Raw genomic sequence first — 111,942 nt, 5'->3', positions numbered from 1 at the left:
GATCCCGCCACTCTGGCGCCGTGTGATGAACCCACGCGTCCGCGCATGGCGGCGCCAACATTACCCCGAGGTCAAGGATTGGGTTCCCTACAACAGGTCGCAAAATCCGTTGCCGCGCGTGTGACCGCAGCGCGCTATGGCGCGCTGCCAGGCCCAACGATCTGACTTGCATCTTTGATGCATGGAAGATCGGCGGGAGCCGCTATGCCCTCATCACCCACAGGTTCATCGGGGCATCTATACCTCGAACGGTCTGATTCTGTTGGCTTTCAAATCCTGCCATCACATCTGATGCACCATGGCTTTCGCGTTCCAACCGGCTATGAACAGCATCGCTGATCACGACCCTTGCCGGAATGTCACGGGTGAATGCCTCCAGCTTGGCCGCCACATTCACGGCATCGCCAATCACCGCAAATTCCAGTCGATTGGCACCGATATCGCCCAGCACCACAGACCCAAAGTGGACGCCGATCCCCACCTTGATTTCGGGCTCTCCTGCGCGGCGACGTTCCGAGTTCCAGCGATCAATGACACCGACCATATCCACCGCACAGGCCACCGCGTTTCTGGCATCCATCGGCGTCGGCACCGGGGTCCCGAACGTAGCCATCAACCCATCACCCAAATACTTGTCCAGCGTCCCGTGATGGCGAAAAACCTCAGTTTCCATCCGGGCGTGGAAACCACGCAATACCTCAATGACTTCATAGGGATCGCGCCCTGCGGCATATTTTGTGAACCCCACGATATCAATGAACAAAACAGCTACGTCCTCTTTGCGCACCTGCTTCAGAGGCTCGTCGTTCTGGCTGAGTTCTTCCACAACATTGGGTGAAAAATATCGCGACAGATTCGCCCTTTCGCGTTCAAGCCCGGCATTGGTCATCAGCAGCCGGTTTAGACGCCGCATTGACACGCCCAACGTCACCGCCACCATCATGAATACAATGACCTGCTGGATGCGATGCGACGGCATAAAGCTGTTGGGGTCCAACACTTCAGCCACAGCCGGATACCCGGACAAAGCCTCGGCGACGCGCTCGCTGAGGCCAGGCATCGGGCTCGCCACCCACCAGGCAATTATCCATCCGGCCGTCCAGATTCCGGCTGTCCAGGATCCGATTGCAATCACCGTCCGCCAGGAATACGCCAGCGTGCCCGCCGCCAGAATGATAAAGAAGTACTGGAAGTTATCGAACCGGTACTGCATCGCCAAAGGCCGGACATCGTCGCTGAACGGGTTGGGCAAGATCATCCCAAGCGTCATAATCATCAGGTCCACAAAGATCAGCAGCAACTCGACCCGTGATTGTCCTACACGCCCTGCTCGTCGGATCAGCCATCCATTTGCGCAGATCAGCAGCAGAATGAAGTGATACCACAACACATCCCACTGAGGGTTCAGGAAAACCAACAGAACCCCGGTCAGCGCCATCGCCAACCAGCGCGCACGGACGGCAAGTTCCAGACCTTCGCGTTTGTGACGCTCCAGCGCGGCTTCGGTGTATTTGTTTTCAAGGTCGAAAGTGTCCGGGCGGGTCACGAAAAACCGATCAAAGCGGGATCCGCTGGCTGTGGTGTCCGACATTGCACAAGCTCCTTCACTGCGCCGCAGAATACAGAAAGCACATGTTCAAACCAAACGCCCGGAAAAACAAAAGACCCCGCCGGACTCGGCGGGGCAAGGCTTAGTGCCTTGTGTCAGGCCACAGGCACCGGCGGTGTTCGTAAATCAGTTGTGCATTTCGGCCCGTATCTGCTGCCGCAGAACGTCGATCGGAACTGTCTTGCCGTCGCGTTTAAAGCACCAGTAGGTCCAGCCATTGCAGGACGGTGCATTCTCCAAATGCGCCCCGACCTGATGGATCGAACCTTTTACGTTTTGTCCGACCAAGGTGCCATCAGCGCGAACCTTGGCTTTGTGGCGCTGGTTCATGGAATAGAGCTCTTCGCCCGGGCGGAGCATGCCGCGTTCAACCAGTTGGCCGAATGGCACGCGAGGCTCGGCGCGCTTGCTGGCGCTGACTTCCAACGCCTCGCGATCGAACTTCCGGACCTTGGCGATACGCTTTTCGGCTACCTTGCGATAGCTTTCCTCACGCTCAATCCCGATGAATTCGCGACCCAGCATCTTTGCAACCGCGCCCGTTGTACCTGTGCCAAAGAACGGATCGAGCACGACATCACCCGGATTGGTCGAGCCGATCAGAATACGATGCAACAACGATTCAGGCTTTTGCGTCGGATGCGCCTTGTCGCCGTTATCATCCTTCAGTCGCTCATGCCCGGTACAGATCGGCAGGACCCAATCGCTACGCATCTGCACGCCTTCATTCAACGCCTTCAATGCCTCATAGTTGAACGTGTACTTCGCACCTTCACGCTTGGACGCCCAGATCATCGTCTCATGCGCGTTGGTGAATCGCTTGCCACGGAAATTCGGCATCGGGTTCGATTTGCGCCAGACCACATCGTTCAGAATCCAGTATCCGGCATCCTGAAGGGCTGAGCCGACGCGGAAGATATTGTGGTAAGACCCAATAACCCAGATCGCGCCATTCGGCTTGAGCAGGCGATGCGCCGCCTTAAGCCAGTCGCGGGTGAATTGGTCATAGGCAGCAAAGCTGGAAAACTGGTCCCAGTGATCATCGACCGCGTCTACCTGGCTGTTGTCTGGGCGGTGCAGCTGGCCTTTCAACTGCAAATTATAGGGTGGATCCGCAAAAATCAGGTCCACCGACGCCTCGGGTAGACTGTTCATCACGTCGATGCAGTCTCCGGATAGAATCGTGTTTAACGAGAGCGCGGCTGCGCCCTTTATCTTGGTCGTTGTCATTTTGCTGCCTCAAGTTCCACGGCGCTTTTGCGCTCATTTGGTTGAGACAAGGATGAGTCAAAGACGAATCGCCGTCAATTTCTTTTTTGAATCATAGGCTTACGATTTACTCTTGATACAAGATATTGTGGACGGGTTTGAACGAACGTCTATGGTGAGGGGTCACACCAAGATTTTGCAGGGCTTCCCTGTGTTGTTTTGACGGATAACCGGCATTTGTCTCCCACCCATAGCCGGGATGTTGTTGCGCCAAATCCACCATCAGTTGATCGCGCCAGTTCTTCGCTACGATTGAAGCAGCCGCTATCGACACCGAATGCGCATCGCCTTTGACGACAGCCCGCGCAGGGGTCGTTAGCCCGCGCGGGATCAAGTTGCCGTCAATCAGTAGGAAGTCAGGCGGCGGGTCCAACGCCGCGACCGCGCGTTCCATCGCCAGATGCGAAGCACGCAAGATGTTGTGTTCATCAATTTCGGAAACTGAGGCTTCGGCAACCGCAATCTCGGCCCGTTGGCGCACCGCCGTGTCCAATGCAAAACGCCGTTTGCCCGTCAGCTTTTTGGAGTCGTTCAGCCCGTCGGGAATATCCTCGGGGTTCAGAATCACTGCCGCTGCGACCACAGGGCCGGCCAGTGGCCCGCGGCCTACCTCATCAACGCCGGCGATCCGCTGATATCCCTGCGCACGGGCGGCTTTCTCAATTTCATAATCCGGTAACGTCATGCAGTCTGGGAAATCGCGTTTTGAAGACCATCGCAAGAAAAAAAGAGAGGGCAGCTTGCGCCACCCTCTCCCGCGCGGCGCTTCTTTGGCGCCGCTCCTGCTCGAAACCGGTTATCTGGAACCCACACGGTATCCTTGCTGGCGCAGGCAGCCTGGGTGGTAGGCGCGCTTGACCTTTTTGCCGTTCCAGAACCTGACCTTGCACTGGTTCGGCAAGCTGTTGCTGTATTTGTAATGGTTCCCCAGGCACGACTGCCCCAACAGCCGCTGATCAGGTGAATACCCTTTGAAGGTGCGCAAGCATCGCCGCGGCAGAGTATAGCGCGCAACACGTTTCGGCAGCGGACGTACGTGAGGCGGCCTGTCGTTTGGCCTTTTATACACGTGGTCATGCGGTGCCTTATATACGTGATTGTAGTTATGCGTAACGGTGTTCTTTTTGTCGTCATCGCTGAAGTGCTTTACGGCAGCCCCAAGCAACGCGATTGCAGCGAGTCCGCCAATAATATCCCCAACATCTGCCGCCCGTGCCTGCGACGCTGAAATGCCCGTGATGGCAACTGCCGTGGCAACGATCAAAGCTATGAATTTCCTGTGCATGGTACTTGTCCTTCAGGTGTCTTGAGGTGACCCGGTGGCGGGCCTTGTGCTCGATGCCCTGACACTGGCAATCCCCCACCCAGACAAGCAATAACGGGTCCATGCTATTCGATATCAGAACCGCAAACCCCCTTAGGTTATTGAATATCGCGCCAACCCATGCGCAGGATGCGGCCTATGAAACAGATCCTCTCTTCTCTGGTCCTGCTGGCCCTGATAACGCTTGGCACCGCCGCTGCGGCGGAGGATTGCTATGCCGACTACAAGGCCAAAAAGGACAATCCGCTTCGGTTGCACTATGGCGTTATGCAGGTGTCTTCCTGCGGCAAAGGGCAGGCAAATCAAGAAGTCGCCCAGCGCCTCAAAGGGTCGGGCTGGACCCTGCTGAACGTCATATCCGTGTTCGGATCGGAAGGGTTGGATAAAAGGAAGACCAATGCCGGACAATTCTATCTCCGTTACTGATGCTCGCCGGTCCGGTGTCAAGCTGGTCGGCGCAGGCATTGCGGCAATCGTTGTGATCCTGGTGACGGCAGCCGTTTTCCTGTTCTGGACGCTGCCGGATGCCAATGCCTTCAACGCCAAGGTTGAGCGCCTGTTCGTCGAAAGCGATCTGACCTCGCAGGCCGAGATTCGTTTGCTTGAGATACTAGCTCAGTCTGGCACGGCCTTTGCCGATACGCTCTCCAGCTATCGTATGGTGATTTTTGTGCTGCTCGTTTTCGCCACCGCCATGCTGGTATCAGCACTGGTTTTTCTGGTGATGCTGGTCTTGCTGAACAGACGCATGGCGCAGATCGAACGCACTGGAATTCAGGTCACCTCACTTTTGATCAGCCGCGAGGAAAACACCGTTTACCTTAACAACATGGATTTCAAACTGACCCCCGCCGCGATGGAGACGCTGTCGGTTCTGGCTGAATCCCGTTTGGATGACGAAGTTCTGTCCGGCGCCCAGATCGAGGCGATGATTTCGGGCAGAAACGCCGCAGATTGCGACGAAGCCGCGGGTGCCACACGTATCAAGCGGCTGCGGGATGCCCTGGGAAATCAAATGGTCAGCGAGTTGCTGGTCAAGAATATCGCCAAAAAAGGCTACATGCTGTCGATCGAAAAAGACGTAATTCAGATGGTTTGAACTGGTCGCACAGGTCATGCGCGCCAAAAAGCCGGTTACACCCCTTGGAATAGACCCATGTAGGACCCATGCTATGTAAAGGTCACGTCAGGGAGTCTGATGATGAATGTGCACACCACCCCAAAGACCAAAGGTTTTGGCATCTCGGTAGAAGACCTGACCGGGCGAGTCGCGATATACCGAGACAATATCCTATTGGCTGAAAGCACGCGCGCAAAGGTGATGTACGAAACCCGCTTGCCGGCCACGATTTATATCCCGCGCGCAGATGTTTGCGTCGATTTAGGTGACGAAAGCGAGTTGCAGACTTTTTGCCCGTTCAAGGGCACGGCGACGTACCACGACGTTATTCTGGAAGATCAGCGACTGGCCAACTCGGTTTGGGCCTACGAAGACCCGCTCCCGGAAAGCCTGGCCATTCGCGGTTATGTTGGCTTTGTGTCCGACGCCTACACGCATGTCGACCTTGGTGAGAACACTCTCCGAGATGCTGAGGATGGCAATATCAGCGGCCCACTGATCGACTGGTTGATGCGCCGCGCATCCGACAGCAAGACGCCCGAGGCTTTCACCAAGGTGCTTGCCGAAAAGATGCTGGAACATGGGATAGCGATCCAGCGTCTCAGCATCCTCACGTGGTCCTTGCATCCATTGATCGCGGGTAAGCACTATATCTGGGAGAAGGGCGCGGCCCAGATTTCGACCAACGTTCCGACTTACGAAATCCATGACCATCCGGCCTATATCAACAGTCCGCTTCGCCACGTCTCGAATGGGCTGGGCGGAGTGAGACAGCGGCTGAACGACGAAAACCCGCAAAACAGCTTTCCCATAATGGAAGATCTCAGGGCTAAGGGTGCAACCGATTACGTCGCAATGCCGCTGCCGTTTTCGGACGGGCGCACAAATGTTCTGACCTTGACCTGCGATCACCCAGAGGGATTCACCACCGAGAACCTTGGGCTGGTTTTCGAATGCTCGTCAGTCATTGCCCGATTCTACGAAGTTTTCATGCAACGCGAGAATGCGCAGGTTCTGCTTGAGACCTATGTGGGCAAACGCTCGGGCGCACGGGTTTTGGGCGGTGAAATCAGGCGTGGCGACGGGGATGAAATCGACGCTGCCATCATGTTCTGCGATCTGCGCAATTCTACCAGCCTTGAGGAACAACTTGGCCGCGCGGCTTACATCAACCTGCTAAACGACTTTTTCGAAACTGTATCAGGTATCGTGCATGACAACGGTGGCGAGGTTTTAAAGTTCATCGGAGACGCTGTTCTGTCGGTCTTTCCTGAAGGTGAAGATTCAATCGTGGCGCGCGGCAACGCGCAGCGTTCAGCGATTGCGATCGTCGAAAAGCTGGGTGAATTGCGCCAATCAGGCACCGAAACCCATTGCGATTGTTCAATTGGGATTGCCTACGGTCAGGTTACTTACGGCAACGTCGGATCGCGCGAACGGTTGGATTTCACTGTGATCGGTCAAGCCGCGAATGTTGCAGCCCGGCTGGGCGAATACGGAAAATCGGCGGGGCACCGCATTGTCGTGTCTGGGGATATTCAACCGGCCTGTATCAGCGCCATACCACTTGGCGATATCAAACTACACAATGTTTCACAGCCTGTGACATCTTTCGCGCTAAGCACGTCTGCGGATGCAGTTCTGAACGCTTAGCTGCCCGGTATTGCGCCTCGGCTCAGGTAGATTACCGCATCGCATGCTTTGCTTTTTTCCTGCCTGAACACGCTGAAAATCCCAGTTTCCGCGCTATGCCCTAAGCAAGATCAGCGCCACCTGACCGGGAGATATCGTGCTTTGCAATTGTTTTATTTGGCTGCGGGCTTGATACGTGTCCGTCAACTTGGCTACGGCTGCCTCATCGGTGAACTGCGCAAGATCATCTGACCCGGTCAAGCGTGACAGCCGGTCCTTGAACACCTCAAGCTGTCTGTCGATATCAACCTGCCCGAAGCTTGAAGGCAGACCCAATGCCGTTTCCATCATGCTCCGCAGTGGCGGCTGGCCCATGAGCTCGAACCATTTGGTATCTGCGCTGTTGTCTTGCGACGCCAAGTCCGCCAGGGTGCGTTGTGCGAAAAGCGATATACGCATCGTCTCATCAGACTCGCCTACAGCAATTTCAAACTTGGACACCACATTGTCTTGGGCAACGGCCTCCATAAACGTGATCAACCCGGTTTTACGAATCTCACCTGGCCCAAGCCCGAATGCTTCGGAGAACTCCCGATATCGTTTATCGGCCAGCCGGTTTGACAACGCGTCACCGGCTGCCGTGCCATCAGACAGTACTTTTTGAATGAAAAAGCGGTTGTTGATGTCACCTTCCAATCCGAAGGCTCCCAACGCCACTTGCAGGAGGCGCCGATCCGAAACCAAATCTTCGGCCGTTTGAACTTTGCCAATGTTCTCGAGGAAGTATTTGGTCTCTCTTTCGTTAACAGAGGACGAAGAAAAGCTCTGCAATTGCGAGTCATACGTACGCTGAAGAAAGCGCCAGCCGACGATTCCGTTTGCGGGGACGACAGGCTGAAAAGTCATTGCTGGTACGCCATCAAGCGTTCTTCGCGCGGCAACAGGGCACGCAGAGACTTAAGGCACTTATAATACTGCTTGGCCAGCAATGCTTCGGTCGCCTCAGACAACACTTGACGGCTGTCCAGGTCAGTAAAGACCTGACTCAACTCTTCAACGCGTCGCAATAGCTGCTGATGCGCCTCATCAGGCTCCATGTCTCCGGACAGCACAAGCTGGGCGGCATAGCAGACCCGCCGAACCGGTGTATTCACCTCATCTGGATGGATCGCATCACGCAAACGCAGGACATTTGCGCCTGGCGTCATGATCGAGAACCTGCTGCGGCGGTCACCATTTTCAACGACCACGCCATTGATTAGCACCCTTTCTTTTGGTGCCAGTTTCAGAACCAGCCCACCCATCAGGTCATACCAATCTGCCGCAAACCACGCAGGACAGCCATGTTGATTTCAAGCAAAGGTTCTACGGTCGCATTGTTGCTCAGAACCTGGGCGCTGTGCTGTTCCGTGAACTCTGCCAAATAGAAAATCCGTGCGCGAAGATCGTCGGGAAGGGCGTTATCAGTGTCCAGAACACCAGTTGCCAAAACGGTCCACAAACGACGGTTTTCGTAAAGCGCCTGAACGAACTCGGCATAGTCGTATTTACGCCGGGCGGTCGCAGCCTTGAGCCGATGGGTAATCTTTGAGATTGCTTCGAATTCGGTATCGCGCGGGGTACGCGTTGGGGCGGCGGTCTGCGCATATGCGCGCCGGGCAAGAGTTTGCGGTGTCACTTGAATTCCTTCCAATAGGCCGTCTTTTGGCGGTCAGGGTCGGGGCGCGTGGTTGCGCCCCGACCGGGTTCCGAAGATTAACGGAACAATGACAGGATCGACTGCGGCGCCTGGTTTGCGATCGACAGCGACTGAGTTGCCAACTGCTGCTGTACCTGCAGGGCCTGCAGGCGGGCCGATGTTTCTTCCATGTCGGCATCGACCAGCGACCCGATACCGGATTTGAACGAGTCACTCAGGTTCGAGATGAACTCTTTCTGGGTTTCAATCCGGTTTTGGACCGAACCAAACGCGGCCGAGGCATCAATTGCGGTGTCAATAAGGCCCGTGATCGTGCCCAAGGCTGCATTTGCGCCAGCTTTCGTCGTCACGTCAATCGAAGTCAAAGCACCCAGACCGCCGGAACCTGCGTTGGTAAACTGTGTCGAAACGGTCAAATCCTGATCTGCAGCAGCAGGACCTGTACCAGTCTCAAATTCCAGTTCACCTGCAGTTTGGTTGATCGTAAGACCTTGGATACCCAAAGCGTCGATTTGGCTCTTCAAGCCAGCTGCAACTTTGGTATCGGTGTTCGCCGCATTGTAGGTTGCATCAATATCAGATGCCTTCACCGAATAGGATACGCTTTGGCCACCTACGGTGACTGAGATTTTGTCACCTACTGCAAAGTTGTCAGCTGGCGCAGTGTCACTTTTAATCGTAATCGTTTTTCCTGTAGCACCATCCTTATCCAGGAAGAAGCTTGCCACATCCCCGTCACCACTTGCTCCGGTAGATCCAACAAGAACGTTTTTCGCCGCGTATCCACCGGTCGACAGGTTCTGAGCATTAACGGAGATCGAAGAATCCCTCACCTCACCAGAGCTGTTGCGATCCAACGACGACAGGATCTCGGCTGACGCTGTGTCTCCGTTCACCAGATTGAGACCGTTGAACTGGGCCGCGTTTACAACCGAAACAATCTGGTCTTTCAGCGCTGTAACATCGGCATCGATCTTGTCCCGTTCGACGTTGTCTTCTTGGGCCGCGACGACTTTTTCTTGAATCTGGATCAACAGGTCGGTCACGGTTTCTGACGCGTTACGAGCCACCGCAACAGTCGACTCACCCAGTGCCAGGCTGTCTTTGATTGCGTTGAAGCTCTTGACGTCAGACTCCATAACTTTGGAGATCGCCCAAACTGCCGAATTGTCTTTGGCGGTTGCAACTTCTTTACCAGTTGCAATTGCGTTCTGGGTTTGCCCCAGATTCTTGTTGACCATTTTCAGGGTTTGCAGCGCAACCATTGCGCCGTTGTTTGTCAGAATGCTGGACATAGCTTTCTACCTTTGTGTTCGGGCACTTTGCGCCCATGCTTACCCCGCACCGTAAGCGGGCTTTAACGTCGTTCTGAGCTATGCGATCCGCCGTCGGGCTGTTCGCGCCACCTGCTGTTTCAGGTGCAGGACCACCTTTGCCCGCTACCTCCTAACGGAGTGCTAAAGCCCCTCGGTCAAGAAAATTGCATTTGATTCAAACCCCTAACTATGCCCGTTTTTCCAGCTTCGGATTGCGACGCACAGCGAACCCGTTGCGCTGCCCGTCCGCGCCATAGGTGGTGAACTCCTGCCGCACCCGACGCAGTTCCGCCATGCGGTCGGCCACGGCGCGAATCCCTTCAGCGGCGCTGTTGAGCAACAGTTGGTTTCGCTCGACTTTTTTCTGCAGCCGAATCAACTCGGCGCTTTCAAAAACCTGAAGCTCATTGATCGTACCGATCAGCTTCTCTTTTTCCGGCACGACTTGGTTCAGCATGTTCAGATCACCATCGACAAGCGCGGTGCGTTCAAGGTCCAGCACGTCTTCAAGCGAACGGATCAGGTCGGTATCAGTATCGGTCGGCATTTGTTTTCTCCATCATGGATCGGAACAGAATCTCGGACAGCCCAACACCACCAGCCTCGGCCAGTGTGCGCGCCTGATGTTGTACAAGGAACGACGAAAACTGTTCCTCGCCGGCACCGCCACCAAAGGAGTCATGTGTCTGACCCAATCCAGAGGACTTGAGCATTTCAGCCAGGAATGCGGCCTCAAGCTCAACAGCGGCGGCTTGCAGTTTTTCAGCCGTGGTTGGCGGATGGGAGCCAGGAAGGGTTCCAGAAATCTTCATTACATTCTCCGAAATTTACATCGAACTTTCTTGATCAAAGACGAAAGCGGTTAAAATAAACGTAACTTCCTGCGGGCAGGTTGCTGGTCACACAAACGGAGTCGGAGCAAAATGCCCAACCCTATTCCAGCACTGATGCCTGCGTCGGGCACCGCCACCAAACCTGCGGCTGCCGCGAAAGACGCAAGCAACACCAAGGGTGCCGAGTCATTTCAAACGATCATGAATCAAGAAGCCGACGCGCAGCCAAACGAACAAAAAACGACCGAACCTGCGATTCAGAATCCCGATTTGGCGCCGGACTCGGAAATCATCGTTGTCGATGGTGAGGTCGCGCCTTTACCAATTGAGCCGCAGGATCAGCCGCCCACCGAAATACGCCCTGCTGCGACTGAAATAGCTGAGAATCCGACCGTCAAAAGGCAGGTTGAAAAGCCAACTGTAGCGGCCCCGGCTGTCGTTGTTAAAGCTGAGGCGTCCGCTAACACGCAACCAGTAGTCGCGCAGAGTGAAACGGTGCGATCACAGCCGCGCCCAACGCAGGCCGAAGTTGCACCGACCGTTCAGGCCCTAATTTTTGCGTCGGTCCCTCCGAAAAAAACGCAACAGGTCGTCGCTAGGCCGAATGGCGTCCCCGTGGGGTTGGCGACACCAGATGCTCACCCTGATGGAACACCTGACCTTCCAACCCCTCCCCGGTCTGAAAGAGAGACACCCGCCGCCCAGACCGTGCCGCAGACAAGTCGCCCGGAGGCAGTAAAACCCGGTCGCACGCCGCCGACGCCTGTCCAGATCCAGCTTTTCGCCGCCGACACCCAAAGCGTTCAGCCCGAATCGAATCCGGTCCCTGAGGTTGATGACGTTCCGCTCAGCAGAGAAGCTGCAACGCTCTCATCCTCACGGGAGTCGACCCCGATGACGCAAACGACAACGGCAACGGCACGAGCTGAAACAGCGCGTGCAGTGGCCAATCAGATGGCAACTGTTGTTTCTGCCCGGGGGCAGCCCGGAACGATCGAAGTCGCCTTGAATCCCGAAGAGTTGGGGCGCGTTTCGATTGTCTTAAACGGCCGCGAGGATGGTCTGCACATGACAATCTCAGCCGAACGTCCAGAGACGCTTGACATGATGCGCCGCCACCTTTCGGTTCTGGAAACAGAATTCCAGAGTTTTGGGTTCGGCAACCTGACTTTTGATCTTGGGACATCTTCTGGATCGCAGCACAGTGATTCAGATGCAGACGAAGGCGCACAGTTTTCAGACACCCAGCCCGAGCAGATCGCCGAGATTAGCCCATCCAATGCCAAATTAGGTCGTGACGGCCGCATCGACATGAGACTTTGACCATGATCAACCCAACACAAGCCGCAACCCAGACCAACACGCAGGTTTCGTCCGCTTCCCAATCGCGCACCTCCTCAATCGCGTCTGATTTCGACACATTCCTGTTGTTGATGACGACACAAGCGCAGAACCAGGATCCGTTGGAACCGATTGGGTCTGCTGAATATGCTTCGCAATTGGCTCAATTCTCGATGGTGGAACAACAGGTGCAAACAAACGATCGCCTGTCCGAGCTGGCCTTGACCTTGGGCAGCGTGAAACTTGACGAGCTTGCAAGTTGGGTCGGTATGTCTGTTCAGACAACCTCTTTCCAGTTTGATGGTGATCCGGTGACCATGCACGGACAGGCCGCAGCAGAGGCAGACAGCGCCGAGATGGTGATCGTTGACAGTGAGGGAACCGAGGTTGATCGGGTATCCATTCCCGTGACCCAGTCTGAATTCACTTGGGACGGCATAGGAAGCGATGGAGAGCCTCTTCCGCCGGGCAGCTATTCCGCCACGCTGGAAAGCTACTATGAGGATGAATTGATATCGACGCTGTCACTCTCACCCTATAGCACGGTGGTCGAAGCGCAGGCGGCGGATGGGACGGTTTCGCTGACACTGGACAACGGGCAGTCCGTTCCGGTCTGGATGGTGACTTTGGTAAGTACCTGAGCTTGATCTACGGACCGGGACGGGCCACACCAGTGCGACACGCGACTCGCTTATTGTATTGGTGATCCCTCTGCCTGACCCGAACAGCCCTCCAACCGAACTTGTTGCTCACCTGCGCGACCAAGGTCTGATAGCAGCGGGTACGCGATTTCGGGCCTTGTATGGCGGACGCACCAATCAGGTCTGGAAGGTGATCGGCGAACACGGCGGTAGAGTCCTGAAACTGTATCGTACCGGCTTGCGCAACCCACTGTTTCGCAACGACGGTGAGCTGGAGGCGCAGTGCCTTACCGTCTTGGCGCAGACAGGGTTTGTGCCCCGTCTGCGCGCGACCGGCCAGCACGAAGATGACCGCTGGGTCTTTTACGACCACGCACCGGGCACCCCGTGGCGAGAGGGCGTTGCGCCAGTGGCAGAGCTGTTGGGCAAACTGCATCAGCTCCACACAAAGTTACAAACACCCAAGGGGTGTAACGGCAGCAGGGACCTGGCCCGCCATGGGCAGAGCATTCTTGATCGGTGTGGCTCTGCCATGCGGCATAATCTGGAGGCGCTGCGGCCCGACGATCACATTCCGCCGACCCACCACACCTGCCTGATACATGGCGACCCGGTTGCAGGGAACATTCTGGTGGCGCCCTCTGGTTTGACCCTTATTGATTGGCAATGCCCTGCGCAGGGTGATCCGTGTGAGGACCTCGCGCTGTTCCTATCTCCCGCTATGCAGCACCTATACCGGGGCAAGGCGTTGACCCCTGCGGAGGAAGGCCTGTTCCTCTCTGCCTATGGTAGCGCCGACACGGTTAAAAGGTACAAATCGCTCCGGCGCTGGTATGCTTGGCGGATGGCAGCCTATTGCCTTTGGCGGATTGAAAACGGTGCTTCTGACTACGCAGTAGGTTTAGAACTGGAACGCGCTGCGCTGTCATCTTCACCAATCTAAAACGGCCATCATCGCGTAAGCGGGCGGCATCAGCACGCGCCGCCGGCGACCAAGGGGAAAACGGGCTGGGATGCGCGTCATCGGGTCGGGTAGGTCATTCGCCTGCCCCAAGACAAGCCGAGCCAGCGCGCGTCCGCAATAGGTCCCCATCGCCACCCCATTCCCATGATAGGCAAAACCCGCAAACAGGCCGGGCTGACCCGGCACTTCGCCCACAAAAGGTGTCAGGCCCCGCGACAGGCAAACCATACCGGACCACATATGAGTGACCTCCACACCACCCCAGGCTGGGAACATTCGCCGGAAGTCCCGAACAGCCTTGCGCCGAATCGCTCCCTCAGCCTGCGGGGACGATCGCAAACCGCCGCGCATTCCGAACAGAAATCTCCGATCTGGCATCAGGCGAAAGTAGTGCAACAAATGCCTGGAATCGTAAGCCATCTGGTCCGTGGTCCAGCCTTGCGCGTGCATTTCAGAGTCCATCAGCGGGCGGGTCACCAAAACCGTAGACTGGGCAGGCATATAGCGGCCCGACATCCAGGGCGGCACATCCTCGCTGGAATATCCATTGGTGCAAATCAAAACACTGCGCGCCGTAACTCGGCCGTTGTTCGTGCCAAGGTCAATCCCGGATTGCGTTTTACCGAGTCTGTGAATCGCGGTGTTGCGAAACAAATCAGCCCCCAATGAACGAGCCGCCCCCGCAAGACCAAAAAGGTACTTTCTGGGGTTCAGGGCAAAGCCGACCGGGTTGGTGTATCCGCCATGAAACCCGCCCCCGAAGCCAAGCGCAGGCAGGTCACTGGCTTCGTGAAGGGTGCCTGACGCCTCGGCCTGCTTTCGCAACGAGTCCATCGCGCGGGGCGTGTGGGCCAATTGGGTTTCCCCTGCCGAATGCACATCCGCGTCAATGACGTGACCGCTCAAAAGATCCGCGACAAGGTGAACAGCGTCTTTTTCAGCCTGCGCATAGCGCTGCGCGGCACCCTCTCCGAACTGGCGAACCATTGCGGCCTCGCTGAGTTTCGAGCCTCCCAAACAACAAAACCCGCCATTTCGCCCCGATGCGCCCCAGCCCGGCGTCTCGGCCTCAAGCACTGCTACGCGTACTCCGGCCTCGGCCAGATGCAGCGCGGCAGACAGGCCGGTATAGCCGCCTCCGACAATCGCGACATCCGTGTTCAAATCACCCTGCAGGACTGGCCAGTCCGGGCTGGCAATGGTTTCATCCCACCAGCAGTTGGTCCGCGGACCGGGTCCGTAGGTGTAGGTCGGGAACAGCCGTTTCATTCCGTTTTTGCAGCGGCCAGTTCATCCTGCTTCTGCCGAACCATCGCGCGCTTGGTCACCAGCGATGCCGTGATGACACCCACCGTGACAACCGCGATCATGATCGTGGACAGCGCGTTGATTTCAGGGCTGACGCCTAATCGTACGGCAGAAAAAATCTTGATCGGCAGCGTCGTGGCTGACGGGCCCGATGTAAAGGATGCGATCACCAGATCGTCCAGCGACAAAGTAAACGCCAGCAACCATCCGGAGATCACGGCAGGTGCGATGATCGGCAGGGTCACAAGCCGGAAGGCCTGCGCCGGAGAGCACCCCAAGTCCAGCGCTGCCTCTTCCAGCGACTGATCGAAGGTCACCAAACGCGACGACACCACGACCGAGACAAAACACATCGAGAAGGTCGTATGCGCCAGAACGATGGTCAGAATACCCCGATCCAAGCCGATTCCGATGAACAGCAGCAGCAGCGACAGGCCGGTGATCACCTCTGGCATCACCAACGGTGCATAGATCATGCCCGAAAACAGGGTACGTCCAAAAAACCGCCCGCCACGCACCAGCACATAGGCCGCCGCGGTACCCAGAACCGTCGCCAGAGTTGATGAGACCACGGCAACGCGTACAGTCACCCAGGCGGCATCCAAAAACGCCTCGTTCTGGACCACCGCGCCATACCATTTGGTCGAGAACCCAGCCCAGACCGTAACCAGCTTGCTTTCGTTGAAACTGAAGATAATCAGAATGATCATCGGGATGTACAGGAACGCAAACCCCAGCGTCAGCGAGACTGTGTTAAACCAGCTTAGCCTGATCATTTTTCCGCCTCCGCCTGTTTTTGCTGGTTGCGCTGGAACAGCACGATCGGCACCACGAGGATCAGCAGCAAAACAACCGCCACGGCGCTGGCAACCGGCCAGTCGCGGTTCGAGAAAAACTCTTCCCACAGCACCTTACCGATCATCAGCGTGCCAGACCCACCCAGAAGTGAGGGGATGACAAACTCACCAATCACCGGGATCATGACAAGGAAGCACCCGGCGATAATGCCAGGGCGCGACAACGGGATCGTCACCAGCCAGAACGCCTGCAAACGCGAACAGCCCAAATCCTCGGCGGCTTCGATCAGGGATTCGTCCATTCTTTCAAGCGAGGAATAGATCGGCAGGATCATGAAGGGCAGATAGGTATAGACGATGCCGATATACACGGCCGTATTGGTGTTCAGAATGGTCAGCGGGGTCGAGATGATGCCCGTCCACAGCAGGAACTGGTTCAGGTAGCCTTCGTTCGACAGGATGCCCATCCAAGCGTAAACGCGGATCAGGAACGAGGTCCAGAACGGCAAAATCACAAGCATCATCAGCGTCGGCCGCCACTCCACAGGTGCGCGGGCCATGCCGTAGGCGATCGGATACCCCACCAGCAAGGTCAGAACGGTTGAGATAACCGCAATCTGAACACTGGAAAGATAGGCTTTCCAGTAAAGATCATCCTCGGTCAGCCAGACGAAATTCTCAAAGTCCAACTGGCTGAAGAAGTCTTTGATACCGGCCCAGCCCTGCGACAAGTCCAACGTCGGAGTGTATGGCGGGATGGCCAACTCGGTATCTGACAACGATATCTTCAGAACGATGAAGAAGGGCACCAGAAATAGCGCCAGCAACCAGACATATGGAACGGCGATCAGAAACGCGCGGCGCATCAGTCGGCCAGCAGAACCGCGGCCGTCGCTGTCCAGGACAGCCAGACCGGGTCTTCCCACGTAAAGGATCGGCGCGAGATGCGGCGGGTATTGGCCGTCTGCGCCTTGATAATCGTGCCGTTCGGCAGTGCGACATGATAGGTGGACAGGTTGCCCAGATAGGCGATGTCATGCACCTTGCCTTGCACCGCATTTATCGCGTCCACCGGGCGATCTACCGAGATCGTCACCTTTTCGGGCCGGATGGCAAGGTGACAGATCTGTCCGGTCGAAAACCCGGTGGCTGACGTCGCGGTCAGCGGTGCCTGCCCCTCGGCCCACTCGACCTGATAGGTTTCATCTCCGTTCGCCGTGGCCCGGCCTTCGATGATGTTCACATCACCGATGAAATCCGCCACGTAGACCGAGTTCGGACTTTCGTAGATCTTGTCCGGTGTCGCCACCTGCATCAGCTTGCCTTGGTCCATCACCGCAACGCGGCTGGCAACGGTCATGGCTTCTTCTTGGTCATGGGTAACGATCACGAAGGTCGTGCCGGTCTTTTCCTGAATGTCCATCAGTTCGAACTGCGTATCCTGCCGCAGTTTCTTGTCCAGCGCACCCAGCGGTTCATCCAGCAACAGCAGCTTTGGCGCCTTGGCCAAAGACCGCGCCAGCGCCACCCTTTGCCGTTGCCCGCCCGAGATTTGATGCGGTTTTCGTCGGGCAAACCGCTCTAACCGTGTCAGTCGCAACATTTCTTCGACGCGATCTTCAAGATCATGCTTGGGCATGTTGTCCCTGCGCAGGCCAAAGGCGATGTTATCCCGGACGCTGAGGTGCGGGAACAGCGCGTAGGACTGGAACATCATGTTGACCGCCCTTTTGTTCGGCGGAATCGGGTCAATGTCCTGCCCGCCCAGAATGATGCGCCCCTCGGTCGGTTTTTCGAATCCCGCCAGCATCCGCATCATGGTGGTTTTGCCGCAGCCCGAAGGCCCCAGCAGCGCAAAAAACTCACGCTCGAAAATATCCAGAGACAGGTCGTCGATGGCCGTGAAGTCGCCAAAGCGTTTGGTAACATTCCGGAACTGGATCAAAGGTTTCGCCTGCGGGTCTTCCCACGGCGCAAAGACGTCAGAGTTCACTACAGCCCCCGTTCGACAATCTGGTAAATTAACAAGGCGGCCAGGCCGCCTTGCATGAACAAATCAGATCAGGTGCCGGATTTGATCTTGGTCCAAAGACGGGTCACGACCCGCTGTGTTTTGGACGGGTAAGGCGTCGTGATATACAGGTTTTGCATGGTCGCATCGTCCGGATAGATCGCCGGATCACCGATCACATCTTCTTCAAGGAACTCTTTCGAGGCCTCGTTGCCGTTCGCGTAGTACACATAGTTCGATGCAGCCGCCATGTTGTTGGCGTCCATGATAAAGTCCAGGAACTTATGCGCGCCATCCGGATTCGGGGCATCCACCGGGATGGCCATCTGATCGAACCACATCAGCGATCCTTCGGCGAAGGGGTGGTATTCAATGTTTACGCCGTTGTCAGCCTCGGCCGCGCGATCCCGCGCCTGCAGAATATCACCCGACCAACCGACAGCGACACAGATATCGCCGTTAGCAAGGGCATTGATGTATTCCGAGCTGTGGAACTTTTGGATATGTGGGCGCACGCCCATCAGAACCTCTTCGGTTTTTGCAATGACATCCGTGTCATGGCTGTCCGGGTCTTCACCGATATATTGCAAGGCCATCGGAATGATCTCGGACGGTGCATCCAGGAAATGCACCCCGCACGAGGCCAGCTTTTCCATGTTCTCAGGCTTCAGCACCAAGTCCATGCTGTTCAGGGCAACGTCCTCGCCCAGCGCCTCTTTGACCTTGTCTACGTTCACACCAAGGCCGGTCGTCCCCCACATGTAGTTGATTGAATACGCGTTGTTGGGGTCATAGCCCGCCGTACGCTCTTGGATCACGTCCCAGAGGTTGCCGGAATTGGACAGCTTGGACTGGTCAAGCTCCTGAAACGCGCCAGCCTGAATCTGGCGCTGCAGGAATGTACCGGTCGGCACCACCACATCATAGCCTGACCCGCCGGCCAGCATCTTGGTTTCCAGAACCTCGTTGCTGTCGAACACGTCATAAATCAGCGTCAGGCCGGTTTCCTGTTCGAATTTCTCAAGAAGGTCTTCGTCGATATAGTCGGACCAGTTGTATACGCGCACCTCTTCGGCGAAGGCCGCCGACGTCCCCAGTGCGATGACCGCAGTCATGCTCAGCGTTTTGATTGACATTTCTTTCTCCCTGCAAGTGTAGGGGTATTTTCCCGTTTTTTGTGATTTGATCAAGTTTTGCGTTTTCCCCCGAACATGCGTATGGTTTCACGAGGTCAGATACCTGACAAGTCACCTTAATTGGAAACAGGGCAAACCAATTGGATTTGATCAAAAATAAGGCATCGGCCGTGTTGGAAGAGGCTGAAAAAAGGCCAGCGCATGAACAGGTCTATCAAACCCTCAAAGCGCAGATCATGTTTGGTGAGCTGGTGCCCGGACAACCTGTCACGATCCAGGGTTTGACGGAATCACTCGGGGTCGGAATGACCCCGGTGCGCGAAGCGATCCGCCGTCTGATCTCGGACGGTGCGCTGGTGTTTCAGGGCAACCGCAGGGTCAGCGTGCCGTTGTTGTCCACCTGTGACGTTGAGCAGATGATATTTGCCAGAATTTCAATAGAATCAGAGCTTTCAAGGCGCGCGGCCTCCAATGTTGACAGCTCCGATATCGACGACCTTGAGCGTATCGACCAACGTCTGGACGGCACCATTGCAGATGGGGATGTCAGCGGCTATCTGCATCTGAACCACGCGTTTCACGAGACATTGTACTCCTACGCCGATGCCCCGATTCTCAATGACTTGGCCGAGCGGCTCTGGCTCAGATTCGGACCATCTCTGCGGGTTGTTTGCGGTCGGTTCGGCACGCAAAGCCTACCGGATCGCCATAAGGATATCATCGAAGCACTGCGCGCACGAAACGCCGATAGAGTTGCCAGAGCGACCGCACAGGACATCGAACAGGGAATGGAGCTGATGGCCGAGGCGCTGGCTGATGCTCAACCCACGCGATTCGATTGACACGGAAAAATTTGATCATATTGTGAACGCCAACCGCTCTTGCAGGAGATTTCCGGATGTCCACCATCACCAACCACATGCCCACCGCCGAATTGCAGGCGTTGGATGCCGCCCATCACATGCACCCGTTTTCAGCCAACGGCGCGCTTGGTGAAGAAGGGGCACGCGTTATCACCCGCGCGAACGGCGTTTACCTGACAGACAGTAACGGTGAACAGATTCTGGACGCCATGGCCGGTCTGTGGTGCGTCAATGTCGGCTATGGCCGCGATGAACTGGCCGAGGCCGCATATCGCCAAATGCGTGAGCTGCCCTATTACAACACATTCTTCAAAACGACCCACGTGCCTGCCATCGCGCTGGCCAAAAAGCTGGCCGATCTTGCACCCGGTGATCTGAACCACGTCTTCTTTGCCGCCGGCGGGTCCGAGGCGAATGACACGAACATCCGCCTCGTGCGCACCTATTGGGCCGAGAAGGGCCAGCCCGACAAGAACATCATCATCAGCCGCCACAATGCCTATCATGGCTCATCCGTGGGTTCGGCCTCTCTGGGCGGTATGGCGGGGATGCATGCGCAGGGTGGTATCCCGATCCCGAATATCCACCATATAAACCAGCCTAACTGGTGGGCCGAAGGTGGCGACATGACGCCCGAGGACTTCGGCCTCGCCCGCGCCCGTGAACTGGAAGAAGCCATTCAGGAACTCGGCGAAGACCGAGTCGCGGCGTTTATCGCCGAACCCGTGCAGGGCGCGGGCGGCGTGATCGTAGCACCCGATACGTACTGGCCAGAAGTTCAGCGCATCTGTGACAAATACGATATCCTGCTGATCGCGGATGAGGTGATTTGCGGTTTCGGTCGCACCGGCAACTGGTTCGGTTCGCAAACCGTGGGGATCAAGCCGCATATCATGACCATCGCCAAGGGTCTCAGCTCGGGCTATGCGCCGATCGGCGGGTCCATCGTCAATGATGAGATTGCCGAGGTCATCGGTGGCACCGAATTCAACCACGGATATACCTATTCGGGCCACCCCGTTGCTGCGGCCGTTGCGCTGGAAAACCTGCGCATTCTCGAAGAAGAAAAGATCGTCGATCACGTCCGCGATGTGGCTGCGCCCTACCTCAAAGAGAAATGGGAAGCTCTGGTCGATCATCCATTGGTTGGCGAAGCCAAGATCGTCGGGATGATGGCATCCATCGCGTTGACGCCGGACAAGGCCAGCCGCGCCAAGTTTGCCTCTGCGCCCGGTACGGTTGGCTATGTTTGCCGCGACCGCTGTTTTTCTAACAATCTGATCATGCGCCATGTGGGTGACCGGATGATCATCTCGCCCCCGCTGATCCTGACCCCTTCGGATATCGATGAGATGTTTGTGCGTATTCACAAATCACTGGACGAGGCGCAGAAGGACATTATCGATCAAGGGTTGATGAAGGCGGCGTCTTAAATCGACATCCTTACTTAACAGAAAGGCGGCGTTAAAACGCCGCCTTTATTGATGCTAAACCGTGGAACATATTAGCTACGCAGGGTCACCACGGCACAGAATTTACCTACGGCTTCAGACAAGTCCCAAGGCCACAATGCCCGCAAATGCGACGACTGTTCCGATGAACACAAAAGGCGCTATCCTGTTAAAATAAGCCAAGCGGCTTTTGGGGTCTGCGGCTGACCACAGGGGCGCAAAAGCGGCCATGGCCACAATACCGTTTCGTACTCTTACCCTTTCGACTTGCTGGAATTCGCGTTTGTATCGCGCGACGGCGTCCGGCCTTTCGGTGTCGTATGTGTCTTTCATCTAAATCTCCTCATCTTTGAGAAGACAGCTAGGTGCGTTCTGAAAAAAGACAGCACCAACCAATGAACGGCGACAGTCTGGCGCACATGAGACAGGTTCTGCGACCCTCTGTGACAGCGTTTCGTAGAGCGCGTGATTGGGCAGGCAACCCCGCCACGTTCCAAAACCCGTTCGCGGGGCGCTGACTATCAGTGGCAGCACCGCACCTTAGACAAGGGTCTCGCTTGCGAGATACCTCATTCTTTAACGCAGCCGCTCCAAAAGCTTCAAACTCGCGTATCCGTCTGGCAGCAGACCTTGCGCCAGCTGATATTCCCGCACGGCGTTGATCGTGTTTGGGCCGTTGCGCCCGTCAATGCCCAGCGTATCAAATCCGGCCTGGGTCAGGCGGGTTTGCAGTTCCTTTTTTTCGGTGAAACTCAGCACCCGATCACCGCGTGGCCAATCGCCCTTAAATGGTGCGCGGCCAGCCAGACGGTCTGACAGGTGCCCAATTCCAATGACGTAAGCGTCCGCGCCATTGTATTTCTCAATGACCCCGAAATTGTCAAAGATCATCAATGCAACGCCCTGCCCGCCTGCAGGCAGCAGGATGGCGGCCCGCCCGTGGTCAGGGATCGGTTTTCCGTTGCGCCCAACCACCCCGCGCGCCGCCCAGTCTGATGGCAAAAGGGTATAGTCCCGCTTGGCCGTGGCAAAGTCGAACCCCTTGGGCAGCCGCACCTCGACCCCCCAGGGCTGACCCTTGGTCCAACCATGCCGCGCCAGATATGCAGCGGCGGAGGCCAGCGCATCCGTTGGGTCCTCGGACCAGATATCGCGCCGCCCGTCACCGTCGAAATCCACCGCATGATCCAGGTATGAGGTGGGCATGAATTGCGTGTGTCCCATCGCACCGGCCCAGCTGCCGACCATATTGCGGGGGCTGACATCGCCGGCTTGAATGATCTGTAGCGCCGCGATCAGTTGCGCTTCGAAAAACTGAGACCGCCGCGCATCAAAGGCCAGTGTCGCCAGCGACCGGATCGTGTGATCATTGCCCCGGAATGTTCCGAATGAGGTTTCAAGCCCCCAAATCGCGGTCACAACCTCTTTCTCGACGCCATAACGCGCCTCAATCTGCGTCAGTATCCTGTCATGTCGCTCCAACCCGGCGCGTCCGTTCGCTATTCGCCTATCTGAAACAGCCGTGTCCAGATATTCCCAGATGGGTTTGGAAAACTCGGCCTGGTTGCGATCCCGTTCGATGACCTTTTTGTCGTAGGTCAGGCCCGCCAGCGCCCGGTCCAGTGTCGCGTGTGAAATGCCCTGCTGACCCGCACGTTCGCGAAACGCCCCTAGCCACGCCTGGAACCGCGCGTTTCCTTCGGTCGACACCCGGTACTCCTTCGCTGATGGCCGCACGACTGATCTGATGGACACTGTCACATCTGCCGAGGCCAGTTGAATAGAGGTCAATTCACCCGGTTGATGGATGGTTTCCGCCTGCAAAATGGATGCCCATAATGCAGCGGCTATGATGCCACTTGTGCATTTACGCATTCCGAAATTCCTGATTACTGCTCAAGGTCAGGATAGCGCAAAATGCGAGATTCACAAAGCACTGAGGTTGAAACTTCTGACGCGTCTGGCAATACGGGCTAAGCTGCTGTCATGACACCGTTTGACGATCCCAAAGTCGCAGCAGCTTACGAAGCCCTGCCAAACGACGCCCGCGCTGGCGCGATGATCTTGCGTGAGTTGATATTTGACACTGCAGCGTCCCTGCCTCAAGCCCACCCTTTGCAAGAGGCATTGCGCTGAGGCCAACCGGCCTATCTGGCCCCCAAGGGATCGACGATCCGGATCAGCACGCATAAATCCGCGTGTTTTGCATTACTCGTGCATTGCCAAAGTCGGTTGATTGGTGAATTCACATCGGCCTTTCCGGGCGAGGACCGAATAGACGGCAATCGGGCTGTTTTGTTTGACGACCCCGCCCAAATCGACCCAACGCGCCACGGCTGGCTGATTGCGCGTGCGCTAACCTATCACCTCTGACGGCGTTTGCGCTCGACCTTGCGCTTAATCTTGTCCTTCTTGCGCTTGGTGCTGACTGCCTTGCGCCGCGTTGGCCGCCCCTTTGGTCCGCGTCCACGTGGTAAGGCTTGGTCGTCAATCGAGAGCAGTTCAAGTTCCAGCCCACCAGTGACAGGCGTCGCCTCGGTCAGACGGACGGTAACACGCTGGCCAATGGCGATGATCAGCCCGGTGTCCGACCCCATAAGCGTTCCGGCTTCGCGATCGAAATGGAAATACTCACGCCCCAAAGACCGCACGGGAACCAACCCATCCGCACCGGTCTCATCCATCTTCACAAATGCGCCAAAGCGGGCTATGCCGCTGATCCTGCCTGTAAATTCATTGCCCACCCGTTCGCTGAGATAGGCCGCCAGATAACGGTCGGTCGTATCACGTTCCGCCATCATTGAGCGACGTTCCGTATCCGAGATATGGGTGGCCGTCTCTTCCAGCCTGGCGATTTCATCTTCTGTCAACCCGTCCTTGCCCCAGCCATGAGCGGAGATCAGCGCCCGGTGCACGACAAGGTCGGCATAGCGGCGAATGGGCGAGGTAAAGTGCGCATAGCTTCGCAGCGCCAGCCCGAAATGGCCGAAATTCTCAGGGTTATAATAAGCCTGCGCCATTGATCGAAGGGTGGTTAGGTTGATCAGTTCGGCATCTTCGGTCCCCGCCGCGGCATTCAAAAGCGCGTTCAGGTGACGGGTTTGCAATACCTGCCCCTTGGCCAGATTTAGCCCCGCCGCCTGGGCGGTTTCCCGCAGGCTTTCCAGTTTCTCGGGCGCGGGCTCTTCATGCACGCGGAACAGCAGCGGGCGACGCTGGGCGATCAGGGTCTCGGCAGCAGCAACATTGGCGAGGATCATGAATTCCTCGATCAGTTTATGCGCATCAAGACGTTCGCGGAAAGCCACGCTTGTCACCTTGCCCGTTTCACTGAGAACAATCTTGCGTTCCGGCAAGTCAAGGTCCAGCGGTTGACGAACCGCGCGCGCCTTTTTCAGTGCGGCATAGGCGGCATAGAGCGGTTTAAGAACAGGCTCTAACAACGGTCCGGTACGGTCGTTAGGGGTGCCGTCGATGGCCTCTTGCACCTCGGCATAGTTCAGCGACGCGGCAGAGCGCATAAGGCCGCGCACAAAGCGGTGGCCGATCTTGTTGCCCTCGGCGTCGATCTGGATCCGAACAGCGATACAGGCGCGTGGAACTCCTTCGTGCAGTGAGCATAGATCGCCCGAAAGACGATCGGGCAGCATAGGCACTACACGGTCAGGAAAATAGCTGGAGTTGCCGCGTTTACGCGCCTCGCGGTCCAGCGCGCTGCCGGGCAATACATAGGCGGCAACATCGGCAATGGCGACCCAGATCACATGGCCGCCTGGATTTTTCGGATCATCATCCGCATGGGCATAACACGCGTCGTCATGATCCCGCGCGTCCGACGGGTCTATGGTCAGCAGCGGCATGTCCCGCAAGTCTTCGCGCCCTTTCAGGCCAACAGGTTTGGCCTTATCGGCCTCGGCAATAACTGTGTCGGGGAAGTCGTCGGGGATACCGTGTTGATGGATCGCGATCAGCGATACAGCCTTGGGGGCCGTGGGATCACCCAGCCGTTCGACGATACGCGCGCGCGGCAGGCCCATGCGGTTCTTGGGTCCGGCCTGTTCGGCCTCGACCAATTCACCATCCTTGGCCCCAAGTACTGCGCCATCCTGCACGAGCCATTCGGTCGAACCCGCCTTATCGATAGGCACAATCCGGCCGCCCTCGGCCCCTTTGCGAAAGATGCCGACGATCTTTCGAGGATTGGTCCCGATACGGCGGATCAGGCGGGCCTCGTAATTGTGGTCGGCTTCGTGCACCACTGTCAGGCGCGCCAGAATGCGGTCGCCTTCGCCCAACGCCGGGTCACTGGCGCGCGCGACAATCAGAACAATCGGCTCGACCCCTTCGCCATGCCATTCCAGCGGGCGCGCGAACAGGTCGCCATCCTCATTCGGAGCCTTGACCTGCAATACGCTAACCGGTGGCAGGCGGTCCGGGTCACGGTAGCTGCGCTTGCGCTTTTCCAGATGCCCTTCGGCCTCAAGCTCTTTGAGCACACGCTTCAGATCAATCCGATCCGCGCCCTTGATGCCGAAGGCCTTGGCGATATCGCGTTTCGAGGTCAGGGTGGGGTTCGCCGAGATCCAATCAAGGACCTCCTGCTTGGTGGGGATGCGTGTCATGGAATTGGCCTAGCACGGGGACGCGACCGCGTCATGACCAAAAAGGATCAGTGCTTAAGATCGGCAACCGTGTCGACATCGCGCAACTGATCCAGCAAGGCTACGCGCGTACCCGGAACCGAAGCGAGCGTATCGCCAAGTGCATATTCGGTCGACCAGCGGACCTTGTTGAACAAGCTTGAAGGCAACGCACCGTATCGCTGTGCACCAACCAGCCAGTATCCCCCGTCCGGTGCGGGGCCAAACACCATCTGTTCCCTGCCCAAAGCCTTGAACGCCCGGGCGATATGTCCGCGCGTTATGCCAGGTATGTCCGCTCCGATCAGGCAGACAGGTCCTTTTGGCATGCCCCGCAACATCCGCCGCATACGATCACCCAGATCGCCGCTCCCCTGCGCCGCGCGCGGTAGGTCGGCGGGCCAGATACGGCTGGTCATCCCCTCGCGATCCGGCGACACCGCCAACACGATTTGCCAGCGCGGGTCCCGCAGCCGCCGGATCAGGGCGCGTGTTTGGTGGCGGAACCACCACGCTGCACCGACCATTCCGATATCGCGGCCCAAGCGCGTTTTGACACGGCCCGGACGCGGCTCTTTCACCATGATGACCAGTGTGCGCTGCATGATTCAGGTGAAATAGTCCCGCAGAATACGCGTGTAGATCGCCTTGAGCTGCTCGATCTGGGCCACTTCAACGCATTCATCCACCTGATGCATTGTCTTGCCAACCAATCCGAACTCGACCACCGGACAGTGATTTTTCACAAAGCGCGCATCCGAGGTGCCGCCGGTGGTGGAGAGTTCGGGCCGGATACCGGTTTCCGCCTCAACCGCCTGCGCCACAAGATCGGACAGGGGTCCGGGTGGGGTCAGAAAGCTTTCGCCCGAGATTTTTATCTTTACGTCAATCTCAACGTCATGAGCCTTGGCGACAGCGGCAGCCTCGGCCTGCAGCCACTCACTCAGGCTTGCTCCGGAATGCAGATCGTTGAAACGGATATTCACCGTCCCACGACATTGCGCTGGGATCACGTTGGTTGCCGTGTTTCCGGTGTCGACCGTCACAACCGCCAATGTCGAAGCATCGAAATGATCCGAGCCCTGATCCAACCTGTGACTTGCCAGCTGGTGCATCAACTGCGCCATGGCGGGCAGGGGGTTCTTGGCCCTATGCGGATAGGCAGAATGACCTTGTACGCCCGTTACCGTGAACCACGCGGTCATTGAACCGCGCCGCCCGATCTTCATCATCTCACCCATCGTATCTGGGCAAGTCGGCTCACCAACAAGGCAGACCGACATGCGCTCATTCGTACTGTCCATGTAGTCCAGCAATGCAGTTGTGCCGTCAATGGCATCACCTTCCTCATCGCCGGTGATCGCCAGAATGACCGCGCCATCCGGCGGTGTATCGCGGACGAAATCGACAGCCGCGGCAACAAAAGCCGCCACGCCGGATTTCATATCGGTGGTCCCGCGCCCAAACATCACACCATCGCGAATTTCCGCCCCGAAAGGTGGCATGGTCCAGGCGGCGTCATCCCCAACCGGCACAACATCGGTGTGGCCGTTGAACCCAAAACTGCGCGCATGGCCTTTTTCACCCCAGCGCGCAAACAGGTTGCTGATGCCGCCACGGTCAACGCGGGTACACTCAAACCCGGCCGCACCCAGAATATTTCCCAGCAAAACCAAAGCGCCGCCTTCCTCGGGTGTGACCGATGGGCAACGGATCAGGTCCGCAGTCAGTTGAACGGGATCGGTCATGGTCGCGCCTCTTTGTTTCGTTTGCACGCTGGTTCGCGCACAGATTCAACGAATTGGCCCGATTGCCAACCCCTGCACCCTCAAATCCAAAGGCTTTTTTCCCCTTATTTCAATTTGACACACCAATAAAACACGAGCCTTTACCCCGCGACCACCTTGCCGCAACGTTCACATTTGCGTTAGAGCCGCGCGAAACAGGTAACTGACTATGAAACGCGCCCTTTTTGCCCTTATCTGCCTAGCTTGCACTGTTATTGCACTGCAAGGTCAGGCGCAGACACTGAATGTCGCTACGGTGACCCGCACTCCGTTCTCTTATGTCGAAGACGGGGCTCAGACCGGGTTTTCCATAGACTTGCTCACGGTGCTGGCACAGGCACTGGACTGGGACTTTGCAGTGAACAGGGTCGAAGGGTTCGGTGACATGCTGGACGCAGTGCGGCAGGGGTCCGCTGATCTTGCCATCGCCAATATTTCGATTACCGCCGCGCGTGAGACGCAGATGGACTTCAGCCAACCGATCTTTGAGGCCGGTTTGCAGATCATGGTCCCGTCCGACGCCGCACGGCGGCCTTCCCTGCTGCAGGCGCTGTTGTCACGCGAATTGTTCATCGCCATCGGCCTGGCGTTTGCCATCCTGCTGGGCGGCGGCATGTTGATGTGGATGTTCGAACGCAGGGCACAGCCTTACTTTGACCGAAAGCTGGATGAGGCGTGGTTCCCCTCGTTCTGGTGGGCTTTGAACCTTGTGGTGAACGGCGGGTTCGAGGAGCGCATGCCGCGCACCCCCTTTGGTCGCCTGCTGGGTGTTATCCTTGTGGTGTCATCGTTGTTTATCGTGTCGGTTTTCACCGCGCGGATCACCTCGGTCATGACGGTGGACGCGATCAGCGGCAGTGTGAATTCTGTGAACGACCTGTACGGCAAACAGGTCGGTACGATCTCGGACTCAACTGCGGCAAACTTCCTGAACCGGCGCGAGATCGAGTTCACCGGATATCCCGGCCTCGAAGAATTGCTGACCGCTTTCGAGGACAAAGATCTGGACGCCGTGGTCTTCGACGCGCCGATTCTGTCCTATTACGCCGCGCACGAGGGGCGCCGGATCGCCACGATGACCGGTGGCGTCTTTCTGCGCGAAAGCTATGGGATCGCCTTCCCAACCGGATCGCCCCTGGTCGAGGACGTCAATCAGGCGTTGCTGTCGCTGCGTGAAGACGGAACCTATGAAGAGATTTACCGCAAATGGTTCGGGGCGCGGAACTAGGCCTGTGCCTCATCCCCGTAAAACGGCGTCATCTGCGCAACGATAACCGCGTTCTCGTCCAACGCCCGTTGCATCAGTGCCCGCTCATCAGGGTCGATGTCATGCCCCTGCGCTTCACGTTCAGCCAGGGTGCCATACCCTGTCACATCCAGCGGCGCAGTGTCGGCTTGCTTGAGGATCGCCACCGTTTCGCGCACGGCCTCGGCCTCATCGACGCCGCTGGCGAAACACATCAACGCCGCCCCGGTCGCGCCTTCGGGCAGGCCATCGCCCTCTTTCCGACCGATCTGTACCAGCAGGGTATAGACTTGTTGACGGGAAGGTTTCTTTTGCTTTTCCATGCACGGGGCCATATCCGCGCGTCCGCCCCCGGTCAAGCAGTCGGGAATTGCGGGGCCGCAGCTTCGACGCCATAGTGCCAGCAAAGCAACCTCGAACCACACAGGACGTTTCCATGCCCTTTCCGGATTTCATCACCCAGTTTCCCAGCCTCGACGTGCCTTTCCCCGAGGATACGGTGCAAACTGCGGTGATCCGGTCGGATGCCGGTCTGGTCGCATTCTTCACCTTCCTGAAGGACTTCGAACTGCCCGCGCATGCGCATAAGGCGCAATGGGGCACCGTGATCGAAGGGGAGGTTGAGTTGACCATCGGCGGCGTGACCAAAACCTATCGACCGGGCGACAGCTATTCGATTCCGTCCGGCGTTGAACATGGCGGACGGATCAAGGCCGGCACGCGGGTCATTGATGCGTTTGAAGAGGCTGACCGCTATCCGATAAAAGGATAGAGGCGCAAAAAAAGGGGCCGTAGCGCACGGCTACAGCCCCGTTTCCTGAACGCTCTGGGCTTAGTCGCGCAGCAAATCGTTGATTGCGGTTTTTGAACGCGTCTTTTCGTCCACCCGCTTCACGATCACGGCGCAATAGAGGTTGATGTTGTTCTTGGATGGCATTGATCCCGCCACCACCACCGAGTAGGGCGGCACTTCACCATACGTGACCTCACCGGTTTCGCGGTCGACGATCTTGGTCGACTTGCCAATAAAGACGCCCATACCCAGAACCGAGCCTTCGCGGACGATACAGCCTTCGACCACCTCGGACCGGGCACCGATAAAGCAGTTGTCTTCGATGATGGTCGGACCGGCCTGCATCGGCTCAAGCACACCACCGATACCGACGCCGCCTGAAAGGTGCACGTTCTTCCCGATCTGAGCACAGGAGCCAACGGTGGCCCAGGTATCGACCATGGTCCCTTCGTCGACATAAGCACCCAAGTTCACAAACGAGGGCATCAGCACCACGCCCGGCGCGATAAAGGCCGATTTGCGCACCACGCAGTTCGGCACGGCGCGGAAGCCGGCAGCGCGCCACTGGTTTTCACCCCAACCAGCGAACTTGCTGTCCACCTTGTCCCACCAGCCGCCATCCTGCGGACCACCTGATTGGATTTCCATGTCCTTGATGCGAAAGCCCAACAGAACCGCCTTCTTGGCCCACTGATTTACGTGCCAGTCGCCGTTGTCCAATTTCTCGGCCACGCGCAGCGACCCGCTGTCCAGCGCGTTCAGCGTATCTTCGATTGCTTCACGCTGTTCCCCAGTGGTGGCGGGGGTGATCGTATCGCGCGCCTCCCAGGCGGCTTCGATGGCGGCTTCCAGTTGCGCGTTGGACATTTGGCGGCTCCCTGCAGAATCTGTTCACGTTGGTGTTGCCTATACGCAAGCGAAGGACTGGCCGCAATGCGACGCTGAACGCGTGCTTTGCGGCTGATGTGTGTGTATTCAGTCGCTCAGCGGATCGGGTGAGATATTGCCACCACAAACCAGCACCGCCACACGTTCCCCGTTTGCGGGCTGATAAGCTCCCGACGTCAGAGCGGCCAGGGCCGCGGCCCCCGCAGGTTCCACCAGAATTCGATGGGCCCGCCACAGCAACTTCTGGGCCTCGGCGATGGCCTCGTCAGTTACCAGAACTGAGGTCATCCCCTGCGCCAATCCAAAGCAGATTGACCCGATCCGCCGCGCGCCCAGCGCGTTGGCTGCGATGCCCGAGACGGAAACATCTACCGGTTCTCCTGCTTGCAAAGCAGCGTTCAGCGCGCAGGAGGTTTGAGGTTCAACCGCCACAACCTTGCGCGCGCCCTGCAACCACGCCAGCGCGCCCGAGATCAGACCACCGCCGCCGACAGCGACCAGCACGGTATCCGCCTGAAGCCCTTGCGCCTCCCACTCAGCGAAACAGGTGCCCTGTCCGGCCACGGTTGCCGGTGCATCGTATGCATGAATTTGCATCGCGCCTGTTGCCTTTTCATGGGCCTGGGCTTCGGTCAGCGCATTTGCGTATTCGCCCTGGACAACACTCAGATCAGCGCCTGTCCGTTCTATCAGGGCAATCTTTGAGGACCCGGCCATCTCTGGCACAAAAATCTTGGCCGGATATCCCAAGGCCCGCGCCGCAAAAGCTGCTGCCGCCCCATGGTTGCCGCCTGACGCCGCAACAACACCCGCCTTTGGCACATCAAGGCTGAGCAGCGTGTTAAACGCCCCGCGCGCCTTGAAACTGCCGGTATGTTGCATGTGTTCCAGCTTTATCTCGACAGGATAGTCCAGCCCCAATGCGTGGCTTTCCATGACCGGTGTCACCTGTGCATACCCGGCAATCCGATCTGCCGCTGCTGAAATTTCGCTCTTCCAATTCATTCTTGTTCTTCCGTGACTGGCGCTCTGCGCGCGAACCCTATAGCTGTTTGCGGGACACGCAAGCAGGGAACTGTCACCTATGAAAGAAGATCGCCTCAGCCCTTTCCGCGACGCACAGACAGACCGCTCAACCGCGAGCGAGGTTCCGGACACGCCGCAGACGCGCTCATCTTCCTATCGCCTTGCCTTCGCGGATGACGATTTCCTGTGCCGCGAAGAATTACGGCCCGTGCGCCTGCAGCTGGAATTGCTGAAACCCGAGATGATCATGTCCGAGCGTGAGATCACGTCAACCATCGTCATGTTCGGCGGGGCGCGCATTCCCGAGCCGTCGCAGAAACACACGGCCCGAACCGAAACGCTGGCCAGCCTGTCGCAGTATTACGATGAGGCGCGTGAGTTTGCCCGGCTGATGACCGAGAAATCCAACGCGACCGGCTGCCGCGAGAACGTCATCGTCACCGGCGGCGGCCCCGGTGTGATGGAGGCCGGAAACCGGGGCGCAAGCGATGCGGGCGGTTGTTCAATCGGGTTGAATATCGTGTTGCCGCATGAACAGGCACCGAACCTATACGTGACGCCCGAGCTGAGCTTCAATTTCCACTATTTCGCCATCCGCAAGATGCATTTCCTGATGCGCGCCCGTGCCATTACCATCTTTCCCGGTGGCTTCGGCACGATGGATGAACTTTTCGAGTCCCTTACTCTAATCCAGACCGGCCGGATGGAACGCGTACCTTTCCTGCTGTTCGGGCGCGCGTTCTGGGAAAAGGTCATCAATTGGGAGGCGCTGGCCGACGCCGGCACCATCTCGGCCGAAGACCTTGATCTGTTCCGTTTCGTGGATACCGCGCAACAGGCGGTCGACATTATCGAGAACTGGGACCCCGCCCCAGCCCGCGACGAAATTCCGGGGCGTTGAAGAATGACTTCGAAGACCGGAGAAATGCTGCATCTGCGTGGCAATGCACTGAAACAGGGTGAACCGGTGGCGCTGCCGCTTGTCCAAAGCAGCATGTACCACCTTCCCGGCGCGCCGGATGGCTTGTCCACCTATGGCCGGGTCGACAACCCTACGTGGCAGCATCTGGAACATGTACTGGCCCATCTTGAAAACGCGCCCTGCCTGACCTTCCCATCCGGCATGGCGGCGATTTCAGCGGCGTTGTTCGCAACTGTGAAGGCCGGGTCCAGTATTCTTATCCCGTCGGACGGCTACTACGTGACGCGGGTTCTGGCCGACAGGTTTCTGAGCAATCTGGGCATCTCGGTCACTGAACGCCCGACCACCACGTTTGCCGACGGTGGATTTGACGGATTCGACGTGGTCTTTGTCGAAAGCCCATCGAACCCCGGGCTGGATATGATGGACTTGCCCGCCATCGCCGCAGCGGTGCGTGCGGCGGGGGGAATTACGATTGCCGACAATACGACCCTAACCCCGCTGGGCCAACGGTCGCTGGATATGGGTATCGATATTGTGGTGGCCTCGGACACAAAGGCCATGGGCGGGCATTCCGACCTGCTGATGGGTCACGTCGCCAGCCGCAACCCGCGAATCATGGAGCGGGTAGAGGAATGGCGGAAAGTTTCGGGTGCGATCCCCGGACCGCATGAGGCGTGGCTGCTGCATCGCGGGCTTGAAACGCTGGATGTTCGGTTTGACCGCATGTGTGCGTCCGCTCAAGTTCTGGCGGAACGGTTGGCAGAGCACCCGGCGGTAGGCCAAATCCGCTACCCTGGACTGCCCGATGATCCATCATACACCCTGGCCAAGGCCCAAACCACGCACTTTGGCTTCTTGCTGTCGATCACGCTGGGGTCAGAGGAAAAGGCTGAAACCTTCATAAACACCTGCCCGATGCTACGCCCCGCGACATCCTTCGGTGGCGTCCACAGTTCGGCAGAGCGCCGCGCGCGGTGGGGCGATGATGTTGACCCTGCCTTCATCCGCCTGTCGGTGGGCTGTGAACCGGTGGAAGAGCTATGGCAAGCGATCGAGGACAGCCTGAACGCGCTGTAGTTATTTCTTCGGCTCACGCAGTTCCTTGAACACATAGATCGGTAGCACAACACTGGCGACCAACGCGCCCAGCCAGACCAACAGCGTCGCCGCCAGCAGATTGGAAATTCCACCGACTGTCAGCCCATTCGTGATCAGATCAGTCACCAACAGGCCGATGAATGTCACGATCAACGCGATACCGCCCTTGATCGCGGGTGCTTTTTTCTCACCCAGTTTCAGGATCACCGGCTCGGCGATCCATTGCACCAGCGTGAAGACAATCACGACAACTATGAACGAGATTGGCTTTATCGCGAATTCCGGCAGCAACAGCGCAGCAAGCAACAACCCGATGGCATTGCCGGCCAGCAGGGCCAGAATAGACTTGAGTCTGCGCGTCATTGGGGATCTCCGTCAACCAACTGTTCTAAATATGCATATGTTAACAAGCTTGCAGGATTTTGCGAGCGGTTTCAAATGCCTCTTCCTTTCGGACGAGTGAAATCGCATGATGCAACCTATCCTGTTCAGCCCGACCCGCGAGAGGTGAGATGAGCGACGATCCCTATTCCGTGCTTGGTGTCGCCAAAGATGCCAGCGCCGCCGAAATCAAAAAAGCTTACCGGCGCATCGCCAAAGACTGCCACCCCGATTTGAAACCGGGCGATACGGAGGCGGAAACCAAATTTAAAGCTGCGGCCGCTGCCTATGATCTGCTGAAGGACCCGGAAAAGCGCGCCCGGTATGACAAGGGTGAGATTGACGCGTCAGGCCAGGAACGCCCGCAACAGCAGTATTACCGCGAATATGCCGAGGCCGCCGGAAACCCTTATCGCGGACAGGCGGCAGACCCTGAGGATATGTCAGACATCTTTGCCGAGTTCATGCGCGGGCGCGGTGGCTTTGGGCAGCGTAGAGGTGATTTCCATGCGCCGGGGCACAATCGAAGCTATACCCTGCAAATCAGCTTTCTGGACGCAGTCTTTGGTGCCAGCCAGAAACTGACCTTGCCCGATGGCGACCGGATCGAAGTAAAAATCCCGGCCGGTATCACGGACGGACAGACCATCCGCCTGCGCGGCAAAGGTGATCCGGGATTTGGCGAAGGTCCACCGGGTGACGCTCTGGTCACGGTCTCGGTTGCCGGTCACCCCGTATTCGAGCGTCTGGGCGATGACATCCGTATCACCCTGCCAATCACAATTGACGAGGCCATTCTGGGCGGCAAAGTCCGCGCGCCCACCATTGATGGTGGCGTAAATGTCAATATTCCCGCAGGAACCAGCAGTGGCAAAACGCTGCGCCTGCGCGGTAAAGGCGTAAAGAAACGCGGCTCAACCGAGCGTGGCGATCAACTGATCGAGCTGACCGTGTCGATGCCCGAGGAGATCGACGACGAGCTTAAGCAATTCATGGAGACATGGCGCGAAAGCCACCGCTATGATCCGCGTAAAGGAATGCCGTCATGACCCGCACCCTGACCGAAGAGCAGTTGATTGCAACCGTCACCCACCTGACATCGACCCGGTTGACCGAATACCTGGCCGCCGAGATTGTTATCCCGGAGCAGACAGAGCAAGGCCCGGTCTACCGCACCCTCGACGCCGCCCGCCTGGAACTGGCCTGCGAATTACACGATCAATACGAGATGGAGCCTGACGCGCTGTCGATGATGATCTCATTGATTGACCAGATGCACGGGTTGCGCGCGGAACTGCGCGAGGTGTTGAAGGCGATTGAGACACAACCCGAACCGGTACGTCAGGCTTTGATCAAGGTGATTGGTACGGCTCGATTCGGCGGGCAGTGATCAGTTGCTTGTGGCGAACTCTTCGGGCACAAAAAAAGTATAGTCCCGGTCCGAAACCGTTTCGTGGCAACTGTGGCAATAGGCGACCGCATTGGCACGGGCGCCCATCGTATCCCCAAAAAGCGATCCATCCGGCAATACCATGATATAACGCCAATCAGCCGTATCGGGGCTGGCGCCCGCGGACAGCTTCTCCATCACGAACAACGCGCCGGGATGGACATTGCCCTCATCCGTTACGGTGACGCTGTCCTTTGCCAGAACCGAGCCGAGGGGGAGTTTTTCGCCCGGTTGAAGCGTCCCGTAGTTGTGCGCCATTCGATTGGCATAGCTGTTTACAAATCTTTTGCCATGCGTAGCCGAGATATAAGGTGCATCGTTAAACAGCGGCCAGCTCTGGTAATTCATAAGCTGGTCCAACTGTGCGGCGCCGTAGCCCCGCGCCATGCGACGCTGCAACGATTGATAGATGCGCAAGGCTTCTTCCTTGGACAACTCAGCCGGGTTTTCGATGGCGATATGAGCATTTTCGCTCGCAGACTGCGCACCTGCATTTGACACAACCAAGGCCGCAAGCCCTAAGGCTGAGATGGAGATCAAAACGAAACGTCTAAATCGTAAAAACATTTGAATGGCCTACCCGATGGACAAGGTTCGCCTAAGCGCCGCAAACCTGACCCTGAGAAGGATAGCGGCCTTGAAGAATCGCGCTACTGCCGGGCCATGGCTTTCACAGCTTTGTGCGTCAGAGTGAGATTTGGAACTCGGACTGAGCCTGAAAAACGCCCCATAATTCATAGGCAAATGACAGTGACCCGACCAGTATACCATACCTCTCTGATCTGGGATACTTGAACAGCCTAGCGTTGCAGACCAGCTTCGGCCTCAATCTGCTTGCGGGATTTGCGGGCGCGTTCGGTTGCTGATTTCAGCTGACCACAGGCTGCCATGATATCTTCGCCGCGTGTCTTTCGAATCGGAGAGGCGTAGCCCGCCTGATAGACGATATTCGCAAAGGCCCGAATACGGTTGTTCGAGCTTCTTTTGTAAGGCGCGCCGGGCCATTCGTTGAACGGAATCAAGTTGATCTTGGCCGGAATATTGTAGCGCTTGATATGGTCTATCAGCCGGTGTGCGTCCTCATCGCTGTCATTGACACCATCCAGCATCACGTATTCGAACGTAATCCGCTCGGAATTCGAGGCCTTGGGATAGCTGGCAAGTGCTTGCAGCAGCTCCTCGATATTCCAGCGCTTGTTGATCGGGACCAGCACGTCGCGGGTTTCATCCGTGGTCGCGTGGAAGGAAATCGCCAGCAAACAGCCGATTTCCTCGGCCGTGCGTGCGATTTCAGGCACAACGCCGGATGTGGACAAAGTGATGCGCCGGCGCGACAGGGAAATCCCCTCGGGGTCCATGGCGATCTTCATCGCGTCGCGGACGTTTTCGAAATTATAGAGCGGCTCGCCCATGCCCATGAGAACGATGTTTGATAGCAGGCGCGTTTCGTCCTTGGGCGCGCCGGGGGTCGGCCATTCATCAAGATCGTCGCGGGCCATCATCACCTGGCCCACAATTTCGGCCGCGGTCAGGTTGCGCACAAGTTTCTGCGTGCCGGTATGGCAGAACGAGCAGGTCAACGTGCAGCCCACCTGGGATGAGATACACAGCGTCCCGCGATCCTCTTCGGGGATGTAAACGACCTCGACCTCATGTCCGCCCGCAATACGACACAGGTATTTGCGCGTCCCGTCCTCGGACACCTGACGGGTGACCACTTCGGGAATTTCGATCACAAAGCTCTCGGCCAGTTGCGCGCGATAGGCTTTGGCAAGGTTAGTCATCTTGGCAAAGTCGCGCACACCCCACTGGTAAATCCATTGCCAAATCTGTCCGGTTCGCATCTTGGCCTGCTTTTCAGGCGTGCCATGTGCGATCAGCACCTCCCGCAGTTGGTCGCGGGTCAGGCCGACAAGGTTTGTCTTCCCTTCCGGCAATTTGCGGGGGATGATCATGACGTCTTGAGTGATCGGCGCTTTGGGCGACATGTGGCTATCTCGGAACATTCTGGCTTGGGATGCGCCTCTATATAGGATTGCGCGCAAAGATCAAAAGGAATCGTCACGCCTAATTCGCGTAGCCCAGCAATTGATCAACGCGTGCACGGCCAAGATCAACCCGACAAGCGGTAATGGCAATCCCCGTGCCCGAGCCGCCGCCAAAAGATGCGCCAACCGCTTCGCATTGTGCATCCCGGTAAGAGACCCATGCGTCTTGTGCCGCCTCTAACGCGGGTTGCGCGACCAATCGTTCGGTGATGTCATCAAGCTCTTTTGCGGCACTCATGGCGAGGTCATAGCTCGCCTCGACGGCCTTGTTGACGCGGGCTTCTGCGTCGCGAACACAAGACCCGATCTCAACCTGAGAGCTTGCCTCCCAGCATTCCAACGTCGGGTCCGCAAACGCGGCGGACGGCAGGAACAGAACAAACAGAACGTGACGCATAAGTCGTTTCCACTAGACACTTCTTAAGCGCCGACAGTAACACAAGCTGTCAGTTGTGCCTAACAGAGTTGGCCGCCACGCAACGTGCGCCGCGGCCTGGCTGATCTGTCATTTCATGGCAAACATGCCTCAGCAAAACCTATCAGACGCCCGCAGGAACAACGGCACAATCTGCAGCGTCCAAGGTTTGTACCGGGTCATTCGGACCGCATTCCTCACCCGAAATCGGATAGGTCTCATTGGTGTTTTCGCACGCGCTCAGCAATGCAGCAGCCAGCATCAAGACGGCGAGGGTTTTATTCAGCATTTTCAGGTTCCTTCCTTTGTCCGTAAACTGATTAGTTCAGTAGACAGAGGATCACTTTGATACGGATCAAGTTGAATACCGGACGTGACGTAAACAATACGTCTATGTGAAAAACTCAAAGCCCCGCCGGATGACGGGGCTCTGCGCGCTGTATGTCTGGTATTATTCCGTGCAGCGCTTCTCGGCGTCTTCAATTGCGGCCGTAAAGCCCAAAAGCGAGAATGTGTCTTTGGTTTGTGTTCCACGTTCCGAACGCGCGGTCAGCACCGCCTCGGTTCCGCGCTTCATGGCCGCGACAACCTTCAGGTCTTCACCAGCCGTCGCGGGCCAGGCCCATTCACCGTCGGTGATGAATTCAAACTCAGACCCGTCGACTTCGACATTCACTGTCGAGCCTGCTGCAAAAGGATATCCGCCGGTGAACGTCACCTGTCCCTTCACATCTGCGTTCGGACGATAAAACACGAACAGCAAGATATCGCTACGGCGCACCGATACTACGCGGCCACCTCGGGTGTTCACGGTTTCCTTGGGGGCTGACACGCTCCAACATTCGGTGGGATCATCTTCAACGAAAACGCTCCAATCCGTCTTCGCCGCCACGCGATTGGTGCTTGACGCCTGTTGAGCGGTTGCAGTTGTGGCCAACCCGGCCATACACAGGCCCGCAATCACACGGACGAGTTTCGATCCCATCTGTCCAGCCTCCTAGCCCGACCTAATACCTCATACCCACCGGACTTAGCTTCGAACTCTGCCGGTTCGTCTGTAAGTTGCGTATTCCGATGATTGTCGACATACACACACTAACGCAGGTTTCGCCACAGGCGAAAGGGCGATTGGCAGAATTTTGCGCAAATAACGGAGGGGCCAGATGACGCAACCGGTACCAATGACAGAACTGTGGCGAGGCCCCCTGCTGGAAAGCCTGCATATGGGGCATGCGGTGGTCTGTGACGACAGCGGACAGATTGTGCAAAGCTGGGGTGATCCCAATGCAGTGATCTATCCCCGATCCTCGGCCAAAATGATCCAGGGGCTGCCGTTGATCACATCCGGAGCGGCCGCAAAATACGGGCTGAATACCGAACATCTGGCGCTGGCCTGCGCGTCTCATAATGGCGCGCATATTCATACAGATCGCGTATCGGCCTGGCTGAATCACCTTGGACTGTCCGAGCATGATCTGCGCTGCGGCCCGCAAGAACCGCAGGACATGGCGGCACGGGACGGGTTGATCCTCGCCGATGACACGCCCTGTCAGATTCACAACAATTGTTCGGGCAAACACTGCGGGTTTCTGACAGTAGCCCAGCATATGGGCGCCGGGCCGGAATACCTTGAGATCGACCACCCAGTGCAACAGGCCAGCCTGTCCGCGATTGAGGAGACAACGGGAGAGACCAGCCCGGCTTTTGGCATCGATGGCTGTTCGGCCCCGAATTTTGCCACCTCGCTCGTCGGGCTGGCGCGGTCGATGGCGTGGTTTGCGTCAGCCGCTGATCGCTCGGACCGGGCCAGCGATGCGGCGGCTCAGTTGACGGCCGCAATGATCAAACACCCGGAGCTGGTCGCCGGAGAAAACCGCGCCTGTACCGAGCTGATGCGCGCCATGGAAGGACGCGCTGCAATCAAGACTGGGGCCGAGGCGGTCTTCGTCGCCATTATTCCAGAGAAACGTATGGGCGTGGCTTTGAAAATCACCGATGGCACGACTCGCGCCAGTGAATGCGCGATTGCCGCCATTCTGGTCAGCCTGGGTGTGCTGGAGGCCGACCATCCAGCCACCCGCACATTCATGAACGCCACGCAGTACAGCCGCCGCGGGCTGGAATGCGGTGTGATCAAACCAGCGTCAGGATTTCCCGGCTGAGGCTCTCACATTTCGATTTCGTGCACCTCGGCGACCTCGACCGAACCCGAACCGTTGATGACCATGGGGCACCCCTTGGCCATCTCGGTTGCGGCGTCGATGCTGTCCGCTTTGATCACGGTAAAGCCTGAGGCCGGATTTGCACCGCCATTGTCAACAACACCACCGGAACTGACGGTGTAAGACTGGCCAACCGGGTTGCCGGGAATATCCAGCGCTTCGCCCATGTTCTGGAACCACGCACCCCAGGCGGCCATGGTTGCGTCGATTTCAGTGGGATCGGTCGGGGTGGTTCCGCCGTGATAAACAAACAAATATTGGGGCATTTTCTTCCTCCGTCATGAAAGCCTATGGAAACTGTGCCTCGAGCTTGCGCAGGGATGAGGTCCAGCCGGATTCGTGGTTGGCCGCGATCTCGTCATCGCCCAGATCGCGGTGATCGAGGATTAGGCGCGCACCATCGCCCGAGGGCTCGACCGTCAGCGTCACATGGCTTTCTGTCCCGCGCTGATCCTGATCATCGTGCCACCCCCATGTGAACCCCACTGATTTGGGCGGGTCAACATGGGTAACCTGTCCTGATACCTTGTAGCGCTGGCCTTCCGCATTGACCATGACCGAGTACCACGGACCAAGGCGCGAAAAATCCAGGTCATGTTCAGGCACCTGCATCCCTTCTGGCCCCCACCATTGCAACAGCTTTGCACCGTCACTGATCCACGCAAACAGGTTGTCGGGGGTGGTTGGGAACTCACGTTCCAGTTTCAGGTCGGCCATGAATTTTCACTTTCAATCAAATCATTTAGACGGTCCAAGCTGCTTTCCCAAAACTCCCGTTTCGAGATGGTCCATTCGGCAATCGCGCGCAGCCCTTCGGGTTGGATGGAGTATATCCGCTGACTGCCCCGCACCCGTTGCTGAACCAGACCGGCTTGGCGCAGCACCTTTAGGTGACGCGATATTGCCGCCCCCGATATGCCGCGCCCTTCGATCAGATCACCGGCAGACAGTTCACCGCTTTGCATCAATTGCTCGACAATTGAAAATCGGGTGGCGTCGGACAGGGCCGAGAAAGCAGTCAGAAGCGTGTTCATGACTCTTATTTAACATTTTTGTTAAATAAAAGGAAGCCCCTTTCGGGTCAGACGTCTGCGAAGGCCGTGCGGGAATAGCCTTGCAGGTAGAGCAACGCCGTCAAATCCCCATAGTTGATCCGAATGTCACATTGCGCTGCAACCGACGGCTTGGCGTGCAGCGCCACCCCGGTTCCGGCCCGGCTGAGCATCCCCAGATCATTGGCCCCGTCGCCGACAGCGATCACGTCAGCTTCGGACAGACCCAGGCGCTTGGTGATCTGTTCCAGCGCGTCTACCTTGGCCTGTTTCCCCAGGATCGGGCGCTGTACATCGCCCGTGAGCTTGCCGTTTTCGACCAGTAGAGTATTCGCACGATTCTCATCGAAACCCAGCAGGTCGGCCACTTTGGCGGTAAAGGCGGTGAACCCGCCTGATACCAGAACGGCGTACCCCCCGTTCAGACGCATCGTCGCAACCAGCTCTTTACCGCCGGGCATCAGCGTGATGCGTTGTTCCAGCACCTTGCCGATCACGGCCTCATCCAGACCTTTCAGAAGGCTAACACGTTCAATAAGCGCGCCTTCAAAATCCAGCTCACCATTCATCGCCCGCGCGGTGATATCCTTGACCCGATCGCCCACACCGGCCTCATCGGCCAGTTCATCAATGCATTCCTGCTGAATCATCGTGCTGTCCATATCGGCCAACAGCATCAGTTTACGGCGCTTCCCCAGCCGCTGAACGATCAGGTCGACTTCCAGCAGTTGCAGCTCGGCCCAGACGTCCCACCGGTTGTCGGGCAGGCTGGGAAACAAAAACTGCGCGGCCTCATCTTGGCTGAGCCACACCAGATCATCGCCACCCCATGCACTGCACAGCGACTCGACCAAAGCCAGATCAAGCTTGGGCGTGTCCGGGTTGGTCAACAGCGTGGCTACATACATCTTCGGTCTCCTGCGAACTTCCATGCGCATACCTCAGAGGGCGCCAATTCACCAGAGACAGTTGAAGTGTCTACCCCAGAATACCCGGCAACCGCAGCCCATGGGCGCGGGCGCAGTCTTTCGCGGATTCGTACCCCGCATCCGCATGGCGCCACACGCCCGAGGCCGGGTCATTCCAAAGGACACGCTCCAGCCGTTTTGCCGCATCCTCGGTCCCGTCAGCGCAGATTACGACGCCCGCGTGCTGGCTAAAGCCCATACCGACCCCGCCGCCGTGATGAATCGACACCCACGTCGCGCCGCTGGCCGTATTGATCAATGCGTTTAGCAGCGGCCAATCTGAAACCGCATCGGACCCATCGAGCATAGCCTCGGTTTCCCGGTTCGGACTGGCGACCGAACCACTGTCGAGGTGGTCACGACCGATAACAACCGGCGCTTTCAGCTCGCCACTGGCCACCATCTCGTTGAAAGCAAGCCCGGCACGGTGACGATCCCCCAACCCGATCCAACAGATGCGCGCTGGCAGACCCTGAAACGCGATCCGATCCCGAGCCATGTCGAGCCAACGGTGCAGATGCTCGTTCTCGGGGAACAGCTCCTTCATCTTGGCATCGGTCTTGTAGATGTCCTCCGGGTCACCGGACAAGGCACACCAGCGGAACGGGCCGATCCCCTTACAGAATAGCGGGCGGATATAGGCAGGCACGAAGCCGGGGAAGGCAAAGGCGTTCTCCAACCCTTCATCCTGCGCCACCTGCCGGATGTTGTTGCCGTAATCCAGCGTCGGAACACCTGCGTTCCAGAAATCGACCATCGCGGCAACATGCTGCTTCATCGACGCGCGGGCCGCTTTTTCAACTGCTTTAGGGTCTGTTTCGCGCTTTTCCCGCCATTGCGCCATGGTCCAGCCCAGTGGCAGGTAGCCATTGATCGGATCATGAGCACTCGTCTGGTCAGTGACGATATCCGGGCGCATACCACCTTCGGCCATGCGGCGGTAAATCTCGGAGAAGATCTCTGCCGCGTTACCGAGCAGGCCAACCGATTTGGCCTGGCCCGCCTTGGTCCAGCGATCGATCATCGCAAGCGCCTCGTCCAGCGTCTCGGCTTTTTCATCCAGATACTTGGTCCGCAGGCGAAAATCGATGCTATCGGGGTTGCACTCAACTGCCAGACAACACGCCCCGGCAAAGACAGCCGCCAGCGGTTGCGCACCACCCATGCCGCCCAACCCGCCGGTCAGAATCCACTTACCCGTCAGGTCGCCGCCATAATGCTGGCGTCCTGCCTCGGCAAAGGTCTCATATGTGCCCTGAACGATGCCCTGCGTCCCGATATAGATCCAAGACCCGGCGGTCATCTGGCCGTACATCATCAGACCCTTCTTATCGAGCTCGTTGAAGTGATCCCAGGTCGCCCAATGCGGCACAAGGTTCGAATTGGCGATCAACACGCGCGGCGCGTCTTTGTGCGTGCGTATAATTGCAACGGGTTTGCCGGACTGGACGATCAGGGTCTCGTCCTCTTCCAAGTCTTTCAAACCATCGACAATAGTATCGAAATCAGTCCACGTGCGCGCCGCCCGTCCAATACCGCCATAGACCACCAGCTCATGCGGATTTTCCGCCACATCCGGGTGCAGGTTGTTCATCAACATCCGCAGCGGCGCTTCGGTCATCCAGCTTTTCGCATTTAACTCGGGACCAGTCGGAGGATAGATGTCGCGGGTATTCTTACGAGGGTCAGTCATGGCGTAAGCTCCAATGCAGTGTCCTGGATGGCATTCAGAATGTCGCGTAACGAGCGGCGCAACCGGTCCGCTTTGGCCGGGTCATAGCGCCACGGGACAACCTCGGCCGCCAAATAGGTGGACTGTGCCAACTCCATCTGAATGGCGTGTACCCCTTCAGCAGGGCGACCATAGTGACGTGTCGTCCACCCACCTCGAAAGCGTCCGTTCAAGACGCTGCTAAAAGGTGAGTTGAAGGCACATTCACTTGTAATAGACTCTATATTCGGGTCGCAGGTTGCACCCCCATCGGTTCCGATATTCATGTCGGGCAGCGTTCCGTTAAACAAAAACGGAATGCGGCTGCGGATTGAGTGGCAATCGAACAAAACCGCCACCCCATGGCGGTTGCGGACACGCTCAACCTCTTCGCGTAACGCAGAATGATAGGGCGCATGGTAGGCCTGACATCGTTCGGCGATCTCGTCTTCTGAGGGTTCCTGCCCACTCTGCCAGATGGGCTGGCCATCAAAATCTGTCTGCGGCACCAGCGTCGTTGTGTTCTGGCCGGGATAAAGCGAGATACCTTCAGGGTCACGGTTGGCATCGATCACATAGCGGTGGATATGGGATTGCACGACAGTGGCTCCCTCTAAAATCTCGTCATAGAGCCTGTTTATGTGCCAATCGGTATCGGCCAACGCAAACCCCGTGTCATTGAAGCGGGCCGCGATCTCATCGGGTACAAATGTCCCGCCGTGAGGTTGCCCCAGCACGATCGGGCTATCGCCGCGCTGCACGCTGACCACTTGCATCACGTAAGCTCCGGCATTGGAATGCCCACCGCGCTTAGAATGGTGGCGTCAGCGACCAAGTGCTTTGCGGCCTCCAGCTCCGGCGCCAGATAGCGATCTTCGGCCAGGGCGGGAATGTCTGCCCGCAACCGGGCAATAACCTGTTGCAACGGGGTGCTTGTGGTCAGCGGTGCACGAAACTCGACCCCCTGCGCTGCACAGAGCAGTTCGACACCCAGAATGTAGTTCAAATTCTCAACCATACGGGTCAAACGCCGCGCGCCATGCGCCGCCATCGAGACGTGATCCTCTTGATTGGCCGAGGTCGGGGTGCTGTCCGTCACACATGGATTGGCCAGATGCTTGTTCTCGCTCATCAGCGCAGCCGTCGTGACCTCGGCAATCATCAGGCCCGAGTTCAGACCGGGGTTGGGCGTCAGGAAAGGCGGCAGGTCAAAGCTGAGCGTCGGATCCACCATCAGCGCAATTCGGCGTTGCGCGATGGCACCGATTTCGGACAGGGCCAGGGCGATCATATCTGCTGCGAACCCGACCGGCTCGGCATGGAAGTTCCCGCCCGACACGATACCGTCCTCCAGCACCAATGGATTGTCGGTGGCCGCGTTGGCCTCAACCTCTAGCGTGGCGGCAGCCTGACGCATTACATCCATGGCTGCACCGGTGACTTGCGGCTGGCACCGAATGCAATACGGGTCCTGCACCCGCGTGTCGCCATCGCGATGACTTTCGCGAATTTCCGACCCATCAAGCACGGCACGCATGGCGCTGGCGGCTTCAGTCTGGCCGCGATGACCACGAAGTGTATGGATTTCGGACCGTAGTGGCGCAGTTGACCCCATGATCGCGTCCGTCGACATGGCCGAGATGACAAGCGCGTTTTGTGCCGCGCGCCAGGCTTCAAGCAGACCAGCCAACGCAAAGGCCGTTGAAAACTGCGTACCGTTGATAAAGGCAAGGCCTTCCTTGGGGCCTAGTTGAATAGGCTCTAAATCTACGCGTTTCAGGGCTTGATCCCCCGGCAGGATCTCTCCGTTTACCTCTGCCTCGCCTTCACCAATGATCACTGCGGTCATATGGGCAAGCGGTGCAAGATCGCCCGACGCTCCGACCGACCCCTGCGCCGGGATCACCGGCGTGACCCCTCGGACCAGCATCTGCTGCAACACCTCGATCAGGTCCCACCGCACACCCGACGCGCCCCGGCCAAACGACAACAGCTTGAGCGTCATCATCAGCCGCGTCAGCCGCCTTGGGATAGCCCGACCCACACCACAGCAGTGGCTAAGGATAAGGTTGCGTTGAAGGATCGACGTATCCTGCGCGGCGATCTTATGGCTGGCCAGTTTACCAAAGCCGGTATTGACGCCATAGACGGGTTCGTCACCCCGAGCGGCGGCACGAATGCGATCGGCTGCCGCGTCGACTGCGGGTTTACACGCAGGATCCAGCAACACGGCCGTTTGGTTCCAATACACGTCGGCCAATTGCGACAGAGACACTTGACCCGGCTGCAACCTCAGAATGGTCATGCCAACCCTCCGAACACACGTTTGTGGAGCGGGTTGAATCCGATGCGATAAGCCAGTTCAGCAGGGTGCGCGACGTCCCAAACCGCCAGGTCTGCGCGTTGTCCGGGCGCAATTGTTCCCGCGTCGCCGATTCCCAAGGCACGGGCCGCGTTTCTGGTGACACCCGCCAGTGCCTCTTCTGGCGTCAGGCGGAACAGGGTGCAGCCCATATTCATCGCCAACAATACCGAAGTCAGCGGTGAGGACCCCGGGTTGCAATCCGTCGCAAGCGCCATTGGCACTGCGTATTGGCGCAACAGGTCGACAGGCGGCACCTGCGTTTCCCGAAGGGTATAGAACGCACCCGGCAGCAAAACGGCCGTCGTTCCAGCCCTTGCCATGGCGGACACTCCATCCTGATCCAGATATTCGACATGATCAGCCGACAAGGCTCCGTAGGACGCCGCCAATTGCGTTCCGCCCAGATTGGACAGTTGTTCTGCATGCAGTTTCACCGGAATGCCCAAACCTTGCGCCACGTCAAAAACCTGCGCGATCTGAGCGGGGGTAAAGGCGATCCCTTCGCAGAAACCGTCAACTGCATCCACCAGACCCTCGGCATGGGCTTTGCGCAGGGTCGGGATGCAGACATCGCGGATATAGTCATCAGGCCGCGAAGCGAATTCCGGCGGCACCGCGTGCGCGCCCAGAAAGCTGGTTTTCACACGGACGGGACGGGATTCGCCAATACGGCGGGCCACGCGCAGCATCTTCAACTCGGTCTCTGTGTCCAGCCCATAGCCAGACTTAACCTCAATGGTACAGACACCCTCAGCGATCAGCGCGTCAACCCGGGTCAGCGCATCCGCCAACAGCGCGTCCTCGCTAGCTACCCGCGTGGCGGTGACCGTAGACAGGATACCGCCCCCGGCGCGGGCGATTTCCTCGTATGAAGCACCTTTCAGCCGCATCTCGAACTCAACCGCGCGGTCACCGCCGAATACAACATGCGTATGTGCGTCGATCAGAGCCGGGGTGATCAGACGCGGCCCAAAGTCTTCAGTCGGCCAGTCGGTGAACTCTTGCGGCAGGGCGCTATGCGCCCCGGCCCAAACGATCTTGGCCCCGTCAACTGCAATCGCTGCATCGTGACACAGCCCGTAGGGCGTTTCCCCATCGGTCATCGTGGCCATTCCGGCGCTGATCAAAACCGCTTTTCTGGTCATGGCGATTCTTTTCGGCTCCCCTCTTGTTTGATTTTTTCGTATATGTGAAAAGATATAAAGTCTACACATTATGGTATCGAAATGCAGATTCACGCCAAAACTGCGTTGTTAGGCTCGGACTGGATTCAAGATGTTCGGGTTGAAACGGATCAAGGGCGCATCAACCGGCTGCAGAGACAGTCCAAGGCGATGCCGGGGGACACGCAAGTGGATGTCCTTTTGCCCGCATTGGGCAATCTGCACAGCCATGCCTTTCAACGCGCCATGGCCGGTATGACCGAAACCCGTATGGCTGGGCGTGAGAGTTTCTGGACGTGGCGCACATTGATGTATCGTTTCCTCGATCAACTGACGCCCAAACAGATCCAGGCCATCGCCGCGCTGGTCTTCATGGAAATGCAAGAGGCTGGCTATGCCTCAGTCGGCGAATTCCACTATGTTCATCACCAACCCGGTGGTACGGCTTACGATTGCGTCTCGGAACTCAGCCAGCGCATTTTTGCGGCGGCAAGCCAGACGGGGATCGGGCTGACCCATCTGCCCGTGCTTTATACCTATGGGGGCGTCTCGCAAGAGCCGTTGTCAGGCGGGCAACTACGGTTCGGAAATACCGTGGATCAATTTCTCAGGTTGGTGGAAGATTGTCGGAATAACCTCCCTAATTTAGACTCTAATCTAGGCATTGCACCTCATTCCCTGCGCGCCACCTCACCCGCCAATCTGGCAGAGGTTCTACAGGCCGTACCCCAAGGGCCAGTACACATCCACATCGCAGAACAACAAAAGGAAGTCGCCGATGTTGAGGCCGCGCTGGGGCAGCGCCCGGTGGCGTGGTTGCTGGACAATGCTGACGTTAACGAACGGTGGTGCCTGATCCACGCGACCCACATGACTGACGCTGAGACTCGCGCCTTGGCCCGGTCTGGTGCAGTCGCCGGCCTGTGCCCGATCACCGAGGCCAATCTGGGCGACGGCATATTCAACGGCGCAACCTATGTTGGCGAAGGTGGGCAGTTTGGTGTCGGATCAGACTCTAATGTTAAGATTTCCTTGCCTGAGGAACTGCGAACGTTGGAGTATTCGCAACGGCTCCGCGATCATGAGCGTGCGGTTCTGGTGAGCGGCGAAGGCTCGGTCGGGCATGCACTTTACACAGGTGCCGCGCGGGGCGGCGCACGTGCGCTTGGACGCAACGCGGGCGAGATTGCCGAGGGCAGGCTCGCCGATCTGGTTGCCATTGACCGAAGCCACCCGACGCTTTGCGCTCTGACCGACGATCAACTGCTGGACGGGCTGTGCTTTGCCGCCCCCGACGGTTTGGTTACCGATTTATGGAGCGCCGGGCGCCATGTGGTGAAACAGGGCCGTCACATCGCACGAGATCAGATCATAGCCGATTACCGATCCGCGATTGCGGGTCTGTTGGCCTCGGTCTAAGGGAACGACGCGATGGCTCAATCAAACGACACAACCAGCTACAAAGACATTAAACAAACCGTTCTGGCGCGCATTCGGTCAGGCAAGTGGCAGCCTGACTCGCTATTACCGAACGAGCAGGAGCTTGCTGCTGAGTTTTCCTGCACCCGCACTACGGTAAACCGCGCCATGCGGGAACTGGCCGAGGAAGGCTATCTGGAACGCCGCCGCAAAGCCGGAACGCGGGTGCTGAGCGCACCACAACGGCAAGCGCGCTTTACCATCCCAATGGTCCGGGATGAGGTTGAGGCGATGGGCGGCACCTATCGCTATGCGCTGGTCTCGGCTGATTCTGAAACCGCGCCAGAATGGCTAAGCGCCCGCCTGGCTCTTTCGCCAAAGAAAAGCGTGGTGCATGTGCGCTGCATGCATTTCAACGGCAACACTCCGTTTCAGTACGAAGACCGCTGGATTGTCACAGCCTCGGTCCCGCAGGTGCAGCTAGCTGATTTCTCAGAAATCGGCCCAAATGAGTGGCTGATCCAAACTGTTCCCTTCACCAATGTCGAGCTTAGCTTTCTTGCCAGCCGCGCCAACGCAACGGTTGCCGGGTTTCTGGACGTGACCGAAGGGGACCCCGTCTTTACCGGAGAGCGGATCACGTGGTTAGAGGGTCAGCCAGTAACCTTTGCCAAAATGTATTTTGCGGCCGGATATCGTATGACTACAGAATTCTGAACGCGTTTTGAATTTCCGCGCCAAAGGGCTTTACCCCCCTTTCAATCCGATACAGATTCAGCCCCGATTGAGCAGGCGCAAAAGGAATGACGACATGGCCAACCCGCTTTATGACCGACTGTTTGGCATTCATGCGGGTAAGGACACGCCGTTTCTTCATCTGCCGGACGGGCAGACCCTGACCCATGCTGCCTTTCTAGACATGACTGCGCAGATCGCCAATGCCCTGACGGGGTACGAACTTGAACCCGGCGACCGGGTGGCGGTGCAGGTTGAAAAATCGCCTGAAATGCTGGCGCTTTATGCTGCCTGCGCCCAGACCGGGCTGATCTTTTTGCCGCTAAATACAGCCTACACCACAACCGAGCTGCGCTATTTCATCGAAAACAGTGGGGCAGAACTCGTTGTCTGCGACGCGACAAAAGAACAGGACCTCACACCCATCGCCGCCGCCCAGAACGCCCGGTTAGAGACACTGAACGCCGATGGCTCTGGCAGCCTGATGCGGCGGGCGATGGGGATGTTGCCGGCATTTGAACCGGTGAAGCGCACCGAAGACGACCTTGCCGCGTTCCTCTATACCTCGGGCACGACGGGCCGCTCGAAGGGCGCGATGCTGACACAGGCCAATCTGCTGTCGAATGCCCAGACACTGGTAAAGGAATGGCATTTCACCAAGGATGACGTACTGCTGCACGCCCTGCCAATCTTTCACACCCATGGCCTGTTTGTGGCAACGAATGTGGTGCTTGCGTCAGGCGGGTCGATGATCTTCCTGCCGAAATTCGATCTGGACGAGGTGCTGCGATGGATGCCTAGGGCGACGTCGATAATGGGGGTTCCGACCTTCTACACCCGCCTGCTGGGTGACGAGCGATTTACGGGTGATCTTTCCGGGCACATGCGGCTGTTCATCTCGGGCTCGGCCCCGCTGCTAGCAGAAACCCATGAGCGGTTCGAAGCGCGTACCGGCCACCGCATCCTTGAACGCTATGGCATGACCGAGACCAACATGAACACCTCGAACCCCTATGGTGGCGAACGTCGCGCGGGCACGGTGGGTTTCCCGCTGCCTGGTATCGAACTGAAGGTTACTGATCCGGAAACAGGCGCCGACCTGCCACAGGGTGAGATTGGCATGATCGAGGTGCGCGGACCCAACGTATTCAGCGGCTATTGGCAGATGCCCGAGAAAACCGCAGCCGAACTGCGTGAAGATGGGTTCTTCATTACCGGTGATCTGGGGCGCGTGGATGAGGATGGCTATGTTCACATCGTCGGGCGCGGCAAGGATCTGATCATCTCAGGCGGCTTTAACATTTATCCTAAAGAAGTCGAGTTGGTGCTGGATGATCAACCCGGCGTGCTGGAAAGTGCCGTGATCGGCGTGCCGCACCCGGATTTCGGCGAGACCGTGTTGGGCATTCTGGTGCCCAAACCGGGCGAGGCTCTGGACCCGGACGCCATCCTGACCAATGTCCAGAACGTGCTGGCACGGTTCAAACATCCGCGCAAACTGATCGTGGTTGACGAGCTGCCCCGCAACACGATGGGCAAGGTGCAGAAAAACGCGCTGCGCGAAACCTATGAAACCCTGTTTACAAAGGGTTAGGCGTTAGCGGAACACGTCCCGTCCGGGTCAAAAGCCAGCAATCCTGCCCTTCGAACACAGCCACCGCTAAAGACCGGCCATAACCCGCGCCCGCATCAAGATTGATCCGGTTGCCGCAATGTTCGGCCCGGTCGCCCGGTGTATGCCCGTGGACGACCAGCCATGGATGCGGGCCGGTTTCTTGCAGAAATTCGTGGCGTATCCAGACCAGATCGTCTTCGGCCTGTTGCTCCAGAGGGATACCGGGGCGGATACCGGCATGGACGAACAAAAGGTCGCCTTCGCGGTGATACAAAGGCAGAGCGTTGACGAAGTCGATATGCGCGGGCGGCACCGCCGCACAGGCGCGCTGAATAACCTGAAAAATGCGGTCATCGTCAGATACCTCGACCCCGTAGGACGCCAGCGTTTCAACACCCCCCAGACGCGGATGCAGCCAGTTGAGCATGATCGGCAGATGCTTGTCCGCGATTTCGCCCTCTTGCACAAAGCGCGCCATCATCCGGTCATGGTTGCCTTTGACCATGATCCAGTTTTTACGCGCACGCTGCCCTTCAACCAGCAGGTCCAGCACACCGCTGCTGTTTGGTCCACGATCCACATAGTCGCCCAGAAACACCACGCGGGTATCTGGCCCTCCATCCTGCTCAATCATGTGAAGCGCATTTTCCAGCATGTCCAGCTGACCGTGGATATCGCCGATGGCATAAAGCGGAGAAGTCATGAAATACCTTCTTAGCAACTCTTATTGCGTTTATGATGTAAACTGGCGACCGGCAAAAGAAAACGCCCGCGCAGTTGACGGCGCGGGCGCGACATTTCGCGAAAAATCAATACCGCTTAAGCAACGTCAAATTCCAGAGGCTTTATTTGCTTGAACAGCCCCGTTTCCGCCAGCTTGGCCCGCGCCTCTGCCGGAACAGGTTCATCGACATAAAGCAGGGCGATTGCCTCGCCACCCGCCTCGGACCGGCCGAGGGTAAAGTTCGCGATGTTCACATCGTTCTCGCCCATGGTCTGACCCAACGCACCTATGATGCCCGGCACATCCTCGTTGGTGGTGTAGAGCATATGCGCCCCGATCTCAGCATCGATGTTAATGCCCTTGATTTGGATGAAGCGCGGCTTGCCATCGCTGAACACGGTTCCACCGATCGAGCGTTCGCGCTTGGTGGTCACAACGGTGACCTTGATATAGCCTTCAAACGCACCGGACTTGTCCTGATTGGTGGTCGAGATCTTGATGCCACGCTCTTTGGCGACAACCGGGGCCGAGACCATGTTCACCTCGGGATTGAACTTCTTCATGATCCCCGCAACGACGGCACAATTCAGCGCAGCAAGGTTCATTTCGGCAGCCACACCATCATAGAGGATGTTGATTGCCTGCACCGGCTCATCGGTCATCTGGCCGATGAAGCTGCCGAGATGGCCCGCCAGCTTGATCCACGGCCCCATGACTTTGGCCTCTTCAGCGGTGACGCTGGGCATGTTCAGCGCGTTTTCCACAGCACCGGTCAGTAGATAGTTCGATATTTGCTCCGCCACCTGCAGAGCCACGTTTTCTTGCGCCTCGGTCGTTGCCGCGCCGAGGTGAGGCGTGCAGACAACGTTGGGCAAGTTGAACAGAGCGTTTTCCTTGGCCGGTTCCTCGCTGAACACGTCAAACGCCGCACCGGCGACATGACCCGATTGCAGTGCCTCGGCCAGTGCATCTTCGTCGACCAGACCACCACGTGCACAGTTGACGATGCGTACACCCTTCTTGGTCTTTGCCAGGTTTTCACGGCTCAGGATATTGCGCGTCTGATCGGTCAGCGGCACGTGCAATGTGATAAAGTCAGCTCGGGCCAGCAGTTCGTCCAATTCGACCTTTTCCACACCCATCTGCGCGGCTTTCTCGTCGCCGAGATAGGGGTCATAGGCCACGACCTTCATCTTCAGACCCAGCGCGCGTTCACAGACGATACCACCGATATTGCCCGCGCCGATCACGCCGAGGGTCTTGTTGGTCAGCTCGATCCCCATGAATTTGGACTTTTCCCATCTGCCAGCATGGGTCGAGGTGCTGGCCTCGGGGATTTGCCTCGCAACCGCAAACATCATCGCAATCGCGTGTTCAGCGGTGGTGATCATGTTGCCGAAAGGCGTGTTCATCACGATCACGCCTTTTTTCGACGCAGCTTCTTTGTCGATGTTGTCGGTACCGATGCCGGCCCGGCCTATCACCTTCAGCTTGTCCGCCTTTTCCAGAATCGTTGGCGTCACTTTGGTTGCCGACCGGATGGCAAGGCCGTCATACTGGCCAATCACCTCGGCCAGTTTGTCCTTGTCTTTGCCCAGATCGGGCATGAAATCCACGTCGATGCCTCGGTCGCGGAAAATCTGAACGGCGGTTTCGCTGAGCTTGTCAGAGACGAGTACTTTGGGGGCCATATTCTCTGGTCCTTGAATTGTATGAAAGGTCCGGGCCTGTTGCGGCCCGGTGCGCAAGATCAGGCGGCTTCGGTTTGCGCCGCGATTTCGGCCTCAAAAGCCCATGCGAGCCAAGGCAGCATCGCCTCGATATCCGAGGTTTCGACCGTGCCGCCACACCAGATACGCAGTCCCGCCGGCGCGTCGCGATAGGCTCCGATATCCAGCGCTATGTTTTCGGCCTCCAACCTTTTGGCCACGGCCTTGGCGAAGGCTGCGCCATCCTTGATCCGCGCATCGGTGAATTTCAGGCAGACCGAGGTATTTGATTGCGTTGCTGCGTCTTCGGCCAGGTTCGCGATCCAATCATTCTGGTCACAGAACGCGTGCACCGCACCGGCATTGGCATCGGCCCGGGCGATCAGACCCTGCAAGCCACCGACCGAGCGCGCCCAGTCCAGCGCAAACAGATAGTCTTCGACCGCCAGCATCGACGGCGTGTTGATCGTCGCACCGGTAAAGATGCCGTCGATCAGCTTGCCACCTTTGGTCAGGCGGAAAATCTTCGGCAGCGGCCATGCGGGCGTATAGCTTTCCAGTCGCTCCACCGCGCGGGGCGACAAGATCAGCATCCCATGCGCAGCTTCACCGCCCAGCACCTTCTGCCAGCTGAACGTGGTCACATCCAGCTTGTCCCACGGCAGGTCCATCGCAAACGCTGCGCTGGTCGCGTCACAGATGGTCAGACCCTGACGATCATCTGCGATCCAGTCGCCATTTGGCACCCGCACGCCCGACGTGGTGCCGTTCCATGTAAAGACAACGTCATTGGCAAAATCGATGGATGCAAGATCAACGATCTGACCGTAATCGGCCGTTTTGACCTCGGCATCGATCTTCAGCTGTTTGACCACATCCGTGACCCAGCCTGCGCCAAAGCTCTCCCACGCCAGCATCTCAACCTTGCGTTCGCCCAGCAGCGACCACATCGCCATCTCGACCGCGCCGGTGTCGGATGCGGGCACGATGCCGATCTTATAATTCGCCGGAATGCCCAATACCTCACGCGTGCCTTCAATGGCTGCCTTCAGCTTGTCCTTGCCAACAGCCGCGCGATGCGAACGACCCAGAGCGGCATCGGCCAGTTTGGTCAATTCAAATGTGGGGGGTTTGGCACAAGGACCCGAGGAAAAACGCGGATTAGCTGGCCGCAGTTCAGGTTTGCGCGCGGCGCCGTGTGACGCCGGTTGTTCAATTCTCATCTGTATTACCCTTCCAGATACACGCCCCTCGTTGGGGAGGGGTGTCCCACCTCAACTCCTAGAAAGCCCGATGTGATGCGGCAAGCAGAAAAGACGCTGTGACGGATGAAAACATGGTCGTGGTTTGCGCCGTTTACGGTCGCAAGTTTCCGATAGGCGAAAGATTTACGCCCGGTTATCGCCATTTGCATCGCGATTCACGGATTTTCAGGCGCTCCGCTTGGAGGTGCGGCAGATCAAGGCTCATTGGCCGAGGCGTGACGTGGCGACCGCTGAGTGCCGACACTGCGAGATATGCTGACCCTCGGCTTCGCGATTCGGGAAACGGTTTCGGTCAGATCATAATATTGTCGCTTGGTAACGCGGCGACGTACGGATGGGTGAATATTGGGTTTCAGGTGAATGCTAAGCTCAAAAAACGGGCAGCAGCAACGCGTATACCGAGCAGGTGCAGAACAAAATGCCGCACTGCAGCAAAATTCCTTGAACGGTGCCATAATTTCGAAGATTCTACAAAGAGCCGGCGCAAATTGCGTACGTTGTAAAGAAAGCGCCCCAAAACTGGGGCCAACTCAGCAAAGTCGCTCACGCTCGGATATCCTCCTCCCAATCAGAGCAGTGAGCGGCTTTTTTTCCTGAAAACCCAAAGATGACGAAGCCACATTGAAAGCGACCCCGCTCTTTTTCGGGGGGGGCTTTTTTGCTTGGACGTTATTCCGCAGCTTCTGCGTAATCCTCCATAGGCGGGCAAGTACACACCAGGTTTCTGTCGCCATATGCGTTATCGACGCGGTTTACAGGAGACCAGTACTTGTCGACACCCATAGAGCCCGGAGGAAAACACGCCTGTTCGCGGGTATAGGGGCGGTCCCAATCGCCGACCAGATCGCGCACCGTGTGGGGGGCGTTTTTCAGCGGGTTGTTCTCCGCGTCGATCTTGCCGTCGATGATGTCCTGCGCTTCGGCCCGGATCGACAGCATGGCGTCGCAAAAGCGGTCCAGTTCGTCCTTGGGCTCAGACTCGGTGGGCTCGACCATTAGGGTGCCCGCCACCGGCCAGCTCATCGTGGGGGCGTGGAAGCCGCTGTCGACCAGACGCTTCGCGACATCATCCACGGTCACATGTGCCTCGGCGTCCAGCGGGCGGGTGTCGAGGATGCATTCATGCGCCACGCGACCGGACTCGGAGGTATAGAGGATCGGATAAGCATCCTGCAGCCGTGCCGCGATGTAGTTGGCGTTCAGGATCGCAACTTTGGTCGCCTGGGTCAGACCCGCGCCGCCCATCAACAGTACATAGGCCCAGCTGACCGGAAGGATCGAAGGCGAGCCAAAGGGCGCCGCCGAGACCGGACCCACGGCGGTGCCGTATTCCGGGTGGCCCGGCAAATGCTCGGCCAGATGCGCCTTGACGCCGATCGGACCCATGCCGGGGCCGCCGCCGCCATGTGGGATGCAGAAGGTCTTGTGCAGGTTCAGGTGGCTGACGTCGCCGCCAATGTCACCGGGCCGCGACAAGCCCACCATGGCGTTCATGTTGGCCCCGTCGATATAGACCTGACCACCGTGATCATGGGTGATCTGGCAGACCTCCTGAACGGTGGTTTCAAACACGCCATGGGTCGAGGGGTAGGTGATCATGCAGCCAGCCAGATTGTCCGAGTGCTTCTCGGCCTTGGCGCGGAAATCGACGAGGTCGATATTGCCATTCTCATCCGATTGCACCGGGACAACCTGCCAGCCCACCATCTGCGCCGAGGCCGGGTTGGTCCCGTGTGCCGAGGTTGGGATCAGACAGACATTGCGGTGCCCTTCGCCACGGGCGAAGTGATAGTTGCGGATGGTCAAGAGGCCTGCATATTCCCCCTGCGCGCCCGAATTGGGCTGCTGGCTAATCGCGTCATAGCCGGTGATCTGGCACAGCTTGTCGTTCAGATCGGCGATCATCTCGTGATAGCCCTGTGCCTGATCTTCGGGGCAGAACGGATGCAGATTGCCGAACTCGGGCCATGTGACCGGGATCATCTCGATCGTGGCATTCAGCTTCATCGTGCAGCTGCCCAACGGGATCATCGCCCGGTCAAGCGCCAGGTCGCGGTCGGCCAGACGGCGCATATAGCGGGTCATCTCGGCCTCGGCCCGGTTCTTGTGGAAGATCGGGTGGGTCAGATAGGGTGTCTCGCGCAGAGCGTAATCCGGCAGGCGGTATTGTTTGTTCGAGCTGTCATCCTTGCGGTCGATGCCGAACGCGCCCCAGACCGCCTCGATCGTTTCGGCGCGGGTCTGTTCGTCAAGGCTGATGCCTACTCTTGTCTCGCCGACCTTGCGCAGGTTAATGCCGCGGGCAACAGCCGCTTCCATCACGGTTGTCTGAAGATGGCCAACTTCGACCGTAATCGTATCAAAGAACACCTCGGGCTCGACCGAGAAGCCTGCCTCTTCCAGGCCAGCGGCCAGACGCGAGGTTTTGCGGTGGACCGATTGCGCAATCGCCTTGATCCCGTCAGGGCCGTGGTACACGGCATACATTGAGGCCATCACGGCCAACAGCGCTTGCGCGGTGCAAACGTTCGAGTTGGCTTTCTCGCGCCGGATATGCTGTTCGCGGGTTTGCAAAGCCAGCCGGTAAGCCTTGTTGCCGCGGCTGTCGATCGACACCCCGATGATCCGGCCGGGCATCGCCCGCTTCAGCTTGTCGGTGGTCGCCATATAGGCCGCGTGCGGGCCACCATAGCCCATCGGAACGCCAAAACGCTGGGTCGAGCCGATGGCGATATCCGCGCCCATCTCACCGGGCGATTTGAGCAAGGCCAGTGAGAGGATGTCAGCCGCCACGATTGCTATGGCGTTGTGTTCGTGCAGCGCAGCGATCTCAGTGGTGAAATCGCGCACATGGCCGTGGGTGCCCGGGTACTGAAAGATCGCGCCAAAGACGGCACCGGCATCCAGCATGTCAGGATCGGCAACCTGCACGTCGATACCCAAGGGCTCGGCGCGGGTCTTGATCACCGCGATGGTCTGCGGATGGCAGTTCTTGTCAACAAAGAAAGCCGCGTTATTGCCCTTGGACCGACCGCCGCGCTTGGCCATGGCCATGGCTTCGGCCGCCGCTGTGGCTTCGTCCAGCAATGACGCGTTGGCCACGTCCAGCCCGGTCAGGTCGCTAACCATAGTCTGGAAGTTCAAGAGCGCCTCAAGCCGTCCCTGGCTGATCTCGGGCTGATAGGGCGTGTAAGCGGTGTACCACGCCGGGTTCTCAAGAATATTGCGCAGGATCGGTGCGGGCGTGGTGGTGCCGTAATAACCCTGACCGATCAGTGAGGTCAGAACCTTGTTTTTGCTGGCCACCTTTTTCATGTGATACAGCGCATCGCGTTCTGTCATCGCCGGGCCCCAATCCAGTGGTTCGGCCTGCCGGATTGCAGGCGGGACGGTGGCGTCGATCAGCTGATCCAGCGTCTTGAAACCAATCACCTTGAGCATGTCGCGCATCTCGGTCGGGCTGGGCCCGATATGACGGCGATTGGCAAAGTCATAGGCTTCGTAGTCGGTCAGTTTGAAGGCCATTGTTGCGCTCCTCAAAGAATGTCTCGCCCTGCCGCTCTGGCTGGAGCCTCCGGCGGGGATATTTTTTGCCAGATGAAGGGCGGATCCACACAGGAACCCGCCATTGGATCAGCCGATGAAGGTTTTATAACCGTTCAGGTCCATCAAGTCTTCCAACTGAGCGGCATTGCTCAGCTTGATCTTGTAAATCCAGGCGTTGCCCTCGGGGTCGTCGTTCAAAGAGGCGGGGTTGTCGGCCAACGTCTCGTTGACTTCGATCACTTCGCCATCAACTGGCGCATATATTTCGGAGGCTGCTTTGACGGACTCGATCACGCCAATCTCATCGCCCTTTTCGAATTCCTCACCTTCGTCTTTCTGTTCGACAAAGACCACATCGCCCAGCTGCTCGGCGGCATGCGCAGTGATGCCCAGAGTGGCAGTGTCACCTTCGACCTCGATCCATTCATGCTCTTCTGAGTAATAGGTTGCCATGTTGTCTTTCTCCTGACTTCAACGCTTGTAGTTCTGTTTGACGAAGGGCAGCGCCACGATCTGCGCGGGCAATGGCTTACCGCGTACGATCAGGTTCACCGTCTCACCTGCCGCACTATGGTCGGCAGAGACGTAACCCATCGCAACCGGCGCACCGACCGTGGGGCCAAACCCGCCCGAGGTGATCTGACCAATTGTATTCCCCTCAAGGGATTGCACTTCAACGCCCTGCCGCGCGGGCGCACGGCCCTCGGGCGCGATGCCGACCAACTTGCGCGCGGGACCTTCCACCAGTTCCTTCTGAATTCGCTCCGCCCCTGGGAAGCCCCCTTCTTCCCTGCGGCGTTTCTGAATGGCCCATCCCAGAGAGGCCTCAACGGGTGACGTGCTTTGGTTAATGTCATTGCCGTAGAGGCAAAGCCCCGCCTCAAGTCGCAGGCTGTCGCGTGCGCCCAGACCGGCCGGGTCGCAATCCGCATGCGCCAGAAACGCGCGCGTAATCTCTATGGCTTTGTCCTCGGGGATCGAGATTTCAAAGCCATCCTCTCCGGTGTAGCCCAGGCGCGATACGCGGCACGCGACACCCATGATGTCTGCCTCGGTGGTTTCCATGAACTTAAGATCGCGGGCCGCCGGGCACAGGTCACCCACTACATCTTCGGATTTTGGACCCTGCACAGCGACCAAGGCGCGGTCGAATATCTCGGTCACTTCGACGCCTTCCAGATTGGCCTTCATGTGCGGAATGTCCTGATGACGCAGTGCTGCGTTGACCACGACAAAAAAGTGATCCCCCGCGTTCGATACGATCAGGTCATCCATGATTCCGCCTTCGGGGTTGGTGAAAAACCCATACCGCGCCTTGCCTTCCTTCAGCGTTGCGTAGGCCTGCGGGCAAAGTGCCTCAAGCTTTTCGCCCACGTTTTCGCCCCGCAGGATCACCTGACCCATATGGCTTACATCAAACACCGCCGCTTTGTCGCGGCACTGCTTGTGCTCTCCCATAATACCCATCGGGTACTGTACCGGCATCTCCCACCCGGCAAAGTCGACCATCTTACCGCCCAATTCAACATGCAGATCATACAACGGTGTGCGCTTTGGTGCGGTCATCTTCTTAACCTTTCAATGCCGTTCGCAAAGGTTGCTGTGCGCGGCGCAGTGGTAGCTTTGACAGGCACCAAGGTTCCCGGGACGCTATTGCGAGTCAACAGGGTTTCACCGGGCGCGAAAGCAGGTGGTATGCGGCCGCATGCAGCAATTTTGTATCGTATAGGAAACTTTTTTCCGTTAGGCAACACAAAAGGCGTACAGTGTTTTGCCGAATCCGCGCCGGGGAGACACCGTCTACAGACCGATTTGTGCCCGCACCCCGTCAAACGCCTCTGGCCCCTGCCCGAAACCTGCCCTAAGACGTCGCGCAAGAGGAACCGCGATGTCACACATTACACTGGTACGACACGGCCAGGCCAATACAACTGCCCGTGATGAAGAAAGCTATGACATGCTCAGCGATCTGGGTCATCAGCAGGCGCGGTGGTTGGGCGCGCATCTACAGGACACTGGTGCGCATTATCCGCGCGTCTATTGCGGAACGCTGAAACGGCACGTGGAAACTGCCGCCAGCATGGGTCTGACCAACCCGATTCAGGACGCCCGTCTGAATGAGATCGAGTATTTCACCATCGCGCAGCTTTACGAACAGCAACACGGTGTGGCCATTCCAGTGGATCGTGAAGGCTTTGTCGAACACCTGCCCCGTACCTTTGAAGCATGGGCCAAGGGTCAGATCACAGGCACGCCGGAAACGTTCGAAGCCTTCGAAACCCGCGTTTCCGCCGCGCTGCACGAGATCGGAACCGAAGGCGGGCCGGCCATTGTTGTGACGTCGGGCGGTCTCATCTCTATGGCGGTGCGGCAGGCGATGGGGCTGGATATTCCGGCAATGGCACGGGTGGCGCTTGCCATCATGAACACGTCGCTGCATCGGCTGCACCCGATCGGGGAACAGCTGAGCCCGGTACTGTTCAACGCGGTGCCCCATCTGGAAGCGCCCGACCGGCAATTCGCGCAAACGCATCTGTAAACCACCCCCGGAGACCCTGTTCATGCAGCTTTATTATGCTCCCCGCACGATCTCGGTTGCTGTCGCAATTGCCTTGGAAGAGGCCCGGTTGGACTATGAAGCCATCCGTCTTGATTTTGCACAGGCAGAGCAGACCAAACCGGCCTATGCGCAAATCAATCCCAAAGGCCGCGTTCCAGCGTTGGCGGTAGAGGGCGGTATCCTGACAGAAACGGGCGCTCTGCTGGATTATGTGGCAGCCATCAAGCCCGAAGCTGGGCTGGTGCCCAGTGACCCGGTTGCAGCAGCGCGCATGCGCGAGGTCATGTACTACCTCGCTTCGACGATGCATGTGAACCATGCCCACAAGATGCGCGGCTCACGTTGGGCCGACGACGAGTCCAGTTGGACCGACATGGCGGACAAGGTGCCGCAGACAATGACCGCATCTTGCAAGTACATCACCTCGAACGGGTTGCGCGGGCCGTTTGTGCTGGGTGAGGTCTTTTCGCTGGCCGATGCCTATCTTTATGTGGTTTGTAGCTGGCTCGAAGGTGATGGCGTAGACGTCGCGGCCTTTCCCAAGATTCTAGCCTTCCGCGCGGCGATGGAGGCGCGCGCCTCGGTTCAGGCTGTACGAGCCGCTGGAATGCTCTGACAAAAGGAAAACGCATGACACATCTCTGGGTCCGGGCAGAACAGCGCCCAAACGAGGAACGGGTCGGGCTGACCCCCGAAGGCGCCAAGGAACTGATCGCGGCGGGTATCCGCGTCACGGTCGAAGACAGCACTGTCCGCGCGATACCGATTGAGGGATACAAGCAGGTCGGATGTGAAATCGCGCCCGAGAATACGTGGCCGGACGCGCCGTTGGATGCGATCATCTTCGGCCTCAAGGAACTGCCAGAGGATGGCACGCCTCTGCCCCACCGCCACATCATGTTTGGTCACGCCTATAAGGGCCAGCATTCCGGCCGCGCCTTGCTGGAACGGTTCAAGGCTGGCGGCGGTACACTGTATGACCTCGAATACCTTGTGGATGAAGAAGGCCGCCGCGTTGCAGCCTTTGGCTATTGGGCAGGGTACGCCGGGGCAGCCGTAACACTAAAAACATGGGCTGCACAGCAACGGGCTGAGGAATGCCCCCCGGTCGGCGTCTACCCGGGCAAGGATGCGCTGAATGCCGAACTAAGCGCTGAATTGGATGCCACTGGCGCCGACCGTCCGCGCGCCATCGTCATCGGCGCGTTGGGTCGCGTGGGGACAGGTGCAGCCGATCTGTGCGAAGCCATGGGCGTAAAAGTCACCAAGTGGGATATGGCTGAGACCGCGAGTGGCGGGCCATTTCCCGAGATTCTTGACCATGACCTGTTCCTGAACTGTATTTTTGCGCGCCCCGGCACCCCGGTCTTTGTTCCGCGTGAGGCATTGACGGCCCCGCGCACCTTGACCGCAATTGGTGATGTGGCCTGCGATCCGGACAGCGACTACAACCCAGTCCCGGTCTATGATCGTGCTACGACATGGGACCAGCCCGCTCTGCGCGTGGCAACCGATCCGGTTCTCGATGTGATGGCGATCGACAACCTGCCGTCGATGTTGCCGGTCGAAAGCTCGCAAGACTATGCAGCGCAATTGCTGCCCTCATTACTTACCCTGACCGATCTGGACAGCGGCGTCTGGCGTCGGGCAGAAGCAACCTACAAAACACATGTCGAAGGACTCTGAGCGATGACGATTCACTGGTGTGGCACCGGCCTGTCGGCCATCCCCGGCCTGCGCCGCCTGATCGAAGGCGGGCACAAGGTCACCGTCTGGAACCGAACCGTCGAAAAGGCCAAGGCCGAGGTCGGAGATCTGACCGACGATATCCATGCATTTGATATCGACGCGCTGGGCGCGGTGCTGGGCAAGGGTGATGTGATCGTTTCTATGCTGCCGGGCGACTGGCACGTACCACTGGCCGAACTGGCGATTTCGAAAGAAGCCAATTTCGTCTCGTCCTCCTACATCGCGCCCGAGATGCGTGCGCTCGATAACAAGGCGCGCGAGGCCGGTGTCGCGCTGGTCAACGAGGTGGGCCTTGATCCCGGCATTGATCACCTGATGGCGCATGCGTTGGTGGATGATTACCGCGCCTCGGATGCGTTTGATCCGCAGAACCACCTGAGCTTCATCTCGTATTGCGGCGGTATTCCCAAAAACCCGAATCCGTTCCGGTACAAATTCAGCTGGTCTCCTCTGGGCGTGCTCAAGGCATTGCGGTCACCATCCAGGTCGATCCGCGACTACGCTCCGCTGGACGTCGCCCGCCCATGGGACGCGATCACCAGCTATATCGCGCCGTTGCCTGCTCCGGAAAGCTTTGAGGTGTATCCAAACCGCGACTCGATCCCCTTCATGGTCGAGTACCAGTTCGAAAAGCACTGGCCGGTCAAGGAATTCGTCCGTGGCACCTTGCGCCTGAACGGCTGGGCCGACGCCTGGTCGGATGTGTTTACCGAAATCGAGACCCTTTCCGGCCCCGAAGGCGACGCGCGCCTGAAAGAAATGTCAGACCAGTTCTGGGCTGAAAACGCCTATGACGAGGGTGAACCGGACCGCGTGGTCCTATGCGTCGGGCTCAAGGCAGAAAAAGACGGCATCCCGGTCTGGCATAAGACCTATGTGATGGACGCATGGGGCGACGCGCGCGGTACGGCCATGGCGCGCCTGGTCTCAATCCCCGTCTCGCTGGCTGTTGAGGCGGTTCTGAACCGCGCCATCCCGGCCGGCGTCCATGCCGCCCCCAGCGACCCGAAGCTGGTGCAGGACTGGATGGCGGAAATCGATACCCTAGCCCAGCACCTGCAAGTGGTGGACCACACAACGTAATGTCAAAAAAGCCACTCCGCTTTGCCGGAGTGGCCTAGCTATGCCAGTCAGCCCAAACTGTCCGGTCTTGCGGGCACGCTTCTACCTGATTGCGGTTGGACGCATCATCAGATCGAGCGGCACCTGCCTTCAGAGAGCCGCTGCCGCGACCTTGTGATCTTCGCGCTTGTAAGGCTGCCCAAGGTAAACGCTATCGAATGCACGCTGCTTGATCTCGCTGCGCGGCACGCCGATGTCTTTCAACTGCGCGTCAGTCAACTTTTCCAATGACCGGACAGTTCTAGCGAAGGCCTGACGGCGAAAATGCTCAACCCGTCCTTCGGCGTAGTTCGAGAAGATTCCGAAGAAAAGGCCCTTTTGCGGTGCGACTGATGGTGCATATCCCATAATTCTCTCCTTAAACTTTGCTTTGCGTTTCCGTTGAAACAAAGAAAAGAAGTCAGGATTAACGACGCCCGAGGGCTGGATTAAACTTGCTTAATCCAGTCCTCACACAGCAAGTCGGTTCTTCGAAAAAGAAGAACAATTACGAAACGGCCGGTGGTATCGTTCCCAGCCGAAATCAAACTGATGTCCTCAGATTTGGATACAGACCGCGCCGCCTGTGCGACCGGTACCGGCCTTTACATCAGATCGTTTTCCACGTCCTCGGCTGAAATCCCCAGCGCATCCAGACCGTTTTCAAGGTGATCCGACAGGTGCGGCGTTCCGATCAGGTAATCTGCACAAGGTGTTGAAGCCTCTGATCTGGCGGTTGCAATCGCTTCGGCCAAATCCTCGGCGAAAAAACTTTCACGCCCGATCCACATGACCGCAACCAGTTCGGCCTGCTCATCTTCGCTCATGCGGTCGATAAAGGCGCGCAGCTCACCCTCGGCCCGGTTCAGTTCACGACCCATCATGGCCACCTGAGCGATTTTTCTTGCCGAGATTTCCAGCATGTCACAACTCCTTGTGTTCGCGGTTTCAACCCTAGCACAATCACTGTCAGACGTCTGAGTCTTTGATCTTACTCAAACAAAGCTGCTTCAGGGTTCACGAATACGAGACACCGGATGATCAGGAACAGGCGCAGAGCGAAACGCGCGAAACCTAGCCTTTTTCAACCACAGTTTCAGCGCCTGCCACAAGATCAGGAAAAACGCGCGCCGGGCACCAAACGGTCGGCGCAGCAATGACCAGATAATAGTACGGTTGGTCAGCCTGGCCCGAGGACCAGTCAACGTCGCAATCAGACCACCGCCTTCACGGCCGTAGTCAATCCATACCCCCACGCGTTCGGGGCGATAGTCAAACCGGAAGGTATAGCTCCCTTCGACCTTTTGAAAGGGTGAGACATGCATCAGCTTGTCCGCCACAATCCGGTCCGACGGTTGAATTGGCGCGAAACCCGGATTGTAACACAGATAGCTGTGACGCGTGCCAAAGGTGTTCGTGACCTCGGCGACAACTGCGTAAAGCTGCTCATGAGCGTCAAAACAGAACCAGAAGCTTACCGGGTTAAACACATGACCGAACACACGTGGCTGTGTCAGCAGGGTAATGTGGTCAGGTTGTACAACGCCGAACTGATCGAACTGCTCACGCAGCCAAACTGCGCCGCGCCCTTGTCCCGGCTCGCCGCCATGGTCCAGATCCCGCCAATTTGTCACGTTGGGTTGGTTTTTCGAAAACAGCATCGGGGTATCAGGGTCGCACTCCGGATCCAGCAGAATGTAGTCGACCGAGTAACGAAAAGCGTTCTGAATCGCGCCCTTTCGCCCGTGATATGTGTGGCCTGCAATATGGTCGACCCAGTTCAATTGACTATCTCCGCCGCGCCTGTAAACCGTTCAATCGGCATTCTTTTCCTCACTTGTACACATTTATCGGTACGAAAAGCAGCCGTATACGGATCAAAAACGAACAACAAAGTGATCCGGCTTGGGTCGCGCTTCGTAATGTGATTATGTTTACCGAGATTGATACCGTGACCTTGGACGACCCGGCGGCCGACAGGCCAGGGCTGAAGCCTTGGCGCGAGAAAACACGTACCAGGGGCAAGTCGGTGAACAGTGCGAATGGCAATCGCGAAACCAGAACTGAGTGGGTAAGCCACGTCAGTCGCATAAGAGATGCGCAGGACCAGGCGGCGTTTGCCGAACTGTTCCAGCATTTTGCGCCTCGGATCAAAGCGTTTCTGATCAAGTCGGGATCAGACGCAACACTGGCCGAGGAATGCGCCCAAGAGGTTATGGCAACCTTGTGGCACAAGGCGCATATGTTCGATCCGACCCGTGCAACCGTGGCCACCTGGGTGTTCACGATTGCCCGGAACAAGCGCATCGACGTCTTGCGCAAACAACGCCGCCCCGAACCGGAAGATTTGGGCTGGGGCCCCGAAGCTGAACCTGAACAGGACGACGTCGTCGCTTTGCAACAGGAAACAGCGCAATTGCGCGATGCCATGGCAGCGCTTCCTGCCGCGCAAAGAGAACTGATTGAAAAGGCATATTTTGGCGATCTGAGCCACCGCGAGATTGCGTCGCAGACAGGGTTGCCTTTGGGAACAATCAAATCACGTATACGGCTGGCGCTGGACCGCTTGCGCCACGCGATGAACTGAGATGAAAAAGATGAGTACAGAGATCAAACATCACCTGACCGATGACCTGCTCATGGCCTATGCCGCAGGTACATTGCCCGAAGCGTTCGACCTTATGGTCGCCACACATCTGTCGCTGTGCGACCACTGCCGTGCGCGTGCCGAAAGCTTTGAGGCTGTGGGCGGCTGTGTTCTGCAAGAGCAAGACGGCACTGCAAATATGTCCGATGGGTCGCTGGCGGCCACGATGGCTTTGATAGCCAAAGGTGCACCGATCGCAAAACCCGCCCGCGCGGGGTGCTCGGTTCTGCCAGCACCGTTGCAGGATTACGTTGGCGGAGACGTCAACAGCATCAAGTGGCGGTCGATCGGCATGGGCGTCAAGCAGGCAATCCTTCCGACCACAAGCGAAGCTACTGCGCGCTTGCTGTTCATTCCCGCCGGTGCTGCAGTTCCTGACCATAGTCACAACGGCATGGAACTGACGATGGTGCTGCAAGGTGCTTTTTCGGATGAGGTTGACCACTTTGCCCGAGGCGATGTTGAGATCGCGGATGAAGATCTGCACCACACGCCGACCGCGGATATTTCAGAGGATTGTATCTGTCTGGCCGTTACTGATGCGCCTCTGAAGTTCACCAAAATGATGCCGCGTCTGTTCCAGCCATTCCTTCGCATCTGACCACGCAGTGTTTCGTGCTATACTTTCCCAAGTTTTATTTGGGAGTAGATCATGAAATTGCGTTTAATACTGAGTGCATTGTTCGCGGGCTTGGCCTTCACCGCATGGGCACAACAGACAGCCGACGTGAAATTCGAGCCGGGCAACTTCGGTACGATGGTCAGTGGTACCATCACCGGCGACGAATATTTTGACTACAACCTAGGCGCAAAAGCGGGGCAAGAGATGTTTGCCGAGCTTCAGGTCAGCGATACAAATGGCAATGGCGTGATCTATTTCAATATCCTGCCACCCGGCAGCGATGGGGCCGCGATTTATAACGGCTCAATCGACGGGAATACCGCCCGGATCGATCTGCCCGATGACGGAAACTATACGATTCGTGTCTACCTGATGGGCAATGACCGCGATACCGGCAAAACGGTGGGGTATAACCTGGACCTGTCGATCCAGTAGACCCTAACCTTCGGTCTTGCCAAGTGGCACGACGTTTGTGTGATCGTCCGGGGCGAGTTCTTCGAAATCGAAATTATCCAGCCGCTGCGCCCGGCGACCCGCTTTCTCGGCGCTGATCTTGATGTCCGAGATGTCCTTGGCGGCTTGTCCAAAATGACGATCGAGGTTTGAGACCCGATCCTCCAAACGTTCGACATCCTTGTGCAGCATACCAAGCTCTTTGCGGATCGCCCCGGCCTGTTCGCGCATCCGTGCGTCTTTCAGGATTGCCCGCATCGTGTTGAGCGTGGCCATGCAGGTGGTCGGGGACACGATCCAGACGCGTTTGCTGAAACTTTCTTGCACCAGTTCGGGGAACTTGGCGTGTAGCTCGGCATAAACGGCCTCGGACGGCAGGAACATCAGCGCACCATCAGCGGTTTCGCCATCCAGAATGTATTTCTGTGAGATATCCGTGATATGTTTGCGCACAGTGGTGCGGAACATCTGCACGGCAGCTTTCAGTTCCATGTCATTGGTCGATCCGATCAGCGCCTCATACGCTTCAAGAGGGAACTTGCTGTCGATCACAATCGGACCCGGCGGATTCGGCAGGTTGATCAGGCAATCCGCGCGGCGCCCGTTTGACAAGGTCGCCTGCAATTGAAAACTGTCTGATGGCAGCGCTTTAGAGACGATATCGTTCAGTTGAATTTCCCCAAACGCGCCGCGGGTTTGCTTGTTTGAAAGGATGTCTTGCAGCGAAAGCACGTCACCCGACAGTTTGGTGATATTGTCCTGCGCCTTGTCGATTGCGGCCAGACGTTCCTGCAATTGCGTCAGCGAAGTAGCTGTCTGTTTCGAGGAGCCGTGCAGCGATTCTTTCATCCGCTCCTGCATCTCGGCCAGCGCACGGGCCGATTTCATCGCGTTATCCGCAAGCCGGTCATTCATCTGCTGCTGAACCGAGGACAGGCGGGATTCAACCGTCTGAATCACCTGCACCTGCGCGTTGGCTTGCGTGTCTGATACATGCTGCAACCCGCCGCGCAGTTGCTCTTGTCCCTGCCCCAATTGCTGTACATGCTGACCCAGATGGGCCATCTGCCGCGCCAGCGGCTCGGCCATTCGGGCTGAACGCGTCGAGGCGCGCAAAGACATGAACAGAAGCAACAGGATTAGGGCCACAATCCCACCCGCGATCAGGATCACAGGGTTGTTCAACGCCATTTCGGTACCAGCAATCTCGATCATGTCGCCTCAGATGTTCTTGTTTTATTCTTCATAACCCGGCGAAACCGCCAGATCAACTGCGGCCGAACAAACGCTCAATATCGGTCAGCTTCAATTCGACGTATGTCGGTCGCCCGTGATTGCATTGCCCCGAGTGCGGGGTCGCTTCCATCTCGCGCAGCAGGGCGTTCATCTCTTCTGCGCGCATTCGGCGACCCGAGCGGACCGATCCATGGCAAGCAACCCGGCTGAGGATCGCCTCAATCCGCGCCTGCACCGTCTGGCTTTCACCCTGATCGGCCAGCTCGTCTATGATATCCAGGATCATCGCGCGGGCATCGACCTCACCCAAGATCGCGGGTGTTTCGCGCACAGCGATGGCACCGCCACCGAAAGGCTCAAGCGTCAGCCCAAGGCGGGACAAATCATCAGCCACAGCCATCAGGCGCGCGCAATCGCCCTCGGAGAGTTCAACGATCTCGGGGATCAGCAATGCCTGTGCGGCCACGCCATTCTCTGCCATCTGGCGTTTGAGCTTTTCGTAAACCAACCGCTCATGCGCGGCGTGCTGGTCAACGATCACCATGCCATCGGCGGTCTGAGCGATGATGTAGTTTTCGTGTACCTGCCCACGCGCCGCGCCCAAGGGTAGGTCTTGCGCCGGAGGCTCTTCAGCGACTGGCACCGCAGGCGCGGACTCAACAATGCTGCCGCTGTAGTCGTGCGACAGATCGGCGAATCCGGGCGATTGCGCTCTGTATGCGGCCTGTCGTGCCGCAAGCGAGGGCCGATCCATCTGATACACCCGCGCCGCTGCGGGCTGCGCTGGCAAGGCCGGTTCGGGCCGCATTGCACCCAAGGTGGCATTGGCCACGGTCGAGGACGCCCGATGCCCGGCCTCGGCCAAAGCATGCCGCAAGGCCGAGACAATCAACCCACGCGCCACGCCGGGGTCGCGGAAGCGGACCTCGGACTTTGCGGGATGCACGTTCACATCCACCAGAGTTGGGTCGCAGTCAATGAAGAGAGCCGCCGCCGGGTGCCGGTCACGGCTGAGGAAGTCGAAATAAGCTGCGCGCAATGCGCCGGTAAGCATCTTGTCCCGCACGGGGCGGCCATTGACGAAGAGATACTGGGCCACCGCTGCACCGCGCGAATAGGTCGGTAACGCGGCGTATCCGTATAGTCGGATGCCTTCGCGCGTCGCGTCAATCTGCAAGGCATTCTCGGCAAACTCGCGGCCGATCACACGCGCCAAGCGCGCATGTAACGCGTCGAACAGATCGCCGTTCTCGCGGTCTGCGCGGAAGGTTACGCGGCCCTCACCCCCACCCGAGACATCGCGCAGGGTAAAGGTGATCGAAGGCTCGGCCATGGCCAGCCGTTTTACCGTGTCGGTGATTGCCTGTGCCTCAGCCCGGTCGGTGCGCATGAACTTCAGACGCGCGGGCGTGGCAAAAAATAGCTGCCGCAGTTCCACCACTGTGCCAGCACGCAGCGCCGCGGGTTTCACAGCCTCCATCTTGCCGCCCGCCACGTGGATCGAGGCAGCCTCAGCCCCCGGTACCCGGCTGGTGATGGTCAGCCGCCCAACCGCCGCAAGCGAGGGCAACGCTTCGCCCCGAAAACCGAAGGTGTGAATGTTGAGCAAGTCCGAGCCATCGATCTTTGATGTTGCATGGCGTGACAAGGCCAGCGGCAAATCATCAGCTGAAATCCCGCAGCCATCATCGCTGACACGAATCAGTGTCTTGCCCCCATCTGCAATATCTATGGCGATCCGGGTCGATCCGGCGTCGATCGCATTTTCAACCAGTTCTTTCACGGCAGAAGCCGGACGTTCCACAACTTCACCCGCGGCAATTCGGTTGATCGCGGCATCGTCGAGTTGCCGGATTACGGGGCGATTATCGCCGATATTGGGGTTTGCCTGCGCCATGCTACCAGACCTAGCACAGGTTCGCACGATTCTGCCACCGGTTTGGCAGCTGTAAATGGACTGAGGAGGGGGCGTTCGAACAATCTCGCAGCGCTGGTCTTATTTAACGCAATGCTGGTCGAGATTGTCCGAACGTTCCGAAGTGAGTGGTGGTCATCCTGAATTCATTAGCGGTTGTCCTAGCACGAAACGCGATATCACAGTTACGTGATCTACTAACGCACCGTATCTAGGCGATTTTCAGCCGAAAGATACGATTCACCGTTAGCGGGAACATGCCGTGTCAAGCCTCTTGGGGGGCGCCGGTACGTGTGCGGTAAGGACCCCACAGTGCTGCAAATGCCAGAATCAGGCCGGACATCGTTGCGATCATTCCTGCCGCGCTGACCGCATCCGCAGCCCCCAACCAAATCGGACCGTATCCCGCCAAAACGTACCCCGACACCGCCGACGCACTGGCAAAGACGACGCTCCATGAGATCTGCGCCTCAAGCCCGTTGGTCATCATCCGCGCTGCCGCTGGCGGGCAGATGAACATCGCAATCACGATAATCGAGCCGACCGCGTCAAAAGAGGCCACGGCGGATATGGCTGCCACGATCACCAGGGCCATGCCCAGCGCACCGGTGCGAATGCCGATGGTCTGGGCAAAACCTTCGTCAAAAGTGGAAATCTTAAGCGGACGCCAGAACACCCAGATGAACAGAATCACCCCAACCAGTGTCAACGCAATCCGCGGTAGTTCAGGCGGCAGACCGGCCAATGCCGTCAGGTCCAACAGCGACGACCACCCGACCGCATCCAGCCAGATCAGGCTTTCAAGATTGCCATAAAGCGCATGTTCCACGTCCAGATGTACACTCGACGTATCGGTTTGCTCCAGCAACAGCACGCCGCCCGCGAACATGGTGGTGAACACCACGCCCATCGCGGCCCCCGGTTCGATCTGGCCCAACCGCCGGATCGCCTCGATCATCACGACCGAGACAATCGCCGCGCCCGCAGCGCCCAGCATCATGGGCCATGTCGAGATTGTGCCCGTTAGAATAAAGGCCACCACGATGCCCGGCAGAACCACATGGCTGATCGCATCACCAATAAGGGCCTGTTTTCGCAGGACCAGAAAGTTTCCGGGCAAAGCGCAGGCAATCGCCGCGAATGTCCCGATGAGCAATGGCGTCAGCGACAGTGGAACGAAGTCTTCACCACTCATGCCGGAACCTCCTGCGGACCACCGATCCGGCGGTCAATCTCGGCGATCTGGTCTCGGGTCAGCACGGTCTCAATATCACGCAACCCGTCATAGAGCGCCGCCGTCGCCTCATGCGCCTGGTCGGCCCGGATGACCTCCCATCGTTTTTCATCGCGCAGCGCCTTGGCGGCAAGGGCCTTGCCAGCCTCGGTGGCAACCCCGTCAGCACGGGCAAGACCAGCGCGTGCCAGCAGGCGCAGGGTGAGCGGTTCATAGATTTTCTGACCTTGCGCAAGCGCCAGAAGGCCTTGGCGGATATGAACGCGGCGCTGGAATTTCAGATGCTGCAAAACCGCCGCCAGCACACCCCGGCCAGGCGCAAACAACAGCGACAGAGCAAAGAAGCCAAAGCTGACCAAGACGATGATGGGACCGGTCGGCAGGTTGGGCGTCACAGCCGAAAAAGCCGCCCCAAGATATCCCGCCAGCCCCCCGGCCAGACCTGCCAGCATCACCACCCTGTCGGACCGTTCGGTCCAGAACCGCGCGGTGACAGCGGGGATGATCAGCAACGCCACGATCAGGATCAAACCAACGATTTTCAAACCCACAACAGTGACAGCCATCACCAGCCCCATCATGGCCAGATCAATTCGATGCACCGGCAGACCCTGCGCCGCAGCGTAGTCCGCATCAAAGGCAACAATCGTCATTGGACGGCGAAGGATCATCACCATCAACAATGTCGCCGCGCCGCCAATCGCGATGATCAGCGCGTCGGCCCACAGCATCCCGGCCGTCGACCCCAGAAGGAACCCTTCTAGACCGGCCTGACGGCCCACACCCATCGTTTGAATGACCGTCAGCAACACGATGCCAAAGCCGAAAAAGACTGACAGAACAGCCCCGATCGCCGCATCCTCAGCCAGTCGGGTACGGCGCGTCAGCCAATTCATGCACAGCAAACCGATCCACGCCGAAACCGCCGATCCGGCCAGCAGGCCGATCAGGTTGCGCCCGTCGCCACCCAGGAAAACCAGCATCATGAAAGCCAGACAGACGCCCGGCAACGTCGCATGGCTGATCGCGTCACTGACAAGCGCGCGCTTTCGCAGGAACAGGAAAGTGCCGGTGACTCCGGCTGACACACCCAACAGAGTCGCGCCAATCGCGACCAGCGTGGCATTGTAGCCAAGCTGCAGGGTCAGCGCTTCCCAAAGCATGGCTACGCCAGCGCGCGCGAGATCTGGTCGATCTGAGCGGTGGCCAGGCGGCCGCCATAGGCTGTTTGCAGTGTTTCAGCCGTAAACGCTGTAGCAACAGGACCTTCGGCCACTTTGCGGGTATTGATCAGGAAGACGTGATCGAAGTACTCAGTGACAGTAGCCAGATCGTGATGCACGACAACAACTGTCTTGCCAGCGTCTTTCAATGATTTCAGGACCGCGATGATGGCTTTCTCGGTTGCGGCATCAACTCCGGCAAACGGTTCATCCAGCAGATAAAGATCTGCATCCTGTGCCAAGGCACGAGCCAGGAAAACCCGTTGCTGCTGACCGCCGGAAAGCTGGCCAATCTGACGGTCCGCGAAATCGCGCATGCCAACGCGGTTCAGACATTCCATCGCGCGCGACATGTGCCGTGCGCGGATACGGCCCAGCAACCCCAGCTGCCGCGACAAACCCATCAGGACAACGTCGATCACACGTGTCGGGAAATCCCAATCCACGCTGGCCCGCTGTGGAACATAGGCGATGCGGGCGCGCTGCTGTTCCAGCGGCTGACCAAAAACCGTCACCTGCCCGGATAGCGGCGCCGCAATCCCCAAAGCAGCCTTGAGCAGGGTTGATTTCCCCGCTCCGTTCGGGCCGATGATTGCAGTCATCGCCCCCGGCTGCACCGTCATATCAACGGAAAACACCACCGGTTTCTGCCCATAGGATACGGTCAGACCCCGAATGGCCAAGGGACTGTCATCAACATTGTGCTCGGCAACCGGGACACCCTGATTTGTGGCCAGTTCCAGCATGCGTTAGTACCCCGCCGACAATTTGCCGTTCATCCCACGTTCGGGCACATCTGCGCCCAACGCTCCGGCGATCGTGGTAATGTTGTGGTCCAGCATGCCCACATAGGTGCCTTCGTAGGTGCCCGGCTCGCCCATCGCGTCGGAATAAAGCTCACCACCCACACCAACGTCGTGGCCTTTTGCCGCCGCGCCTTCAATCAGCGCGCGCATCAACCTGTCAGAGACCGAGCTTTCCACGAACACCGCCTTGAGTTGCTTGTCGACCAGTGTATCCACCAGCTCTCCGATGCGGTTGAGGCCGGCCTCGGACTGCGTCGAGATCCCCTGAATACCCATCACCTCATACCCGTGTTCAGCGCCGAAATAGCCAAACGCATCATGCGCTGTGACCAATAAGCGGTTCTGTTCCGGAACGGCGGCAAGGGTCTGGTCAGCGTAGGCTTGCAACTGCCGAAGTTCGGCTAGATGCGCTTGTGCGTTTGCAGCGAAGATGTCCGCAGCCTCGGGGCGCGCCTCGGTCAGTGTGTCTTGAATCTCGATTACGACTTCACGCCACAGGTCCGGGCTCATCCAGACATGCGGGTCGTACTTGTCAGCGTAGTCGTCGTGCGCACGCAGTTTGGATTTGTCGATCCCTTCTGCAACCGCAACAACGGTCTGTTTGCGCGCAAGATCACGGAAGAAATCCTCCATCTGCGCTTCAAGATACAGACCATGCCACAGAACAACGTCCGCGCGGGTCATCGCCACGATGTCGCTGCGCGTCTGGCGATAGGCATGCGGGTCAACACCCGGCCCCATCAAACCTTTAACTTCCACCTGATCACCACCTACCTGGCGGGTCGCGTCGGCGATCATGCCAGTAGTTGCGACCACTGTCAGGGGTGTTTCAGCCCAAGCGGCCAAAGGCAATGCAGCGGCAAAAGCCAGCGCTGCAAGAAAGCTGCGACGAATCATACCAATCCCCGGTTTGCTGTCCTCTTGCGAATGAATATGCGAACCATTCGCAACAAAGTCAACGCTATTGCGAATTATTCGCAAAAAAGACGCGTATTTTGTCCATTTGGTCAAAAAATGTTCAAGCTGGGCATTGCTACGCCTTCCATTTGGGCACCTCTCGTGCAAGTTTGACGCAAACCTCCAAAGGATGTGACAATGGAAACGCAGAGCTCAGACAGCCCCGTGCGCACCGCGCATCTGCCGCAAGTGACCGAGCCCAGAAACCCCGGTATGGATCTTGATCTGGACTGGGTGCGTGCCGTTCAGGCCAATACGTCGGCCATAGAGCGTCGCGCAGCAACCCTGCCCGGTCGGCGATCAGTAAAGAAAGATTATCAGGCGGCTTGGTTGCTGAAGGCGATCACAATGATTGACCTGACCACCTTGTCGGGCGACGACACGATTGGCAGGGTACGCCGCCTGTGTGCCAAGGCACGTCAACCGGTGTCGCCTGCACTGTTGCGTGCAATGGACATGACGCCGATCACCACCGGGGCGGTCTGCGTTTATCACGACATGGTCGAAACCGCCGTTGAAGCGCTGGAAGGTACCGGCATCCCGGTGGCTGCGGTGTCCACCGGATTTCCGGCTGGCCTGTCGCCGTTTCACCTGCGCGTGGCCGAGATCGAAGAAAGCGTTCAGGCCGGGGCTGAAGAGATCGATATCGTGATCTCGCGCCGCCACGTGCTGTCGGGCAACTGGCAGGCTTTGTATGACGAGATGAAAGCCTTTCGGGCGACCTGCGGCGATGCGCATGTCAAAGCCATCCTGGCGACTGGTGAACTGGGTAGCCTGCGAAACGTCGCGCGCGCCTCGCTGGTTTGCATGATGGCCGGGGCGGATTTCATCAAGACCTCGACCGGGAAGGAAAGCGTCAACGCCACCCTGCCCGTTTCGCTGGTGATGATCCGCGCGATCCGCGACTATTATGACCGCACCGGCTATCGCGTTGGGTACAAGCCTGCGGGCGGTATCTCAAAGGCTAAGGATGCACTGGTTTACCTGGCTCTGATCAAGGATGAGCTTGGGGACCGCTGGCTGGAACCCGATTTGTTCCGCTTTGGCGCGTCGTCTCTGCTGGGTGATATTGAACGGCAGTTGGAACACTATGTGACGGGCGCATATTCCGCTGGTTACCGTCATTCTATGGGGTGAGGCACGCCCGGAAATCGCTCCGGTGAAGCGTTTTCAGTGCCGAACGGGCGAAGCCCCGGGAAAAGGACAAGAACAATGACAGTCAAAGAGATTTTCGAAACCATGGACTACGGCCCCGCCCCCGAAAGCGCGGCTGAGGCGCTGGCCTGGCTGGTCGATCAGGGAGACAAGTTCGGCCACTATATCGACGGCGCATTCACGAAACCGGGCAAAGGGTTCGAAAGCCGCAACCCGGCGACCGGAGAGGTTCTGGCCAAGCTGACGCAAGCCAAACAGGCTGACGTGGACACCGCCGTTGCCGCCGCCCGCAAGGCTCAGCCGAAATGGGAAAAGCTGGGCGGCGCGGGACGCGCGCGCTATCTCTACGCCATTGCACGGCTGTTACAGAAGCATTCGCGCTTGTTTGCAGTGCTGGAAAGCCTCGACAATGGCAAGCCTATCCGTGAATCGCGGGACATCGACATCCCGCTGGCGCAGCGGCATTTCTACTACCATGCGGGCATGGCGCAACTGATGGAGAGCGAGCTGCCAGACGCGCAGGCGCTTGGCGTATGCGGGCAGATCATTCCTTGGAACTTCCCGCTGCTGATGCTGGCCTGGAAGATCGCTCCGGCGCTTGCGATGGGGAATACAGTGGTTCTGAAACCGGCCGAATATACCTCGCTGACCGCGCTGCTGTTTGCCGATATCTGCACGCAGGCCGGTCTGCCTAGAGGCGTGGTCAACATCGTTACCGGTGACGGTGCCGTGGGTGAGATGATCGTCAACTCGGATGTGGACAAGATCGCGTTTACCGGCTCAACCGCCGTGGGTCGGCGTATCCGCGAGGCGACTGCAGGGTCAGGTAAGGAACTGACGTTGGAACTGGGCGGCAAGTCCGCCTATGTCGTCTTTGACGACGCTGATATCGACAGCGCCATCGAAGGTCTGGTCGATGCGATCTGGTTCAATCAGGGCCAGGTGTGCTGTGCAGGGTCCCGCCTGCTGGTGCAGGAGGGGATAGCCGACCGTTTCCACGAGAAGCTGCGCGCGCGGATGGACACGCTGCGCATTGGCGATCCGCTGGACAAGTGCATCGACGTGGGCGCGGTTGTGGATCCCATCCAGTTGCAAACCATCAAGGGCATGGTTGAAAGCAATACGGTCGGCCACGTGCATCAAGCCGCCGGTGAGTTGCCCGAGAATGGCTGTTATTATCCGCCGACCCTGATCTCGGGCCTCGAAACCTCCGATCCGCTGATGCAGGAAGAGATTTTCGGCCCGGTGCTGGTGTCATCCACTTTCCGCACCCCGGCCGAGGCGGTTGAGCTGGCCAACAATACCCGCTACGGCCTGGCGGCAACTGTCTGGACAGAGAATGTGAACCTCGCGCTGGATATCGCGCCTAAGCTCGTTGCGGGCGTGGTCTGGGTCAACGCGACCAACCTGTTCGACGCCGCCGCTGGCTTTGGTGGCGTGCGCGAAAGCGGCTTTGGCCGTGAAGGCGGTTGGGAAGGCTTGGCGGCCTATACCAGACCCAAGGGCAAGGCCAAGCCGCTTGCGAAGGTTGAAGCCACTATGGGCGAAGGAGCCCCGGTCGACCCCATCGACCGCACCGCCAAAATGTATGTCGGCGGCAAGCAGGCGCGACCCGATGGCGGCTATTCCAAACCCGTCTGGGGCAAGTCCGGCCTGATAGGCCATGTGGGCCTTGCCAATCGCAAGGACGTGCGCAACGCGGTCGAGGCTGCGGCGAGTGCCAAGGGTTGGTCGAAGACAACCGGTCACCTGCGCGCGCAGATCCTGTATTACATCGGCGAAAACCTCTCGGCCCGCGCTGATGAGTTTGCCGCCCGCATCGACGCCATGACCGGCAAGAAAGACGGTGCAAAAGAGGTCGAGGCCTCGATCCAGCGCCTGTTCACCGCTGCTGCCTGGGCCGACAAGTATGACGGTCAGGTACACGGCGTTCCGATCCGGGGCGTTGCCATTGCGATGAAAGAATCCGTGGGTGTGATCGGCGCGCTCTGTGCGGATGAAGCCCCTCTGTTGGGCTTGGTGTCCGTGATGGCCCCAGCGATCGCGATGGGAAACCGGACGGTTATAGTGGCTTCGGAACCCTACCCGCTTGCGGCGACGGATTTCTACCAGATCCTCGAAACCTCTGACGTGCCTGCAGGTGTGGTCAACATCCTGACCGGCAGCCATGGGGAACTGGCAAAACCACTGGCCTCACATCTGAACGTCGATGCTGTCTGGTCCTTCTCCTCCACCGATCTGTCGAAGGAAATCGAGGTCGTCTCAGCCGGGAACCTGAAACGGACCTGGGTCAATAACGCGACGGCATTTGACTGGAGCGTGGACCAATCGCGCCGCTTCCTTCAGGCTGCGACCGAAGTGAAGAACATCTGGGTGCCCTACGGCGAGTAAGGCACCCCGCTAAGGGAGGTCTACATGGACTTTGCAGGGCAAACTGTCATCGTCATTGGCGGGACCAGCGGCATCAATCGAGGCATCGCCGAGGCTTTTGCGGCCTCGGGGGCCAAACTGGCGGTTGCCAGCCGGTCGCAAGAGAAGGTGGACGACACCGTGGCGGCGCTGAAAGCGGCAGGTGCGGATGACGTCATCGGCGCCGCCTTTGACGTGCGTGACGCGGAAGCAGTGGCCGCTGGGCTCAAGCAGTTCCACGACGCTTTTGGCGATTTCGACGTTTTGGTCTCAGGCGCAGCGGGGAACTTCCCGGCGCTGACCTCTGAGATGTCAGTAAATGCGTTTAAGACGGTGGTGGATATCGACCTGATGGGCACCGTCCATGTGATGAAGGGCGCCTATCCCTACCTGAAACGACCCGGGGCCAGCATCATCAACATTTCCGCCCCGCAAGCGTTTCTGCCCTATGAAGGACAAGCCCATGTCTGCGCCGCCAAGGCTGGCGTCGATCAGATCACCCGAACGCTGTCGATGGAATGGGGGGTCGAGGGTATTCGCGTAAACTCGGTGGTGCCGGGTTTTATCGAGGGCACCGAAGGCGCGCGACGGTTGGCTCCTACGGAAAACGCGCATGAAGAGATCAAACAGGACGTGCCGCTGGGGCGTTGGGGAACCACGCAAGACGTGGCCAATGCCTGCCTGTTCCTTTGCTCGGACTTGGCCAGTTATATCAGCGGAACAGTTCTGTCCGTCGACGGGGCGCTGTATCAGCGCGGGTCGGGTAAATTCGGGCAAATGATGGGGCAAATGCTGCGCACGCAGGTAAAAAACAGACCCTAAATAGCTAAAACAATCTGGCCCTGTGCGGATCAACCGGGCCTACAGCCTGACCCGGTGCATTCCCCTTCGGGGCTGGTCGTGATCGTCCACCGGAGACTCATCCTCGCGGGATGAGGTAAGCGCGAGGAAGACATCCTCAAGATCGGCTTCTTCGGTTCGGACGTCGCGGATACGGATGCCAGCCTGCCGGACGGCTTCCAGGACCTGCTCGGCGCTGGTCTGTATGCTCTGATACCGCAGCACCAGGTTTCCATCCTCGCGCAGCGCCGCTTCGACACCTTCCGTGGAAGGCAGATCGGTGACAGGCTCGTCCGGAGCGATCACCATGGTGCGGCTGTCCATCCGCCCAAGCAGGTTGGCGGTGCTGTCCTGCGCGATCATTTCTCCGTGATTGATGATGGCGATCTCGTCACACATCTCCTGCGCTTCTTCCAGGTAATGTGTGGTCAGAATAATGGTCATACCCTGTTCGTTTAGCTTGCGCACATTGGCCCAAAGCATCTGGCGCAGCTCGATATCGACACCAGCCGTGGGTTCATCCAGAACCAGAATCTTGGGATGATGCACCAGCGCCTTCGCCAGCAGCAGCCGCCGCCGCATACCGCCGGACAGGGTTCGTGCATAGGCCTCTGCCTTGTCGCTGAGGCCAACAAGGTCAAGAATCTCTGCGCTGCGTCGCTGTGCCTTGGGAACGCCGTAGAGACCCGCCTGAACTTCCAACGCACCGCGAGGCGTGAAGAAAGGATCAAGGTTCAGCTCTTGCGGCATCACGCCGATTGCGGCGCGGGACTGGCGCGGATGTTTATCCTGATCGAACCCGCAAATCACCACACGGCCTGCAGTTTTCACCACCAAACCGGCCAAAATGTTGATCAACGTCGACTTTCCAGCGCCGTTTGGCCCGAGCAAACCAAAAACCGAACCGCGCGGGACAGTCAGGTCAATGCCCTTGAGTGCGTGTTTCTCAGGCTGGCCCTTGCCGCTCTTATAGGTCTTGCGCAGCCCTTCGATTGTGATTGCCGCATCGCTCATGTGGCTCTTGCCCCCGGTTTGCTCATCGCTCATAAACGCACCTATTACATGCCCGCGAGGCCGACAACCGAAGAAGGATCGCCAGCCGTGACCATCGAAGCGCCGGAAACCAAGATCGTCGAAACCACGCGTGTCGCCTGCGACGGTGGCGAGGGTGCGTTGGGTCATCCGCGCGTGTGGCTTCAAATCCCCGAGGACATCGGTTGGGTCGAATGCCCCTATTGCGACTGCAGGTATGTCTTGGCCGACAGGGATTTCCAAAACTGATACAAAACTGTTACAAACGGCGTCGCCGAATCGGGCCTGGCTTTACCAGACCTGTGCAGTTTTCTGTTTTCAGTATGGAGCGGACTCTGGATGTTGTTTCCAGTGCAGCTATTACAATTGTCAGATCAGGATCTTGTGGCAGAAGGTGGCCACAGGAACGTATACGCCTGCCCGACGCAGCCCGAGCTTCTGGTCAAGGTGACGCGGCCACGAACGCGCCCGAACCGGTCTTTCATGAAGCGCGTGATACGGCGGTTGCTGCCTGACTCAGCACACCGGAACGCATTGAAAGAGCTTGAGTGTGAGATGAAAGCGGCGCTGAAAAGCGGCCATGATGTCTCGCACCTGCCTTTGGCCCGTTCGTTTGGTGTCGTACAAACAGATGTCGGCCCGGGCGTATTGGTCGAAAAAATTCAAACCGCAGATGGCAGCCTGGCACATGACCTCTTGTCGATGTGCAAGCAACATCTGCCGACCGATGAAGTATTGAACGATCTCAACGAATTCGTTCATAAGCTTTTTAAATTTCAGATCGTTGGCCGCGATATCCACGCAGAAAACATCGTCTATGGTGTGCGCGACTCGGCGCGTATGTTCTTTCTGATAGACGGGTACGGAGAGCGCAACCTAGTACCCTTGCGCACCTTAAGCCGGCGGCTGAACGATCGCTCGCTGAACAAACAGATGAGCCAAATTGCCAAAAGCACGGGGCTGATTTGGGATGTGGCGAAGCGAGAGTTCAAAAGCGTTTAACACGCCTATTGTCAAAAACTTATCTCGGGCCAAAACAACACGCCTCAGAGCGTTGCGTTTGCGCTGGCCAAACCTTTCGAAATCTCTTTGACGGCTCAACCGCGTTCTTGACTGGTCACCCGACCAGCCCTGTGGCAGAACCATCCCTGACCGACAGGGAGAGCGCGCATGAGCAATTTCGGAAAAGGATGTCACCTGCATCTGATTGACGGATCGGCCTTTATTTTCAGGGCCTATCACGCGTTGCCTCCGCTGACGCGAAAATCTGACGGGCTGCCGATCGGGGCCGTTTCGGGCTTTTGCAACATGCTGCAAAAATATGTCGAAGGGAATACCGGGCCGGATGCACCGACCCATGTTGCGGTGATCTTTGACAAGGGCTCACACACCTTCCGAAATGACCTGTATGACCAGTACAAGGCAAACCGCGAGGCGATGCCAGAAGACCTGCGCCCTCAGATTCCGCTGACCCGTGAAGCAACCCGTGCTTTCAACATCGCGTGCAAGGAATTAGAAGGCTACGAGGCCGACGATATCATCGCCACCCTTACCGTTCAGGCACGCGCCGCGGGCGGGCGTGTCACGATTGTCAGTTCGGACAAGGATCTGATGCAACTGGTCGGTGACGGCGTTGAAATGCTGGACGCGATGAAGAATAAGCGCATCGACCGGGATGGCGTGGTTGAAAAATTTGGTGTTGGACCAGAACGCGTCGTGGATGTGCAGGCCTTGGCTGGCGATAGCGTCGACAATGTTCCGGGCGCACCGGGGATCGGGGTAAAAACCGCAGCCCTGCTGATCAACGAATTTGGCGATCTGGAATCGCTTCTGGATCGCGCGGAAGAGATCAAGCAGCCTAAGCGCCGCCAGACCCTGATTGAAAAGCGCGATCAGATTGAACTGTCCAAGAAACTTGTGCAGTTGGACGAGAACACACCGCTGGACTTCACTCTCGACGATCTTGAGGTGATGGATCCAGATACTGAAGTTTTATTAGGCTTCCTGGCGGATATGGAGTTCCGCACCCTTACCAAGCGCATCGCGGATAAACTGGGGGCAGAGGCTCCGGTGATTGCCGACGCGCCTGCGCCTGCCGCCGAAGTGGAAGAGGTTGAAGCCGCGCCCTTTGATGCAACGAAATACGAGTGTATCCGAGACGCTGGCGCGCTGCAGAAATGGATTGATCAGGCCTATGAACGCGGCTGGGTCGCTGTGGATACCGAGACCACCGGTTTGAACGAGATGATTGCTGATCTGGTGGGTATTTCGCTTTGTGTCGAGCCGGGTGAGGCCTGCTATGTACCTCTGACCCACCGGGATGGGGCGGCTGATGATCTGTTTGGATCGGATGCGTTGGCCGAAGGGCAGATGCAGCTGGATGAGGCTCTAACACTGCTGAAACCGATGCTTCAGGACCCGTCGATCCTGAAAATCGGGCAGAACATGAAATACGACGCCAAGATTTTTAAACGGTATGGCATCGACATTGCACCCATCGACGACACGATGCTGATGTCATACGCGATGCACGGCGGCGAGCACGGGCATGGCATGGATACACTCTCTGAGCGGTATCTGAGCCACACACCAATCCCGATCAAACCGTTGTTGGGTTCGGGCAAGTCGGCGATTACCTTCGACAAGGTGCCAATTGACGAGGCTACGGCCTATGCCGCCGAGGATGCGGATATCACGCTGCGCCTGTGGAAGCTGTTCAAACCGCAGCTGCATCAGGCTCAGGTAACAACGGTTTACGAAACGCTGGAACGTCCGTTGGTGCCGGTCCTGACCGAGATGGAGATGCATGGCATCAAGGTTGACCGCGATGTGCTATCGCGCATGTCCAACGCGTTTGCACAAAAAATGGCCGGATTAGAGGCTGAAATCCACGAACTGGCAGGTGAGACTTTCAACGTCGGCTCACCCGCGCAGCTGGGTGAAATTCTGTTCGACAAGATGGGCCTCGAAGGCGGCAAGAAAGGCAAGACCGGCAAGTATTCCACCGGAGCCGATATTCTTGAGGACCTCGCGACCGAGCATGAACTGCCGCGCAGGGTGTTGGACTGGCGACAGCTTTCCAAGCTGAAGTCGACCTATACGGATGCGCTTCAGACCCATATCAATCCCGATACGGGCCGGGTGCATACGTCTTATTCGATTACTGGGGCCAATACTGGGCGCCTGGCCTCAACCGATCCGAACCTGCAGAATATTCCGGTGCGCACCGAAGAAGGTCGGCGCATTCGTGAGGCATTTGTCGCCGAGCCGGGCAAAGTGATGGTCAGCCTTGATTATAGCCAGATCGAGCTGCGAATCCTGGCTCATATTGCCGATATTCCGGCCCTGAAACAGGCGTTTACGGATGGGTTGGATATTCACGCGATGACGGCGTCCGAGATGTTCGATGTCCCTCTGGACGAGATGACGCCGGACATTCGCCGCAAGGCCAAGGCGATCAACTTTGGTGTGATCTACGGCATTTCGGGTTTTGGACTTGCGCGCAACTTACGCATTCCACGGGCCGAGGCGCAGGGCTTTATCGACCGCTATTTCGAACGTTTCCCGGGTATTCGGAAATACATGGACGACACCATCGCTTTCGCGAAGGATCATGGCTATGTCCAGACCCTGTTTGGACGCAAAATCCATACGCCCGAAATCAATGCCAAAGGGCCGCATGCCGGTTTCTCGCGCCGGGCGGCGATCAACGCGCCGATTCAGGGGACTGCGGCGGATGTAATCCGGCGGGCCATGGTGCGAATGCCGGATGCAATCAACGGCTTGCCCGCCAAGATGCTGCTGCAGGTACACGACGAATTGCTGTTCGAAGTGGCCGAGGATGCGGTGGATCAGGTAATCGACGTTGCCCGCGACGTAATGGAGGGTGCCTCGGACCCTGCCGTCAAGCTGGATGTAAAGCTGAGCGTGGACGCTGGCCAAGGCGCGAACTGGGCCGAGGCGCATTAAGAAAGGCGCGGCTCATCGGGCCCCGCGGGCCTTCTTCGCCGCGGGTCAGTCCTGCGGCCTGACCAGCCGATTGACCACCCGTTGCACCATAGGTCCGAACAGAAGGATGACGGTAAAGGCGATTGGCCAGCAGAAGCTCCACGATGCCATCCAGTTGCCAAATGTGCTGGGGCCGAACCCGATTGCCTTCACTGTCGCGATACCTGTCACGATAAGGGACATCAAGCCAGACATGATCAGGCTGAACACGGCACGGGAATACTGGGCAGGGATCATCACGGGCGTCCTATTGGTCACAGCCTTTAGGATGTGATGGATTTTCCGAAAAAAGGCCAGACCTACATCCGCATCCAAGCAAGGCTGTCGGATGTGCGCTTTGTCGACGGTGTATATTCCGCGCTGACCCACCCGGAATAGCCTGCAGCGTCCATCGCCCTGAAAAGACGTACAAAATTCGTTTCCCCGGACCCCGGTTCACTACGGTTTGGGGCAGCACCGATTTGGGCATGTACTATACTGGGGTAAAAGTGATCCCAGATCGCCTGCGCATCGCCGTGGATCATATGTGCGTGAAAGCTGTCATATTGCAGGCCGACATTCGGGCGGCTCACGCGGTCCAGCACCTGCGCGGCCAGTTCATAGTCATTCAGAAAATAACCGGGTTGTGAGATCGGATTGAGGGGTTCAATCGTGAACTGCTGAGTTGGTGCAAAATCAGCAGCCCATTGAAGATTACGTACAAAACAATCCTGCGCCTCGGGTCCGGTTGCGTAGCCTGACATGATATGGATCAGCTTTGGCTGCAGAACATCGGCATAGCGCAAAACGCGCCGGATATCGGACTGAAACCGCGCTTCGGCACCGGGGATTGCGGCATAGCCAGGCTCGGCACCGGTATAATTTGGCGGCGGCGCATTAATAAGCACCAGCTCCAGCCCGTTGGCCAGTAACGCGCGGCGGGTTTCTTTCGCGGCCAGTTCGTAGGGAAACAGAACCTCAACCGCATTGAACCCGGCTTCGGCTGCGGCCTGAAAGCGCTCAAGATACGGCAACTCTGTATAGAGCAGAGAGAGATTGGCGGCGAATTTGGGCATGAGGGGTCTCGGTCGGTTCTCGCCCGGACCATACTCACAGGCTGATTGCTGGGGAAGGGGTTCAAAAACGACAGATTGTCGAAAATCGGCCAGATCACGCGCTGCGAATCAGTGACCCTTTGGGCCAATGCGGCGAACCATTTCAGGTTGCCGTACCAACATGAGGTCTGACTCCAATGGCGATGAGCCCTGACCCCGCGCGCGGGACCAATCTGTCTATGGTTGCGGGTCGCAATTCCGCTTTGTCCGGCAACGGTTTGGCGGTTGCATCCATGCTGACCTGGGCGGCTGGATTTCCTGCTGCTGAGGTATTGCTGCAAACATGGCCCCCGGTGGCTTTGTTCGCGGCGCGGCTGGCTCTGGCGGTGGCGATCATGGTTCCGATCTGGCTGTTGATCGACGGGCCGCGCAGGGTGATGCGTGCCCGCTGGATGCGTGCAATGGGTGTTGGCGGGGTCGGGTTGGGAACGGGTATGTTCCTGATCATCGTGGCGCAGAAGCTGACCGATCCGGTTACGGTGGCGATCATCGCCTCGTGTGCGCCTTTGATTGCAACCTTGTTAGAGCTTGCCGCAGGCACGCGGCGGTTGCGGTGGAACTTCGCACTGGGTGTACTGGTGTCAATTGTCGGCGGCTTGATCGCAACAAGCGCGATGGCTCCGACACAGTTGGGTCTTGGCGCGGCCCTGGCCATCATGTCCACGGGTCTGTTCTGTTGGGCCAGCATGGCGACAGCACGGGACTTTCCGGAACTCAGCCAGACGGGCCGCACAACGATCACCTTCGTTGGCGGGCTGGTTATGGCGTCGTTTTTGGTATTCGGCGCGGCGCAATTCGGGATGGACGTCTTGCCCTCCAAACCCGTTGATGCCCAGCAGTTGGGAATGCTGGTCATCTACGCGCTGATCTCGATGGGTCTCAGCCAGGTCTTGTTTATCGCGTCCATAGGCAAGCTGGGAGTGGCCTTATCCTCGTTTCACATCAATATCGCACCGTTTTACGTGATGGTGATCATGATGATGATGGGAGAGGAGTGGAACAGCACCCGTGCCTTGGGTGCCGGTATCGTTGCGCTGGCCGTTGTGCTTGCCCAGGATCGTCGCGTGACCCGCCCGGCTTAGTCAGGCAGATCATCCGACCGGATCAGCGGAAAGAACTGACCACCGGACCACACGCCGAACCATTCATCGCGATGAACGGCAATATCGACAAGGCGGTAGAAACTCTTGCGATCGATCCGCGCCTCAAGATTTGCGCGAACCAGTACGTATGGCGACGGCTCATCCGTTTCGGGATCGATGACAATGCGGATCGGATGATCCGGGCCGGCCACCGCCCTGTCACCGACCTGGGTGATAAAGGTCAGATTTTGTGCGTCCCCCTCACCTTCGGCGTCGAAATCCACGGCGACAAATGGCGCGTCGTCCACGGTGATTCCCACCTTTTCAACCGGGGTCACCAGGAAATATCTCCCACCTTCTTTCTTAAGAATTGAGGAAAAAAGCTTCACAAGCTCGAACCGGTTGATGGGCGAACCTAAATAACTCCATGTACCATTTTTTGCGATCCGGATGTCCAGATCGCCGCAAAACGGAGGATTCCAAAGGTGAACAGGGGGCAAACCCCTGGTTTTGGCCGCTTTTACCGATGCCGCCAGACCGTCAGGAGAGGGTGTCACAGGTTTTTGTCCGCTCATTGCTTTTGCCATTTCCTCTAAGCGCGATACACTTCAAAGCATAATAGCCCACGGAAGGGAAAGTCATGACCGAACCTGCCGACCTCGTGTCCGAGATCGAAGCGCTGGAATCCAAGCTGCAAGAGGCCAAGTCCTCGATCACCCGTCGCTTTATTGGACAGGAACGGGTCGTGGACCTGACCCTGACTGCGCTTTTGTGCGGCGGGCATGCTCTGCTGATCGGTCTGCCGGGGCTAGGCAAAACACGATTGGTCGAAACGCTGTCGACGGTGATGGGCCTGCATGGCAACCGTATCCAGTTCACGCCTGACCTGATGCCAGCCGATATTCTGGGGTCCGAGGTTCTGGACACCGCCGACGATGGCTCGCGCCACTTTCGGTTCATTTCCGGCCCGATCTTCTGTCAGTTGCTGATGGCGGATGAGATCAACCGCGCCAGCCCGCGCACCCAGTCAGCCCTGTTGCAGGCGATGCAGGAACGCACCGTGACGGTCGCGGGTGAGGATCGCTCGCTAGGCGAGCCATTTCACGTGCTGGCAACGCAAAACCCGATTGAACAGGAAGGTACTTATCCATTGCCCGAGGCGCAATTGGACCGCTTCCTAGTGCAGATTGACGTGGAGTACCCGGACCGTCAGACCGAGCGCGACATCCTGTTGGCCACGACGGGCGTCGAAGAAGACGCGGCACATGAAATATTTACCAAAGAGGAGTTGCTGGCCGCACAGGTGTTGTTGCGCCGTATGCCGGTCGGAGAGTCGGTTGTGGAATTGATCCTTGATCTGGTCCGCGCATTCCGCCCCGAAGAGGCAGACGCCTCGGAACGCGTGACGGAAACGGTTGCCTGGGGCCCCGGCCCGCGCGCGGCGCAGGCGCTGATGATGACCGTGCGCGCCCGGGCGATGCTGCAAGGACGGCTGGCGCCGAATGCTGACGACGTGTTGGACATGGCCCGCCCCGTTCTCAGCCACCGGATGGCGCTGAACTTCGCAGCGCGCGCACGCGGTGACAGCTTGACCGATCTGATCGAAACAACGGCTGCCGGCCTGATCCGTACCGAGGCAGCGGCGTGAATGCTGCACTGACCCTTCGCGAAAGATCCGAGGCCGAGGCGTCCCGGCTGCCACCGTTGTTGGCGCGTGCCGAACATCTGGCGGGAACCGTTTTGCTCGGGGATCATGGGCGCAGGCGATCCGGTCTGGGTGATGATTTCTGGCAATACAGGCCCGCGCAGATTGGCGACAGCCGTCGGATGATTGACCACCGGCGATCAGCCCGCGGTGACCAGCAATTCGTACGCGAACGTGAATGGCAGATCGCGCAATCGGTCATGCTGTGGGTGGATCAGGGCGCTTCAATGCGGTTCGCATCCGACAAAAACCTTGTCTCAAAGGCTGAGCGCGCGCGCCTTTTGGGTCTGGCAACTGCCATTCTCTTGGTTCGCGGAGGTGAGCGCGTTGGCCTGACCGGCACCACGCTGCCGCCACGTCGCGGCAATGCGCAGATTATCCGGCTGGCTGAAGCCTTGTCGCAAGACCTTGAGACCGACTACGCGCCACCCGAGCATCGTGCCATGATACCTCATGCCCGCGCAGTGTTCCTTTCCGATTTTCTCGGCCCAATGGACGAAGTTGAGCTGGCATTGACCAAAGCCGCCGACCGCGGCGTTCGCGGGGTCTTGCTGCAGGTTCTTGATCCGGGCGAAGAAACATTTCCCTATCGCGGTCGGACGATTTTCGAAAGCGTCGGTGGCTCGGTCCGGCACGAAACGCTCAAAGCTGGCGAGCTGCGAGAGCGGTACTTAGAACGGCTTGCGAAACGCAAGGACGCGCTGACACGGCTGTGCCGTGCCACAGGGTGGCAACTGGGCCTGCATCACACCGGGGATAGCGCACAAGCAGCCTTGTTGTGGCTTTACCGTGCGTTGGATGGGGGAACGCGATGACTGTACTGGCGGGCATCGGTTTTACTGCACCTTGGGTGCTGCTGGGTCTGCTGACCCTGCCGATCCTTTGGCTGATCCTGCGTGCCGTGCCGCCCGCACCGATACGCCGTCTGTTCCCTGCGGTGACATTGTTGTTGGGCCTGAAAGACGATGAAAGCGTCTCGGATCGCACGCCGTGGTGGTTGCTTTTACTGCGGATGCTGGCTGCGGCGGCGATTATTATCGGTCTGGCCGGGCCGGTCCTGAACCCGTCGCGGGATGTTTCCGGATCGGGGCCCTTGCTGTTGGTGCTGGATGCCAGTTGGGCAGGGGCGACCGGGTGGCCTTCGACGCTTGACCAGATCGACGCGCAACTGACCGAAGCCGGACGAGCGGGCCGGACGGTGGCCATCCTGAGCCTGACAGAGCCTGAGCCGCCGATTTTCCAGGCCGCTGAAGCCTGGCGCGGACGCCTGCCGGGCCTAGCCCCCAAACCGTGGCAACCAACGGACATGCAGATAGATCAAGCCGTGGCCGCGTTGGATCAGGTGGAAGGTGGATTTGAAACCCATTGGTTCAGCGACCGCCTGACGTATAACGGCCATGGCAGGGTTTTGGCAGCCTTGCAATCCCGCGGTGACGTGTCGGTGTATCAGGCCGCAGCACCTGTCCTTGCACTCTTGCCCGCTGCCTATCAGGATGGTGTCATCCAACTGACCGCCCAGCGCGATGAACCCGGACCGGTGGACCGTATCACCATAGTAGCACAGGGCCGAGATCCCGCAGGCGCGCAGCGGATTTTGCAAAGGGCCGAGATCGAGTTCTTGGGCCAGGACACGCAAGCTCAGGTGGATTTGGCGCTTCCATCAGAACTGCGCGCCCGGATTACCCGGTTCGAAATTCAGGGCCAACGATCAGCCGGTGCAGTGACCCTGACCGATGACAGTTTGCGCAGACGCGAAGTTGCTCTGATTGCCGGGACGCTGAACCGCGAAGGGTTGGAGCTGTTGTCACCGCTGCATTACCTGACGCAGGTTCTAAGCCCCACAGCAGATTTCGTTGACGGTGGCTTGCTGGACGTGTTGCCTGCAAACCCGGACGTGATCGTACTGGCGGATGTGGCAAAACTGTCTGAGGGTGAGCAGAGCGCGCTTGTTGAATGGGTCGAACAGGGCGGGCTCCTGCTGCGGTTTGCCGGTCCGCGCATGGCCGCCAGCGATCTGGGCCGCGACGCCGAGGATACGCTGTTGCCCGTAAGGTTGCGCAGCGGGGGCCGCTCGGTTGGCGGCGCGATGAGTTGGGGTGAGGCAAAGGGTCTGGCCCCCTTCCCCGAGAATTCACCATTCTTTGGTTTGCGTATTCCGGGCGACGTTAACATCAGCACTCAGGTCATGGCACAACCAGACCCTAATCTGGCGGATCGCGTGATTGCGTCCCTGTCCGATGGCACGCCGCTTGTAACACGCAAGGCGTTGGGTTTGGGGCAAGTGGTCCTGTTCCACGTCACGGCGGATGCAGAGTGGTCCAGCCTGCCCCTGTCGGGGCTGTTTGTTGAGATGTTGGATCGTCTGGCCGTGGCATCGGCTGCAAAATCCCGGCAGGATGCACAGTTGCAAGGCACCACGTGGGAACCGATCCAAGTCATGGATGGCTTTGGAACCTTGTCCGACGCGGGGAACCTCGCCGGTGTTGATGGGGTTGGTCTGATCTCGGGCACGATTGGACCCGACTTGCAGCCCGGACTTTATGAAAGCGGCAAGCAAAAGCTTGCATTGAATGTCCTGTCCGAAGATGCAGTTCTCTCACCTGCAGCTTGGCCCTCGGATGTGCCAATCAAGGGGCAAGAGGTGAACACGGAAACGCCCATCGGGGGAATTCTTCTCAGCCTTGCTTTGCTGTTGCTGACGGTTGATGTAATCGCCTCACTTGCCTTGTCCGGCCGCCTTGGAGTTGCCAAAGCCGCAGCCGTGGCACTGGGTGCGATGCTGTTGGTTCCCCAAGCACAGGCACAAACTGCGGAAGAAACCGACTTCGCACTGACCGCCACGCAAGAACTGGTATTGGCCCATGTATTGACCGGCAACGCGCAGGTGGACGAAGTGGCAGGGGCTGGCATGCGTGGATTGGCCCAGACGCTGTTTTTTCGCACATCCGTCGAGCCGGTAGACCCCATCGGCGTGGACCTTGAGCGTGACGAACTGGCGTTTTTCCCGCTTCTCTACTGGCCGATCACGCCGGATCAGCCGCAACCGTCTGCCGAGGCCTACGCCAAGCTCAACGCTTTTTTGCGGTCGGGTGGCATGATCCTGTTCGATACGCGCGACGCGGATGTGGCGCAGTTTGGCGCCTCAAGCCCCAATGGGCGCAAGCTGCAACAACTGGCCGCACCGTTGAACATCCCTGCATTAGAGCCTGTTCCACGTGATCACGTCCTGACCCGCGCCTTCTATCTGCTTCAGGACTTTCCGGGCCGATATGCCGGCACCGAGGTCTGGGTCGAGGCCGCGCCGCTGGACGCGGAACAGATCGAAGGCATGCCGTTCCGCAACCTCAATGACAACGTGACGCCGGTTGTGATCGGCGGCAATGACTGGGCGTCGGCTTGGGCGGTGGATCGAAACGGGCAGGCGATGCTGCCTGTCGGGCGTGGCTATGCCGGGGAACGTCAGCGAGAATTGGCCAATCGGTTCGGCGTCAATCTGGTGATGCATGTACTCACCGGGAATTACAAATCCGATCAGGTCCATGTGCCTGCTTTGCTTGACAGGTTGGGACAATGACCGGAACCGTCATCTTTGATCCTCTCATCCCATGGCCGGTTCTGGCGATTGTCGCCACTGTTGCGGTGGTCGGAGTTGTCTTGGCCCTGTGGCGCGGCTTGTCGGGCTGGGCGCTGCGTGGTTTGGCAGCCCTCGTCGTGATCGCAGCGCTGGCGGGGCCGGTTTACCAAGTCGAAGACCGCGCTCCGCTGACCGATATCGTCCTGATGATCGAAGACGAAAGCGCCAGCCAGACACTGTCGGACCGGGCTGATCAGACAGCACGAGCGGCCGAGGAGCTGGCCGCCGAAATTGAATCCCGCGACAATACCGAATTGCGACGGATCACACTTGGCGACGGGGACGGCGACGAAGGCACGCAGGTTATGACCGCGCTGAACGCTGCACTGGCCGAGGAACCGCGTGCACGCATTGCCGGCATTCTTGTCGTATCAGACGGGATCGTGCATGACGTCGATCAGGCCCCCGCCCTTCCCGCACCGATGCATCTGCTACAAACTGGGCGCGACAATGACTGGGATCGTCGCCTGATCGTCCGCAACGCCCCCGCATTCGCTATCATAGACGAGCCAGTCACGCTGACCCTGCGGATCGAGGACAGCGGGGCGGCACCCGCTGGTGAGACGACCGCACCGCTTGAAGTCTCGGTTGACGGGGCTGAGCCAGAGCGGCTGAATATCCCCATAGGAATTGATGTCGAACTGCCGATCACACTGCCCCATGGCGGGCGAAACGTGATCCAGTTCACGGTGCCGCAAGCGGATGGCGAACTAACTGATCGCAACAACACGGCGTTGATCCAGATGAATGGCGTACGTGACAGGCTGCGCGTGCTGCTGGTCTCGGGCGAGCCGCATCCCGGTGGGCGGACATGGCGCAATCTTCTGAAATCCGACAGCTCGGTCGATTTGGTGCATTTCACCATTTTGCGCCCGCCCGAGAAACAGGATGGTGTGCCGGTGGATGAACTGTCTCTGATCGCTTTCCCTACACGTGAGTTGTTTCTGGAGAAGATCAACGATTTCGACCTGATCATCTTTGACCGCTACAAGCGGCGCGGCATCCTGCCGGCGATCTATCTGGACAACGTGACCAACTACATCAACGACGGCGGGGCGGTTCTGATTGCTGCGGGCCCGGACTTTGCCAGCGCAGACAGTATTTTTCGGTCGCCTCTGGCACCAATTCTGCCAGCGCAGCCCACGGCACGGGTGATCGAAGAACGCTTTGTGCCAATGGTCACCGATCTGGGTCATCGTCATCCTGTGACAACCGATCTTGGCGATTCCGAAGATTGGGGCGCGTGGCTGCGTCAGATCGATGTGAGCCATCGCAGCGGTGGGCTTTTGATGACCGGCGTGGATGAACGCCCTCTGCTGGTGCTCGACCGTGTGGGGGAAGGACGGGTCGCGCTGCTGGCCTCGGACCACGCCTGGCTGTGGAGCCGAGGCTTTGAAGGGGGCGGACCGCAGTTGGAACTGCTGCGCCGACTGGCCCATTGGATGATGAAAGAGCCTGAATTGGAAGAAGAAGCCCTTTGGGCCGAGGCCAATGGGCAGATCATGCGCATCATCCGCCAAACGCTAGAGGATGAGGTTGGTCCGGTAACGATCACCCGCCCGAATGGAGAGACACTCGAAATCACTCTGGACGAGGTATCGCCCGGCCGGTTCGAAGCAACGTATTTCGGGCCAGAGATCGGGCTTTATCGGCTGCAGGAAGGCGAACAGATGGCGGTCATCGGGTTGGGCCCGGCGGCACCAAAAGAGTTTGAGCGCACCATTGCCACCGCTGAGGTTCTGGACCCTGTATTGGCTCAGATGCGCGGTGGCACAGTTCGGCTGGAAGAAGGATTGCCCTCCATCCGCAATGTCCGCGCCGGACGTCCGGCTGCAGGGCGTGGCTGGATCGGTCTGACCCCGCGCGATGCTTATGAGACACGTGATGTGACGCAGGCTGGTTTGCTGCCGCCTTGGTTGGTGCTGCTGCTTGCGGGCGGCTTCTTGCTGGGTGGCTGGCTGCGCGAAGGGCGGCGCTGACTACTCGAACGTGACGCTGACGGTCGGATCACCCGGCAAACCGGTATATGTGGCGGACGCCCCGCCTTTGCCTTTTGTCGGCGGCACAAGCGGCCCAAATGACCCGACCGAAATCAGGTCTCCGGGCTCAAACACAATACCTTTCGACATCAGCCACAGAGCAGCGTTTGCGGGGTGCCCCAGCACTGCCTTACCCGGTGCATGGGCCAAAACCTCACCATCCGCCGCACTGAGCGTAACAGTCATATCCGCCAAGGCTTGTGTCATTGCCTCAGCATCTGAAACGGGGATTTCAGAGCCCAACACACCCAGTTTTGGCGCAACACCGATAGCCGTCAGTGTGACGGGCGTGATCGGCTCATCCTCGGCCAATGTCAGGTCGGGCAGTTCGATAAAGGGGCGGATGGCCGCAACATGCGCGATGACCTCTTGCGGTGTTGTGGCCTGATTGATCCCTGCGTCGGCAACAACAAGAACCAAGTCAGCTTCAAAAACCGGACGTGCGCCCCATGCGGTTGGTACCGTCGCCCCGTCTTCCAGCATCATATCGCGGAACAAGACGCCTTGAATGGGTTCGGCGGCGCCGAATCGCTCTTGCGCGGGTGCGCTGGTCAAGCCCGCCTTGTAGCCAATGACCGGACCCATATGTGGCTCTAACGCAGCGATTACCTTGGCTTGCGTGCAGTGAGCATCTTCCATGCTGCCATTCACCGAGAGGGCCACGGTGGGCGTATTGGTCAAATAGTCCTGCACATATCGTTCGATTTGTGCGTCCGAAGCGCAGTCTGCCGCCACTTGAGACCCCGCAACAGCGGCACAAAGTAAACACATATACGATACTGATTGCATGGTTCACCTCCGGTTTTCGGAAATTGTGGCACGGTCACACAAGCCGCGGCAACGATTTAAACAGATTTTTACCTCCTCTACAGATGCTTGGCGCACGCTATCTGGAACCTGAAAAGATGAGTCTTGCAACCAAACTGGCACAAGAACGCCGCGCGCGGCTGGCCGCCGAGCGGCTGTTGCAGATGAAGCAGGCCGAACTGTCCGCCGCCAATCGTGAACTGAGCCTGCACGCCTTGGCCCTGAGCAAGCGCATCGGTGAAACCGAGGCTGAGGTAGAGACGGTTCGCGATGAAAACGAAAAGGTCAAATCCGATCTGACGCTGGCCAATGCAAAGATCGAAGTGGCCGAGCGACGGCTGTGGCATTCGATGCAAACCATTCAGGACGGGTTCGCCTTTTTCGACAACAAAAGCCGCCTGATCGGTGCCAATGCGACCTATTTTGGCGTGTTCGAAGGGCTGCCAGAGGTGGCACCGGGTATTACTTACCAACGTATCCTTGAGATCCTGACGGAAGAAAAGCTGATCGACATCGGCTCGGAACCCCCCAAGGATTGGCAAAACAGAATGATGGAGCGTTGGGTTCAGCCTCAACCCGACTCGGTGGTGATCAAGTTTTGGAATGGTGAGTATTTTAAGGTCATTGCCCATCGCGGCATTGGCGGCGAAGTGGTCAGCCTAGGTCTGAACATAACCGCTTCGGTCAAGCATGAGGCCGCGCTTGAGGCCGCCCGAGAACGCGCCGAAGCCGCCAACCGCGCCAAATCCGCCTTTCTTGCCAATATGAGCCATGAGATCAGGACCCCGATGAATGGTATTGTCGGGATGGCCGAGCTTTTGTCGGAAACGCCCTTAGATGACGAACAGCGGTTGTATCTGAACACGATCCGCAATTCCGGTGAGGCTTTGCTTGTGATCATCAACGACGTGCTTGATTACTCGAAGATCGAGGCTGACAAGCTGGTCCTGCACGCAGAACCGTTCGATTTCGAACGCTGCATTCTCGAAGTGGCGATGCTGTTGCAGCCCAGCGTGCGTGATAAGGGGTTGTGTCTGTTGGTCGATTACGACCTGTTTCTGCCGACTTTATTCGTAGGCGACCCAGGGCGTGTGCGGCAGGTTCTAACCAATCTGGTTGGAAACGCCGTTAAGTTCACGACCAACGGGCACGTACTGATACGTGTTACCGGCGTACCCAATACCGACTCGGATCATTGCGATATTCATGTTGCGATTGAGGATACAGGCATCGGTATCGAAACCGAAAAAATTGAACATATCTTCGAAGAATTCAATCAGGTTGAAGACAAGCAAAACCGTGCTTTTGAAGGCACCGGATTGGGATTGGCAATTACCGAGCGTCTGATCAAACTGATGGGAGGATCGGTCTGGGTTGAAAGTGAACCGGGGCACGGCTCTTGCTTTGGCTTTCGGGTGTCGCTGCCGACTGCCGAAGGCCCGCAGCCCGCACCGCCCAATCTGTCAGACCAACTGCGCCATGTGATGGTGGTCGAGGATATGGCGGTCAGTCGCGCCATACTTACAAAGCAACTCGGGCGGTTAGGCTCTCGCGTCACGGTTTGCTCAACCGGTACCGAAGCGCTGGCCGCGATAGATAGTAGCGTTGATTTGCTGCTGTGCGATCATGATCTGCCAGATATGGACAGCTTGGAACTTGCAACTGAAGTGAAGAACCGGGGTTGGGACACTCTGCCCGTGGTGGTGATGACCACCAATCCCGGCCTGATTCACGCAAACCCTGCCCGACATTTTATCGAGGGCGTTTTGCAAAAACCTATTCCCCGGGCCGAGCTTTACTCTCGTCTCAGCGCGCTGGGGCGTGCGACTTTGTCGCCCGAGGAAACGTCCGGCGCACCGGGAACACTTCCGAGCGAAGCCGGTGGAAACCTGCGGCGCATGCGTGTGCTTGCGGCAGAGGATAATCGCACCAATCAACTGATCCTGAAAAAGATGGTGAAGGATCTGAACATTGATCTGCAATTCGCCGTGAACGGCATTGAGGTATTGGAAAAGCATCGCGACTTCGATCCAGATCTTATCTTTATGGATATCTCCATGCCCAAAATGGATGGCAAACAAGCCACCATTGAAATCCGCCTACGCGAGGCCTTAACAGGGCGCCACGTACCCATAGTAGCACTCACCGCGCATGCAATGACTGGTGACGATGACGACATTTTATCCGCCGGGTTGGATCACTATCTGACTAAGCCGCTGCAAAAACGAAAAATCCACAAGATGATTTTAGAGTATCAGCCGGAAGAGGCCGCACCCATCCTTGCCGCGACCGTATAAGATGCCAAGCGCAGCACGCCCCGACGCTTGTAGCAAAACGCGATCCCCGGGAGGGCATGTTCTAAGCCCTGCAAGTCTCGCGGCGCGTTGAACGTTTTTGTTACAGGCAAAGCTAGTTTTTTGATTTGTGATGCCGCGCTGTATTTTACTCGGGGTGCAGAAAGAACGGTGGAAATCGCCACGGTGTGACCCTAGTCTGATCCTATGTCAGAACGTGGATTTCACCCGCGCGCATTGGGAGAGATTGCAATTCGCTGCGCGGATATGGGCGCAATGGTCGAGTTTTATGAGACCGTGGTCGGGTTGAAACGTCTGACCGGAGATCACAACAGTACCATCACCTTCTTTCGTATCGCCAAAGGGTTCGGTGGGCACACACAGGTGTTGGCGCTGTTCCACCATACGGCTGCCCCTCGGCCCGGGTTGCATCCAACCGGTGCCGAAAGGCCTGAAACCGGGGCTGGATCATCTCTGCACCATATCGCCCTTTCACTACCCTTCACTGAGCAAGAAGCCGTCATGAGGTGGTACGAAAAGCTGGGCCAGCCATACCGCGTTGAGCGGTTTGACTGGATCGGATGGCGCGGCATTTTCACCGAAGACCCCGAAGGTAACACGGTCGAGCTGGTCGCTTATGACCCGTCGATCCTGAATCAAGCCTGATAGGGGCGCAGAAAGACGGGCTTGTCCTCTTCCGACAGGTCGGGACGGTAGGCATAGCCGCCAGTGTCAAAATCCAGCAGTGCCTTGGGTTCGGTCAGGCGGTGCTGAATGATGTATCGCGCCATGGCACCGCGTGCTTTCTTTGCAAAAAAGCTGACGATTTTGGGCGTACCAGCTTTGTCTTCCATGAAAACGGGTGTGATGACCCGCAGTTTTAGCGCCTTAGGGTCTACTGCACCGAAGTATTCCTGACTGGCGCAGTTGATCAGGACCTTGGACTCGATCTGTTGCGCCTGTGCGTTCAGCGCCTTGCTGAGTTGGTCCCGCCAATACTCGTAAAGGTTTTTGCCGCGCCGGGTTTTCAGCTTGCTGCCCATTTCCAAACGATAGGCCTGAATGGCGTCCAGCGGACGTAGCACACCGTAGAGACCAGACAGGATACGAAGGTGATCCTGAGCCCAAGTCATTTCGTCAGCGTCCAACGAGGCCGCTTCGAGACCTTGATAGGTATCACCCGCGAAAGCCAACGCCGCGGGTCGGGTCTGATCAGCGCCCGGCGCAAGTTCAAATTCGCGATATCTGTCCCGGTTCAGACGCGCCAGATCATCGCTGAGATCCATGAGTTTTTTCAGATCGCCCAAGGTCAGATTGCGGGCGGTTTTCGCCAGCCGGATCGCATCGTCCTGAAAGTCGGGTTGCGTGACCTCAACATCCCGCTCTGCCCAGTCCAGCCGTTTGGCCGGAGAAATCACTACCAGCATATCCGCCCTCTTTCCTTGCCTGTTGTTGGGTATCTAGCCCGCCTGACGCAACACGTCCAGAAAGGCGGACCCAAACCTTTCGTGACGACGGTCACCCAGAACTTGCGCCAACCCGCACGGATCGTCGGGGCGCAGTTGCGCAACCTTCGCCAATTGCGAGGCCGAACATGTCAATGGCTTGTCAACACCATCCGGCCCGCGCGACAGTTGCGTCTGAACTTCCAATAGTTGGTCATAGATCGCGCCCTGATCGCGTCCGGCAAGTTTGCGCCGCGCGGGATGCACCTCTTCGACCGTACCGGTCAGAACCTCAAGGAAGGTATCGCCATAGCGTTCCAGCTTTTTCGCCCCAATGCCGCTGATGCGTGCCATATCATCCAAGGTCGCAGGGCGCTTTTCAGCCATTTCGATCAGCGTGCGGTCGGGGAAGATGACATAGGCTGGAACCCGTGCCGATTCCGCCAGTGCGCGGCGCTTCGCCTTCAAGGCGCTCAGCAAGGGCGCGTCTTCCTCGGACACCATCATTTTGACGGCAGGGCGCCGGACAGCCTTGCGAAGCGTGTCCCTTCGCAGGTCGATCGTTGCCTCACCCTTCAGGATCGGTTTTGCAGCCTCGGTCATGCGCAGCGCGCCGTGGCGTTCGGGATCAGGGCGGACCAGATCGTGCCCCATCATCTGTCGGAAAATCGCCTGCCATTGCGGGCGCGACCATTCTTTACCGATGCCATATGTGGAAAGGGCGTCGTGACGCCGCGCGCGTATCTTGTCGGTTTCAACGCCTAACAGGATGTCGATTAGATGACCGGCTCCGAACCATTCTTCGGTGCGCAAAATCGCGGACAGCGCCATGCGGACGGGGGTGGTGCCATCGAACACTTCGGGTGGGTTGTCGCACAGATCGCATTTTCCGCAGGGTTTGATCGTTTCGCCGAAGTACCCCAGCAGGCTTTGACGGCGGCAGACCAGAGCTTCGGCCAATCCCAGCAGCGCGTTCAGCCGCGCGTGGTCAGCCATGCGCCGTTCTGGCGGGGCCAGCCCTTCGTCGACTTGCGAGCGGCGCAGACGGATGTCATCAGGGCCAAACAGTGTGAGCGTCTCGGCAGGGCTTCCATCACGCCCAGCGCGTCCGATTTCCTGATAATAGGCCTCGATGGATTTGGGCAGGTCCGCATGGGCAACCCAGCGGATATCGGGTTTATCGATCCCCATACCAAAGGCCACGGTTGCGACGACGATCAGACCGTCCTCGCGCGCAAAACGGGTTTCGACGATCCGGCGGTCTTCGGCGTCCATGCCGCCATGGTAATGGCAGGCCACGTGGCCTTCGGCGCGCAGGGCCTGGGCCAGAACCTCGGTCTTATTTCGGGTGCCGCAATAAACGATGCCCGATTGACCCTTGCGGGCAGCAGCGAAATCCAGGATTTGCTTGCGTGGCCCGTCCTTGGCGGCAAAAGCCAAATGGATATTGGGCCTGTCAAACCCGCGCAGGAATTTGCGCGGCGCGGTGCCGTCAAACAGTTTTTCAACAATCTCGTCCTGCGTTTCCGCATCCGCTGTGGCGGTAAAAGCAGCCAACGGAACGCCCAAAGCGCGGCGCAGCTCGCCGATCCGCAGATAGTCAGGGCGGAAATCATGACCCCACTGGCTGACGCAGTGGGCTTCATCTACGGCAATCAGGCTGACGTTGATCCGACGCAACATCCCCAGTGCCGACCCGGCGGCCAACCGCTCAGGCGCCATGTAGAGCAATTTCAGCCGCCCGGCCTCAAGCGCCTCCCACACCGCATCCGTTTCTTCGGGGGTGTTGCCGGACGTGAGTGCACCGGCCTCAACCCCGGCTTCTTGCAAACCCCGCACCTGATCACGCATCAGGGCAATCAGCGGAGAGATCACCACCGTCACCCCGTCACGCAACAATGCAGGCAATTGAAAGCAAAGGGATTTACCGCCCCCCGTCGGCATGATGGCCAATACGTTTTCGCCAGCGGTAACCGCATCGACGATTTCTTCCTGACCGGGGCGGAAGTCATCGAATCCAAAGACATCTCGCAGCAAAGGCGCGGAGTCGAACATGTGCGGGGTTGCCCTGTTTTATGGTTTGACTGCTCTTAAAACAGGACAATCACACACAAAGATTCGGCGAACAAGGGTTCAGGCGAAATAGCCCATATTGTTGATCAGGATGATCCGCGCCGCATAGACCCCGATTAGGACCACCAGTGGCGTCAGGTCCAGCCCACCCATGTTGGGCAGGATCCGCCGGATCGGGGCATAAATCGGTTCCAATATGCGGTTGAGGCCGTACCAGATTTGCGCGACCAGCTGTTGATGCAAGTTAAGAACCTGAAAGTTGATCAACCAGCTCATGATCACATGGGCCAGGATGATGAACCAGACAATGTCCAGGATCAGCAGCAGAATTTGGATCAGCGACAGCATGGGGCCTCCGTTTTCACATCTGCTGAGACCTAAGCGCACCCGCAGCAAAGAGCAAGCCCACGCCAACAGAACGCTTGCGAAATGGGTCAATCCCCCGTCTTATAACGACAATAAAACAGGGGCGGTCATGGCAGAGATTTCGCAGCGCAAGCGCATTTGGGGCTGGTGGTTCTTTGATTGGGCCAGCCAACCCTATCACAGCCTTCTGGTCACCTTTGTCTTTGGTCCTTATTTTGCCGGCGTTGCGGCGGGGTATTTCTCGGGCAGTGGTCTGGATGCGGAGGCCGCCGCGGCACGGGCGCAAACAGTCTGGGCCAACTGCCTGACCATCACGGGACTGATCATCGCGTTTGGTGCACCCTTGCTGGGCGCGATGGCAGATGTTTCCGGGCGGCGTATCCCGTGGATATTCGCCTTTTCGGTCATGTACGTGGTGGGCTCGGCAGCGCTTTGGTACACGCTGCCGGATGGCTCGAACATGTGGCTGATGCTATCTGCCTTTGGTCTGGGCTTTGTGGGCGCTGAATATGCGCTGATCTTCATCAACTCACAATTACCCGATCTGGGCGATGACAAAGAGGTTGGAGAGATTTCTGGATCAGGCTTTGCATTCGGCTATTTCGGCGGGCTCATATCGCTTGCGATCATGCTGGCGTTGTTTGTTGAACAGCCCAACGGAAAAACACTGATCGGGCTGGACCCGTTGTTTGGACTGAACGCCGCCCAGCAAGAAGGGACACGGTTCGTAGGTCCTTTTACGGCCGGATGGTTCGTTCTGTTCATGGTGCCCTATTTCCTTTGGGTACGCGACGATCCAAACGGTGCCAGAACCGGCAGTCTTGGCGCGGCGCTGCGCCTATTGGGCAAATCCGTTTCAAACCTGCGCCACCGGATCAGCCTGGCAAGTTATCTGGGCTCGTCGATGTTTTATCGCGACGCGCTGAACGGGCTGTACAGTTTCGGCGGCGTCTATGCGCGGCTGGTGTTGGAGTGGGACCTGATCAAGATTGGTGTGTTCGGCATCGTCAGCGTACTAGCCGCTGCGGCCTTTTCCTGGATTGGCGGAAAACTGGACAAGAAATATGGACCAAAGCCAGTCATTGTGGTGGCGATATGGGTGCTGATCCTGGTCTGTGCGACCATCGTTTCGATGGACCGGACGCAGGTCTTTGGCATCGCTTTGCCTGATGGTTCGGGTCTTCCCGATCTGGTGTTTTTTGCATGCGGCGTTCTGATTGGCGGGATGGGCGGCATCCTGCAATCATCCAGCCGATCCCTGATGGTGCGGCATACCGATCCCGAGGCCCCGGTTGAAAGCTTTGGCCTCTACGGCTTGTCGGGCCGCGCCACAGCCTTTGCCGCGCCGCTTTTGATCGGCATTGCAACAACTGTAACCGGAAGCGCCCGGCTGGGGGTGTCACCGATAATTCTGTTGTTTATTCTGGGTCTATTCCTGATGCGCTGGGTCAAGCCGGAAGGGGATCAGAGCAGATGATTTTACTACGTTTTTTAGCAATAGCCGCAGCGATAGCATGGGCCGGATCAGCAGGGGCAGAACCCCTGGCCAAGCAATTATTCGGGGCGCAGAAGACAAGTTCACAGCAAAAACCTGCCGCGTTTGGCAGTTATTCGCGCGGCTGTGCCGCCGGGTCGGTGCAGTTACCCGAGACCGGGCCGACATGGCAGGCCATGCGCCTGTCGCGCAATCGCAATTGGGGTCATCCGGACGCGATTGACTACGTGCAGGACCTCAGCCGGTTTGCGGCAAAACAACCGGGTTGGAATGGTCTCTATATAGGGGATATCAGCCAGCCAAGGGGCGGGCCGATGACGTCGGGCCATCGTTCGCATCAACTGGGTCTGGATATCGATATCTGGATGCTGCCCGGTGATAATATGCGTCTGGGCCGCAAGGCGCGCGAGAATATCTCGTCCATCTCGCTGCGCCGGGCCAACGGAGCCTATGTAAATGGCAACTGGACCAAGCAGCACCACGCCGTACTGCGCGAAGCAGCCAAGGACAAACGCGTGGCCCGGATTTTCGTCTTTCCTGGCGCCAAGGTTCAAATGTGCAACGATGAGAAAGGCAATCGCGCCTATCTGCGAAAAATTCGCCCGTGGTGGGGACATCATTATCATTTCCACGTTCGGCTGAAGTGTCCCCGAGGTTCGCGCGGATGTGTCAATCAAGACCCCCCGCCCAAGGGCGACGGATGTGAGGATGCGCGCAAATGGGTAAACAACATCCTCAATCCACCTCCACCCGATCCAAACGCACCAGCCCCAAAGAAACGCCGGGAATATGTTCTGGCCGATTTGCCCCAGCAATGTACCGCCGTTTTGCAATCCAACTGATTGCCACTTTCCTGCTGACCGGATCGGTTGGGGCCGCCGAGGTCAAACAGGCCACCCAACTAAACAGCTTTGTCTGGCGTCACAGCGCAGACTGGTTTGGTGGGTTTTCGGCCATTCATATCTCTGAGAATGGTCAAAACATGATCGCGCTCAGTGATCGGTCGATGCTGCTTCACGCCCGGATTTCCCGTGACGGCGATCAGATCACGCAAATTCAGATCACCGAACGCTGGCCGGTTTTATCCAGTACGGGCCATCCGCTGTCGGGCAGCACGGGGGATTCCGAAGGTATCGCCGTCACGCCGAATGGCAGCTATTACATCTCATTCGAGGCGGTGCACCGCGTGGCCTACTACGCAAACCCTGATGCAAGGGCGCAGGTGTTGCCGCGCCCCAAGGTGTTTGATGACCTGAACCTGAATGGCTCATTCGAGGCTTTGGCGATAGATCAGCAGGGGCGGCTTTACACCCTGCCCGAGAAAAGCCGAACCAAGCAGGGCGATATCCCTGTCTACCGCTGGGACGGTCAGGCATGGTCAACGCCATTCATGCTGCCGCAACGGGGAAAGTTCCTGCCCGTTTCGGCAGATTACGGCCCTGATGGTCGGTTTTATGTTTTGGAACGCAGTTTTGTGCTTACCGGTTTTCGCTCGCGCCTGCGACGGTGGCGGATCGAGGGCGACGTAGCAAAGGCCGAGGAAACCCTGTTCACAACCAGCACCGGTACGCATGACAATCTCGAAGGGCTGTCCGTCTGGCGCGATGATCAGGGGCGCCTAAGGGCCACGATGATCTCGGATGACAATTTTCTGGCCCTGCAACGCACCGAAGTTGTGGAATACGTGCTGCCTGATTGACTTGCGGCTGACAACCGTCTAAACGCACGGCTTGCCTTGGGATGAGCCCGGGGCCAAGTCGCCGCTACCTTGTCAAAACGGGCATCTGAAAATGCAACGCAGCTTTATTCCCGGCATCATTGCCATGGCCTCGATTGTTGTGGCCTCAAACATCCTGGTCCAGTTCCTGATCCTTGACGGGTTGCTGACCTGGGGTGCTTTCACCTATCCGCTGGCCTTCCTCGTCACGGACATCATGAACCGTGTCTACGGCGCGGCAACGGCCCGCAAGGTCGTGTTTGCCGGGTTCATCACCGGTATCATCTGCTCGCTGATCGGTAGCCAGATCATGTTGCAGGGTGATGGTTTTACCTATGCCGCCGTACCGCTGCGGATCGCGGTCGCGTCGGGGACCGCCTTTCTGATCGCGCAGCTGACCGATGTGATCGTATTCAACGCAATGCGCGGTGGTCGGTGGTGGCGCGCGCCGCTGGTGTCGACACTTGTCGGATCGGCGCTGGACACCGCGCTGTTCTTCACGATCGCGTTTTCTGCATCGATCACCATGTTCGGCGCCAATGCAGACGCTGCAATCAACTGGGCGTGGGAGCCTGTGCCCTTCATGCTGACCGGGCCAATGGCACCTTTGTGGGTGACGCTGGCTTTTGCCGATTGGCTGGTTAAGCTGTCGCTGGCCCTGATCGCGCTGATCCCGTTCAAGGTGATCGTTGCGCGGCTGACCGCCCAGCCCGCGTAAAAAAATGCTTTGAGATTGGCACAACTTGTGCCACGCTCAATCTCAACCGCAACAGTTTGAAAGGAGGTGATCCAATGTCGAGAAAGGGATTGGAGAGAGGTGTCGGAACAACCGGGGGGATCGCCTGTTAAGGCAGCCCTTGGCGGAGCGCTCGCTCCGGCTGGTCGATTGATCTAACCGACCCACCCTCCTGTACTTTCGAAGGGCCGTCCCGCCGGGGCGGCCCTTTCTGTTTCTGCGCGACCCTTGTAAGGTCGCGCCAATGTTGCGCATCACCGACGATATCACCCTGCAAGACTGGGAAATGACCGAGAGCTTTGTGCGCTCGTCCGGCCCCGGCGGGCAGAATGTGAACAAGGTCTCGACAGCTGTCGAGCTTCGGTTCGAGGCGGCGCGCTCTCCATCGCTGCCAGATCCGGTCAAGAATCGGCTGAAACGGCTTGCCGGGCGCCGCTGGACCAAAGATGGCGCGATCATCATCCAGTGTGAGGAAACCCGGTCGCAGGCCCGAAATCGTGAGATTGCCCGCGCCCGGCTGGCTGAGTTGATCACACGAGCCCTCGTCAAACCCAAACGACGGATCGCAACCAAACCTACTTACGGGTCAGTCAAGCGGCGCTTGGCGGCAAAAAAGGCGCGGTCAGATGTAAAGGCGCTGCGCGGCAAGGTGGCAGAAGATTGATCTGGTAGTTTCGCGGCACCTTGCTAGTCTGGCCCCGCAAGGGAGAGCAAGACCATGAGGTTAGAGGGAAAAACCGCAATAGTGACAGGCGGCGCGTCCGGCTTTGGGGCCGGGATCGTGCAGAAATTCCTGTCCGAAGGCGCGCGGGTCATGATCGCCGACATAAACGGCGACGCGGCCGAGGTTCAGGCAAAGCAACACGGGCCAAACGCGATAGCTCAGATGGTAGACGTGGCGGATGCGGCTTCGGTGCGCGCCATGGCAGACATCGCACAAGAGCGGTTTGGCCGCTTGGACATTCTGGTCAACAATGCCGGCGTCACGCATTTGCCGATGCCTCTGGACGAAGTCAGTCCAGAGGATTTCGACCGTGTGTACAACGTGAACATGAAATCGGTTTACCTGACCGCGCAGGCGTTTGTGCCCGCAATGAAGGCGAACGGTTCAGGCGCGATTCTGAACGTCGCATCGACGGCGGGCCTGTCGCCGCGCCCGAACCTGAACTGGTACAATGCCTCAAAAGGGTGGATGATCACGGCGACCAAGACCATGGCGGTCGAGCTTGCGCCCTTTGGTGTGCGCGTGAATGCGATCTGTCCGGTGGCCGGGGAAACGCCGCTGCTCAAATCGTTCATGGGCGAAGACACGCCAGAGATGCGTGCCAAGTTCCTATCGACAATCCCGCTGGGCCGGTTTTCCACACCCGAAGACATGGGCAATACCGCCTGTTTCTTGTGCTCGGACGAGGCTGGCATGATCACCGGCGCTGCATTGGAGGTTGATGGTGGACGCTGCATTTAAGGACCACGCATGAAACCAGGAACTAGGAATCTGATCACCGACGTCCCCGGCGTTCTGGTTGGAAATGCGCAGGATCATGAGTTGAAATCCGGCACGACTGTCTTGACTTCGGATCAAAGTTTGACCGCTTCGGTTCATGTTATGGGCGGAGCACCGGGAACCCGCGAAACCGATCTTCTGGCGCCAGACAAATCGGTGGCTCAGGTGAATGCTATCACCCTGTCCGGGGGGTCGGCTTTCGGGCTGGATGCCTGTTCTGGCGTTTCAGATGCGCTGCGCGCGCAGGGCCGCGGCTATCCTGTGGGCAACACCAAGGTCCCAATCGTACCCGGAGCGATCCTGTTCGACCTTTTGAACGGCGGCAACAAGGATTGGGCTGAAAACCCCTATCGCGTGTTGGGTCGCACAGCATTCGAGAGTGCCGCCGAGGATTTTCCACTGGGTACGGCAGGTGCGGGAACCGGCGCGTTGACGGCACGACACAAGGGTGGGCTGGGGTCAGCCTCATTGGTGTTGGAAAATGGTGTCACCGTAGGTGCCCTTGTCGCGGCCAACCCAATGGGCAGCGTGACCACGCCAGGGGACAAACATTTCTGGGCCGCGCCGTTCGAAATCGATGCCGAGTTTGGCGGATTAGGGTCTGATTCCAAGGTGGGTCTGGGTCTGCCCGTTCCCAGCCTTAAGGCGCAGGCTATGCAATTGATTGAACCGGATAAGGGTAACACTACCATCGCGATTGTGGCGACGGACGCCGCCCTCTCAAAACCGCAATGCCAGCGATTGGCCGTTGCCGCGCATGATGGCATCGCCCGCGCCATTCTGCCTGCGCACACGCCGGGTGATGGCGACCTTGTATTTGGCGTCAGCACCGGCGCGCGCGCGGTAGACATCGAAGCCCAACTTGGGTTGATCGGGCATGCGGCCGCGCTCTGCTTGTCGCGGGCCATTGCGCGGGCGGTCTATCTGGCGACTCCATCAGACAAAGATCTTCTGCCGTGCTGGTCCAATCTGCGCAACGAACAGTCCGAGTGACATCACTGTTGCGCTGGTAAATACCCCCACGCGGCAATCTGCGCATTGACTCCACCCGGAACCAACGATCCTGTCGGCACAGCCAAAACTACGGAGCAAAAAGTTATGAATCGCGTCCTTGTCGCCGCAATTGTGGGTCTGTTGGCCCTTCCCGCCTTCGCTGAAGGAGATGCAGAGGCTGGAAAGAAAGCTTTCAACAGATGCAAATCCTGTCACATGATCGCGACTCCCGATGGCGACGTGATCGTAAAAGGCGGACGGACTGGCCCAAACCTATATGGCATCGCCGGACGTACGGCGGGCACTGTGGAAGACTTCAGATACGGTGATAGTCTCGTCGCTGCTGGTGAGAGTGGCCTAATCTGGGACGAAGCCACTTTCGCGGAATATACGCAGGATCCCAAGGCGTTCCTGAAATCTTATCTGGATGATACAGCCGCCAAGTCCAAGATGACGTTCAAGTTGAAATCGGGCGGCGAAGATGTCTACGCCTATATCGCAAGCCTGTCGGCCGAATAACGCCTGAGGCCATACATACCGATAAGTTACAAAAGGCCGCAGCCCCTGCGGCCTTTCGTGCGATTGATAACTTGTCCGATCAGCGCCACCTTTTACAAATCGTGTTCATCGTGCCTTCGCGTGATGCCACAAAGCCAAGCCGATCCGACGGCAGCCAGTTTCGACCTTTTCCGCCGCTCGGTGGATCGCCAGCAGGAGACGACAGATGGGTATCATGATCCCGGCCTGGGTTGACGGCGAATTGACCCCTGTGGACAAGCTTGAGGTGCATGAAAAGGGTCTTCGGCACAAGGCGGTGTCGGTCTTTGCCGTTCGCGGGACCGAGATCCTGCTGCAACGCCGAGCCTTGGGGAAGTATCATACGCCGGGCCTCTGGGCGAATACCTGCTGCACGCATCCCGATTGGGGTGAGACGCCCTCGGAATGCGCGGTGCGTCGCCTGCGTGAAGAATTGGGGATCACCGGCCTGTATCCCGAATACCGCCATCGCCTGGAATATCACGCCGATGTTGGTAACAACATGATCGAACATGAGGTCGTGGACATCTTCCTGACCCATGTCCGCAGCCCGCTAAAAATCGAGCCGAACCCAGACGAAGTGATGGATATCCGCTGGATTGACTACCATGATCTGCTGGCCGAAGTGCAGCGCCACCCGCAGCGCTTTACGCCGTGGTTGAAGATCTATCTCCACAACTATGCCGACACGATATTCGGCCCCGACCTGATGTTTGCGGCCACGTCCTGACATCCTTGGCTTGCAAGGGCGGACCAAGCCGCCTAAATCAACGCGTCATGGCCAAACAAAAGACAGACCCGAATTACAAAGTGATTGCCGAAAACCGGCGCGCCCGCTTCGACTACGCGATCGAAGAGGATATCGAGTGCGGCATCGTGCTTGAAGGGTCCGAGGTTAAATCCCTGCGCGCCGGCGGGTCTAATATCGCTGAGAGCTATGCCACGGTCGATAACGGAGAGCTTTGGCTGATCAACAGCTATATCGCGCCTTATGAGCAGGCCAAGGTGTTCAAACACGAAGAGCGCCGCCGCCGCAAGCTGTTGGTCTCGCGCAAAGAGCTGTCAAACCTTTGGAACGCGACCCAGCGCAAGGGTATGACGCTGGTGCCGCTGGTTTTGTATTTCAACCACAAAGGCCGGGCCAAGCTTAAAATCGGCATCGCTAAGGGTAAAAAGCTACACGATAAGCGTGAAACCCAGGCCAAACGGGACTGGTCCCGTCAGAAGCAGCGGTTGATGAAGGATCACAGCTGATCCCTCACCATTCTCAGAACGCCATGGCAGCGGCGACCGCGCGCTGCCAGCGGGCATAGGCGACATCACGGTCCTCGGCCGACAGTTTCGGCTCGAACCGGCGATCCAGTGCCCAGGTTTTCGAAAACCCTTGTTGGTCAGGATAAACCCCCGCGCGCATTCCGGCCAGCCACGCAGCACCCAGAGCGGTAGTTTCCTGCATGACCGGGCGGTCGACGGCCGCACCCAGGTAGTCTGACAACCCCTGCATCGCCCAGTCCGAGGCACTGGCCCCGCCATCTACGCGCAGGGTGACTTCGGTATCTACGCCCCAGTCACCCTGCATGGCATGCCACAGGTCGCGGGTCTGGTACGCGATGCTCTCCAGCGTTGCCTTGGCAAATTCCGCGCGGCCGGAGTTGCGGGTCAGGCCAAATATCGCGCCCCGGCAATCGGGCTGCCAATACGGCGCTCCGAGGCCGGTAAAGGCAGGGACAAGTACAACGTGCTGATTCGGATCGGCCTGTTGGGCCAGTTCGCCGCTTTCGGAGGCTGTTTCGATGATCTTCAGGGCATCGCGCAACCATTGTACTGCAGCCCCGGCCACAAATATCGACCCTTCCAGCGCATATGTCCGTTGCCCATCCAGTTGGTAGGCAATTGTTGTAAGCAGGCGGTTCTTTGACGCGACCGGCTTGTCGCCCGTATTGAGCAACGCAAAACAGCCTGTCCCATAGGTCGATTTCATCATGCCAGGCTGGAAACAGGCCTGCCCGATCGTAGCGGCCTGCTGGTCGCCTGCAACGCCCAGAATCGGAATATTTCCTCCTAATAGGGTCGTATATCCAAAGTCCGAGGCGCAATCATGCACCTCGGGCAGCATGTTCATGGGCACATCCAGCAGGTCGCAAATCTCGGCGCTCCACTCCCCTCTGTGAATGTCGAACAGCAGGGTACGGGCGGCGTTGGTTGCATCGGTGGCGTGGTTGCGCCCTTCGGACAGGCGCCAGATCAGGAAACTGTCGATGGTGCCGAACATCAGCTCTCCGGCTTCTGCGCGGGCGCGGGCGACGGGTACTTTGTCCAACAGCCATTTGACCTTGGTGCCAGAAAAATATGGGTCCAGCAAAAGCCCGGTCTGAGAGGTCACGTCATCTTCGCACCCCGCTTGCTTGTAACGCGCGCAAATATCGGCGGTACGGCGATCCTGCCAGACGATCGCGTTGTGGATTGGTTGGCCCGTGGCTCGGTCCCAGACGACGGTGGTTTCACGCTGGTTGGTGATTCCGATACCAGCGATCTGCTCTGGCGCGACGCCTGTGCTGTCCATCACTTCGCGGCAGACACGCAGGACACTGTCCCATATTTCCTCGGCATCATGTTCGACCCAGCCTTCCTGCGGGAAATGCTGTGTGAACTCGTGCTGCGCCGTGCCTGCGCGCTGCATATTGGCGTCAAACAATATGGCCCGTGATGATGTGGTGCCCTGATCAATAGCGAGAATATAGGTCATTCCCCGCGCCCCTCCCGTTTGGTTTTGCGGGACTTTAGCGCAAACACTGCCGGACGTGCCAGAGCGTTCAGACAGCAATATTGTCGATCAGCCGTACACCGTCCGCCCACGCTGCCGCAAACAGTCGGGCGGGGCGCTGCCCCACGCGGGCCAAAGGTTCCAGCGTTTCTGCACACCGCAGTTGAATATACTCAACCTGCGTAAAACCCGCGGCCAGCAAATCCGATTCTGCTTGTGGAGCCAAAGCATCGAAGGCCGTACCCTGTTTCAGGGCCAAGGCCAGATCGGTCATGATCCGGTATTTGTTGGCTGCAACTTCCAACCCTTGGGGCGAAAGACGCAGGTTGCGCGACGACATCGCCAACCCCGAGGGTTCGCGAATAGTTGGGCAGCCGACCACATCAATCGGGATGTCCAAATCGCGGGCCATGCGGCGGACAGTCATCAGTTGTTGATAGTCTTTTTCGCCGAAATAGGCTCGATCTGCCTGCGTTTGCAGGAACAGCTTGGCAACAACGGTGGCAACCCCATCGAAGTGTCCCGGACGGAATTCACCCTCCATCACATTGGTCAGACCCGCGACAGAGACTGTCGTGGCAAAGCCTTGCGGATAAACCTCTTGGGGGTCAGGTACGTAAATCGCATCAACACCGTAGGGGGCCAGTTTTTGTGCGTCTTCATGCTCAGTCCGCGGGTAATTTGCCAGATCTTCGGGGTTGTTGAACTGTTTTGGGTTTACAAAGATCGTGACGATAACACGGTCGGTGCCAGCTTTGGCAGCTTCAACCAGGGACAAGTGCCCCTGATGAAGCGCGCCCATCGTAGGAACGACTCCGATAGTTTCGTCATGGCGATGCCACTTGGTCATCAGCGCGCGCAATTCGGTCAGGCGGCGCAGTATAGGGGCGTTCATGTCGTGGACCCTTTGGCCGGGGCGTGATCTGCGAACACATGTTCGTCGGCAGGAAACGTGCGAGAGCGTACGTCGGCCGCGTATTCTGCGATGGCAGCCTCGGCCTGTTGCCCTAATTCGGCATAGCGTTTGACGAATTTCGGCTTAAACGCGGTAAAAAACCCTAGCATATCGTCAACAACCAGAATTTGCCCGTCACACCCTGCTGAGGCGCCGATTCCAATGGTCGGAATCGCAACCTCCGCGGTGATTTGGTCGGCCAGACCTTGCGGAATTTTCTCAAGCACCACGGAAAACGCACCTGCCTCGG

113 protein-coding genes (2 of these 113 only partly in view) are annotated in these 111,942 nt (G+C 58.2%); 50 read left to right on the top strand and 63 right to left on the bottom strand.

All coding sequences use genetic code 11. From position 1 onward, the window contains the following. Nucleotides 1-124, top strand: the 3' portion of a protein-coding gene (locus ACXAET_RS14775) for an alkane 1-monooxygenase (RefSeq protein ID WP_475186641.1). 1,013 nt of this gene lie to the left of the window's left edge; 124 of the gene's 1,137 nt are visible here — the last part of the coding sequence; its start codon lies beyond the left edge, outside the window; its stop codon occupies nt 122-124. A gap of 78 nt (nt 125-202) precedes the next feature. On the opposite strand, the gene ACXAET_RS14770 is transcribed toward ACXAET_RS14775, so the two are convergent. The 4 genes from ACXAET_RS14770 to ACXAET_RS14755 all read right to left on the bottom strand — a co-directional run bounded on the left by ACXAET_RS14770 (nt 203) and on the right by ACXAET_RS14755 (nt 4,163). Beyond that, nucleotides 203-1,591: an adenylate/guanylate cyclase domain-containing protein gene (locus ACXAET_RS14770; protein WP_475186640.1), complete on the bottom strand. Its 1,389-nt coding sequence runs from the start codon at nt 1,589-1,591 to the stop codon at nt 203-205. A 144-nt stretch (nt 1,592-1,735) separates the two neighbouring features. Then, entirely contained in the window at nt 1,736-2,839 is a 1,104-nt protein-coding gene (locus ACXAET_RS14765) for a DNA methyltransferase (protein WP_475186638.1), read from the bottom strand. A gap of 106 nt (nt 2,840-2,945) precedes the next feature. Further along, nucleotides 2,946-3,563 (bottom strand): ribonuclease HII, encoded by a 618-nt coding sequence (locus ACXAET_RS14760; RefSeq protein ID WP_475186634.1) that lies wholly within the window; start codon nt 3,561-3,563, stop codon nt 2,946-2,948. Nucleotides 3,564-3,674: 111 nt separating this feature from the next. Continuing rightward, a complete protein-coding gene (locus ACXAET_RS14755; RefSeq protein ID WP_475186629.1) occupies nt 3,675-4,163 on the bottom strand; it encodes a hypothetical protein in 489 nt (162 codons plus the stop codon). 177 nt (nt 4,164-4,340) lie between these two features. Here ACXAET_RS14755 and ACXAET_RS14750 point away from each other — a divergent pair, with 177 nt between their 5' ends. The 3 genes from ACXAET_RS14750 to ACXAET_RS14740 all read left to right on the top strand — a co-directional run bounded on the left by ACXAET_RS14750 (nt 4,341) and on the right by ACXAET_RS14740 (nt 6,975). Then, nucleotides 4,341-4,628, top strand: coding sequence for a hypothetical protein (locus ACXAET_RS14750; protein WP_475186625.1), 288 nt, complete (start codon nt 4,341-4,343; stop codon nt 4,626-4,628). After that, nucleotides 4,600-5,301 (top strand): winged helix-turn-helix domain-containing protein, encoded by a 702-nt coding sequence (locus ACXAET_RS14745; RefSeq protein WP_475186623.1) that lies wholly within the window; start codon nt 4,600-4,602, stop codon nt 5,299-5,301. Before ACXAET_RS14750 ends, ACXAET_RS14745 begins: the two co-directional genes overlap by 29 nt. Before the next feature lie 102 nt (nt 5,302-5,403). Then, entirely contained in the window at nt 5,404-6,975 is a 1,572-nt protein-coding gene (locus ACXAET_RS14740; RefSeq protein WP_475186620.1) for a DUF427 domain-containing protein, read from the top strand. Nucleotides 6,976-7,068: 93 nt separating this feature from the next. On the opposite strand, the gene ACXAET_RS14735 is transcribed toward ACXAET_RS14740, so the two are convergent. The 6 genes from ACXAET_RS14735 to ACXAET_RS14710 all read right to left on the bottom strand — a co-directional run bounded on the left by ACXAET_RS14735 (nt 7,069) and on the right by ACXAET_RS14710 (nt 10,781). Continuing rightward, a complete protein-coding gene (locus ACXAET_RS14735; RefSeq protein WP_475186616.1) occupies nt 7,069-7,860 on the bottom strand; it encodes a DUF1217 domain-containing protein in 792 nt (263 codons plus the stop codon). Further along, a complete protein-coding gene (flbT, locus tag ACXAET_RS14730) occupies nt 7,857-8,258 on the bottom strand; it encodes a flagellar biosynthesis repressor FlbT (protein WP_475186613.1) in 402 nt (133 codons plus the stop codon). Before flbT ends, ACXAET_RS14735 begins: the two co-directional genes overlap by 4 nt. Then, a complete protein-coding gene (gene flaF, locus ACXAET_RS14725; protein ID WP_475186609.1) occupies nt 8,258-8,632 on the bottom strand; it encodes a flagellar biosynthesis regulator FlaF in 375 nt (124 codons plus the stop codon). The genes flbT and flaF overlap by 1 nt, the downstream gene beginning before the upstream one ends. A 77-nt stretch (nt 8,633-8,709) precedes the next feature. After that, the gene (locus ACXAET_RS14720) at nt 8,710-9,948 is read right to left on the bottom strand and encodes a flagellin N-terminal helical domain-containing protein (RefSeq protein ID WP_475186605.1); all 1,239 of its coding nucleotides are present in this window, start codon (nt 9,946-9,948) and stop codon (nt 8,710-8,712) included. A gap of 208 nt (nt 9,949-10,156) precedes the next feature. After that, on the bottom strand, nt 10,157-10,516 hold the full coding sequence (locus ACXAET_RS14715; protein ID WP_475186603.1) for a flagellar biosynthesis protein FlgN: 360 nt from the start codon (nt 10,514-10,516) through the stop codon (nt 10,157-10,159). Next, entirely contained in the window at nt 10,500-10,781 is a 282-nt protein-coding gene (locus tag ACXAET_RS14710) for a rod-binding protein (RefSeq protein WP_475186594.1), read from the bottom strand. The genes ACXAET_RS14715 and ACXAET_RS14710 overlap by 17 nt, the downstream gene beginning before the upstream one ends. 111 nt (nt 10,782-10,892) lie before the next feature. Between ACXAET_RS14710 and ACXAET_RS14705 the strand changes: the two genes are divergently transcribed. The 3 genes from ACXAET_RS14705 to ACXAET_RS14695 all read left to right on the top strand — a co-directional run bounded on the left by ACXAET_RS14705 (nt 10,893) and on the right by ACXAET_RS14695 (nt 13,727). Further along, entirely contained in the window at nt 10,893-12,125 is a 1,233-nt protein-coding gene (locus ACXAET_RS14705; RefSeq protein ID WP_475186591.1) for a flagellar hook-length control protein FliK, read from the top strand. 2 nt (nt 12,126-12,127) lie between these two features. Beyond that, complete coding sequence (locus ACXAET_RS14700; RefSeq protein WP_475186588.1) at nt 12,128-12,784, top strand: flagellar hook capping FlgD N-terminal domain-containing protein; 657 nt, start codon at nt 12,128-12,130, stop codon at nt 12,782-12,784. A 61-nt stretch (nt 12,785-12,845) separates the two neighbouring features. Further along, nucleotides 12,846-13,727, top strand: coding sequence for a phosphotransferase family protein (locus tag ACXAET_RS14695; RefSeq protein ID WP_475186585.1), 882 nt, complete (start codon nt 12,846-12,848; stop codon nt 13,725-13,727). On the opposite strand, the gene ACXAET_RS14690 is transcribed toward ACXAET_RS14695, so the two are convergent. The 5 genes from ACXAET_RS14690 to ACXAET_RS14670 all read right to left on the bottom strand — a co-directional run bounded on the left by ACXAET_RS14690 (nt 13,716) and on the right by ACXAET_RS14670 (nt 19,000). Then, nucleotides 13,716-15,017 carry an NAD(P)/FAD-dependent oxidoreductase gene (locus ACXAET_RS14690; protein ID WP_475186581.1) on the bottom strand — a complete coding sequence of 434 codons (1,302 nt, stop codon included), beginning with the start codon at nt 15,015-15,017 and terminating at the stop codon, nt 13,716-13,718. The genes ACXAET_RS14695 and ACXAET_RS14690 overlap by 12 nt on opposite strands. Then, a complete protein-coding gene (locus ACXAET_RS14685) occupies nt 15,014-15,832 on the bottom strand; it encodes an ABC transporter permease (protein WP_475186579.1) in 819 nt (272 codons plus the stop codon). The genes ACXAET_RS14690 and ACXAET_RS14685 overlap by 4 nt, the downstream gene beginning before the upstream one ends. Beyond that, nucleotides 15,829-16,719 carry an ABC transporter permease subunit gene (locus ACXAET_RS14680; protein ID WP_068336956.1) on the bottom strand — a complete coding sequence of 297 codons (891 nt, stop codon included), beginning with the start codon at nt 16,717-16,719 and terminating at the stop codon, nt 15,829-15,831. The genes ACXAET_RS14685 and ACXAET_RS14680 overlap by 4 nt, the downstream gene beginning before the upstream one ends. Continuing rightward, entirely contained in the window at nt 16,719-17,846 is a 1,128-nt protein-coding gene (locus ACXAET_RS14675) for an ABC transporter ATP-binding protein (protein WP_475186577.1), read from the bottom strand. Before ACXAET_RS14675 ends, ACXAET_RS14680 begins: the two co-directional genes overlap by 1 nt. 68 nt (nt 17,847-17,914) lie before the next feature. Beyond that, entirely contained in the window at nt 17,915-19,000 is a 1,086-nt protein-coding gene (locus ACXAET_RS14670) for a polyamine ABC transporter substrate-binding protein (protein ID WP_475186576.1), read from the bottom strand. Between the two features lie 140 nt (nt 19,001-19,140). Here ACXAET_RS14670 and ACXAET_RS14665 point away from each other — a divergent pair, with 140 nt between their 5' ends. After that, the gene (locus ACXAET_RS14665) at nt 19,141-19,842 is read left to right on the top strand and encodes a GntR family transcriptional regulator (protein WP_475186573.1); all 702 of its coding nucleotides are present in this window, start codon (nt 19,141-19,143) and stop codon (nt 19,840-19,842) included. Nucleotides 19,843-19,898: 56 nt separating this feature from the next. Then, nucleotides 19,899-21,296, top strand: coding sequence for an aspartate aminotransferase family protein (locus ACXAET_RS14660; RefSeq protein WP_475186572.1), 1,398 nt, complete (start codon nt 19,899-19,901; stop codon nt 21,294-21,296). A gap of 114 nt (nt 21,297-21,410) precedes the next feature. On the opposite strand, the gene ACXAET_RS14655 is transcribed toward ACXAET_RS14660, so the two are convergent. Both ACXAET_RS14655 and ACXAET_RS14650 read right to left on the bottom strand, forming a co-directional pair. Continuing rightward, nucleotides 21,411-21,647: a hypothetical protein gene (locus ACXAET_RS14655; RefSeq protein ID WP_475186570.1), complete on the bottom strand. Its 237-nt coding sequence runs from the start codon at nt 21,645-21,647 to the stop codon at nt 21,411-21,413. 243 nt (nt 21,648-21,890) lie between these two features. After that, nucleotides 21,891-23,189 (bottom strand): lytic murein transglycosylase, encoded by a 1,299-nt coding sequence (locus ACXAET_RS14650; protein WP_475186567.1) that lies wholly within the window; start codon nt 23,187-23,189, stop codon nt 21,891-21,893. Nucleotides 23,190-23,300: 111 nt separating this feature from the next. Between ACXAET_RS14650 and ACXAET_RS14645 the strand changes: the two genes are divergently transcribed. Beyond that, on the top strand, nt 23,301-23,450 hold the full coding sequence (locus ACXAET_RS14645; RefSeq protein WP_475186564.1) for a hypothetical protein: 150 nt from the start codon (nt 23,301-23,303) through the stop codon (nt 23,448-23,450). Between the two features lie 227 nt (nt 23,451-23,677). Here the strand turns inward: ACXAET_RS14645 and rnr are convergent, their stop codons facing one another. Genes rnr through dapE form a run of 3 tightly spaced genes read right to left on the bottom strand, consistent with a single transcriptional unit; the run spans nt 23,678 to nt 27,702 of the window. Continuing rightward, nucleotides 23,678-25,936: a ribonuclease R gene (gene rnr, locus ACXAET_RS14640; RefSeq protein WP_475186561.1), complete on the bottom strand. Its 2,259-nt coding sequence runs from the start codon at nt 25,934-25,936 to the stop codon at nt 23,678-23,680. Nucleotides 25,937-25,983: 47 nt separating this feature from the next. Next, on the bottom strand, nt 25,984-26,559 hold the full coding sequence (locus ACXAET_RS14635; protein WP_475186559.1) for a TIGR04282 family arsenosugar biosynthesis glycosyltransferase: 576 nt from the start codon (nt 26,557-26,559) through the stop codon (nt 25,984-25,986). Between the two features lie 3 nt (nt 26,560-26,562). Then, nucleotides 26,563-27,702 (bottom strand): succinyl-diaminopimelate desuccinylase, encoded by a 1,140-nt coding sequence (gene dapE, locus ACXAET_RS14630; protein WP_475186557.1) that lies wholly within the window; start codon nt 27,700-27,702, stop codon nt 26,563-26,565. A gap of 208 nt (nt 27,703-27,910) precedes the next feature. Between dapE and ACXAET_RS14625 the strand changes: the two genes are divergently transcribed. Continuing rightward, nucleotides 27,911-28,969 carry a transporter substrate-binding domain-containing protein gene (locus tag ACXAET_RS14625; protein ID WP_475186554.1) on the top strand — a complete coding sequence of 353 codons (1,059 nt, stop codon included), beginning with the start codon at nt 27,911-27,913 and terminating at the stop codon, nt 28,967-28,969. On the opposite strand, the gene ACXAET_RS14620 is transcribed toward ACXAET_RS14625, so the two are convergent. Further along, entirely contained in the window at nt 28,966-29,310 is a 345-nt protein-coding gene (locus tag ACXAET_RS14620) for a hypothetical protein (protein ID WP_082677473.1), read from the bottom strand. The two genes, ACXAET_RS14625 and ACXAET_RS14620, sit on opposite strands and share 4 nt — an antisense overlap. 113 nt (nt 29,311-29,423) lie before the next feature. On the opposite strand from ACXAET_RS14620, the gene ACXAET_RS14615 reads away from it, so the two are divergent. Then, a complete protein-coding gene (locus ACXAET_RS14615; protein ID WP_224891027.1) occupies nt 29,424-29,759 on the top strand; it encodes a cupin domain-containing protein in 336 nt (111 codons plus the stop codon). A 60-nt stretch (nt 29,760-29,819) separates the two neighbouring features. Here the strand turns inward: ACXAET_RS14615 and dapD are convergent, their stop codons facing one another. Together dapD and ACXAET_RS14605 are read right to left on the bottom strand one after the other, a co-directional pair. Beyond that, nucleotides 29,820-30,647, bottom strand: a complete 828-nt coding sequence (gene dapD, locus ACXAET_RS14610) for a 2,3,4,5-tetrahydropyridine-2,6-dicarboxylate N-succinyltransferase (RefSeq protein WP_475186550.1) — start codon at nt 30,645-30,647, stop codon at nt 29,820-29,822. A 108-nt stretch (nt 30,648-30,755) separates the two neighbouring features. Further along, entirely contained in the window at nt 30,756-31,673 is a 918-nt protein-coding gene (locus ACXAET_RS14605; protein WP_475186549.1) for a threonine/serine dehydratase, read from the bottom strand. A 79-nt stretch (nt 31,674-31,752) separates the two neighbouring features. Between ACXAET_RS14605 and ACXAET_RS14600 the strand changes: the two genes are divergently transcribed. Both ACXAET_RS14600 and ACXAET_RS14595 read left to right on the top strand, forming a co-directional pair. Beyond that, nucleotides 31,753-32,595, top strand: coding sequence for an LOG family protein (locus ACXAET_RS14600; protein WP_475186547.1), 843 nt, complete (start codon nt 31,753-31,755; stop codon nt 32,593-32,595). 3 nt (nt 32,596-32,598) lie between these two features. Beyond that, the gene (locus ACXAET_RS14595) at nt 32,599-33,696 is read left to right on the top strand and encodes a cystathionine gamma-lyase (protein WP_475186544.1); all 1,098 of its coding nucleotides are present in this window, start codon (nt 32,599-32,601) and stop codon (nt 33,694-33,696) included. On the opposite strand, the gene ACXAET_RS14590 is transcribed toward ACXAET_RS14595, so the two are convergent. Continuing rightward, nucleotides 33,697-34,080: a hypothetical protein gene (locus ACXAET_RS14590; protein ID WP_475186543.1), complete on the bottom strand. Its 384-nt coding sequence runs from the start codon at nt 34,078-34,080 to the stop codon at nt 33,697-33,699. 149 nt (nt 34,081-34,229) lie between these two features. Between ACXAET_RS14590 and ACXAET_RS14585 the strand changes: the two genes are divergently transcribed. Together ACXAET_RS14585 and ACXAET_RS14580 are read left to right on the top strand one after the other, a co-directional pair. Further along, nucleotides 34,230-35,147 (top strand): DnaJ C-terminal domain-containing protein, encoded by a 918-nt coding sequence (locus tag ACXAET_RS14585; protein ID WP_475186539.1) that lies wholly within the window; start codon nt 34,230-34,232, stop codon nt 35,145-35,147. Continuing rightward, nucleotides 35,144-35,488 (top strand): chaperone modulator CbpM, encoded by a 345-nt coding sequence (locus tag ACXAET_RS14580; protein WP_475186537.1) that lies wholly within the window; start codon nt 35,144-35,146, stop codon nt 35,486-35,488. The genes ACXAET_RS14585 and ACXAET_RS14580 overlap by 4 nt, the downstream gene beginning before the upstream one ends. On the opposite strand, the gene ACXAET_RS14575 is transcribed toward ACXAET_RS14580, so the two are convergent. From ACXAET_RS14575 to ACXAET_RS14555, 5 genes are all read right to left on the bottom strand, one after another. After that, nucleotides 35,489-36,115, bottom strand: coding sequence for a cytochrome P460 family protein (locus ACXAET_RS14575; RefSeq protein ID WP_475186536.1), 627 nt, complete (start codon nt 36,113-36,115; stop codon nt 35,489-35,491). 233 nt (nt 36,116-36,348) lie between these two features. Next, on the bottom strand, nt 36,349-37,536 hold the full coding sequence (gene rlmN / locus ACXAET_RS14570) for a dual-specificity RNA methyltransferase RlmN (protein WP_475186532.1): 1,188 nt from the start codon (nt 37,534-37,536) through the stop codon (nt 36,349-36,351). A gap of 79 nt (nt 37,537-37,615) precedes the next feature. After that, nucleotides 37,616-37,993, bottom strand: a complete 378-nt coding sequence (locus ACXAET_RS14565; RefSeq protein ID WP_475186530.1) for a lysozyme inhibitor LprI family protein — start codon at nt 37,991-37,993, stop codon at nt 37,616-37,618. Nucleotides 37,994-38,135: 142 nt separating this feature from the next. After that, the gene (locus ACXAET_RS14560; protein ID WP_475186528.1) at nt 38,136-38,300 is read right to left on the bottom strand and encodes a hypothetical protein; all 165 of its coding nucleotides are present in this window, start codon (nt 38,298-38,300) and stop codon (nt 38,136-38,138) included. Nucleotides 38,301-38,462: 162 nt separating this feature from the next. Further along, the gene (locus ACXAET_RS14555) at nt 38,463-38,996 is read right to left on the bottom strand and encodes an invasion associated locus B family protein (protein ID WP_068336896.1); all 534 of its coding nucleotides are present in this window, start codon (nt 38,994-38,996) and stop codon (nt 38,463-38,465) included. A 178-nt stretch (nt 38,997-39,174) separates the two neighbouring features. On the opposite strand from ACXAET_RS14555, the gene ACXAET_RS14550 reads away from it, so the two are divergent. Next, nucleotides 39,175-40,173 (top strand): asparaginase, encoded by a 999-nt coding sequence (locus ACXAET_RS14550; protein WP_475186524.1) that lies wholly within the window; start codon nt 39,175-39,177, stop codon nt 40,171-40,173. Between the two features lie 5 nt (nt 40,174-40,178). On the opposite strand, the gene ACXAET_RS14545 is transcribed toward ACXAET_RS14550, so the two are convergent. From ACXAET_RS14545 to hutI, 8 genes are all read right to left on the bottom strand, one after another. Next, nucleotides 40,179-40,499 carry a YciI family protein gene (locus ACXAET_RS14545; RefSeq protein WP_475186520.1) on the bottom strand — a complete coding sequence of 107 codons (321 nt, stop codon included), beginning with the start codon at nt 40,497-40,499 and terminating at the stop codon, nt 40,179-40,181. Between the two features lie 22 nt (nt 40,500-40,521). After that, complete coding sequence (locus tag ACXAET_RS14540; RefSeq protein WP_475186517.1) at nt 40,522-40,950, bottom strand: SRPBCC family protein; 429 nt, start codon at nt 40,948-40,950, stop codon at nt 40,522-40,524. Beyond that, nucleotides 40,938-41,267 (bottom strand): ArsR/SmtB family transcription factor, encoded by a 330-nt coding sequence (locus tag ACXAET_RS14535; protein WP_475186514.1) that lies wholly within the window; start codon nt 41,265-41,267, stop codon nt 40,938-40,940. The genes ACXAET_RS14540 and ACXAET_RS14535 overlap by 13 nt, the downstream gene beginning before the upstream one ends. Nucleotides 41,268-41,314: 47 nt before the next feature. Continuing rightward, nucleotides 41,315-42,193: a phosphoserine phosphatase SerB gene (serB, locus tag ACXAET_RS14530; RefSeq protein ID WP_475186512.1), complete on the bottom strand. Its 879-nt coding sequence runs from the start codon at nt 42,191-42,193 to the stop codon at nt 41,315-41,317. A gap of 70 nt (nt 42,194-42,263) precedes the next feature. After that, complete coding sequence (gene hutU, locus ACXAET_RS14525) at nt 42,264-43,946, bottom strand: urocanate hydratase (RefSeq protein ID WP_475186509.1); 1,683 nt, start codon at nt 43,944-43,946, stop codon at nt 42,264-42,266. Beyond that, entirely contained in the window at nt 43,943-44,740 is a 798-nt protein-coding gene (hutG, locus tag ACXAET_RS14520) for an N-formylglutamate deformylase (RefSeq protein WP_475186507.1), read from the bottom strand. The genes hutU and hutG overlap by 4 nt, the downstream gene beginning before the upstream one ends. Next, nucleotides 44,740-46,269 carry a histidine ammonia-lyase gene (gene hutH / locus ACXAET_RS14515; protein ID WP_475186506.1) on the bottom strand — a complete coding sequence of 510 codons (1,530 nt, stop codon included), beginning with the start codon at nt 46,267-46,269 and terminating at the stop codon, nt 44,740-44,742. Before hutH ends, hutG begins: the two co-directional genes overlap by 1 nt. Further along, nucleotides 46,266-47,474: an imidazolonepropionase gene (hutI, locus tag ACXAET_RS14510; protein WP_475186503.1), complete on the bottom strand. Its 1,209-nt coding sequence runs from the start codon at nt 47,472-47,474 to the stop codon at nt 46,266-46,268. Before hutI ends, hutH begins: the two co-directional genes overlap by 4 nt. 81 nt (nt 47,475-47,555) lie before the next feature. Here hutI and ACXAET_RS14505 point away from each other — a divergent pair, with 81 nt between their 5' ends. The 3 genes from ACXAET_RS14505 to ACXAET_RS14495 all read left to right on the top strand — a co-directional run bounded on the left by ACXAET_RS14505 (nt 47,556) and on the right by ACXAET_RS14495 (nt 51,240). Continuing rightward, complete coding sequence (locus ACXAET_RS14505; protein ID WP_475186500.1) at nt 47,556-48,911, top strand: formimidoylglutamate deiminase; 1,356 nt, start codon at nt 47,556-47,558, stop codon at nt 48,909-48,911. Between the two features lie 12 nt (nt 48,912-48,923). Then, a complete protein-coding gene (locus ACXAET_RS14500) occupies nt 48,924-49,628 on the top strand; it encodes a GntR family transcriptional regulator (protein ID WP_475186498.1) in 705 nt (234 codons plus the stop codon). A gap of 94 nt (nt 49,629-49,722) precedes the next feature. After that, nucleotides 49,723-51,240 carry a malonate--CoA ligase gene (locus ACXAET_RS14495; protein WP_475186495.1) on the top strand — a complete coding sequence of 506 codons (1,518 nt, stop codon included), beginning with the start codon at nt 49,723-49,725 and terminating at the stop codon, nt 51,238-51,240. On the opposite strand, the gene ACXAET_RS14490 is transcribed toward ACXAET_RS14495, so the two are convergent. From ACXAET_RS14490 to gcvT, 6 genes are all read right to left on the bottom strand, one after another. After that, nucleotides 51,227-51,964 carry a metallophosphoesterase family protein gene (locus tag ACXAET_RS14490; protein ID WP_475186493.1) on the bottom strand — a complete coding sequence of 246 codons (738 nt, stop codon included), beginning with the start codon at nt 51,962-51,964 and terminating at the stop codon, nt 51,227-51,229. The two genes, ACXAET_RS14495 and ACXAET_RS14490, sit on opposite strands and share 14 nt — an antisense overlap. Before the next feature lie 116 nt (nt 51,965-52,080). After that, entirely contained in the window at nt 52,081-53,676 is a 1,596-nt protein-coding gene (gene serA / locus ACXAET_RS14485; protein ID WP_475186490.1) for a phosphoglycerate dehydrogenase, read from the bottom strand. Nucleotides 53,677-53,735: 59 nt separating this feature from the next. Beyond that, nucleotides 53,736-54,917: a phosphoserine transaminase gene (locus ACXAET_RS14480; protein WP_475186488.1), complete on the bottom strand. Its 1,182-nt coding sequence runs from the start codon at nt 54,915-54,917 to the stop codon at nt 53,736-53,738. 711 nt (nt 54,918-55,628) lie between these two features. Further along, nucleotides 55,629-58,484, bottom strand: a complete 2,856-nt coding sequence (gene gcvP, locus ACXAET_RS14475) for an aminomethyl-transferring glycine dehydrogenase (protein ID WP_475186486.1) — start codon at nt 58,482-58,484, stop codon at nt 55,629-55,631. A gap of 108 nt (nt 58,485-58,592) precedes the next feature. Next, complete coding sequence (gene gcvH / locus ACXAET_RS14470; RefSeq protein WP_068336854.1) at nt 58,593-58,958, bottom strand: glycine cleavage system protein GcvH; 366 nt, start codon at nt 58,956-58,958, stop codon at nt 58,593-58,595. A gap of 18 nt (nt 58,959-58,976) precedes the next feature. After that, nucleotides 58,977-60,071 (bottom strand): glycine cleavage system aminomethyltransferase GcvT, encoded by a 1,095-nt coding sequence (gene gcvT / locus ACXAET_RS14465; RefSeq protein ID WP_475186484.1) that lies wholly within the window; start codon nt 60,069-60,071, stop codon nt 58,977-58,979. Nucleotides 60,072-60,393: 322 nt separating this feature from the next. Between gcvT and ACXAET_RS14460 the strand changes: the two genes are divergently transcribed. The 4 genes from ACXAET_RS14460 to ACXAET_RS14445 are packed head-to-tail and all read left to right on the top strand — an operon-like array spanning nt 60,394 to nt 63,897. After that, complete coding sequence (locus ACXAET_RS14460) at nt 60,394-61,044, top strand: histidine phosphatase family protein (RefSeq protein WP_475186481.1); 651 nt, start codon at nt 60,394-60,396, stop codon at nt 61,042-61,044. Nucleotides 61,045-61,066: 22 nt separating this feature from the next. Next, nucleotides 61,067-61,681, top strand: a complete 615-nt coding sequence (locus tag ACXAET_RS14455; protein WP_475186480.1) for a glutathione S-transferase family protein — start codon at nt 61,067-61,069, stop codon at nt 61,679-61,681. Between the two features lie 14 nt (nt 61,682-61,695). Further along, complete coding sequence (locus ACXAET_RS14450) at nt 61,696-62,751, top strand: saccharopine dehydrogenase (RefSeq protein WP_475186477.1); 1,056 nt, start codon at nt 61,696-61,698, stop codon at nt 62,749-62,751. Between the two features lie 3 nt (nt 62,752-62,754). After that, nucleotides 62,755-63,897 carry a saccharopine dehydrogenase family protein gene (locus tag ACXAET_RS14445; RefSeq protein ID WP_475186476.1) on the top strand — a complete coding sequence of 381 codons (1,143 nt, stop codon included), beginning with the start codon at nt 62,755-62,757 and terminating at the stop codon, nt 63,895-63,897. Between the two features lie 129 nt (nt 63,898-64,026). On the opposite strand, the gene ACXAET_RS14440 is transcribed toward ACXAET_RS14445, so the two are convergent. The 3 genes from ACXAET_RS14440 to ACXAET_RS14430 form a co-directional block, all read right to left on the bottom strand. Continuing rightward, on the bottom strand, nt 64,027-64,284 hold the full coding sequence (locus tag ACXAET_RS14440; RefSeq protein WP_475186475.1) for a DUF1127 domain-containing protein: 258 nt from the start codon (nt 64,282-64,284) through the stop codon (nt 64,027-64,029). 236 nt (nt 64,285-64,520) lie between these two features. Continuing rightward, nucleotides 64,521-64,838: a DUF3775 domain-containing protein gene (locus ACXAET_RS14435; RefSeq protein WP_475186469.1), complete on the bottom strand. Its 318-nt coding sequence runs from the start codon at nt 64,836-64,838 to the stop codon at nt 64,521-64,523. Nucleotides 64,839-64,925: 87 nt separating this feature from the next. Further along, complete coding sequence (locus ACXAET_RS14430) at nt 64,926-65,699, bottom strand: DUF1365 domain-containing protein (protein ID WP_475186464.1); 774 nt, start codon at nt 65,697-65,699, stop codon at nt 64,926-64,928. 146 nt (nt 65,700-65,845) lie between these two features. Here ACXAET_RS14430 and ACXAET_RS14425 point away from each other — a divergent pair, with 146 nt between their 5' ends. Genes ACXAET_RS14425 through ACXAET_RS14415 form a run of 3 tightly spaced genes read left to right on the top strand, consistent with a single transcriptional unit; the run spans nt 65,846 to nt 67,619 of the window. After that, entirely contained in the window at nt 65,846-66,502 is a 657-nt protein-coding gene (locus ACXAET_RS14425; RefSeq protein WP_475186459.1) for a sigma-70 family RNA polymerase sigma factor, read from the top strand. A gap of 10 nt (nt 66,503-66,512) precedes the next feature. After that, a complete protein-coding gene (locus ACXAET_RS14420; RefSeq protein WP_475186455.1) occupies nt 66,513-67,163 on the top strand; it encodes a ChrR family anti-sigma-E factor in 651 nt (216 codons plus the stop codon). A 51-nt stretch (nt 67,164-67,214) separates the two neighbouring features. Further along, on the top strand, nt 67,215-67,619 hold the full coding sequence (locus ACXAET_RS14415) for a hypothetical protein (RefSeq protein ID WP_475186451.1): 405 nt from the start codon (nt 67,215-67,217) through the stop codon (nt 67,617-67,619). Between the two features lie 3 nt (nt 67,620-67,622). Here ACXAET_RS14415 and ACXAET_RS14410 read toward each other — a convergent pair whose 3' ends face one another. The 6 genes from ACXAET_RS14410 to ACXAET_RS14385 form a co-directional block, all read right to left on the bottom strand. Then, the gene (locus tag ACXAET_RS14410; protein WP_475186446.1) at nt 67,623-68,852 is read right to left on the bottom strand and encodes a DNA recombination protein RmuC; all 1,230 of its coding nucleotides are present in this window, start codon (nt 68,850-68,852) and stop codon (nt 67,623-67,625) included. A gap of 52 nt (nt 68,853-68,904) precedes the next feature. Next, nucleotides 68,905-70,770 carry a DNA mismatch repair endonuclease MutL gene (gene mutL / locus ACXAET_RS14405; protein WP_475186441.1) on the bottom strand — a complete coding sequence of 622 codons (1,866 nt, stop codon included), beginning with the start codon at nt 70,768-70,770 and terminating at the stop codon, nt 68,905-68,907. Nucleotides 70,771-71,053: 283 nt separating this feature from the next. Then, the gene (locus tag ACXAET_RS14400; RefSeq protein WP_475186439.1) at nt 71,054-71,983 is read right to left on the bottom strand and encodes a metal ABC transporter permease; all 930 of its coding nucleotides are present in this window, start codon (nt 71,981-71,983) and stop codon (nt 71,054-71,056) included. Next, complete coding sequence (locus ACXAET_RS14395) at nt 71,980-73,185, bottom strand: metal ABC transporter permease (protein WP_475186435.1); 1,206 nt, start codon at nt 73,183-73,185, stop codon at nt 71,980-71,982. The genes ACXAET_RS14400 and ACXAET_RS14395 overlap by 4 nt, the downstream gene beginning before the upstream one ends. Nucleotides 73,186-73,187: 2 nt before the next feature. Next, nucleotides 73,188-73,991, bottom strand: a complete 804-nt coding sequence (locus tag ACXAET_RS14390) for a metal ABC transporter ATP-binding protein (RefSeq protein ID WP_475186432.1) — start codon at nt 73,989-73,991, stop codon at nt 73,188-73,190. Nucleotides 73,992-73,994: 3 nt separating this feature from the next. After that, nucleotides 73,995-74,948 (bottom strand): metal ABC transporter solute-binding protein, Zn/Mn family, encoded by a 954-nt coding sequence (locus ACXAET_RS14385; RefSeq protein WP_475186430.1) that lies wholly within the window; start codon nt 74,946-74,948, stop codon nt 73,995-73,997. Between the two features lie 198 nt (nt 74,949-75,146). Here ACXAET_RS14385 and deoC point away from each other — a divergent pair, with 198 nt between their 5' ends. The 3 genes from deoC (at nt 75,147) to ACXAET_RS14370 (ending at nt 79,394) form a co-directional block, all read left to right on the top strand. After that, a complete protein-coding gene (deoC, locus tag ACXAET_RS14380) occupies nt 75,147-76,145 on the top strand; it encodes a deoxyribose-phosphate aldolase (RefSeq protein ID WP_475186427.1) in 999 nt (332 codons plus the stop codon). Nucleotides 76,146-76,220: 75 nt separating this feature from the next. Further along, the gene (locus tag ACXAET_RS14375) at nt 76,221-78,554 is read left to right on the top strand and encodes an aldehyde dehydrogenase family protein (RefSeq protein WP_475186423.1); all 2,334 of its coding nucleotides are present in this window, start codon (nt 76,221-76,223) and stop codon (nt 78,552-78,554) included. A gap of 24 nt (nt 78,555-78,578) precedes the next feature. Then, entirely contained in the window at nt 78,579-79,394 is an 816-nt protein-coding gene (locus tag ACXAET_RS14370) for an SDR family oxidoreductase (protein WP_475186418.1), read from the top strand. A gap of 39 nt (nt 79,395-79,433) precedes the next feature. Here ACXAET_RS14370 and ACXAET_RS14365 read toward each other — a convergent pair whose 3' ends face one another. Continuing rightward, complete coding sequence (locus tag ACXAET_RS14365; protein ID WP_475187227.1) at nt 79,434-80,426, bottom strand: ABC transporter ATP-binding protein; 993 nt, start codon at nt 80,424-80,426, stop codon at nt 79,434-79,436. A gap of 87 nt (nt 80,427-80,513) precedes the next feature. Between ACXAET_RS14365 and ACXAET_RS14360 the strand changes: the two genes are divergently transcribed. The 3 genes from ACXAET_RS14360 (at nt 80,514) to polA (ending at nt 84,413) form a co-directional block, all read left to right on the top strand. Further along, nucleotides 80,514-80,693 carry a zinc-finger domain-containing protein gene (locus tag ACXAET_RS14360; protein WP_475186416.1) on the top strand — a complete coding sequence of 60 codons (180 nt, stop codon included), beginning with the start codon at nt 80,514-80,516 and terminating at the stop codon, nt 80,691-80,693. Between the two features lie 90 nt (nt 80,694-80,783). Then, nucleotides 80,784-81,446: a YrbL family protein gene (locus ACXAET_RS14355; RefSeq protein WP_475186413.1), complete on the top strand. Its 663-nt coding sequence runs from the start codon at nt 80,784-80,786 to the stop codon at nt 81,444-81,446. Nucleotides 81,447-81,614: 168 nt separating this feature from the next. Continuing rightward, nucleotides 81,615-84,413 carry a DNA polymerase I gene (polA, locus tag ACXAET_RS14350; protein ID WP_475186411.1) on the top strand — a complete coding sequence of 933 codons (2,799 nt, stop codon included), beginning with the start codon at nt 81,615-81,617 and terminating at the stop codon, nt 84,411-84,413. A gap of 45 nt (nt 84,414-84,458) precedes the next feature. Here polA and ACXAET_RS14345 read toward each other — a convergent pair whose 3' ends face one another. Together ACXAET_RS14345 and ACXAET_RS14340 are read right to left on the bottom strand one after the other, a co-directional pair. Continuing rightward, nucleotides 84,459-84,689: a DUF2798 domain-containing protein gene (locus ACXAET_RS14345; RefSeq protein ID WP_082677486.1), complete on the bottom strand. Its 231-nt coding sequence runs from the start codon at nt 84,687-84,689 to the stop codon at nt 84,459-84,461. 62 nt (nt 84,690-84,751) lie between these two features. Continuing rightward, complete coding sequence (locus ACXAET_RS14340) at nt 84,752-85,507, bottom strand: hydroxypyruvate isomerase family protein (protein ID WP_475186407.1); 756 nt, start codon at nt 85,505-85,507, stop codon at nt 84,752-84,754. 176 nt (nt 85,508-85,683) lie between these two features. Here ACXAET_RS14340 and ACXAET_RS14335 point away from each other — a divergent pair, with 176 nt between their 5' ends. Continuing rightward, nucleotides 85,684-86,628, top strand: a complete 945-nt coding sequence (locus ACXAET_RS14335) for a DMT family transporter (protein ID WP_475186404.1) — start codon at nt 85,684-85,686, stop codon at nt 86,626-86,628. On the opposite strand, the gene ACXAET_RS14330 is transcribed toward ACXAET_RS14335, so the two are convergent. Beyond that, nucleotides 86,625-87,203, bottom strand: coding sequence for a DUF1285 domain-containing protein (locus ACXAET_RS14330; RefSeq protein ID WP_475186401.1), 579 nt, complete (start codon nt 87,201-87,203; stop codon nt 86,625-86,627). The genes ACXAET_RS14335 and ACXAET_RS14330 overlap by 4 nt on opposite strands. Nucleotides 87,204-87,268: 65 nt before the next feature. Here ACXAET_RS14330 and ACXAET_RS14325 point away from each other — a divergent pair, with 65 nt between their 5' ends. From ACXAET_RS14325 to ACXAET_RS14310, 4 genes are read left to right on the top strand one after another with little or no spacing between them, the layout of a single operon-like run. After that, nucleotides 87,269-88,276, top strand: coding sequence for an AAA family ATPase (locus ACXAET_RS14325; protein WP_475186398.1), 1,008 nt, complete (start codon nt 87,269-87,271; stop codon nt 88,274-88,276). Beyond that, entirely contained in the window at nt 88,273-89,148 is an 876-nt protein-coding gene (locus tag ACXAET_RS14320) for a DUF58 domain-containing protein (RefSeq protein WP_475186396.1), read from the top strand. The genes ACXAET_RS14325 and ACXAET_RS14320 overlap by 4 nt, the downstream gene beginning before the upstream one ends. After that, nucleotides 89,145-91,907 (top strand): DUF4159 domain-containing protein, encoded by a 2,763-nt coding sequence (locus tag ACXAET_RS14315; RefSeq protein ID WP_475186394.1) that lies wholly within the window; start codon nt 89,145-89,147, stop codon nt 91,905-91,907. Before ACXAET_RS14320 ends, ACXAET_RS14315 begins: the two co-directional genes overlap by 4 nt. Next, the gene (locus ACXAET_RS14310; protein WP_475186390.1) at nt 91,904-93,946 is read left to right on the top strand and encodes a hypothetical protein; all 2,043 of its coding nucleotides are present in this window, start codon (nt 91,904-91,906) and stop codon (nt 93,944-93,946) included. The genes ACXAET_RS14315 and ACXAET_RS14310 overlap by 4 nt, the downstream gene beginning before the upstream one ends. Here ACXAET_RS14310 and ACXAET_RS14305 read toward each other — a convergent pair whose 3' ends face one another. Next, the gene (locus ACXAET_RS14305; RefSeq protein WP_475186387.1) at nt 93,947-94,795 is read right to left on the bottom strand and encodes a 2-keto-4-pentenoate hydratase; all 849 of its coding nucleotides are present in this window, start codon (nt 94,793-94,795) and stop codon (nt 93,947-93,949) included. It abuts the gene before it with no gap. 116 nt (nt 94,796-94,911) lie between these two features. On the opposite strand from ACXAET_RS14305, the gene ACXAET_RS14300 reads away from it, so the two are divergent. Together ACXAET_RS14300 and ACXAET_RS14295 are read left to right on the top strand one after the other, a co-directional pair. Further along, the gene (locus ACXAET_RS14300) at nt 94,912-97,110 is read left to right on the top strand and encodes a response regulator (protein ID WP_475186386.1); all 2,199 of its coding nucleotides are present in this window, start codon (nt 94,912-94,914) and stop codon (nt 97,108-97,110) included. A 204-nt stretch (nt 97,111-97,314) separates the two neighbouring features. Next, nucleotides 97,315-97,773 (top strand): VOC family protein, encoded by a 459-nt coding sequence (locus ACXAET_RS14295; protein ID WP_475186382.1) that lies wholly within the window; start codon nt 97,315-97,317, stop codon nt 97,771-97,773. On the opposite strand, the gene yaaA is transcribed toward ACXAET_RS14295, so the two are convergent. The 3 genes from yaaA to ACXAET_RS14280 all read right to left on the bottom strand — a co-directional run bounded on the left by yaaA (nt 97,764) and on the right by ACXAET_RS14280 (nt 100,973). Continuing rightward, nucleotides 97,764-98,534, bottom strand: a complete 771-nt coding sequence (gene yaaA, locus ACXAET_RS14290) for a peroxide stress protein YaaA (protein ID WP_475186378.1) — start codon at nt 98,532-98,534, stop codon at nt 97,764-97,766. The genes ACXAET_RS14295 and yaaA overlap by 10 nt on opposite strands. Before the next feature lie 33 nt (nt 98,535-98,567). Further along, nucleotides 98,568-100,607: a DNA helicase RecQ gene (gene recQ, locus ACXAET_RS14285; protein ID WP_475186375.1), complete on the bottom strand. Its 2,040-nt coding sequence runs from the start codon at nt 100,605-100,607 to the stop codon at nt 98,568-98,570. A 78-nt stretch (nt 100,608-100,685) separates the two neighbouring features. Next, nucleotides 100,686-100,973 (bottom strand): YggT family protein, encoded by a 288-nt coding sequence (locus ACXAET_RS14280; RefSeq protein ID WP_224891082.1) that lies wholly within the window; start codon nt 100,971-100,973, stop codon nt 100,686-100,688. 127 nt (nt 100,974-101,100) lie between these two features. Here ACXAET_RS14280 and ACXAET_RS14275 point away from each other — a divergent pair, with 127 nt between their 5' ends. From ACXAET_RS14275 to smpB, 10 genes are all read left to right on the top strand, one after another. Continuing rightward, nucleotides 101,101-102,468, top strand: a complete 1,368-nt coding sequence (locus ACXAET_RS14275) for an MFS transporter (RefSeq protein WP_475186373.1) — start codon at nt 101,101-101,103, stop codon at nt 102,466-102,468. After that, nucleotides 102,465-103,328, top strand: coding sequence for a penicillin-insensitive murein endopeptidase (gene mepA, locus ACXAET_RS14270; protein WP_475186370.1), 864 nt, complete (start codon nt 102,465-102,467; stop codon nt 103,326-103,328). The genes ACXAET_RS14275 and mepA overlap by 4 nt, the downstream gene beginning before the upstream one ends. Next, nucleotides 103,301-104,185, top strand: coding sequence for an esterase-like activity of phytase family protein (locus ACXAET_RS14265; protein WP_475186368.1), 885 nt, complete (start codon nt 103,301-103,303; stop codon nt 104,183-104,185). Before mepA ends, ACXAET_RS14265 begins: the two co-directional genes overlap by 28 nt. Nucleotides 104,186-104,276: 91 nt before the next feature. Next, nucleotides 104,277-104,921: a queuosine precursor transporter gene (locus ACXAET_RS14260; RefSeq protein WP_475186366.1), complete on the top strand. Its 645-nt coding sequence runs from the start codon at nt 104,277-104,279 to the stop codon at nt 104,919-104,921. 262 nt (nt 104,922-105,183) lie between these two features. Next, on the top strand, nt 105,184-105,603 hold the full coding sequence (gene arfB, locus ACXAET_RS14255; RefSeq protein WP_068336759.1) for an alternative ribosome rescue aminoacyl-tRNA hydrolase ArfB: 420 nt from the start codon (nt 105,184-105,186) through the stop codon (nt 105,601-105,603). Nucleotides 105,604-105,657: 54 nt separating this feature from the next. Continuing rightward, nucleotides 105,658-106,404 (top strand): SDR family oxidoreductase, encoded by a 747-nt coding sequence (locus ACXAET_RS14250; protein WP_475186361.1) that lies wholly within the window; start codon nt 105,658-105,660, stop codon nt 106,402-106,404. A gap of 9 nt (nt 106,405-106,413) precedes the next feature. Beyond that, on the top strand, nt 106,414-107,436 hold the full coding sequence (locus ACXAET_RS14245) for a P1 family peptidase (protein ID WP_475186359.1): 1,023 nt from the start codon (nt 106,414-106,416) through the stop codon (nt 107,434-107,436). A gap of 105 nt (nt 107,437-107,541) precedes the next feature. Beyond that, the gene (locus tag ACXAET_RS14240) at nt 107,542-107,955 is read left to right on the top strand and encodes a c-type cytochrome (RefSeq protein ID WP_475186357.1); all 414 of its coding nucleotides are present in this window, start codon (nt 107,542-107,544) and stop codon (nt 107,953-107,955) included. A gap of 205 nt (nt 107,956-108,160) precedes the next feature. Next, complete coding sequence (gene idi, locus ACXAET_RS14235; protein WP_068336747.1) at nt 108,161-108,703, top strand: isopentenyl-diphosphate Delta-isomerase; 543 nt, start codon at nt 108,161-108,163, stop codon at nt 108,701-108,703. A 47-nt stretch (nt 108,704-108,750) separates the two neighbouring features. After that, a complete protein-coding gene (gene smpB, locus ACXAET_RS14230) occupies nt 108,751-109,227 on the top strand; it encodes an SsrA-binding protein SmpB (RefSeq protein ID WP_068336745.1) in 477 nt (158 codons plus the stop codon). A gap of 13 nt (nt 109,228-109,240) precedes the next feature. Here smpB and glpK read toward each other — a convergent pair whose 3' ends face one another. The 3 genes from glpK to panB form a co-directional block, all read right to left on the bottom strand. After that, entirely contained in the window at nt 109,241-110,719 is a 1,479-nt protein-coding gene (gene glpK, locus ACXAET_RS14225; RefSeq protein ID WP_475186351.1) for a glycerol kinase GlpK, read from the bottom strand. 67 nt (nt 110,720-110,786) lie between these two features. Then, nucleotides 110,787-111,632, bottom strand: coding sequence for a pantoate--beta-alanine ligase (gene panC / locus ACXAET_RS14220; RefSeq protein ID WP_475186348.1), 846 nt, complete (start codon nt 111,630-111,632; stop codon nt 110,787-110,789). Continuing rightward, a protein-coding gene (panB, locus tag ACXAET_RS14215; protein ID WP_475186345.1) for a 3-methyl-2-oxobutanoate hydroxymethyltransferase crosses the window boundary here: on the bottom strand, nt 111,629-111,942 show its end. The gene runs 526 nt beyond the window's last position; the window shows 314 of its 840 coding nt (coding positions 527-840); its start codon lies off the right edge, out of view — the gene reads right to left on this strand; the stop codon is at nt 111,629-111,631. Before panB ends, panC begins: the two co-directional genes overlap by 4 nt.

It is taken from the genome of Ruegeria sp. AWH4_226 (assembly GCF_056159225.1).
Note: the sequence above shows the minus strand (reverse complement) of the source record. Positions and strands in the feature narration are given on the sequence as shown.

What these genes read in the sequence shown, in the direction of transcription:
- ACXAET_RS14770 (WP_475186640.1), bottom strand. Translation starts at nt 1,591, where the DNA reads ATGTCGGACACCACAGCCAGCGGATCCCGCTTTGATCGGTTTTTCGTG.
- ACXAET_RS14765 (WP_475186638.1), bottom strand. Translation starts at nt 2,839, where the DNA reads ATGACAACGACCAAGATAAAGGGCGCAGCCGCGCTCTCGTTAAACACG.
- ACXAET_RS14760 (WP_475186634.1), bottom strand. Translation starts at nt 3,563, where the DNA reads ATGACGTTACCGGATTATGAAATTGAGAAAGCCGCCCGTGCGCAGGGA.
- ACXAET_RS14755 (WP_475186629.1), bottom strand. Translation starts at nt 4,163, where the DNA reads ATGCACAGGAAATTCATAGCTTTGATCGTTGCCACGGCAGTTGCCATC.
- ACXAET_RS14750 (WP_475186625.1), top strand. Translation starts at nt 4,341, where the DNA reads ATGAAACAGATCCTCTCTTCTCTGGTCCTGCTGGCCCTGATAACGCTT.
- ACXAET_RS14745 (WP_475186623.1), top strand. Translation starts at nt 4,600, where the DNA reads ATGCCGGACAATTCTATCTCCGTTACTGATGCTCGCCGGTCCGGTGTC.
- ACXAET_RS14740 (WP_475186620.1), top strand. Translation starts at nt 5,404, where the DNA reads ATGAATGTGCACACCACCCCAAAGACCAAAGGTTTTGGCATCTCGGTA.
- ACXAET_RS14735 (WP_475186616.1), bottom strand. Translation starts at nt 7,860, where the DNA reads ATGACTTTTCAGCCTGTCGTCCCCGCAAACGGAATCGTCGGCTGGCGC.
- flbT (WP_475186613.1), bottom strand. Translation starts at nt 8,258, where the DNA reads ATGGGTGGGCTGGTTCTGAAACTGGCACCAAAAGAAAGGGTGCTAATC.
- ACXAET_RS14720 (WP_475186605.1), bottom strand. Translation starts at nt 9,948, where the DNA reads ATGTCCAGCATTCTGACAAACAACGGCGCAATGGTTGCGCTGCAAACC.
- ACXAET_RS14715 (WP_475186603.1), bottom strand. Translation starts at nt 10,516, where the DNA reads ATGCCGACCGATACTGATACCGACCTGATCCGTTCGCTTGAAGACGTG.
- ACXAET_RS14710 (WP_475186594.1), bottom strand. Translation starts at nt 10,781, where the DNA reads ATGAAGATTTCTGGAACCCTTCCTGGCTCCCATCCGCCAACCACGGCT.
- ACXAET_RS14705 (WP_475186591.1), top strand. Translation starts at nt 10,893, where the DNA reads ATGCCCAACCCTATTCCAGCACTGATGCCTGCGTCGGGCACCGCCACC.
- ACXAET_RS14700 (WP_475186588.1), top strand. Translation starts at nt 12,128, where the DNA reads ATGATCAACCCAACACAAGCCGCAACCCAGACCAACACGCAGGTTTCG.
- ACXAET_RS14690 (WP_475186581.1), bottom strand. Translation starts at nt 15,017, where the DNA reads ATGAAACGGCTGTTCCCGACCTACACCTACGGACCCGGTCCGCGGACC.
- ACXAET_RS14685 (WP_475186579.1), bottom strand. Translation starts at nt 15,832, where the DNA reads ATGATCAGGCTAAGCTGGTTTAACACAGTCTCGCTGACGCTGGGGTTT.
- ACXAET_RS14680 (WP_068336956.1), bottom strand. Translation starts at nt 16,719, where the DNA reads ATGCGCCGCGCGTTTCTGATCGCCGTTCCATATGTCTGGTTGCTGGCG.
- ACXAET_RS14670 (WP_475186576.1), bottom strand. Translation starts at nt 19,000, where the DNA reads ATGTCAATCAAAACGCTGAGCATGACTGCGGTCATCGCACTGGGGACG.
- ACXAET_RS14660 (WP_475186572.1), top strand. Translation starts at nt 19,899, where the DNA reads ATGTCCACCATCACCAACCACATGCCCACCGCCGAATTGCAGGCGTTG.
- ACXAET_RS14655 (WP_475186570.1), bottom strand. Translation starts at nt 21,647, where the DNA reads ATGAAAGACACATACGACACCGAAAGGCCGGACGCCGTCGCGCGATAC.
- ACXAET_RS14650 (WP_475186567.1), bottom strand. Translation starts at nt 23,189, where the DNA reads ATGCGTAAATGCACAAGTGGCATCATAGCCGCTGCATTATGGGCATCC.
- ACXAET_RS14645 (WP_475186564.1), top strand. Translation starts at nt 23,301, where the DNA reads ATGACACCGTTTGACGATCCCAAAGTCGCAGCAGCTTACGAAGCCCTG.
- rnr (WP_475186561.1), bottom strand. Translation starts at nt 25,936, where the DNA reads ATGACACGCATCCCCACCAAGCAGGAGGTCCTTGATTGGATCTCGGCG.
- ACXAET_RS14635 (WP_475186559.1), bottom strand. Translation starts at nt 26,559, where the DNA reads ATGCAGCGCACACTGGTCATCATGGTGAAAGAGCCGCGTCCGGGCCGT.
- dapE (WP_475186557.1), bottom strand. Translation starts at nt 27,702, where the DNA reads ATGACCGATCCCGTTCAACTGACTGCGGACCTGATCCGTTGCCCATCG.
- ACXAET_RS14625 (WP_475186554.1), top strand. Translation starts at nt 27,911, where the DNA reads ATGAAACGCGCCCTTTTTGCCCTTATCTGCCTAGCTTGCACTGTTATT.
- ACXAET_RS14620 (WP_082677473.1), bottom strand. Translation starts at nt 29,310, where the DNA reads ATGGAAAAGCAAAAGAAACCTTCCCGTCAACAAGTCTATACCCTGCTG.
- ACXAET_RS14615 (WP_224891027.1), top strand. Translation starts at nt 29,424, where the DNA reads ATGCCCTTTCCGGATTTCATCACCCAGTTTCCCAGCCTCGACGTGCCT.
- dapD (WP_475186550.1), bottom strand. Translation starts at nt 30,647, where the DNA reads ATGTCCAACGCGCAACTGGAAGCCGCCATCGAAGCCGCCTGGGAGGCG.
- ACXAET_RS14605 (WP_475186549.1), bottom strand. Translation starts at nt 31,673, where the DNA reads ATGAATTGGAAGAGCGAAATTTCAGCAGCGGCAGATCGGATTGCCGGG.
- ACXAET_RS14600 (WP_475186547.1), top strand. Translation starts at nt 31,753, where the DNA reads ATGAAAGAAGATCGCCTCAGCCCTTTCCGCGACGCACAGACAGACCGC.
- ACXAET_RS14595 (WP_475186544.1), top strand. Translation starts at nt 32,599, where the DNA reads ATGACTTCGAAGACCGGAGAAATGCTGCATCTGCGTGGCAATGCACTG.
- ACXAET_RS14590 (WP_475186543.1), bottom strand. Translation starts at nt 34,080, where the DNA reads ATGACGCGCAGACTCAAGTCTATTCTGGCCCTGCTGGCCGGCAATGCC.
- ACXAET_RS14585 (WP_475186539.1), top strand. Translation starts at nt 34,230, where the DNA reads ATGAGCGACGATCCCTATTCCGTGCTTGGTGTCGCCAAAGATGCCAGC.
- ACXAET_RS14580 (WP_475186537.1), top strand. Translation starts at nt 35,144, where the DNA reads ATGACCCGCACCCTGACCGAAGAGCAGTTGATTGCAACCGTCACCCAC.
- ACXAET_RS14575 (WP_475186536.1), bottom strand. Translation starts at nt 36,115, where the DNA reads ATGTTTTTACGATTTAGACGTTTCGTTTTGATCTCCATCTCAGCCTTA.
- rlmN (WP_475186532.1), bottom strand. Translation starts at nt 37,536, where the DNA reads ATGTCGCCCAAAGCGCCGATCACTCAAGACGTCATGATCATCCCCCGC.
- ACXAET_RS14565 (WP_475186530.1), bottom strand. Translation starts at nt 37,993, where the DNA reads ATGCGTCACGTTCTGTTTGTTCTGTTCCTGCCGTCCGCCGCGTTTGCG.
- ACXAET_RS14560 (WP_475186528.1), bottom strand. Translation starts at nt 38,300, where the DNA reads ATGCTGAATAAAACCCTCGCCGTCTTGATGCTGGCTGCTGCATTGCTG.
- ACXAET_RS14555 (WP_068336896.1), bottom strand. Translation starts at nt 38,996, where the DNA reads ATGGGATCGAAACTCGTCCGTGTGATTGCGGGCCTGTGTATGGCCGGG.
- ACXAET_RS14550 (WP_475186524.1), top strand. Translation starts at nt 39,175, where the DNA reads ATGACGCAACCGGTACCAATGACAGAACTGTGGCGAGGCCCCCTGCTG.
- ACXAET_RS14545 (WP_475186520.1), bottom strand. Translation starts at nt 40,499, where the DNA reads ATGCCCCAATATTTGTTTGTTTATCACGGCGGAACCACCCCGACCGAT.
- ACXAET_RS14540 (WP_475186517.1), bottom strand. Translation starts at nt 40,950, where the DNA reads ATGGCCGACCTGAAACTGGAACGTGAGTTCCCAACCACCCCCGACAAC.
- ACXAET_RS14535 (WP_475186514.1), bottom strand. Translation starts at nt 41,267, where the DNA reads ATGAACACGCTTCTGACTGCTTTCTCGGCCCTGTCCGACGCCACCCGA.
- serB (WP_475186512.1), bottom strand. Translation starts at nt 42,193, where the DNA reads ATGTATGTAGCCACGCTGTTGACCAACCCGGACACGCCCAAGCTTGAT.
- hutU (WP_475186509.1), bottom strand. Translation starts at nt 43,946, where the DNA reads ATGACTGACCCTCGTAAGAATACCCGCGACATCTATCCTCCGACTGGT.
- hutG (WP_475186507.1), bottom strand. Translation starts at nt 44,740, where the DNA reads ATGCAAGTGGTCAGCGTGCAGCGCGGCGATAGCCCGATCGTGCTGGGG.
- hutH (WP_475186506.1), bottom strand. Translation starts at nt 46,269, where the DNA reads ATGACCATTCTGAGGTTGCAGCCGGGTCAAGTGTCTCTGTCGCAATTG.
- hutI (WP_475186503.1), bottom strand. Translation starts at nt 47,474, where the DNA reads ATGACCAGAAAAGCGGTTTTGATCAGCGCCGGAATGGCCACGATGACC.
- ACXAET_RS14505 (WP_475186500.1), top strand. Translation starts at nt 47,556, where the DNA reads ATGCAGATTCACGCCAAAACTGCGTTGTTAGGCTCGGACTGGATTCAA.
- ACXAET_RS14500 (WP_475186498.1), top strand. Translation starts at nt 48,924, where the DNA reads ATGGCTCAATCAAACGACACAACCAGCTACAAAGACATTAAACAAACC.
- ACXAET_RS14495 (WP_475186495.1), top strand. Translation starts at nt 49,723, where the DNA reads ATGGCCAACCCGCTTTATGACCGACTGTTTGGCATTCATGCGGGTAAG.
- ACXAET_RS14490 (WP_475186493.1), bottom strand. Translation starts at nt 51,964, where the DNA reads ATGACTTCTCCGCTTTATGCCATCGGCGATATCCACGGTCAGCTGGAC.
- serA (WP_475186490.1), bottom strand. Translation starts at nt 53,676, where the DNA reads ATGGCCCCCAAAGTACTCGTCTCTGACAAGCTCAGCGAAACCGCCGTT.
- ACXAET_RS14480 (WP_475186488.1), bottom strand. Translation starts at nt 54,917, where the DNA reads ATGAGAATTGAACAACCGGCGTCACACGGCGCCGCGCGCAAACCTGAA.
- gcvP (WP_475186486.1), bottom strand. Translation starts at nt 58,484, where the DNA reads ATGGCCTTCAAACTGACCGACTACGAAGCCTATGACTTTGCCAATCGC.
- gcvH (WP_068336854.1), bottom strand. Translation starts at nt 58,958, where the DNA reads ATGGCAACCTATTACTCAGAAGAGCATGAATGGATCGAGGTCGAAGGT.
- gcvT (WP_475186484.1), bottom strand. Translation starts at nt 60,071, where the DNA reads ATGACCGCACCAAAGCGCACACCGTTGTATGATCTGCATGTTGAATTG.
- ACXAET_RS14460 (WP_475186481.1), top strand. Translation starts at nt 60,394, where the DNA reads ATGTCACACATTACACTGGTACGACACGGCCAGGCCAATACAACTGCC.
- ACXAET_RS14455 (WP_475186480.1), top strand. Translation starts at nt 61,067, where the DNA reads ATGCAGCTTTATTATGCTCCCCGCACGATCTCGGTTGCTGTCGCAATT.
- ACXAET_RS14450 (WP_475186477.1), top strand. Translation starts at nt 61,696, where the DNA reads ATGACACATCTCTGGGTCCGGGCAGAACAGCGCCCAAACGAGGAACGG.
- ACXAET_RS14445 (WP_475186476.1), top strand. Translation starts at nt 62,755, where the DNA reads ATGACGATTCACTGGTGTGGCACCGGCCTGTCGGCCATCCCCGGCCTG.
- ACXAET_RS14440 (WP_475186475.1), bottom strand. Translation starts at nt 64,284, where the DNA reads ATGGGATATGCACCATCAGTCGCACCGCAAAAGGGCCTTTTCTTCGGA.
- ACXAET_RS14435 (WP_475186469.1), bottom strand. Translation starts at nt 64,838, where the DNA reads ATGCTGGAAATCTCGGCAAGAAAAATCGCTCAGGTGGCCATGATGGGT.
- ACXAET_RS14425 (WP_475186459.1), top strand. Translation starts at nt 65,846, where the DNA reads ATGTTTACCGAGATTGATACCGTGACCTTGGACGACCCGGCGGCCGAC.
- ACXAET_RS14420 (WP_475186455.1), top strand. Translation starts at nt 66,513, where the DNA reads ATGAGTACAGAGATCAAACATCACCTGACCGATGACCTGCTCATGGCC.
- ACXAET_RS14415 (WP_475186451.1), top strand. Translation starts at nt 67,215, where the DNA reads ATGAAATTGCGTTTAATACTGAGTGCATTGTTCGCGGGCTTGGCCTTC.
- ACXAET_RS14410 (WP_475186446.1), bottom strand. Translation starts at nt 68,852, where the DNA reads ATGATCGAGATTGCTGGTACCGAAATGGCGTTGAACAACCCTGTGATC.
- mutL (WP_475186441.1), bottom strand. Translation starts at nt 70,770, where the DNA reads ATGGCGCAGGCAAACCCCAATATCGGCGATAATCGCCCCGTAATCCGG.
- ACXAET_RS14400 (WP_475186439.1), bottom strand. Translation starts at nt 71,983, where the DNA reads ATGAGTGGTGAAGACTTCGTTCCACTGTCGCTGACGCCATTGCTCATC.
- ACXAET_RS14395 (WP_475186435.1), bottom strand. Translation starts at nt 73,185, where the DNA reads ATGCTTTGGGAAGCGCTGACCCTGCAGCTTGGCTACAATGCCACGCTG.
- ACXAET_RS14390 (WP_475186432.1), bottom strand. Translation starts at nt 73,991, where the DNA reads ATGCTGGAACTGGCCACAAATCAGGGTGTCCCGGTTGCCGAGCACAAT.
- ACXAET_RS14385 (WP_475186430.1), bottom strand. Translation starts at nt 74,948, where the DNA reads ATGATTCGTCGCAGCTTTCTTGCAGCGCTGGCTTTTGCCGCTGCATTG.
- deoC (WP_475186427.1), top strand. Translation starts at nt 75,147, where the DNA reads ATGGAAACGCAGAGCTCAGACAGCCCCGTGCGCACCGCGCATCTGCCG.
- ACXAET_RS14375 (WP_475186423.1), top strand. Translation starts at nt 76,221, where the DNA reads ATGACAGTCAAAGAGATTTTCGAAACCATGGACTACGGCCCCGCCCCC.
- ACXAET_RS14370 (WP_475186418.1), top strand. Translation starts at nt 78,579, where the DNA reads ATGGACTTTGCAGGGCAAACTGTCATCGTCATTGGCGGGACCAGCGGC.
- ACXAET_RS14365 (WP_475187227.1), bottom strand. Translation starts at nt 80,426, where the DNA reads ATGAGCGATGCGGCAATCACAATCGAAGGGCTGCGCAAGACCTATAAG.
- ACXAET_RS14355 (WP_475186413.1), top strand. Translation starts at nt 80,784, where the DNA reads ATGTTGTTTCCAGTGCAGCTATTACAATTGTCAGATCAGGATCTTGTG.
- polA (WP_475186411.1), top strand. Translation starts at nt 81,615, where the DNA reads ATGAGCAATTTCGGAAAAGGATGTCACCTGCATCTGATTGACGGATCG.
- ACXAET_RS14345 (WP_082677486.1), bottom strand. Translation starts at nt 84,689, where the DNA reads ATGATCCCTGCCCAGTATTCCCGTGCCGTGTTCAGCCTGATCATGTCT.
- ACXAET_RS14340 (WP_475186407.1), bottom strand. Translation starts at nt 85,507, where the DNA reads ATGCCCAAATTCGCCGCCAATCTCTCTCTGCTCTATACAGAGTTGCCG.
- ACXAET_RS14335 (WP_475186404.1), top strand. Translation starts at nt 85,684, where the DNA reads ATGGCGATGAGCCCTGACCCCGCGCGCGGGACCAATCTGTCTATGGTT.
- ACXAET_RS14330 (WP_475186401.1), bottom strand. Translation starts at nt 87,203, where the DNA reads ATGAGCGGACAAAAACCTGTGACACCCTCTCCTGACGGTCTGGCGGCA.
- ACXAET_RS14325 (WP_475186398.1), top strand. Translation starts at nt 87,269, where the DNA reads ATGACCGAACCTGCCGACCTCGTGTCCGAGATCGAAGCGCTGGAATCC.
- ACXAET_RS14315 (WP_475186394.1), top strand. Translation starts at nt 89,145, where the DNA reads ATGACTGTACTGGCGGGCATCGGTTTTACTGCACCTTGGGTGCTGCTG.
- ACXAET_RS14310 (WP_475186390.1), top strand. Translation starts at nt 91,904, where the DNA reads ATGACCGGAACCGTCATCTTTGATCCTCTCATCCCATGGCCGGTTCTG.
- ACXAET_RS14305 (WP_475186387.1), bottom strand. Translation starts at nt 94,795, where the DNA reads ATGCAATCAGTATCGTATATGTGTTTACTTTGTGCCGCTGTTGCGGGG.
- ACXAET_RS14300 (WP_475186386.1), top strand. Translation starts at nt 94,912, where the DNA reads ATGAGTCTTGCAACCAAACTGGCACAAGAACGCCGCGCGCGGCTGGCC.
- ACXAET_RS14295 (WP_475186382.1), top strand. Translation starts at nt 97,315, where the DNA reads ATGTCAGAACGTGGATTTCACCCGCGCGCATTGGGAGAGATTGCAATT.
- yaaA (WP_475186378.1), bottom strand. Translation starts at nt 98,534, where the DNA reads ATGCTGGTAGTGATTTCTCCGGCCAAACGGCTGGACTGGGCAGAGCGG.
- recQ (WP_475186375.1), bottom strand. Translation starts at nt 100,607, where the DNA reads ATGTTCGACTCCGCGCCTTTGCTGCGAGATGTCTTTGGATTCGATGAC.
- ACXAET_RS14280 (WP_224891082.1), bottom strand. Translation starts at nt 100,973, where the DNA reads ATGCTGTCGCTGATCCAAATTCTGCTGCTGATCCTGGACATTGTCTGG.
- ACXAET_RS14275 (WP_475186373.1), top strand. Translation starts at nt 101,101, where the DNA reads ATGGCAGAGATTTCGCAGCGCAAGCGCATTTGGGGCTGGTGGTTCTTT.
- mepA (WP_475186370.1), top strand. Translation starts at nt 102,465, where the DNA reads ATGATTTTACTACGTTTTTTAGCAATAGCCGCAGCGATAGCATGGGCC.
- ACXAET_RS14265 (WP_475186368.1), top strand. Translation starts at nt 103,301, where the DNA reads ATGTACCGCCGTTTTGCAATCCAACTGATTGCCACTTTCCTGCTGACC.
- ACXAET_RS14260 (WP_475186366.1), top strand. Translation starts at nt 104,277, where the DNA reads ATGCAACGCAGCTTTATTCCCGGCATCATTGCCATGGCCTCGATTGTT.
- arfB (WP_068336759.1), top strand. Translation starts at nt 105,184, where the DNA reads ATGTTGCGCATCACCGACGATATCACCCTGCAAGACTGGGAAATGACC.
- ACXAET_RS14250 (WP_475186361.1), top strand. Translation starts at nt 105,658, where the DNA reads ATGAGGTTAGAGGGAAAAACCGCAATAGTGACAGGCGGCGCGTCCGGC.
- ACXAET_RS14245 (WP_475186359.1), top strand. Translation starts at nt 106,414, where the DNA reads ATGAAACCAGGAACTAGGAATCTGATCACCGACGTCCCCGGCGTTCTG.
- ACXAET_RS14240 (WP_475186357.1), top strand. Translation starts at nt 107,542, where the DNA reads ATGAATCGCGTCCTTGTCGCCGCAATTGTGGGTCTGTTGGCCCTTCCC.
- idi (WP_068336747.1), top strand. Translation starts at nt 108,161, where the DNA reads ATGGGTATCATGATCCCGGCCTGGGTTGACGGCGAATTGACCCCTGTG.
- smpB (WP_068336745.1), top strand. Translation starts at nt 108,751, where the DNA reads ATGGCCAAACAAAAGACAGACCCGAATTACAAAGTGATTGCCGAAAAC.
- glpK (WP_475186351.1), bottom strand. Translation starts at nt 110,719, where the DNA reads ATGACCTATATTCTCGCTATTGATCAGGGCACCACATCATCACGGGCC.
- panC (WP_475186348.1), bottom strand. Translation starts at nt 111,632, where the DNA reads ATGAACGCCCCTATACTGCGCCGCCTGACCGAATTGCGCGCGCTGATG.